Origin of the sequence: Streptomyces sp. NPDC004266 (assembly GCF_042874095.1) — a bacterium.
Classification (GTDB): Bacteria; Actinomycetota; Actinomycetes; order Streptomycetales; family Streptomycetaceae; genus Streptomyces.
Genome location: NZ_JBIAMM010000001.1, coordinates 1 through 114568 on the forward strand (window position 1 = coordinate 1; position 114568 = coordinate 114568).

The window sequence follows — 114568 nt, forward strand, 5'->3', positions numbered from 1 at the left end:
GCGGGACGATTGCCCACACGGGGCGGGTACCGCCCCGGCGGGTGCGGGCCCCACACGGCGGGTACCGGGGGGCACCGCCCCGCGGGGCGCACCCGTCAGCGGGTGTACGACAAGCCGTGGCCCACCGGATACAGCACCCGCCCCGGCTCCTCCGCGCTCTGGACGGGGACCGGCAGGCGGCCGAGGGGGCGGGCCCGTCCGGCCAGGACCCGCGCGGCGGCCCGGAGTTCGACGTCCGTCCAGGAGTAGGCCGCGAGAGACGCCCGCTGTCCACCGAGCCGCGCGACGTCGTACGGGTTGCGGATCGCGACCGTCACGACGGGCACCCCGGTGGCGACGAGCCGCGCGACGAGCGTCCGCTGCGGGCTGGTGGCGCCGACGTTGTACGTGCCCACCACGACCACGTCCCTGCCGGCCGCCGCCGCCACCGCCTCCTCGATCTTCGCGGCCGTCGGCGTGATCCCGGTCGACAGGGCCGTCGCGGTGAAGCCCAGCTCCGAGAGCGCCGTCGCGAGCGTGGTGGTCGGCGGGCCCGTAGTGCCGGACGGCGAGGCCGGATCGGCGCCGACGACGAGGACCGAGCGGTGGGTGGCCGGGCTCAGCGGCAGGAAGCCGTCCTCGTTGAGCAGCAGGGTCGTGGTCGCCTCGGCGATGCGGTCGGCGTGGGCGAGGTGCTCCTCGCTGCCGACCACGCGCTCGACGCCCGCCCGGGTCGCGTACGCCTGCCGGAAGAGGCCGAGCTTCGCCTTGAGCCGCAGGATTCGCAGGATCGATTCGTCGAGCCGGGCCTCCGTCAGTTCCCCCGCCCTGACCGCCGCCAGGACCGCCTTCCAGGCGACGTCCAGCTTCGGCGGGTTGAGCAGCTGGTCGACCCCCGCCTTCAGGGCGAGGACCGGGACGCGTTCGTCGCCGTACTTGGTGCGGACGCCCTCCATGCCGAGGGAGTCGGTGACCACCACGCCGTCGTAGCCGAGCCGTTCGCGCAGGATGCCGGTGAGGATGGGCCGGGAGAGGGTCGCCGGGTCCTCGCTGGGGTCGAGCGCGGGGACCACGATGTGCGCGGTCATGATCGAGTCGATGCCGGCCTCGATCGCCGCCCGGAACGGCGGTGCGTCGAGCTCGGCCCACTGCTCCTGGGTGTGGGTGATCGTCGGCAGTCCGTAGTGGCTGTCGACGGCGGTGTCGCCGTGGCCGGGGAAGTGCTTGGAGGTGGCCGCGACCCCGGCCCGCTGGTACCCCTTGACCTGCGCGGCGACGAGGCCGGCGACCGCCTGCGGGTCCGAGCCGAAGGAGCGGACGCCGATGACGGGGTTGGCCGGGTTGACGTTCACGTCGGCGACGGGGGCGTAGTTCTGCCGGATGCCGAGGGCGGCGAGCTCCTCGCCCGCGATCTGGGCGGCCTTGCGGGCGTCCGCGTGCGAGCCGCCGGCGCCGAGGGCCATCGCTCCGGGCAGCAGGGTGGCCGGCTTGCCGACCCGGCAGACGATGCCGTGCTCCTGGTCGGTGGAGACGAGCACTGGGATCGGGGTGGGCTGGGCGAGCGCGGCCTGCTGGATGCCGTTGGAGAGCTCCGCGATCTGCTGGGGGTCGCGGGTGTTGTGGGCCCAGGCGAAGTAGATGATCCCGCCGACGTGGTAGCGCTCGACCAGTTCGGCGGCGGTGCGGACGCCGATCTCGGCGAGGTTGGCGTCGATGTCGGCCTGGTCGGGGGCGGTGGCGGAGTGGCCGTAGACCCGCATCACGAAGAGCTGGCCGACCTTCTCCTCCAGCGACATCCGGTCGATGATCCGCCGGAGCCCGCGGTCGTTCGTCTCGGCGTGGGCGGCGGGGGAGAGGGTGCCGGTGACGGCCGCCGCGGCGGCTGCGGCGGTCACCGTGAGGAGGGTGCGTCGGGAGGGGGCGGGGGCGCGGTGGTGCACTGATGCTCCTTCCGGCCGTGCAAGGTTGAAGGAAACTTCCAAGGTGTCACGGATAGCCCGAAAGTAACTGCCAGGTCAAGGACCCGCGCAGGAATCGGAGGCCCCGGCCCCCGATCACCCCGCGGAGGCGATCGAGGGCCAGAGCTCCTGGAGCGTACGGACCGTCTCCCGGATCGCCGGGCGCCGCGCCGCGCCCGTCCGCCACATGGCGTGCAGCCGGCGCGTCGGCGTCGGATCGAGCCGCACCGGCGTCACCTCCGGCGGCAGCGCCCCGCGCCCCAGGCGCGGGACCAGGGCGATCCCCAGGCCGGCCGCCACCAGCGCCACCTGCGTGTGGTTCTCCTCCGCCTGATGGACGATCAGCGGCTCGTACCCCGTGGCCCGCAGCGTCCGCGTGAGCCAGTCGTGGCAGACCGTCCCCGGCGGCTGCGAGATCCACCGCTCCGCCGCCAGTTCCTCCCGGCGCACCGACTCCCGCGCCGCCAGCGGATGGTCCCGGTGGACGAGGATGTCGCACCGGTCGTCGCCGATGACCACCTGCTCGACGCCCGGCGGCGTCGGCAGCGGCGCGATGTCCCAGTCGTGCGCCACCGCCAGGTCGACCACCCCCCGCGCCACCAGGTCGATCGAGAGGTGCGGGTCCACCTCCGAGAGGCGGGCGTCGAGCTCGGGGTGGAGCCGGGCCAGCTCGGCCAGGGCCAGGGGCATCAGACCGCGCGCCGCGCTCGCGAAGCAGGCGATCGCGAGCCGCCCGGCGGGCCGGCCCCGCCGCTCTTCGAGCCGTACCTCCGCCTCCTCGACGAGCGCCAGCAACTGCCGCGCGGTGATGGCGAGTTGATGGGCGTCGTCGGTGAGCCGGATGCCGCGCCCGCTGCGTTCGAGCAGGGTCGTGCGGGTCTCCCGTTCCAGCTTCGCGATCTGCTGGGAGACCGCGGACGGGGTGTAGCCGAGGGCGGTGGCGGCGGCGCCGACACTGCCGTGGACGGCGACGGCGTGCAGGGCGCGAAGGCGGCCGAGATCCAGCACGGGCAGCTCCTGGACGGAGGATCGATGTAGGAACGCTTCATCTCACCATGAAGGAACCCGTGCTGGTGCTACACGGTCGGCGGCGGCCATGCTCGATCGCATGCACCCCGCACGCACCGCTCCGGCCGGTTCCGGCCCGGGCCGACTCGCCCCTGCCCACATCGCCCTCGCCGCCCTGGTCACCGCCGTCTGGGGGGTCAACTTCGTCGTCATCGAGATCGGCCTCGACCACTTCCCGCCGCTGCTCTTCTCCGCCCTCCGCTTCCTCGTCGCCGCCCTGCCGGCGGTCTTCCTCGTCGGCCGCCCGAAGGTCGCCTGGAAGTGGATCGTGGGCGTCGGCCTCGCGCTCGGCGTGGCCAAGTTCGGGCTGCTCTTCACCGGCATGGACCTCGGCGCCCCGGCCGGGCTCTCCTCCCTCGTCCTCCAGGTCCAGGCCGTCTTCACCGCCCTCTTCGCCTTCGCCGCCCTCGGCGAACGCCCCGGGCGCCGCAAGCTCGCCGGCATGGCCGTCGCCCTCGCCGGCATCGGCGTCGCCGCCGTCGACGAGGGCGCGGCGGGCTCCGTGACCGGCTTCGCCCTGGTGATCGCCGCGGCGGCCTGCTGGGGCCTCTCCAACGTCCTGACCCGCAAGGCCGCCCCGCCCGACGCGCTCAACTTCATGGTCTGGGTCAGCACCGTGCCCGTCCTGCCGCTCCTCGCCCTCTCCCTCCTCCTGGAGGGCCCCGAGCGGGACCTCGCGGCCCTGCGCGGGCTCGACTGGACCGGCGTCGGCGTCATCGTCTACGTCGCCTGGATCACGACCGTCTTCGGCTTCGGCGCCTGGGGCTGGCTCCTCCGCCGCCACCCCGCCTCCTCCGTCGCCCCCTTCTCCCTCCTCGTCCCCGTCTTCGGCATGTCCTCGGCCGCGCTGTTCCTGGGGGAGGGCGTGAGCCCCCTCCGCTGGTGCGCGGCCGCGCTGCTGGTGGGGGGAGTGGCGCTGACGTCCTTCGCGCCGCGGCGGGGCGCGGGAGGGGGCCCGGGCCGGAAACCCGTGGCGTCCGACGCGCCCGTGGCCGTATCGTTCCCGCGTCCCGCCTCCGAGGAAAGGCCCGTATGACCTTCGAGAACGTCACCGTCGACAGCGCCGCACCCGCCCCCGGCACCGTCCTGCTGGTGGGCATCCCCGGGAGCGGGAAGAGCACCGTCGCGGCGGCCCTCGCGGCCCGTTTCGCCCGGGCCGCGCACATCGAGGTCGACCACCTCCAGGAGCTGATCGTCCGGGGCGGCCACTGGCCGAGCCCGGACGGCGACCCGGAGGCGGACCGGCAGATCCTGCTGCGCGCCCGCAACGGCTGTCTCCTCGCGGACAGCTTCGCCGCGGCGGGCTTCCTGCCGGTCCTCGACGACGTGGTCGTACGCCGCTCCCACCTGGACTTCTACCGCGCCCACGCGAAGGCGGCCCCGCTCCACGTGGTCGTCCTGGCCCCCGGCCCGGACAAGGCCTGGGAGCGCAACAACGCCCGTCACAAGAAGCTGACCACGAACTGGGCCTTCCTGGACGAGGCCATGCGCGCCGAACTCTCCGGCGAGGGCGTCTGGATCGACAACGCGCAGCAGACGGTCGAGGAGACGGTCGACGCGGTCCTCGCGGCGACGGGCCTGACCGCCCGCGCCGACGCCGAGCCGGACGGCCCGGCCGGCTCGTAGCGGTCGGCGGCCCCGGGGGCGTCCGGCAGGGGCGGTTCGCCGCCGAGGCCCTCGTCCGCGTGAAAGGGCGCGGCGCCCTCGGCCCCGGAGCGGGGGAAGCCGTCGGTCTTCACCGCGACGGCGGCCGCCTACCCCCGCGGCGCCGCGGTCGACCCCCTGACCACCAGCTCCCCCGGGACCGTCTCCACGCCGCCCGCCGGGGGTTCCTGCGCCGACATGGCCAGGCGGCCCGCACGGGCGCCCGCCTCGTGGAGCGGGAGGCGGACGGTCGTGAGGGCGGGGACCGCGTCCACCGAGAAGGGCAGGTCGTCGAAGCCCGCGACCGACACGTCCCCGGGGACGGAGAGCCCCCGCTCCCGCAGGGCCGCGCAGACGCCCAGCGCCACCGTGTCGTTGGCCGCGACGACGGCCGTGAGGCGCGGGTCGCGGACGAGGAGTGCGGCCGTGGCCCCGTGGCCGGAGCGGCGGTCGTACGGCCCGTGGACCGTCGGCCCCTCGGCGACGCCCGCGGCCGCGAGCGCCTCCCGGTGGCCCTCCAGGCGGTGCCGGGTGGTGGTGCGGTCGGCCGGGCCCGCCACGTAACCGATCCGCCGGTGCCCGAGGCCGAGCAGGTGCTCGGTGAGGAGGCGCGCGCCGGTGCGGTTGTCGAAGACGAGGGCCGCCGCGCTCGCGTCGCCGGTCACCGGCGGCCGCCCGCACAGCACGACCCGGGTCCCCGCCTCCGCCAGCTTCGTCAGCTTGCCGGCCGTCGCCGCGAGGTGCTCGGGGTCCTCCAGGGCGCCGCCCATGAGGATCACGGCCGCGGCCCGCTGCCGCTGGAGCAGGGTGAGGTAGGTCAGCTCCCGCTCGGGGGAGCCGCCGGTGTTGCAGACGACGGCGAGCTTCTCGCCCCCGCCGCGCCCCGTGGCGCTCTCCCCGATCGCGCTCTGCGCCGCGCTCGCCATGATCCCGAAGAAGGGGTCGGCGATGTCGTTGACCAGGACGCCGACCAGGTCGGAGGTGGCGGCGGCGAGGGCGCTCGCGGGGCCGTTGAGGACGTAGTCGAGCTCGTCCACGGCCTTCAGCACCCGCTCCCGGGTCGAGGCGGCGACCGGGTAGTTGCCGTTCAGGACGCGGGAGACGGTGGCGGGGGAGACCCGTGCGCGGGCGGCCACGTCCGCCAGGGTGACGGTCATCGCGTGCGTACCTCCAGGGCCTTGTCGGCGGTGATGTCGGCAGGCTAGCGTCATCCGTGACAGAAAGCGCTTTCTATCATCGTGCCGGAAGCGCTTTCTGTCATGCCTCCGCGCATTGACCGCGGTCGAACGAGGGCGCACGCCCGCCGGGGAGAGGAACATTCCGTGACACGCAGGACAGTCCGCATCGCCATGAACGGCGTCACCGGGCGCATGGGGCACCGCCAGCACCTCGTCCGCTCGATCCTCGCCCTGCGCGAACAGGGTGGCCTCGACCTCGGCAACGGCGAGACCCTCTGGCCCGAGCCCGTCCTCGTCGGCCGCCGCGAGCACGCCCTGCGCGCCCTCGCCGAGCGCCACGGCCTCACCGAGTGGTCCACCGACCTCGACGCCGTCCTCGCCGACGACGGCGTCGACGTCTACTTCGACGCCCAGGTCACCTCCGCCCGCGTCGACGCCCTCACCAAGGCCATCGCCGCCGGCAAGCACGTCTACACCGAGAAGCCCACCGCCACCGACCTCGCCGGCGCCCTCGAACTCGCCCGCCTCGCCGAGGCGAAGGGCGTCAAGCACGGCGTCGTCCAGGACAAGCTGTTCCTCCCCGGCCTGCTCAAGCTCAAGCGCCTCGTCGACGGCGGCTTCTTCGGCGAGATCCTGTCCGTGCGCGGCGAGTTCGGCTACTGGGTCTTCGAGGGCGACTGGCAGGACGCCCAGCGCCCGAGCTGGAACTACCGCGCGGAGGACGGCGGCGGCATCGTCGTCGACATGTTCCCGCACTGGGAGTACGTGCTCCACGAGCTCTTCGGCCGGGTCACCTCCGTCACCGCCCAGGTCGCCACCCACGTCCCGCGCCGCTGGGACGAGCACGGCAAGCCCTACGAGGCCACCGCCGACGACGCCGCGTACGGCATCTTCCAGCTGGAGGGCGGCGCCGTCGCCCAGATCAACTCCTCCTGGACGGTCCGCGTCAACCGCGACGAACTGGTCGAGTTCCAGGTCGACGGCACCCACGGCTCGGCCGTCGCGGGTCTGCGCGGCTGCCGTGTCCAGCACCGGAGCCTGACCCCCAAGCCGGTCTGGGACCCCGACGTCCCCGCGACCCACTCCTTCCGCGACCAGTGGCAGGAGGTCCCCGACAACACCGAGTTCGACAACGGCTTCAAGGCCCAGTGGGAGCTGTTCCTCCGGCACGTCGTGCTCGACGAGCCGTACCACTGGGACCTCCTCGCCGGCGCCCGCGGCGTCCAACTCGCCGAGCTGGGCCTGAGGTCCGCCGCCGAGGGCCGCCGCCTGGAGGTCCCGGAGGTGACCCTGTGACCCTCCGCCTGCCGCTCCCGGACGGCTCCACGCGCGCGTACACCCCCCGCCCCGAACCGCTGGCGCTCTCCCCGGCCGGCCCGCCGACCTCCCGTACGGTCTTCTCCGCCGCGCACGTCGTCGCCGATCCGTACGCCGACACCACCCCCGACTCCCCGGCCGCCGTCGACTGGGACGCCACCCTCGCCTTCCGCCGCCACCTCTGGTCCCACGGCCTCGGGGTCGCCGAGGCCATGGACACCGCCCAGCGCGGGATGGGCCTCGACTGGGCGGGCGCGGCCGAGCTGATCCGCCGGTCCGCCGCCGAGGCCAGGGCGGTCGGCGGCCGGATCGCCTGCGGCGTCGGCACCGACCAGATCACGGGCGGCACCCTGCCGGAGGTCCGCGCGGCGTACGAGGAACAGCTCGCGGTCGTCGAGGAGTCGGGCGCGCAGGCCGTTCTCATGGCCTCCCGGGCCCTCGCGGCCGCCGCGAAAGGCCCCGAGGACTACCTCGACCTCTACGGCCACCTCCTCCGCCAGGCGAGCGAACCGGTGATCCTGCACTGGCTGGGCCCCATGTTCGACCCGGCGCTCGACGGCTACTGGGGCTCGGCGGACCTCGACACGGCCACGGAGACCTTCCTCGACGTGATCGCGGCCCACCCCGACAAGGTCGACGGCATCAAGGTCTCCCTCCTCGACGCCCGGCGCGAGGTCGGACTGCGCCGCCGCCTCCCGGAGGGCGTCCGCTGCTACACGGGCGACGACTTCCACTACCCGGAGCTGATCGCGGGCGACGAGCAGGGCTTCAGCCACGCCCTCCTCGGCATCTTCGACCCGCTGGGCCCGCTGGCGGCCGAGGCGGTGAGGATCCTGGACACGGGTGACGCGGCGGCCTTCCGCAAGGCGCTCGACCCCACGGTCGACCTCTCCCGGCACCTCTTCCGGCCGCCCACCCGCTTCTACAAGACGGGCGTGGTGTTCCTCGCCTGGCTGGCCGGCCACCAGGACCACTTCACGATGGTCGGCGGCCTGCAGTCCGCCCGCTCGCTCCCGCACCTGGCCCGCGCCTACGAACTCGCCGACGGGCTGGGCCTGTTCCCGGACCCGGCCCGCGCCGGGTCCCGGATGCGCTCGCTCCTCACCGTGCACGGAGTCCCCCAGTGAACCAGGACGTCTTCAGCGTCAACCAGATGACGGTGAAACAGCTGACCCTGCCCCGGCTGGTGGCGGAGTGCGTCCGCCTCGGCATCCGGGGCGCGGGTCTGTGGCGCGAGCCGGTCCGGGCGTACGGAGTGGAGGCCGCGGCCGCCCTCGTACGGGACGCGGGGCTCGCCGTCACCACCCTCTGCCGGGGCGGCTTCTTCACCTCGGACGGCTGGGAGGCGGAGAACCGCGCGGCGATCGACGAGGCGGTGACCCTCGGCACCGACACCCTCGTCCTGGTCTCCGGCGGCCTCACCCCGGCGTACCCGGACCTGCCGTCGGCCCGCGCCCGCATCACCGAGGCGATCGACGCCCTGGCTCCGTACGCGGGCGAACGCGGAATCCGCCTGGCGATCGAGCCCCTCCACCCCATGTACGCCTCCGACCGGTGCGCGGTCTCGACCCTGGACCAGGCCCTGGAGATCGCCGAGCGCTTCCCGGCCGAGCAGGTGGGCGTCACGGTCGACACGTACCACCTGTGGTGGGACGACCGCGCGCCGGCGGCGGTGGAACGCGCGGGCGCGACGGGCCGCATCCACTCCTTCCAGCTCGCCGACTGGACGACCCCCCTTCCGGCGGGCGTCCTCAACGGCCGCGGCCAACTGGGGACGGGCGCGATCGATCTCCGCGCCTGGGCGGATCTGGTGGAGAGGGCGGGCTACACGGGCCCGGTGGAGGTGGAACTCTTCAACGACGATCTGTGGGCGAGGGACGGCGTGGAGGTCCTGGAGGAGACGCTGGAGGCGTTCCTGGACGTATGACGACGGCCATCTGTCCGGATGCCGCACGTCCTGTTGCTCGCCCCCCTGAGGACGCGGGCGACCGTGGCGAAGTCGTCGTCCCGGTGCAGGACGGTCCACCCGTGGGTGAGGTCCTCGTCGATCGTGTCCTTCTCCGTGGTCGTGCCGAGCAGGTCCGGGGCCTCGGCGAGCACGTCGTCGTCCACGTCCACGTTGGTCACGCCCAGGGCCGGCCTCCACGCACATCGGGTGGGAAGAAGGCCCACCCTTCTCGCACGGTAGCTCGGGCCGGTTCCCCGGGCGGGAGTCCTCCACGGTCCCGCACCGGTTGTCGGTGGGTTTCGCTACGGTCGAGGCATGTCCAACGAAGGTCGCGGGCCGGCAGTGGTCGAAGGTGTCCTGGAGCGGATCACCTACGCCAACGAGGAGAGCGGGTACACGGTCGCCCGGGTCGACACCGGGCGGGGTGCCGGGGACCTGCTCACGGTGGTGGGGGCGCTGCTCGGCGCGCAGCCGGGGGAGTCGCTGCGGATGGAGGGCCGCTGGGGGTCGCATCCGCAGTACGGCAAGCAGTTCACCGTCGACAACTACACGACCGTCCTGCCCGCCACCATCCAGGGCATCCGGCGCTATCTCGGCTCCGGGCTGGTCAAGGGCATCGGCCCCGTCTTCGCCGACCGCATCACGCAGCACTTCGGGCTCGACACCCTCGACATCCTCGAAGAGGCCCCCGCGCGGCTGATCGAGGTCCCGGGGCTGGGGCCGAAGCGGACGAAGAACATCACCGCGGCCTGGGAGGAGCAGAAGGCGATCAAGGAGGTGATGGTCTTCCTCCAGGGCGTCGGCGTCTCGACCTCCATCGCCGTGCGGATCTACAAGAAGTACGGGGACGCGTCGATCTCGGTCGTGCGGAACCAGCCCTATCGGCTCGCCGCCGACGTGTGGGGCATCGGTTTCCTCACCGCCGACAAGATCGCCCAGTCCGTCGGCATCCCGCACGACAGCCCCGACCGGGTGAAGGCCGGCCTGCAGTACGCGCTGTCGCAGTCCAGCGACCAGGGGCACTGCTTCCTGCCCGAGGAGCGGCTCATCGCGGACGCCGTGAAGCTGTTGCAGGTCGACACCGGGCTCGTCATCGAGTGCCTCGGCGAGCTCGCCGAGGACCCCGAGGGAGTCGTGCGGGAGGTCGTGCCCGGACCCGAGGGGACGCCCGTCACGGCCGTGTACCTGATCCCCTTCCACCGGGCCGAGCTGTCGCTCGCGGGGCAGCTCCGGCGGCTGCTGCGGACCGAGGAGGACCGGATGCCGGCCTTCCGGGACGTGGCCTGGGACAAGGCGCTGGCCTGGCTCGCGGACCGTACGGGGGCCTCCCTCGCGCCCGAGCAGGAGGAGGCCGTGCGGCTCGCCCTCACCCGGAAGGTCGCCGTGCTCACCGGCGGCCCGGGCTGCGGCAAGTCCTTCACGGTCCGCTCGATCGTGGAGCTGGCCCGCGTCAAGAAGGCCAAGGTCGTGCTCGCCGCCCCCACCGGGCGGGCCGCCAAGCGGCTCGCCGAGCTGACCGGCGCCGAGGCCTCCACCGTGCACCGGCTCCTGGAGCTGAAGCCGGGCGGGGACGCGGCCTACGACCGGGACCGGCCGCTCGACGCCGATCTGATCGTCGTCGACGAGGCCTCCATGCTGGACCTGCTCCTCGCGAACAAGCTGGTCAAGGCCGTGGCACCGGGTGCCCACCTGCTGCTGGTGGGGGACGTCGACCAGCTGCCGTCGGTCGGCGCGGGCGAGGTCCTCGGCGATCTGCTCTCCCCCGGCAGCCCCGTGCCGGCGGTGCGGCTGACCCGGATCTTCCGGCAGGCCCAGCAGTCCGGGGTGGTCACCAACGCGCACCGGATCAACGCCGGCACGCCGCCCCTCACCCAGGGCCTGCCGGACTTCTTCCTCTTCGTCGAGGAGGAGACGGAGGACGCCGCCCGGGTCACCGTGGACGTCGCGGCCCGGCGCATTCCGGCCAAGTTCGGTCTCGACCCGCGCCGGGACGTCCAGGTCCTCGCCCCCATGCACCGGGGCCCGGCGGGCGCGGGCTCGCTGAACGGGCTGCTCCAGCAGGCGATCACCCCCGCCCGCCCGGACCTGCCGGAGAAGCGGTTCGGCGGCCGGGTCTTCCGGGTGGGTGACAAGGTGACCCAGATTCGGAACAACTATGAGAAGGGGGCCAACGGGGTCTTCAACGGTACGGTCGGCGTCGTCACGGCGTTGGACACCGTCGAGCAGCGGCTGACCGTGCGGACGGACGAGGACGAGGAGGTGCCGTACGACTTCGACGAGTTGGACGAACTCGCCCACGCGTACGCGGTCACCATCCACCGCTCGCAGGGCAGCGAGTATCCGGCGGTGGTGATTCCGGTCACCATGAGCGCCTGGATGATGCTCCAGCGGAACCTGCTCTACACGGCCGTGACCCGGGCCCGGAAGCTGGTCGTCCTGGTCGGCTCCCGCCGGGCGATCGCCCAGGCGGTCCGCACGGTCTCGGCGGGCAGGCGCTTTACCGCACTCGCCCATCGGCTCACAGGGGACACCCTCGTGTGAAAGATCACGGAGGGCTACCGGAACCGGGGCGAAGGGGGCAGGATATGAAGGTTGGCGGCACTGAGTGCCGCCGAATGGCCCAATGAGCGACCCCGAGTGCACTCTCCTGAGCCAAATGGGGGATGGTAGAGACAGTCAGGGCACCTCGAAGAAGAGGCACTACGTCGGTGAGGGATGACGTGAGCGACAACTCTGTAGTACTGCGGTACGCGGACGGTGAATACACCTACCCGGTGGTCGAGAGCACCGTCGGCGACAAGGGCTTCGACATCGGCAAACTCCGAGCCCAGACCGGACTGGTCACCCTGGACAGCGGATACGGCAACACCGCCGCCTATAAATCCGCCATCACCTACCTCGACGGTGAGCAGGGCATTCTGCGGTACCGCGGCTACCCCATCGAGCAGCTGGCCGAGCGCTCCACCTTCCTTGAGGTGGCGTACCTGCTGATCAACGGTGAGCTGCCCAAGGTCGACGAGCTGTCGACCTTCAAGAACGAGATCACGCAGCACACGCTGGTCCACGAGGACGTCAAGAACTTCTTCCGCGGCTTCCCGCGGGACGCCCACCCGATGGCCATGCTGTCCTCGGTGGTCTCCGCGCTGTCCACCTTCTACCAGGACAGCCACAACCCGTTCGACGAGCAGCAGCGCCACCTCTCCACGATCCGGCTGCTCGCCAAGCTTCCGACGATCGCGGCGTACGCGTACAAGAAGTCGATCGGCCACCCGTTCGTCTACCCGCGCAACGACCTCGGCTACGTCGAGAACTTCCTGCGCATGACCTTCTCGGTCCCCGCGCAGGAGTACGACCTCGACCCGGTCGTCGTCTCCGCGCTCGACAAGCTGCTGATCCTGCACGCGGACCACGAGCAGAACTGCTCGACCTCCACCGTGCGTCTGGTCGGCTCCTCGCAGGCGAACATGTTCGCCTCGATCTCCGCCGGCATCTCGGCCCTGTGGGGCCCCCTGCACGGCGGCGCCAACCAGTCGGTCCTGGAGATGCTGGAGGGCATCCAGGCCAACGGCGGCGACGTCGACTCCTTCATCCGCAAGGTGAAGAACAAGGAGGACGGCGTCCGCCTGATGGGCTTCGGCCACCGGGTGTACAAGTCCTTCGACCCGCGCGCCAAGATCATCAAGGCGGCGGCGCACGATGTCCTCTCGGCCCTCGGCAAGTCCGACGAGCTGCTCGACATCGCGCTCAAGCTGGAGGAGCACGCGCTCTCCGACGAGTACTTCGTCTCGCGCAACCTCTACCCGAACGTGGACTTCTACACGGGCCTCATCTACCGCGCGATGGGCTTCCCGACCGAGATGTTCACCGTGCTCTTCGCGCTCGGCCGGCTCCCCGGCTGGATCGCCCAGTGGCACGAGATGATCAAGGAGCCGGGCTCCCGCATCGGCCGCCCGCGCCAGATCTACACGGGCGAGGTCCACCGCGACTTCGTCCCGGTCGAGGCCCGCTGAACCCCGGCTGACGCGCCCCTTCGGCTCACCGAGCCCTGAGGAGAGTGCGAAAAGCGCCCCGCCGCCGATCCCCCCACGGGTCGGCGAGCGGGGCGCTTTCCATATCCCGGTGCGGATTCCCCCCACGGGATCCGGGCCGGGCGTCCGACGCGCGGTCTGCCGGGGTACGTACGGGAGGGCCGCTCAAAGCTCCCCGTGCACGTGCCCCGGCCGCGCTTGCCTGGGACGTCCCCCAAGACATCCCATGAACGTCCCCCAAGACGTTCTTGGCATCGCCCACTTAGACTCGCGAACAGCCCAGATGGTTACCCCCCAATATCTGTGATCTAGATCTCTTTGTGAAGGTCCTGTGCCTCATACGTAAGCGAATTCACTTGAACCGGCGCAGTCGCAGGCTGTTGGAAACGACGAACACGGACGAAAAGGCCATGGCCAGGCCCGCGATCATCGGGTTGAGGAGCCCGGCCGCCGCCAGGGGGAGCGCGGCGAGGTTGTAGCCGAAGGCCCAGCCCAGGTTTCCCCGGATCGTCGCCAGGGTCCGCCGGGCCAGCCGGATGGCGTCCGCCGCGACCCGCAGGTCGCCCCGGACCAGCGTCAGGTCGCTCGCCTCGATGGCCGCGTCGGTGCCCGTCCCCATCGCGAGCCCGAGGTCGGCGCCGGCGAGCGCGGCGGCGTCGTTCACCCCGTCGCCCACCATCGCGACCGTACGGCCCTCCGCCCGGAGCCGCCGGACCACCTCGGCCTTCTCCTCGGGCAGCACCTCCGCGATCACCTCGTCGATGCCCACCTCGGCCGCCACCGCCTCCGCGACCGTCCGGTGGTCCCCGGTGAGCAGCACCGGCCGCAGCCCCAGGGCCCGCAGCCGGGCGACCGCCTCGGCGCTGGTGTCCTTGACGGTGTCGGCGACGGTCAGGGTGCCCCGGGCCACCCCGTCCCAGGCGACGTGGACGGCGCCGGGCTCCGTCGTCGCGGGCGCCTCGACGCCCTCGGCCGCGAGCAGGGCGGCGCGCCCGACGAGGACGAGCCGGCCGTCGACGGAGCCGCGCACGCCGAGGCCGGGCACGTTCTCGAAGGCCTTCGGCGTGGGGAGCTCCCCGCAGCGCTCGGCGGCGCCGGCCGCGATCGCGCGGGCGACCGGATGCTCGGAGGAGTGCTCCAGGGCGCCGGCGAGCCGCAGCAGCTCGGTCTCGTCGGCGGAGTCGGTGCCGTACCGCCCGCCGTGCACGTGCACGCCGGTCAGCCGCATGCGGCCGGTGGTGACCGTGCCGGTCTTGTCGAGGACGACCGTGTCGACGCGGCGGGTGGACTCCAGGACCTCGGGGCCCTTGATGAGGATGCCGAGCTGGGCGCCGCGGCCGGTGCCGACCATGAGGGCGGTCGGGGTGGCCAGGCCCAGGGCGCAGGGGCAGGCGATGATCAGGACGGCCACGGCGGCGGTGAAGGCGGCGGTGACGTCGTCGGTGGCGAGGAGCCAGACCACGAGGGTGGCGAGGGCGATGAGGAGGACCACCGGGACGAAGACGGCGGAGATCCGGTCGGCGAGCCGCTGCACCTCGGCCTTGCCGCTCTGGGCCTCCTCGACGAGCTTCGCGATCCGGGCGAGCCGGGTGTCGGCGCCGATCCGGGTGGCCTCGACGACGAGACGGCCCGAGACGTTGACGCAGCCGCCGGTGACGGCGGAGCCGGGGGCGACGTCCAGGGGCAGCGACTCACCGGTGAGCAGGGAGGCGTCGACGGCGGAGGCGCCCTCGGCGACCGTGCCGTCGGTGGCGATCTTCTCCCCGGGGCGCACGACGAAGAGGTCGCCGGTGCGGAGCTCGTCGACCGGGATCCGCACCTCCGCGCCCGCGCGCAGCACCGCCACGTCCTTGGCGCCGAGCTCCATCAGGGCCCGCAGCGCGGAGCCGGCCTTCCGCTTGGCGCGGGCCTCCAGGTACCGGCCGAGGAGGATGAAGGTGACGACCCCGGCGGCGACCTCCAGGTAGATCGCGGAGGAGGCGTGGGCGCGGTCGGCGGTGAGGTCGAAGCCGTGCCGCATGCCGGGCATGCCGGCGTCGCCGAGGAAGAGGGCCCAGAGGGACCAGCCGTACGCGGCGAGGGTGCCGACCGAGACGAGGGTGTCCATGGTGGCGGCGCCGTGCCGGAGGTTGGTCCAGGCGGCCCGGTGGAAGGGCAGTCCGCCCCAGACGACGACGGGGGAGGCGAGGGTGAGCGAGAGCCACTGCCAGTCGTCGAACTGGAGCGAGGGGACCATGGCGAGCAGGACCACGGGCGCCGCGAGGAGCGCGGAGACGGTGAGCCGCTGCCGGAGGGAGGCGAGCTCGGGGTCCTCCGGCTCGTCCGGCTCCTCCGCCGGCGGGGCGGGTTCCTCGGCGGTGTAGCCCGTCCTCACGACGGTGGCGATCAGCTCGTCGACGCCGACGTCCGGCGCGTGCTCGACGTGCGCCTTCTCGGTGGCGTAGTTGACGGTGGCGGTGACGCCGTCCATCCGGTTGAGCTTCTTCTCGACGCGGGCGGCGCAGGAGGCGCAGGTCATCCCGCCGATCGTCAGCTCGGTGACGGTGATGCTTGGCATGTGCGGGTTCCAAAGGGGAGCAGGGCCGTACCAGGTAACGGTACGGCCCTGCGGCGCCTGTTCGGCGGGGGGTCTCAGACCAGCTCGTAGCCGGCCTCGTCCACGGCGGCGGCGACGGCCTCGCGGTCGAGGGGGGCCTCGGAGACGACGGTGACCTCGCCGGTCTTGGCGACGGCGGTGACGGAGGAGACGCCGGGGATCGCGGAGATCTCGCCGGAGACCGCGCCCTCGCAGTGGCCGCAGGTCATGCCCTTGACCTGGTAGACGGTGGTGAGTTCGGTCTTCGTCTCTGCGGACATGGCGCTCTCCTCCTGGGGATCCAGTGTCTTACGGTCACGAGCCTATACCCCTAGGGGGTATAAATTCCACTCCGGGGTGCCGAAGGCGGGCAGGGCGGCCGGATCCTGGCCCGGGCCCATGGTAAATACCCGACATGTCGCATTCGGGGAGCACGCTCATCCTGATCATGGCGATCGCCGTCCTGGCGCCGCTGCTGGCCTACGCGGTGGGGCGCAGGCTCCCCGTCCCCCTCGTCATCTTCGAGATCCTGCTCGGCATCCTCATCGGCCCCGACGTCCTCGACTGGGCCCGGCCCGACGCGCTGATCGACGGACTCTCCCAGCTCGGCCTCGCCATGCTGATCTTCCTCGCCGGGTACGAGATCGAGTTCGGCAAGGTCCGCGGCGACACCCTCCGGCGTTCCGTGTGGGCCTGGGTGATCGCCCTCGGCCTCGGGCTCGCCACGGGCGTCCTGCTCGGCGGCGGCTACACCAAGGGCGTCTTCATCGGCGTCGCCCTGACCAGCACCGCGCTCGGCACCGTCCTGCCGGTGCTGCGGGATACCGGCGACCTCCACGGGCGGTTCGGCTCGGTCGTCATGGCCTTCGGGGCGGTCGGCGAGTTCGGCCCGATCATCGCCATGTCGCTGCTGCTCAGCGGGCGGGGCGCCGCCGAGTCCACCGCCGTCCTCGCCGTCTTCGCCGCGCTCACGGCGGGGGCCGTGCTCTGGGCGCTGCGGCCCCGCCCGCCGTGGTTCTCGAAGGTCATCGCCAGGACGCTGCACAGCAGCGGCCAGTTCGCGGTCCGCTTCGTCTTCCTGCTGCTCGCCCTGATGCTCGGGGCCTCGACGGCCCTCGGGCTCGACGTGCTGCTCGGCGCCTTCGCGGCAGGACTCATCACCCGGCTCGTGCTGACCGGGGCGGCACCCGAGTCCGGGCCGCAGATCCTGGAGAAGGTCGAGGGCGTCGGCTTCGGCTTCCTCGTCCCCGTCTTCTTCGTCGTCACCGGGATCGAGTTCGACCTCGACTCGCTCCTGGGCGGGGGCCGGACCCTGCTCCTGCTGCCGGTCTTCCTGGTGCTCTTCCTGGTGGTGCGCGGCGGGCCGATCCGGCTCCTCGCCCCGCGCGACCTCGACCGCGAGGAGCGGCGCGGCCTCGTCCTGTACGGCTCCACGGCGCTGCCGCTCGTCGTCGCCATCACCACCATCGGCGTGGAGGACAAGGAGATGGCGGCCGGCGAGGCGGCGGCGCTCGTCGGGGCCGCCATGCTCTCCGTCCTCGTCTTCCCGCTGCTCGCGATGAAGTCGCGGGCGCGGAAGGGGGCGGGGGCGGCTCCCGGCGAGGGGGTGCGGCCCCCGGAGTCGGTCAGCGGGGCGGAGACGTGGTGACCGGGGTCTCGACCAGGGGGGAGAGGTAGCGCAGGAGGACGGTCTTCAGCTCGGCGATCGTCGCGTCCCGCTCGGGGCCCTCGGGCGCGGCCAGGACGAGCCCCAGTCCGCCCTTGAAGATCGCGAAGGTCATGCCGGCGATCCGGGCGCGCTCGGCGGCGGAGAGCGCCGGGGCGTAGTGCCCGATCACCCCCTGCACCGAGGCCAGCAGGCCGGCGTGCAGGGCGTCGTGCTCCTCGGCGATCCGGCCGGGCACCTCGGAGCCGTGCATCAGGGCGAGGAAGACCGGGTTCTCGCAGTTGAAGGCGATCAGCGGGTCGACGACGACGTCCAGCATCTCGGGCAGCGGCAGCGCGAGGTTCTCCGGGGTGAACGCCTGGCCGTGTGCCTCCCGCATCTCGTTCAGGAGGCGCTCGCCGAGCTCTATCGCGATGGCCTCCTTGTTCGGGAAGTACTGGTAGAGCGTGCCGGGCGACACGCTCGCCTCCCGGGCGATCGCGTTGGTGCTGGTCGCCGTGTACCCGGACGCGCAGAAGACCTTCGCGGCGGCCTGGAGGAGCTGCGCGATACGGCGTTCGCCGCGGGCCTGGCGGCGGCGCGGCTTCGGTTCTTCGGACACGTCTCCGGACATGGCTGTCCCCAGCTCTCCTCGGCACGTTTGACAAACACGAGAGGTCGCTCGCATTCTTGAGAAACGCGAGTGATCACTCGTGTTTGCCAGTCTATGGCAATGGGCGGCCCCTGCGACCTGCCGGGAAGCGCGTGCAGGGGCCACGGTGAAGGGGACACCGCGTCATGTCCGAAGTCAAGAAATCAGCGCACGGGGGCGGGCGCGGCGGCGGATGGACGCGGTTCGTCACCGCCCGGCCGCGCCTCACCCTCCTGGTGGCCCTCGTGCTCACCGCCCTCGCCGTCCTGGCGGGCGGCGGCGTCGCCGACCGCATGGGCAGCGGCGGCTGGGAGGACCCGGCCGCCGAGTCCACGTACGCCACCGAGGCCCTGGAGCGGCAGTTCCCCGGCTCCCAGCCGAACGTGCTCCTCCTCGTCGACGCGGCCGGGGCCCGGACCGCGGGGGGAGCCGCCGCCGTCGACGCCCCCGCCGTCGTCGCCGAGGCCCGGAGGCTCGCCGAGCGGCTCGACGCCGAACCGGGCGTCGAGGGCGTCGGCTCCTACTGGTCCACCGGCTCGCCCGCCCTCCGCTCCGAGGACGGCCACCAGGCCGTGATCGCCGCCCGGATACCCGGCGAGGAGAAGGACGCCGCCGCCGTCCTCGACCGGATCGCCCCGACCTACCGGGGCACCCACGGCCCCGTCGAGGTCTCCCTCGGCGGCGGACTCGCCGTCCGCCACGAGATGCAGAACGTCATCCAGGAGGACCTGCTGCGGGCCGAGCTCATCGCCCTGCCCGTCACCCTCGTCCTGCTCGTCATGGTCTTCGGCAGCGCCGTCGCCGCCCTCCTGCCGCTCGGCGTCGGCATCGTCGCCATCCTCGGCACCAACGCCGTCCTGCGCGGCCTCACCGAGTTCACCGACGTCTCCGTCTTCGCGCAGAACCTGACGACCGCCCTCGGGCTCGGACTCGCCATCGACTACGCCCTGTTCGTGGTCCGCCGCTACCGCGAGGAGCTCGCCGCGGGCGCCGACACCCACACCGCCGTCCGCACCACCCTGCGCACGGCCGGACGGACCGTGCTCTTCTCCGCCCTGACCGTCGCCGTCTCGCTGGCCGCGATGCTGGTCTTCCCGCAGTACTTCCTGCGCTCCTTCGCGTACGCCGGGATCGCCGTCGTCCTGCTCGCCGCCACCGCCGCGCTCACCCTGCTCCCGGCCGCCCTCGTGCTGCTCGGCGACCGGGTCAACGCCCTCGACCTGCGGCGCCTCCTCCGGCGCGGCCGGGCACCGAAGGAGGCCGGCGACGGCGCGGGCTGGGGGCGGGCCGCCGCCCTGGTGATGCGCCGGGCGCCCGTCTTCGCCGTCGTCACCACCGCCGGACTCGTCCTGCTCGGACTGCCCTTCCTGGGCGTGAAGTTCGGCACCGCCGACGACCGCCAGCTCCCCGTCACCGCCTCCTCCCGGGTCGTCCAGGACGAGCTGCGGGACGGCTTCCCCGGCAACCCGGGCGGCGGCATCACCGTCCTCGCCGAAGGGGCCGCGACCCCCGCGCAGTACGCCGACTACCGCGAGCGGATCTCCGCCCTCGACGGCGTCGCCCGGGCCGAGGGGCCCGTCACCGACGGCGGCGGCGCCGCCTACTTCACCGTGGTGCCCGACGGCGAGACCGTCGGCGCGGGCGCCCAGCGGGTCGTCGGGGAACTGCGCACGGCCGAGGCGCCGTTCGCCACCTCCGTCACCGGACCGGCCGCCGTCCTCGTCGACTCCAAGGACGCGATAGCCGAGCGGCTGCCCTGGGCGGCCGGGATCATCGTCCTCGTCACCCTGCTCCTCGTCTTCCTGCTCACCGGCAGCCTCGTCATCCCGGTCCAGGCCGTCCTCCTCAACGCCCTCAGCCTCACGGCGATGTTCGGCGCCGTCGTCTGGGTCTTCCAGGAGGGGCACCTCGCCGGCCTCCTCGGCTTCACCTCCACCGGCGACATCGAGACCACCCTGCCCGTCCTCATGTTCTGCGTGGCCTTCGGACTCTCCATGGACTACGGGGTGTTCCTGCTCTCCCGCATCAAGGAGGAGTACGACGCCACCGGCGACCACGAGCACTCCGTCCGCTTCGGACTGCGCCACACCGGCGGCCTCATCACCGCCGCCGCCGTGATCCTCGCCGTCGTCATGGTCGCCATCGGCACCTCCCGCGTCACCAACACCAAGATGCTCGGACTCGGCGTCGCGCTCGCCGTCCTCATGGACGCGATGGTCGTCCGCAGCCTCCTCGTCCCCTCCGTGATGAAGCTGACCGGCCGTCTCACCTGGTGGGCGCCGGCACCGCTGCGCCGCTTCCACGACCGCTTCGGGATCAGCGAGACGGACTCGTACAACCCTGAGCAGACCCCGGGTGTCGAAGAAGTGTCCGAGAAGCGGCGGGAGGCGACGCCCCTCCGCTCATGACCCGCGAACAGATGGGCACTTCGTGGCACGCACGCGCAAGACTCTGATCCTGGCGACGGCCCTGGCCGTCGGCTTCGCGCCGACGGTGCTCGGGGGAGCGGCGGCCTCCGCCGCTCCCGTCCGGGCGGCGGCGGAGGCGGCCTCGACGGGGACGGTGGTCCAGGCGGGCGGCCGTCCCACCTTCCGCGTCGGGAGCGGCGCCCCCGTGAGCAGCCGGTTCGACGTGAGCCTGCCGGCCGAGGTGACCGGCCAGGTGCGGGCCCGGCTCGTCCTTCCCCTGGAGAACCCTCCGATGGACAGCGGCCCGGAGAACGTGGCCAGCTCCGTGCACTCCACGGTCTCCGCGAACGGCGCCCCGGCGGTGCCGGTCTCCTGGGAGGTGCCGACCCACCCCGACGTCACCGAACTGGCCCTCGTGCTCGACCTTCCGGCCGTCGCCGCTGCCGGAACGCTCACGTACGACGTCACGTTCGCCGTGGAGGACTGGATCGCCCCCTACCTGGCGCCCTCCCTCGACGGCCGCTTCGAGGTCGTGGACGCCTCCGCCGCCACGGTGGCGAGCGGCGCGGCCGGGTTCGTCATCGACCGCGGCACCCCGGACCGGAGCATGCGGGGCGCCTTCCACGCACGGGACAGGAACGGCGTCCTGTGGCGGTACGAGTCCCTGGGCAAGGACGTTCCGACCCTGACGGGCCGCACGCGGGTGGGGGGAGGCTGGAACACGTACTCGCTGGTCACCCGGCTCACGCCGACCTACGCGGACGGCAGGGGCGATGTGCTCGGCCGTGACAGGGCCGGCGTCCTCTGGTTCCACGAGGGCTCGGGGAACCCCGCGGCGCCGTTCAAGCCGCGCGTCCGGCTCGGCGCCGGCTGGAACATCTACACCGCGATCACCGGCTACGGGGACGGCATGCTCGCCAGGGACACCGCCGGCGTCCTGTGGAACTTCCGGCACAGGAGCGGTGAGCCGTCCACGTCCTTCTGGCCCCGGGAGCGGGTCGGCGCCGGCTGGAACATCTACACGGCCTGGACGGGCACGGGGGACGGGGTGCTGACCCGCGACGCGAGCGGTGTGCTGTGGAAGCACACCGTCAGCGCCGACTGGGAGGCCTCGGTCAAGCCCTTCCGCCCGAGGGTGCGGGTCGGCGGCGGCTGGAACACCTACAGCGCGATCACGTCCACCCCCGACCTGGGCCGCTGGACGGAGGACGACGTCGTCGCGCGGGACAGGAACGGTGACGTCTGGGCGTACGACACGACGTACTCCGTCGCGGCCGAGGGCGCCGTGCCCGGTCCGGTCCGGCAGCGGATCGGCTGGGGCTGGAACGTCTACGACGCGCTCGTCTGACGGTCGCGGCGGCCGGGGCGCAGGGGCCCGGGGTCCACGGCCCTCCGGGCTTCCGCCCCCCTCCGCCCCCCCCCCGCGCGTACGGCGCCGGACCCGGAGCTCCCCGGGTCCGGCGCCGTACGCGCGGGGCGGCGTCAGTCGCGGCGGGCCCGGTTGCCGGGGCGGCTCGCGACCCAGGCGTGGATCGTGGCCGCGTACCAGTAGGGCTTGCCCGACTCCACGTGGTCCGGTGCCGGAAGAAGCCCGTGCTTCCGGTAGGAGCGGACCGTGTCGGGCTGCACCTTGATGTGTGCGGCGATGTCCTTGTACGACCAGAGCCTTCTGTCCGTCATGCCCGGTACCTCCCTGCGCGCCGCGCAGCGGCGGCGGGGGTGCCGTTCGGGGGCGCTGCGGGCGTGCGGTTGCGATCAAGCGATCAACCAGCCTGTGCCCCGTGCAACGCCCCTCCCGACAGGAGGGGAGCGGCTGTCGAACGCCTGTGACGCAAAGCCCGCGTAACCGGGACATGCGTGACGGCGGAGGGACCCGTGTGACGGAAGCGGCACACACGCCCACCGGTGTGTCCGCGTGCGTCACCCCTGGTCAGAGCGGTATGCGCCGGGCCGTGCCCCCGTCATACGCCGCAGGAGCGGAGGAAGCGCCGGGTCCGCAGGGCGATCGGGTACGGCACGTCCGGGTCGCACGGGTACATGTCCTGCTCGACGATCGCGAACAGGTCAACGTCCAGCGCCGACGCGGCGGCGAGCACCGGTTCGAGCGCGGGCACCCCGGACGGCGGCTCGCACATCACGCCCCGCGCCACGGCCGGGCCGAACGGCACCCCCTCGGCCACCACCCCGGCCAGCACCTCCGGGTCGACCTGCTTGAGGTGGAGGTAGCCGATCCGCTCCCCGTACGTCTCGATCAGCCTGACGCTGTCCCCGCCGGCGTACGCGTAGTGCCCGGTGTCCAGGCAGAGCGCGACCGCGTCCGGGTCGGTGGCGTCGAGGAAGCGCGTCACGCTCTCCTCGCCGTCGATGTGGGTGTCGGCGTGCGGATGGACCACGATCCGCAGCCCGTACCGCTCGCGCACCTCCCGCCCCAGACGCTCCGTCAGCCGGGTCAGGTCCCGCCACTGCCCGGCGGTGAGCGTCGGCTCCTCCAGGACCTCCCCGGTCCTGTCGTCCCGCCAGAACGACGGGATGACCACCAGGTGGCCCGCCCCCATCGCCTGCGCGAGGGCGGCGTTCTCCGCGACGTGTGCCCAGGTCCGGTCCCAGACGTCCGGGCCGTGGTGCAGTCCGGTGAAGACGGTCCCCGCCGAGACCCGCAGCCCGCGCCGCGCGGTCTCCTCCGCGAGGACGGCCGGATCGGTGGGCAGATAGCCGTACGGACCCAGCTCGATCCACGTGTAGCCGGCGCCCGACACCTCGTCGAGGAACCGCTGCCACGGCACCTGCCGGGGATCGTCGGGGAACCACACCCCCCACGAGTCGGGGGCCGATCCGACACGGATCCGGGACGGTGGCGACGGCTGCGGCGACGGCTTCGTCATGAGTGCCACCTTGACGGCGCCCCGAGAGCACCGTCAAGCGGTCCGGTCCGGTCGTCCGAATGTCCGGACATATCGTTGACACGCCTCCCGGTGGACGGTTAGACCTGGATGCGGAGCCGACGGCGGCCCGACCGAGAGGTGGCGCGTGGAGACGGAGCCGTACGACCTGATCGCCATGGGACGCCTCGGCGTGGACCTCTACCCGCTCCAGACCGGCGTCGGACTCGACCGGGTCGAGACCTTCCGCAAGTTCCTCGGCGGCTCCGCGGCCAACGTCGCCGTCGCCGCCGCCCGCCTCGGCCGCCGCACCGCGCTCGTCTCCCGCACCGGCGCCGACCCCTTCGGCACCTACCTGCGCCGCGAGCTCAAGGGCTTCGACGTGGACGACCGCTGGGTGACCGAGGTCCCCGAGCACCCCACCCCCGTGACCTTCTGCGCGCTCTTCCCGCCCGACGACTTCCCGCTGTACTTCTACCGCCGCCCCCGCGCCCCCGACCTGGAGATCCGGCCCCACGAGCTGGACCTCGACGCGATCCGCGCCGCCCGCGTCTTCTGGGCGACCGGCACCGGACTGTGCGCCGAACCCAGCCGCACCGCGACCCTGGAGGCGCTGCGGGCCAGGTCCGGCCGGGGGACGACGGTCCTCGACCTGGACTGGCGGCCGATGTTCTGGACGGACCCGGCGGCGGCCCGCCCGTACTACACCGAGGCGCTGCGGCACGCGACCGTCGCCGTCGGCAACCTCGACGAGTGCGAGGTCGCCACCGGGGAACGGGAGCCGGAGGCCGCCGCCCGCGCCCTCCTCGCGACCGGCGCGGTCCGGCTCGCCGTCGTCAAACAGGGCCCCGCGGGCGTCCTCGCGCTCGCCGCCGACGGCACCCGCGCCGAGGTGCCGCCGCTGCCGGTCGAGGTCGTCAACGGGCTCGGCGCGGGCGACGCCTTCGGCGGGGCGCTCGTCCACGGGCTGCTCGCCGGCCGGGACCTCGGCACGGTCCTGCGCCACGCGAACGCCGCCGGCGCGATCGTCGCGGGCCGCCTCGCCTGCTCCTCCGCCATGCCGGACGCCACGGAGATCGCCGAAGCCCTCGCGGCGGGCACGGGAACGCTCCCGGAGAAGGGGTAGGGATCAGCGCATGAACCCCGCTCCCGCTTCCCTCCACCTCCCCGCCGGGGCCGCCGCCCGGGGGCCGTACGCCGTCGACATCGACCCCGGACGGGCCGGATGGGCGTACTCCGCACTGCGGGTCCTCGTCCTCGGACCGGGGGAGATCCACTCCTTCGAGAGCGGGGATTCCGAATGGGCCGTGCTTCCCCTCTCCGGTGCCTGTAGCGTGCGCGTCGACGGCGAGACCATCGAACTCCTGGGCCGCGCGAGCGTGTTCGACGGGGTGAGCGACTTCGCCTACGTGCCCCGCGACGCCCACGCCCAGATCGCCTCCGGCGCGGGAGGCCGCTTCGCTTTGGCAGGAGCGAAGTGCGAGCGACGACTCCCCGCCCGCTACGGCCCCGCGCCGGAGGTTCCCGTCGAGACCCGGGGCAGCGGCAACCGCGCCCGCCGCGTGCGGAACTTCGCCTCGGCGGACGCCTTCGCCTGCGACCGGCTCATCGCCGTCGAGGTCGTCACGCCCGGCGGGAACTGGTCCTCCTACCCGCCGCACAAGCACGACGAGCACCGCCCGGGCGCCGAGTCCGTCCTGGAGGAGATCTACTACTACGAGATCGCCGGCCCGGGCGGCCTCGCCTACCAGCGGATCTCGCCCTCCCGGCCCGGCGGCGCCGAGCTCCTCGCCGAGGTCCGGGGCGGCGACGCGGTCCTCGTCCCCGACGGCTGGCACGGGCCCTCCATCGCCCAGCCGGGGCACGACCTCTACTACCTCAACGTCATGGCGGGCCCCGGCCCCGAACGGGAGTGGAAGATCTGCTTCCACCCCGACCACACGGAGGGATACGCATGAGGCTCACCGTCGCGCAGGCCCTCGTCCGCTTCCTCGCCGCCCAGTACACCGAGCGCGACGGCGTCCGGCAGCGGCTCGTCGCCGCCACCTGGGGGATCTTCGGCCACGGGAACGTCGCCGGGATCGGCCAGGCGCTGGTCGAGGAGGAGCACATGCCCTTCCACCAGGGCCGCAACGAACAGGCCATGGTCCACGCCGCCGTCGGCCACGCCCGCCGGACGAACCGGCTCTCCGCGCACGCCGTCACCACCTCCATCGGCCCCGGCGCCACCAACCTCGTCACCGGCGCCGCCCTCGCCACGATCAACCACCTCCCGGTCCTGCTGCTGCCCGGCGACACCTTCGCCGGCCGCCCCGCCGACCCCGTCCTCCAGCAGCTCCAACTCCCGTACGCGGGCGACGTCTCCGTCAACGACTGCCTCCGCCCCGTCTCCCGGTACTTCGACCGGGTCACCCGCCCCGAGGCCCTGGTCCCGGCCGCCCTCGCCGCCGTCCGGGTCCTCGCCGACCCCGCCGAGACCGGCGCCGTGACCCTCGCCCTGCCCCAGGACGTCCAGGCGGAGGCGTACGACTGGCCGGAGAAGTTCTTCGCCGAGCGGGTCTGGCGGGTCCGCCGCCCCTCCCCGGACGAGGACGAACTGGACGCGGCGGCCGCGGCGATCGCCCGCGCCACCCGTCCGCTCATCGTCGCCGGCGGCGGCGTCCGCCACAGCGCGGCCGAGGAGGCCCTCTCCGACCTCGCCGCCCGGACCGGCATCCCGGTCGCCTCCACCCAGGCCGGCAAGGGATCGCTGCCGCACGACCACCCCCAGGACGTCGGCGGCATCGGCCACACCGGCACCGCCGTCGCCGACCACCTGGCCCGCACCGCCGACCTGGTCCTCGGCGTCGGCACCCGCTGGACCGACTTCACCACCGCCTCCGGCACCCTCTTCGGCCACCCCGGCGTACGGTTCGTCAACCTCAACATCACTGCCTTCGACTCCCACAAGATGGCGGCGCTCCCGCTCGTCGCCGACGCCCGCGAGGGCCTGGAACAGCTCCACGCGCTCCTGGAGCAGCACCACGTCACCGCGCACTACGTCCACGAGTACGCCGAGGAGAAGCTCCGCTGGGAGGCCCGCGTCGACGCCGCGTACGCCGCCCCCGACGAGGACGCCCGGCCCACCCAGACCCAGGTCCTCGGCGTACTCGACACTCTGGTCGACGCCAGCGACATCCTGATCAACGCCGCCGGCTCGCTCCCCGGCGACCTCCACAGGCTGTGGCGGACCCGCTCCCCGGAGCAGTACCACGTCGAGTACGGCTACTCCTGCATGGGCTACGAGATCCCCGCCGCCGTCGGCACCCTCCTCGCCGCCCCCGGCCGGCCCGTCTGGGCGCTCGTCGGAGACGGCACGTACCTGATGAATCCCACCGAGATCGTCACCGCCGTGCAGGAACGGCTCCCGCTGAAACTGGTGATCCTCCAGAACCACGGGTACGCCTCCATCGGAGGTCTCTCCGAGGCCGTCGGCGCCGAGCGGTACGGCACCGACTACCGCCTGCGGGCCGACGACGGAGGTTTCACCGGCCCCCCGCTCCCCATCGACCTCGGGGCCAACGCGGCCTCCCTCGGGATGCGCGTACTACGCCCCCGCACCATCCGTGACCTGCGGGAAGCCCTCGCGGACGCCCGGGCGGCCACGGATCCCACATGTGTCTACGTCGAGACCGAAACGGCAGACAGTGTGTCGGGCCCGCCCCCGGCCCAGGCGTGGTGGGATGTGCCCGTGGCCGAGATCTCGACCCGCCCGTCGGCGGTCAAGGCCCGCGAGGAGTACGACCGGCACGTCACCGCCCGACGCCGCCATCTCTGAAGGAGTAACTCGTCATGACGAAGAGCGTCCACCACTGGATCGGTGGCAAGACCGTCGAGGGCACGTCGGGCAACTGGGGCCCGGTCACCGACCCGGCCACCGGTGCCGTCACCATGCGGGTCGCCCTCGCCTCGGTGGAGGAGGTCGACGCGGCCGTCGCCGCCGCGAAGGACGCCTTCGCCACCTGGGGCACCTCCTCGCTCGCCCAGCGCACCACGATCCTCTTCAAGTTCCGCGCGCTGCTCGACGCCAACCGCGACGCGATCGCCGAGCTGATCGTCGCCGAGCACGGCAAGGTCCACTCGGACGCGCTCGGCGAGGTCGCCCGCGGCCTGGAGATCGTCGACCTGGCCTGCGGCATCACCACCCAGCTCAAGGGCGAGCTCTCCACCCAGGTGTCGAACCGCGTGGACGTGGCGTCCATCCGCCAGCCCGTCGGCGTCGTCGCCGGCATCACGCCCTTCAACTTCCCGGCCATGGTGCCGATGTGGATGTTCCCGATCGCCATCGCGACCGGCAACACCTTCATCCTCAAGCCCAGCGAGAAGGACCCGTCGCCCTCCCTGAAGATCGCCGAGCTGCTCGCCGAGGCGGGCCTCCCGGACGGCGTCTTCAACGTCGTCCACGGCGACAAGGTGGCCGTCGACCGCCTCCTGGAGCACCCGGACGTCTCCGCGATCTCCTTCGTCGGCTCGACCCCGATCGCCAGGTACATCCACACCACCGCCTCCGCCAACGGCAAGCGCGTCCAGGCGCTCGGCGGCGCCAAGAACCACATGCTGGTCCTCCCCGACGCCGACCTCGACGCCGCCGCCGACGCGGCCGTCTCCGCGGCGTACGGCTCCGCCGGCGAGCGCTGCATGGCGATCTCCGCGGTCGTCGCCGTCGGCTCCATCGGCGACGAGCTCGTCCAGAAGATCCGCGAGCGCGCCGAGAAGATCAAGATCGGCCCCGGCAACGACCCCACCTCCGAGATGGGCCCGCTCATCACGGCCGTCCACCGCGACAAGGTCGCCTCGTACGTGAAGGGCGCGGCGGACGAGGGCTGCGAGGTCGTCCTCGACGGCACCGGCTACACCGTCGACGGCCACGAGAACGGCCACTGGATCGGCCTCTCCCTCCTGGACCACGTGCCGACCACGGCCAAGGCCTACCAGGACGAGATCTTCGGCCCGGTCCTCTGCGTGCTGCGCACCGAGACGTACGAGGAGGGCCTCGCCCTCATCAACGCCTCGCCGTTCGGCAACGGCACCGCGATCTTCACCCGCGACGGCGGCGCCGCCCGCCGCTTCCAGCTGGAGGTCCAGGCCGGCATGGTCGGCGTGAACGTGCCGATCCCGGTGCCGGTGGGCTACCACTCCTTCGGCGGCTGGAAGGACTCGCTCTTCGGCGACCACCACATCTACGGCAACGACGGCGTGCACTTCTACACCCGCGGCAAGGTCGTCACCACCCGCTGGCCGGACCCGTCCGAGGCCCCGGCGGGCGTCGACCTGGGCTTCCCGCGCAACCACTGACGGGCCCCGTCCCGAGAACGGCCCCCGGGGTGCGGGACAGCACACCCCGGGGGCCTTCCCCGTGTCCGCGTACAGCGGGCGCGGTACGCGGACCGTGCCGCGTACGACCTGAGAAGGCCGTCGATCTCCCTCCTCGGACAGCCGCGTCCCCCGGCGGCAGCCCCTAGGCTCGACGCCATGCGACTCCGACTTCCCCGGTGGGCCGCGGTCACCGCCGTCCTCGCCGTCCTCGCCGGCGCCGGCACCTGGACCGCCGTCGCCACGGACGAGGCGCCGCCCGTGCGGCGCGCGGACCGGGCCCTCGACATCGACGGGGTGCGCGTCGACACCTCGTACTTCACCGACGGCTCCGGCGGCCGGCGCCCCGCCGTCCTCCTCGGCCACGGCTTCGGCGGCTCCAAGGAAGACGTCCGCGCCCAGGCCGAGGGCCTCGCCCGCGACGGCTACGCCGTCCTCACCTGGTCCGCCCGCGGCTTCGGCGCCTCCACCGGCGAGATCGGCCTCAACGACCCCCGCCACGAGGTCGAGGACGTCCGGAAGCTGATCGACTGGCTCGCCGCCCGCCCCGAGGTCCTCCTCGACGAGCCCGGCGACCCGCGCGTCGGCGTCACCGGCGCCTCCTACGGCGGCGCGATCTCCCTGCTCGCCGCCGGCCACGACCCGCGCGTCGACGCGATCGCCCCCCAGATCACCTACTGGAACCTCGCCGACGCCCTCTTCCCGAACGGCGTCTTCAAGAAGCTGTGGGCCGGGATCTTCTTCTCCACGGGCGAGTCGCCCGCGGCCGGCCGGGCCGACCGGACCGCCGGGGCCCGGCCTGCGGGGCGGCCCGGGGCCGCGCAGGCCGCCTCCTGCGGCCGGTTCACCACCGAACTCTGCTCCCTCTACCAGCGCGTCGCCGTCTCCGGGAAGCCCGACCCCGCCGCCCGCGCCCTCCTCGAAGCCCGCAGCCCCTCGGCCGTCGGCTCCCGGATCAAGGTGCCCGCGCTCCTCGTCCAGGGCCGGTCCGACTCGCTCTTCACCCTCGCCCAGTCCGACGCCATGGCCCGCACCCTCACGGCCAACGGCGCCCCCGTCGCCGTCGACTGGATCGCCGGCGGCCACGACGGCGGCGACCGCGAGACCGAGCGCGTCGAACGCCGGATCACCACCTGGTTCGACCGCTGGCTGAAGCGCGACACCAGCGTCGACACCGGCCCCGCCTTCCGCGTCAGCCGCACCGGCGGCGTCGACTCCACGGACGGGCAGGCCACCCTCCGCGCCGCGACCGCCGACCGCTACCCGGGGCTCACCTCCGGCACCACGGACCTCGCCCTCGGCGGGCCGCCGCAGACCTTCGCCAACCCGCCGGGCGCCGCACCGCCCGCCGTGTCGGCCGTCCCCGGCCTCGGCGGCGGACTCTCCGGACTCTCCTCCCTCGGCGTCGGCCTCTCCCTTGACTTCCCCGGCCAGCACGCCCGCTTCGACGCCGCGCCGCAGACCGAGTCCCTGCGGATCACCGGCACCCCGACCGTCCGCGTCAAGGTCACCTCCACCGCGGCCGACGGCTCCGCCGTCCTCTTCGCCAAGGTGTACGACGTCGGGCCCGACGGCCGGCAGCAGGTGCTGCCCGCCCAGCTGGTCACCCCCGTCCGCGTCGAGGGCGCCAAGGCGGGGAAGGGCGTCACGCTGACCCTGCCCGCGATCGACCACGAGGTGGAGGCCGGGCACCGGCTGCGGCTCGTCGTCGCCGCCACCGACCTCGGCTACGCCTCCCCGGCCGTCCCCGCCGGCTACACCGTCGCCGTCGAGGGCCCGCTCACCGTCCCCACCGCGCCCGGCCTCTCCACCCAGGCCGCCGCTCTGCCCTGGTGGGTGTGGGGCCTGCCGCTCCTCGGCCTGGCCGGGGCCGCCGCCCTGCTGCTCACCGCCCGCCGCAGGGCGTCCGTCCCCGCCCCCGACCCCGAACTCGCCGCCGTGCCCCTCCAGATCACCGGCCTGTCGAAGAAGTACAGGGGCGGCGACCGGTACAGCGTCCGGGACCTCTCCTTCCGCGTCGAGCAGGGCCAGGTCCTCGGCCTCCTCGGCCCGAACGGGGCGGGCAAGACGACCACCCTGCGCATGCTGATGGGCCTCATCACCCCCGACGAGGGCGAGATCCGGGTCTTCGGCCAGGCCATCGGGCCGGGCGCCCCGGTGCTCTCCCGGGTCGGCGCCTTCGTCGAGGGCGCCGGCTTCCTGCCGCACCTGTCGGGCCGGGAGAACCTGGACCTGTACTGGAAGGCCACCGGCCGCCCCGCCGAGGACGCCCACGTCGACGAGGCCCTGCGGATCGCGAACCTCGGCGGCGCCCTCGAACGCGCCGTCCGCACCTACTCGCAGGGCATGCGGCAGCGCCTCGCCCTCGCCCAGGCCATGCTCGGCCTGCCCGACCTGCTGATCCTCGACGAGCCGACCAACGGGCTCGACCCGCCGCAGATCCGCGAGATGCGCGAGGTGATGATCCGGTACGCGGCCGGGGGCCGGACCGTCATCGTCTCCAGCCACCTCCTCGCCGAGGTCGAGCAGTCCTGCACCCATCTGGTCGTCATGGACCGGGGGCAGCTGGTGCAGGCCGGACCGGTCGCCGAGATCACCGGCTCCGGCGACACCCTCCTCGTGAGCCTGGCCGAGGAGATCGACGACGCCCTCGTCGCGAAGATCGACGCCCTGACCGGCATCGGCGCGGCCACCCGCGCCGACGGGGGGCTCCTGGTCCGCCTCGACGGCACCGACCCGACCGCCCTCATCGGCGAACTCGTCCGCCTGGACGTGCCGCTGACCGGCGTCGGCCCCCACCGGCGTCTGGAAGACGCGTTCCTGACCCTGATCGGAGGAGCCGCGTGACCGCCACGGCCACCACGTCGACGAGTGCCCCCGGCTACCGGCCCGGGCGCACCCTGCCCCTGCGCGTCGAGGCCCTCCGCCAGTGGAAGCGCCGCCGCACCCTCGTCATGGGCGGCATCCTCGTCGCCCTGCCGTTCGTGCTGATCGCGGCCTTCGCGATCGGCGGCTCCGAGGGCGGCGGCCGCGACGGCCGCATCACCCTGATGGACACGGCGACGGCCTCCGGCGCCAACTTCGCCGCGACCTGCCTCTTCGTCTCGGCCGGTTTCCTCCTCGTCATTCCGGTGGCGCTGTTCTGCGGGGACACGGTCGCCTCCGAGGCGAGCTGGTCCTCCCTGCGGTACCTGCTCGCCGCGCCCGTCCCGCGCTCCCGGCTCCTCGCCTCCAAGCTGGCGGTCGCCCTCGGCTACAGCGCGGCCGCGATGGTCCTCCTCCCGCTCGTGGCCCTGGTCGCGGGCACGGTCGCCTACGGCTGGGGCCCGCTCCGGCTGCCCACCGGAGGCGCGGTCCCCGCCGGGGACGCCCTGCTGCGGATCGGGATCGCCGTCGTCTTCGTCTTCGCCTCCCAACTGGTCACCGCGGGACTCGCCTTCTGGCTGTCCACCCGCACCGACGCCCCGCTCGGCGCGGTGGGCGGCGCCGTCGGCCTGACCATCGTCGGCAACGTCCTGGACGCCGTCACGGCGCTCGGCGACTGGCGGGACTTCCTGCCCGCGCACTGGCAGTTCGCCTGGATCGACGCGCTCCAGCCCCAGTGGGAGTGGGGCGGCATGGTGAAGGGCACGGCGATCTCCGTGACGTACGCCCTGGTGCTGTTCGCGCTCGCCTTCCGCGGCTTCGCCCGCAAGGACATCGTGTCGTAGCCCCCGGGGCCCTACGGTCTCCTCACACCCACCCCCTTCGAGCCGCTTCCGCGCCCGCGCGGAAGCGGCTCGTCGTGCCGAGGGCGGCCATCAGCTCGCCCACCCTGCGGCTGTACGTCCGCGCGGACATGCCGAGCCGGGCGGCCGCCGTCTCGTCCGTGACCCCCGACAGGAGGGCGTCGAGCACCGGGCGCAGCTGAGAGGGCAGTTCGCACGGGGGCGGCGGGGGCGCCGCCGCGCGGCCCGGCTCCTCGGCCGCCGCCCAGGAGACGTGATGGGTCCGGACGAGGGCCTGCACCACCACCGGGTCCCGGATCAGCAGCAGGCCGTTGTACAGCAGCTCCAGATCGAGCGGGATCGCGGCCACCGTCCGGTCGACGACGATCATCTTGAACGGGATGGTCTCCACGAGGCGGGCCCGGCCGGGGAACCGGAGCCCCCCTTCGAGCCGGGGCAGGGCATGCCTCGGGACGATCCGTCTGACCTCCTCGGCCCGCTCCACCGCGGCCCGCATGCACGCTCCCGCCAGCTCCAGGAACGGCTCGGGGATCGCGAAGCCCGCGGACGCGACCGGGTCGTCGAAGGTCAGCAGCTCGTGCCGGGCGGAGGCGGCCAGCCCGGCGAGTGCGGCACTGATCCGCCGCGCACCCCGGACCGGCCGCCCGGCGGGCCGCTGTCCCTCGGTCACGGCCCGGTTCATCGCCGAACGGGCGAGCATCACGGAGCCCGCGCTCTCTGCCACCGCTGACCACCCCCGCCCGATCGATGTCCACTCCATGTACGCATGTGACTGCACACGGTGACAACCCCTGTTGAAAAGGATGGCGAATCCATGCCACGCCGCTTCACCCGTGTCGCCGTTGCCGCATCGAGATCCATCCGCAACTCCTTCGACTGCTCCCCGCGGGCCTCCCGTTCGTCACATTCACAAGTGGCCCACGACAAGGGGGAGATGAGATGGAACGACAGAACGAGGGCCGGAGCCGGCGTCGCGGAACCCGGTTCCCGGCCGCCGTCGCGGCCCTGCTCGCGGCCGGACTCGCCGTCGGCGGATGCGGCGCGGGCACCGAACGCGCCGGCGACGAAGGGGGACCCAAGGGCGGCCGGCCCGCCCCCGCGGCCCCCGACGGCGCGCGCACCGGGACGGCCGCGCCCCGGGACGGCGAGCGGCGTTCCCCGACGCCCGCCCCCGACTACCTGTCCACCTTCGCGCTGGACGTGGACACCGCCTCGTACGGCTACGCCCGCCGCACCCTCGCCGAGGGGCGGCTGCCCGACCCCGCGACCGTGCGCCCCGAGGAGTTCGTCAACAGCTTCCGGCCCGACTACCCGCGCCCGGAGGACAACGGATTCAGCGTGACCCTCGACGGGGCCCGCACCGGCGCCGACGGCTGGTCCCTGCTCCGGGTCGGGCTCGCCACCCGGGGCGCGGACCGGAACGCCGAACGCCCGCCCGCCGCCCTCACCTTCGTCGTCGACGTCTCCGGCTCGATGGACGAGCCGGGCCGGCTCGACCTGGTCAAGGAGTCCCTCGGGCTGCTCGCCGACCAGTTGCGCGACGACGACTCGATCGCGCTCGTCACCTTCAGCTCCGAGGCCGAGACCCGGCTGCCCATGACCCGCGTCGGGGGCGCCCGCGACCGGATCCGCGAGGTCGTCGGCTCGCTCGCGACGAGCTCGTCCACCAACGTGGGGGCGGGCGTCCGCACCGGCTACGACGTCGCCGTCGAGGGCCACCGGAAGGGCGCCACCAACCGGGTGGTGCTGCTCTCCGACGCGCTCGCCAACACCGGCGACACCGAGGCCGATCCGATCCTCGCGCGCATCGACGAGGAGCGCAGGGAGTACGGCATCACGCTCTTCGGCGTCGGGGTCGGCAGCGAGTACGGCGACGAGTTCATGGAGCGGCTCGCGGACAAGGGCGACGGGCAGACCACGTACGTCTCCACCCCGGCGCAGGCCCGGAAGGTCTTCGTCGACCAGCTGCCCTCCCACGTGGAGCTGCGCGCCCGGGACGCCAAGGCGCAGGTCGCCTTCGACCGGCGGACCGTCGAGAAGTTCCGGCTCATCGGGTACGAGAACAGGGCGGTCGCCGACGACGACTTCCGGAACGACCGGGTGGACGGCGGCGAGGTCGGCGCCGGCCACACGGTCACCGCGCTGTACGCGGTCAAGACCCGTCCCGGAGCCGCCGGTCCGCTCGCCACCGCGACGGTCCGCTGGCTCGACCCGGCCACCCGGGCCCCGCACGAGCGCTCCGGCACCCTCGGGACCGCCGCGCTGACCGGGGACGTCTGGGGCGACGGCCACGACAGCCTGCAGCTGACCGCGATCGCCGCCTACTTCGCGGACGCCCTGCGCGGCGGAGACCTGCCGGGCGCCCCGGGGCTTCCGGCCCTCGCGAAGCGCGCCGGGGCGATCGCCGACCGGTCGGGTTCGGCGGTGGTCACCGAGCTGGCCGACGCCCTCCGGCGGGCCTCCGGACTGCTCGGCCCCGGGCGGGGCGAAGCCCCCGGCGGGGAAGGCGAGTTGAAGTCCGGAGATCCCTACAGCTGACGCACGGGGCGGGTGGCGGGACAGAATGGCCGCATGGCCACCCCGCTGCTCGCCCTCGCCGTCGGAAGCACCGGCCTCTACGCCGGTTTCCTGCTGATCTTCCAGACCGGGATCATGCCCGCGCTCGCCCGTCTGACGGACCCGGAGTTCGTCACGGTGATGCGCCGGATCAACGAATACGTGCCGAGGCCGGTGTTCCTCACGGTCTTCCTCGGAGCGGTCGCCTTCCCCGCCGCCGCGTTCCTCGTCCCCGTCGACGGCCGGACGGACGCGCAGAAGTGGCTGGTCCTCGCGGGTCTCGTGGCGGCGGTCCTCAACCACGCGGTGACCGTCGGCGGGAACATCCCGCTCAACACGGCCCTCGCGGCGTCGGAGCAGGCCCCGGCGGGCGATCCGGCGGGCGATCCGTCCGCGGTCCGGGCCGCCTTCGAGAGGCGCTGGAACGGTTTCCACCGCGTTCGTACGGCTCTGATCACCCTCGCGTTCGGGCTGCTCACCGCCGCCGCGGTGCTCTAGGCAAACCGTACCCCGCTGCCGGTTTCTGGCGTGAACTCGTGGGTGAAGGCCACCTCCGCATCCGCGGGGACCCCTCGAAAGCGTACCCCCGAGTCCGGAAACCGTCTTTCGGCATGCACAAGATCTGCGCCAGTGACGAAAACCCCACTCCTAGATAACCGGACAAAGAGGGTGAATCACCACGATATCCAAGAGTGTCATTCCGTACCCTCCGGTTTCTTATTGACATGACTACGGGGGTCTTTTCTAATCATCGAGAGTCATCCGCGCGCAGACACCGCACAGGCACTGAGGGGGCAAGGTGGACGTCCGGATTCTGGGGGGACTGTCGGTACGTGAGAACGGGGTGTCGATCACCCCGACGGCGGCCGCGCCCCGGCAGCTGCTCGCCCTGCTCACGGCCAGCGCCGACCAGGTCGTCCCCGTGACGGTCCTGACCGAGGAGCTCTGGCCGTCCGGCGCGCCCCGCGGCGCCCGCGCCGAACTGCAGGCGCACATAGCGGAGCTGCGGACCCTCATCGCGGGCGCCCTGCGCGGCGCCGACCCGGCGGAGCCGCGCCCCGGCTGGTCGGACCGGCGCAGCGCCGACGCGATCCTCGTCTCCCAGCCCGGCGGCTACCGCCTCGACACCGGCGGTGGCCCCAACGACGCCTGGCAGTTCGAGCGCGCGGCCGGCGCCGGCTACCGGGCCATGGAGGCCGGCGACCTGTCCCGGGCCGCCCTCCGCCTCGGCGAGGCACTCGCCCTGTGGCGCGGCGAACCCTACGCGGGCGTGGCCGCGGGACCCCGCCTCCGCCGGGAGATCGAGCGACTGGAGACGTCCCGGCTCAGCGTCCTCGACCAGTGGCTGGAAGCGCAGCTGGGCCTCGGCCGGCACGCCGAACTCCTCTCCGAACTCACCGGACTCGTCGCCCGCTACCGCACCAACGAGCCCCTCCACGCCCACCTCATGGTCGCCCTGCTGCGCTGCGGCCAGCACGACGAGGCCCTCCTCGTGTACGAGCGGCTGCGCGCGGCCCTCAAGAGCGAGAGCGGCATGGAGCCCTCGGCGCGGCTCCGCCGGCTCCAGCGCTCGGTCCTGGCCGTGCGGGACACGGCCGGCCGCCCCGCGTACGGCCCCCGGATCCCCACGCAGTACATCCCCAGCCGGCACGTCCCGGCCCCGTACGTCCCCGCCCAGTACGGCACGGCGCAGTACGGCCCCGCGCGCCCCCGGCTCGTCCCGGCGGGCTCCGTCGGCTGAGCGGCGGCGGCGGTGCGCCCGCCGCCCGGCGGCGTGACCGCCCGTCAGCGGGAATGAAGTGCGGCAACTCACCGTTGACCGACTCCCGAAGCCGAATTATTTTCGGCGAGCAGTACGGGTTTCCTCCCAGGTGCCCGATTTCGCTCGACCACGGGGGCAGGGGCCATGACAGTGCACGGCGCGGACGGAGCCGGTGGTGCCGACGCGCTGCTCACGGTCCTCGAACTGCTCGCCCGGCAGGCCCCGCCCGCCCAGTTCGACACCCTCCTCGACGAGGCCCGGCGGACCGGGCTGGACGGCGAGGAACTCCACCGCCTGGAGCGGGCCGTGGACCTCGCCGGCGCGGTCCACACCGGACGCGCGCGCGACGCCCGCCGCGAGGCCGGACTCGCCGCCCTCACGGACACCGCCCGCGACCTCACCCTCTCGTACGACCTCGACAGCCTGCTGCGCGTCGTCATCCGCCGCGCCCGCCGGCTCCTCGGCCTCGACCTCGCCTACGTGACCCTGCGCGGACCGCACGGCGCCAGCTACGTCCACACCTCCGAGGGCTCCCGCCCCGCGACCGGCCCCGGCGCGCGCCTCACCCCCGGGCTCCGGATCGCCGAGGGGTACGGACTCGGCGGCGCCGTCCAGCTCCAGGGCGGCCCCGTCTGGACCGCCGACTACCTCGCCGACGAGCGCTTCGCCCCCTCCGGCTCCCTCGACGCCGGCGTCCACGCCCCCGCCTTCGACGAGGCCGCCGAATCCGCCCTGCGCGCCGAGGGCGTCCACGCGATCGTGGCCGCCCCGCTGCGCAGCGGGGACACCGTCGTCGGCGCCCTCTACGGAGCGGACCGGCGGGTCCGGCACCACACCCCGGAGGAGATCGGCCTCCTCGCGGGCCTCGCCGACCTCGCCGCCCTCGCCGTCGAGAAGGCCGGCCTCCTCGACCGCACCCGCGCCGAGGTCTCCGAACTGGAGCGCGACAGCTCCCGGGTGCGCACCAGCCTCGCCCGGATGCGGCACGTCAGCGAGGCCCACGGCCGCATCATGAGCCTCGTCCTCGCCGGCGGCGACCTGTGCAACGTGGCCAAGGCCGCCGCCGACGCCCTCGACGCGACCGTGCTGATCCGCGACCCCGGCGGCCGGCCCCTGGCCTCCGCCGGAGACATCCCCGGCCTGGACGAGGAGGCCGTCGCCAAGGCCTCCCTCGACGCCCACGCCCGGCGCCGCCCGGTCCTCACCGACGGCGACACGTGGGTCGCGCCGGTCATCGCGGGCTCCGAGGACCTCGGCGGCCTCGTCATCCGCGCCGCCGGCGGACTCACCGGCGAGGACGAACGCCTCCTCGAACTGGCCGCCCAGTGCGTCGCCTTCCTCCTCCTGATGCGCCGCTCCACCGCCGTCGCCGAAGGACCCGTCCGCGACGAACTCCTCGACGACCTCATCGCCGACCCGCCGCACGCCCCGCAGCAGATCGCCCAGCGGGCCCGCCGCCTCGGCGTCGACCTGCGCCGGCCGCACGTCCTCGTGCTCGCCCGGCCCGAGGGCGGCGAGCAGGGCCGGGCGGTGGTCTGGGCGTCCTCGTACGCGTACCGCCTCTCCGGCCTCAAGACCGTGCAGGGCGGCTGCATCGTGCTGCTGCTCCCCGGCATCGACGCCTCGGCCGCCGCCAAGGCCGTCGCCGCCGAACTGTCCCCGCTGCTCGGGCACCCCGTCTCCGTCGCCGCGGCGGGACCCGCCCAGAGCCCGGACGGCGTCGGGCGGATACACCAGGAGGCCCACCGCTGCCTGGACGCGATGAGCGCGCTCGGCGGGACCGGCTCGGCCGCCTCCGTGCAGGACCTCGGCTTCCTGGGGCTGCTGCTCTCCGACGACAACGACGTGGACGGCTTCGTCGAGTCGGCGATCGGGCCCGTGCTGGACTACGACGCCGAGCGGTTCACCGACCTCACCCACACCCTGGAGGCGTACTTCGCCTCCGGCGGCAGCCCCTCGATCGCGGCCGAGGCGCTCCACGTCCACCCCAACACGGTCTCCCGCCGCCTGGAACGGATCGGCGAACTCCTCGGCCCCGAGTGGCAGAAGCCCGGGCAGGTCCTGGAGGTCCAGCTGGCGCTGCGCCTCCAGCGCACCCGGGAGGTCCTGGCCCGCGGACGCCCGACGGCGGACCCGGGCCGACAGCCGGGCCCGCCGGAGCGCGGCGCGTGACGCGGAGGGACCGCGCCCCTCAGCTCGCCGAGCGCCCGGAGCCGTAGCCCGTCTCGTACGCCGCGTCCCAGCCGCCGGCCATGACCGTCACCGCGTGGGCGGCCGACGCCAGCGTGATGTGACGGTGCCAGCCGCGGAACGAACGGCCCACGAAGTCCCGCAGCCCCGCCCCCTCGCCGACCTCCGCGAAGTCCCGCTCCACCCGGCGGCCGAGCTTCGTGATCCGCACCAGCGAACCGACCGGGGAGTTCGTCAGATCGCTGATCCACACCCGGGCCGGGGCCCGGCGCGGGTCGTCCCACTCGCCGAGCAGCACCAGCGGACGCATCCGCTCCCCGCCGGGCGCGGGCAGCGCGACCCGGACGGCCGTCGCGAGCGAGGTCCGCGAGGTCCGCGCGCCCGCCACCGTGTCCACCCAGCTCACCGGCCGGCGCAGCCCCTTGAGCGACTCCAGGATCTGGACGGCGGACAGCGGGCCCGCGCCGAAGCCCGGCAGCGAGCGGTCGGCGATCGCGAGCCGCGAGCCCGGGTTGATCCGGGCCACCACCGGCACGCCCGCCCCGGCGAGCCGCGCCAGGGCGGCCCGCCCCGCACCGCCCCGTATGTCGAGCAGCACCGGCTTGCGGGTGACGTCGGACCAGCGGGCCGTGTCGAGCGCCGCGGCGACCGCGCACTCCTCCATGGTCTCCTCGCCGGCCTCCTGGGGGACCTCCGCGCGGTCGCGCCGCGTGCGGTCGTTCACCCAGGGATCCGGCAGGAAGAGCCGCCAGTTGACCGGCACGCTCAGCTCGTCGCTCGCGAACCACACGCCGAACGCCTGCTGCCCGTGGAAGACCTGCCCGCGCTCCGGGTCGAAGCGCCGGTCCACGCCCACCGAGTGCTCCCCGGCCTTCGGGATCGGCATCGGCCGCACCACCCAGGCCTGCGGGCAGCTGTGCCGCTCCAGGTACCGGGCGAGCGCGGCCCGCATGGGCTGCCAGTCCCAGGTGGAGCTGGAGACGAAGTGGTGCAGGCTCTGCTCGGCCGCCGGCCCGCCGATCTGGGCGGCGATGTTGCGGATCGACTTGCGGCCCTGCGCGGTGAGCAGGCCGTGCAGGTACTGCTCGGCCTTCAGACGCTGGTCGCGGCGCGGGAAGCCGGAGAACAGCGCGGCACACAGCTCGGCGTAGACGTCCCCGCGCGAGTCGGCCGCGCCGGCGGAGGACCTGACGACGCCCAGGGGCACGGCCGGGGCGACGGCTCCGGTGGCGGCCCTGCGCTTGGTTGCGACGGATGTACTCACGACACTCCTGCCCTCAGGTTGCGCAGCTCCCTCCCGCTGCTCCACCACCCTCGCCCGGACCCGCCCCCGGGGACGAGGTGTACCCGGCACCCGAATCGGCCGCCGGATGGTGACCCGGCCACCTCTCGCCGTGTCACCGCAGGTCAGAAGCGGCGCACCCACCCCGTCGCGGACCCCTGTCCCGGCGATCCGGAATACCCCGCGGGGGGATCTGACAGATTCGGCGGCCGGGCTTTGACCCGTCGCAGGGCGTGGCCGGACCATCGCAGAGCGAGGCTGCACGGGCCGGATCCCGGTTAATGCCCCAGGCCGGGATCCGCGCCCGTGCGCCTCGCCTTCACCCGGCGCCGAGGCCGTCCCCCGGCGTCGCGGTCCTCCCCGGCGCCGTGGCCGTCCCCCGGCGTCGTGGTGGTCGTGGCCGTGGCCGTCGCCCGGTCCCTCGCGGCCGACCGTGCGCCCCGCTCTCGTAACCTTGGGCGCATGGGGCTGCGCAAGGAACTGCCGGTCGTCGCGGTGGTCGCCGCCGGCGGCGCCCTCGGCGCGGTCGCGCGTTACGGAGCCACGCTCGCCCGGCCCACCCCCGCCGGCGCCTTCCCCTGGACGATCCTCACGGTCAACGTCACCGGCTGCCTGCTGCTCGGCGTCCTCATGGTCCTGCTCACCGAGACCACGACCGCCCCGCACCGGCTGCTCCGGCCCTTCCTCGGCACGGGCTTCTGCGGGGGGTACACCACCTTCTCGACGTACGGCCTCGACACCCAGCGCCTGTTGAGCGGGGGCGACCCGGCGCGCGGCCTGCTCTACCTGGGCGGGACCCTGCTCGCGGCCCTCGCCGCCGTCGGGGCGGGCGTCACCCTCGCCCGGGCGGTCGTACGGAGCCGGGGGAGGCGCGCGTGAACTGGCTGCTCGTCGTGGCGGGCGCCGCCGTCGGCGCGCCCCTGCGCTACCTCACCGACCGCGCGGTCCAGGCGCGCCACGACTCGGTCTTCCCGTGGGGCACCTTCACCGTCAACGTCGTGGGCTCGTTCGTCCTGGGGCTCCTGACCGGCGTCGCCTCGGCGCAGGCGCAGCTGCTGCTCGGCACGGGCCTGTGCGGGGCGCTGACGACGTACTCCACCTTCTCGTACGAGACGTTCCGGCTGTACGAGAACGGGGCGAAGGGCTACGCGGTGCTGAACGCGACGGGGAGCCTGGCCGCCGGACTCGGAGCCGTATGGCTGGGAGTGGAGACGGCGGCCGGGCTCCGCTGATCCCTACGCGGTGATCCAGTCGCTGGTCGCGATCACCGGCTGGACGCCCTGGCGGTGGACGGTGCCCTCGATCAGGCCGTACATCCGGTCGGCCGCGAAGTACACCTCGTTGTCGTTCTTCAGCCCGAACGGCTCCAGGTCCACCAGGAAGTGGTGCTTGTTCGGCAGGTTGAGCCGGACCTCGTTGACCGTGGAGACGTGGTCCAGGACCCGGTCCGCCATCGCGTGCAGGGTCTGCTGGAGCGAGTAGCTGTACGTCTCCGCGAACGCCTCCAGCATGTGGCGCCGCACCTTCGCGTACGAGGCGTCCCAGTCGTGCCCGGCGTCCCCGGCGGCCGAGGCCGAGTTCGCCCAGCGGGCGGTGACCTTGGTGGCCAGGATGCGGTCGTACGCCTCCTTGAGCGTCGTGTACTCGTCCTTGATGAAGCCGTGGAACTCGGAGTTGGTCGAGTTCATCACCGTCAGCTCCTTCAGGCCCGACAGGACCTGGAGGCCGGTGGTCTCCGAGTACGTGATCTGCGCGGTGCGGACCTCCTGCCCCTTGCGGGCGAAGGAGTGCTGCTCCTTGCGGCTCGGCACCGAGATCCGCTCCCAGGCGTACTCCTCGACCCGGATCTGCGCCTCGTGGATCACGGGCTGCGAGGACACGAAGTGCTGGGCGAGGAGGATGCCGAAGGCCTCGGGGGAGTCGACGCCGTGCTCCTTGGCGAAGGCGTAGACCGTGTTCTTCGTGGTGTCGGTCGGCAGGCAGTTGCCGTTGTCGCCGGTCAGGTGGACGTCGCGGTACTCGCCGCGCAGCGCCACCGACACGTTCAGGTCGCGGATCTCGTGCCACGCGCCGTCGCCGCCCTTGCGGGTGACGGTGACGATGCGGTTCTCGGCCTTGCCGTACTGGTTCTGGGCGAGGACGTGCTTGCTCATGTGCTGCTCAGCTCCTGCGGGTACGTGGATACGGATATCCCGTACGCCCGGCGTCCAGCGCCCTCCGTCGTCCTGGAGTCCGCTCCCCGCCGTCCGGCCCGTGAACGGCGGACCGCCCCGGGACTGACGAGCATCCCGGTCCGTAGGTGTCGGCTCGAAGATAGGTGCGTTCCGGGCGGCTGGCAATGGGTGAGGGGGAGCGTCAGCGGGGCAGGACCCGGGTCTCGACCGACGGCAGGCCCTTCGCCCACCAGTGGTCGTACCGCCCGTACACCCGCGGATCGCGGTCGGCGAGCAGCGCCCCGAGGGACGCCGCCTCGGCCGCGAGCCCCTCCCAGTCGCCGGCCGTCAGCGGGTGGAAGGCGCTCGCCTCGATCCCGCCGTCGACCGGCCGCCACACCCCGGCCACGTACCCGTCGACGAGGAGCGTCGGGAGCGTGTCGCCGTTCACGCGGATGACGTGCTTGCGGTACGCGGGCGGGATGACCCGGCTGCGGTCCGCGTAGGCCAGCAGGACGCTGTCCCACATCGCCATCAGCCGGGGCGGCGCCGGGACGTCCCCGCCGGGCCGCACCGCCCCCGGCACGTCGTACAGCACCGTCCCGTCGGCCCCCTCCAGGCGGTCCAGCTCCCCCTCCAGGGACCGCACCGCCTCCCGCACCAGGCGGCGCGGGGCCGTCGTGAACTGCGCCATGTCCGGTACGGACGCGGGCCCGAAGCCCTCCAGATAGCGCCGGACCAGGGCGGCGAGGCCGGCGGCGGAGGCCTCCGGGTCGGCGAGGACCGGCAGTTCGGCCGCCGTGACGAAGGACTGCGCGGTGCCGAACGACCACGGCGGACCCGTCGGCGCGTGCCACAGCGGCGCGTACTGCCGCACCATCCGCCAGACGACGGCCTCCACCGGCCCGCCCCGGCCCTCCTCGATGTGCCGCCGCAGCTCGGCCCCGGTCCGCGCGCTCCCGGCGTACGCCAGGAGGCCGGGCAGCAGCGCGTCGGCGTCGGCGGCCGTGAACCCCGCCTTCGTGAACCGCGGATCGTGCAGCCGCGAACCGCGCAGCGTCGGCTCCATGCCCTCCCGGAACGCCCGGTAGTCCTCGGCGTGCACCAGGTGCAGCGTGAGCCGCATCAGCGTCGACCTGACCAACTCGAATCCGTCCACGGCCCCGTCGAGACGCCCGGGGTCGAAGTCCGCGACCCGGTTCCACAGGGCCACGTAGGGCGAGCCGGGATGCTGCGCCTGGAGGCACACCACCCGCCGGACGGCGTCCGCGACACCGAGCGGCGCGCGCTCCAGGAGCAACTGCCGCCGGAGGGTGGAGCGGTTGAGGGCGCGCGCGGAGATCACCATGACGCGATTCTCCCTTCCGGCACTGACAACGACGCAACGTCATGTCGTGGCCCTGGGGAGCGCGGTGTCGTACACGGAGACCGGTCCGCCGGACGAGGACACCGTCCGTCTGCCGGGGCCACGGGGCCACGGGGCCCGGCCGACAGCCGGCCGGGGACGAGGAGGGGGACAGGCACCGGAGCGTCGCCCTCACCGCCCTCCGCCTCCTCGTCTGCACGGGCCTCGGCCCGCAGTCCTGGACGGCCCTGCGGGCCACCGGCTTCGGCCTCGGCATCTTCGACCAGGCCGTGCGGGCCTCCGCGCGCGGCGAGCTCCCCAGGTCGCCGATCAAGAACGTCCACCACGAGTTCCCGCCCGGCCTCTCGCTCCTCGGCGACCACTTCACCCCCGCGCTCGCCCTCCTCGCCCCGCTCCACCTGCTGTGGGACGACCCGCGGACGCTGATCCTCGCCCAGGCCGCGCCGTTCACCCTCCTCATGCTGGAGCGCGGGCTCGCCCACCGGTGCGCCGCCGCCTTCTGGGCGGCCCTGCCGTGCGTGCACCGCCAAGGAGGACATGGGCCCCGTCGTCGGCGCGCACCGCCCGGGCCCGGACGGCACCCCGGTCCGGGAGGCGGTCCCGGAGGACGTGGGCGCGAACCTGCTGCTGCGGTAGGGGGCGTCTGCTTCTCGGCTCGGACAGGGGCGTGGACACCACCCTCGTACGGGTCAGGCCGGACCGCCCCGTCCGCTGAGCTCCCGACGGGAGGGCGGGCGCAGCGGATTGGCCGTCGGCACGTAGCGGGCGTCGGCGCCGTCCACGTCGAGCCAGCGCAGCAGGAGGTTGGTCTTCGCGGGCACGTGTGGCGAGTCGAGCAGCGCGGAGACCTCCGCCGGGCCGCCGTGCTCCGCCGCGTACCCGGCGAACACCGACCGGGCCAGGGGCCACAGTTCGCCGGCCAGCTCGGGGTGGCGGTCGGTGAGGGCGCCGGCGATCTCGGAGAGGTTGTTCGTCACCAGGCAGTACGCCAGCCGCTCCCAGCCGTGCGCCGCGTCCAGGGCCGGGGCGGGCCCCCGCGGCCCGTGCCGGTCCAGGAGCCCGCGGTGCCGCTCGGCGACGATCCGTACGCCCTCGTGGTCGCGGAAGAGCACCCGCGCGGGCAGGCCGGTGGCGTCCACGCCCACGAGGACGTTCTGCAGATGGCACTCCAGGACCAGGCCGTGGGCCCGCCAGGCGTGCAGCACCGGCGGCACGAGCAGGTCGAGGTAGCGCCGCCACCACGCGAGCGCCCTCTCCGGCGTCAGCCCGTCGACCGGATTGCCGGGGAAGCCCTCGCCGATGCCCGCCGCGAGCAGCGGCGTCACCCCCGGCGGCAGATGCGGCCGCAGGCCCTCGCGGGCGATCACCGCGAAGCCCTCGTAGGCGTGCTGCCCGCCGAGGTCGGCGGTGCGGTAGCCCCGGTCGGCGAGGAACGTCGCCGTGGGGAGGGGATCGAAGACGGGCGCGAGGAGCTCCGCGATCGTCCGCAGCCACAGCAGGTCGCGCAGCTCCAGGCGGCGGTTCCCGTTGGTGATCCGCACGTCCAGGCTGAACTTGCAGAAGAGGTCGGCCTCCGGCAGGTACACCGTCCGCACGGAGGACGTCGGCACGGCCAGGCCCGCCCGTGGCGCGCCGGCGCCGAGCCGCAGCAGCCGCCCGTCGCGGAACGCGGGCAGCTCGCCGAGCAGGTCCAGCTCCCAGGGGTGGACGGGAAGGGCGACGTAGCCGTCGGGCGCCTCCGTGCCCAGGACGTCCAGGAGCGACAGGTCGCCGTCCTCCGCGACCACGTCGGCCCGGACGCCGAGGAGCTCCAGCGGGAACCGGGCGTACGCCTCCGGCGCGTACGGCAGCCAGCTCTCCGGGGCGCCCGCCCCGCGCGACTTCGGCGCCGGGTGGTAGCGGTGTCCCGCGAGCAGCGCCTGCTCCGACCGCAGGTACGGGTCCTCCGGCGGGCACGCGGACGCGCGGGCGTCCCGCAGCACCGCGACGACGTCCCTGCTGTCGGTCATCTCGCCGACGACGGTCCTGTTGGTGACGCCGGTGCGCCGGCCCAGCTCGTCGGCGGTCAGCGCCACGAGGGCCTCGAAGGTCAGCGGGAGCCAGCCGCCGTCGGTGCGGACGCAGGGTTCGGTCGGCCGCCGGCCGGCCCGTACCCGCAGCAGCCGGCCGGTCGCCGGGAGCCGGTGCACGGCGTGGTCCGGATCCGTGCGCGGACCGGTCTCGGCCACCTCGCGGATCAGGCAGTTGAGCAGGGCGGTGGCGGAGAGGGCGTCGGCCTCGCCCCTGGCTTCACTCACGACAGCGCCTTCCACCCGGACCCCGGCGGGTCGTCCACCGGTAGGGACATCCTGTGCAGGGTAGTGAGCCTTCATGCACTCCGCTCCGGATCACGATACGGGCGCACGACACGCGCCGCGCGCTCCCGAGGCGGCCGTCGCCGCCGAGCTGGCGGACGCGGCCCCCCGGCTCCTCCCCGCCTACCGGCGGGAGCTGGCCCCGGCCCGGGCCGCGGTCCTCGCCCGGCTGTGGCGCGCGCTGCTGCACGAGCCGCTGCCGGGGGTGGCGGAGCGCGACGGGGACGCCGGCCGGGTGCGGCTCGCCGACGGGCGCGTCCTGAGCGGCCCGCCCCGGCTCCCGTACGACCTGGCCGTTCCCGGCGAGGACACGACCGTACGGCTCGACGGCCGCGCCCACGACCACCCGGCCGCCCTCCTCGCCGCCCTCGACCTCCCGGGCGCCGCCCCCCTGGTCGCGGACCTGGACCACGGAGTCGCCTCCCTGGCGCTGTCCCGGGCGGGGGCGGCGGCGGCCTCCGGGCCGGGCGGCGTCGGCTCGGCCGCGCACGCGGCGGGCGCGGCCTCCGGGCCGGGCGGCGGCGACCGGCTCGGAGCGGCGGGCGCGTTCCCCGGCCGGGAGGGCCTCGGCCCGTCCCCGTACGCGGCGGGCACCGTCCCCGGATCCGGCGGCGGCGACCCGCTCGCGTACGTCGAGCAGAGCATCGTCGACGGGCACCCGTACCACCCCTCCTGCCGCAGCCGCCCCGGGCTCTCCGTGGCCGAGCAGCTCGCGTACGCCCCCGAGCACCGTCCGGTCGTCGGCCTCGACCTGGTGGCGGTCCCCGCCGACCGGTGCCGGGTCGCGGGCGCGTGGCCGGAGCGGCTGCGGGACGGCGACCGGCTGCTGCTGCCCGTGCACCCCTGGCAGAGCGAGCACGTCCTGCCGGGGCTCGGACACCGGCCGTTCGCCACCGGAGCGATCCCCGCCCGGCCGCTGATGAGCGTGCGGACCCTCGCGCCGCTCGACGGCGGACCGCACCTGAAGACGGCGCTGTCCACGCGGATGACCAGTGCGATCCGTGACATCTCGGCGAGCGGGGTCGAGAACAGCGCGCCGCTCTCGGAACTGCTGGCGCACGTCGTGGCCGACCTGGCCGACACGCTGCGCATCACCCGCAACCTCGCCGGCGTCTCCGCGCTCGTGCGCGGCGAGCCCAGCGGCGACCTCGCCGTGCTGCTCCGCGAGTCCCCGTCCGCCGCCGCGGGCCTGCGGGCGGGGGAGGCGGTCGTGCCGGCGGCGGCGCTCGCCGCCCGCCCCGCCGGCGACGGGCCGCCCCTGATCCGGACGCTCCTGGCGTCCGCCGGCGCCCCGGACGCGGGCGCCGACTGGCTGGCCGCCTTCGCGGCCCTCGCGGTCCCGCCGCTCGTCCGCCTCCTGAGCCGCGGCGTCGCCCCCGCCGCCCACGGGCAGAACCTCCTGGTCGTGCTCGACGCGCACGCCCGGCCCCGCCGGGTCGTGTACCGCGACCTCGCCGACGTCCGGCTGAGCCCTGCCCGCCTCGCCCGACACGGTTTCGACGCCGCGCCGGTCGGCGGCCGGGTGATCGACGACGACCCGGCGGTGCTCCGCACGATGCTTTTCGGCCACCTCTTCGGGACCACCTTCGGGACCCTGGTCTCCGCCCTCGCCGACCGCGACCGGACCGCCGGGGCCCGGCTCTGGGCGGTCGTCGCCGCCGCGGCCGACCGCGCCTACGACGACCTGCCGGCGACCCCCGAGAACCGCGCCGACCGGGCCGCCCTCTTCGCCCCGGAGCTCCGGGTCAAGGCCCTCACCCTGATGCGCCTGCGAGGCGTGGACCGGGACGAGTGGACCCCCCTGCGCAACCCCCTCGCGGACCGGCCTCAGAGGAAGTGCACGTCGTAGCGGTCCTGCGCGGACCGGAGCGCCTCGAAGCTTTCCAGGCCGTGCTGGACGCGGCCGAGCGTCCGGAAGTAGCCGAAGCGGTCGACGCCGGGGGTCAGGACCACCAGCAGCTCCGCGGTCGAGCCGGGGGCCGCGCCGAAGGAGTGCGGCGTCCCGGGCGGCACGGAGACCAGCCCGCCGGCGGCCACGGTCTCCGTACGGCCGTCCAGGACGAACCGCATCACCCCGTCCAGCACGTGGAACAGCTCGGTCGACCGCGCGTGGAAGTGCGGCGGGGCCCCCGCCGCGCCCTCGCCGAGGGAGAGACGGTTGGCGCCGAGCGCGCCGCCGGTGTCGCGCGCGTCGGCGAGGAGGCGGAAACCGCCGCCGTGGGGGAGGTCGATCCGCTCGGCCTCCTCGGCGTGCACCACCAGCGCCTTCTGGGTCTCGGACATCGTGTACGGCTCCTTCCTGGGACGTCGGCCTCCATTCGATCCGGGGAAGAGAGGCCGCACCACAGGCGGTTGCAGACGGCGGGGATCACCGTTCGTGATGAATCCGGGGAGGGGCGGCGGTGGAGCTGCGACAGCTGCGGTACTTCGTGACCGTGGCGGAGGAGGGCGGTTTCGGCAGGGCCGCCGAGCGTCTCGGCATCGTCCAGTCGGCGGTCAGCCAGCAGATCCGGCGGCTCGAACGGGCCTGGGGCGTGGAGCTCTTCGAGCGCACCACCCGGCGCGTGCGGCTCTCCGCCGCGGGCGAGCGGCTGCTGCCCGAGGCGCGCGCCGTGCTCGCGGCCGCCGACCGCACCGCGCGCGTGGCCGCCGACATCGCGGCGGGCGACGACGGGATCCTGCGCCTGGGCGGCATCCACGGCCCGGGGGACCGGATCAACCGCGTCCTGGGCGAACTCGCCGTCGGGGCGCCCCGGTTGCAGGTGCGCCTGCACCGGCTGCCCGTCGCCCGCCGCCTGGCGGCCGTACGCGACGGAGAGCTGGACGCGGCCCTCGTACGGGCGCTGCCGGACGAGCCGGGCGCGGCACCCGGCCTGACGCCGCTCCCCCTGTGGAGCGATCCGCTGTACGCCGCCCTGCCCGAGGGGCACCCGCTCGCGGCCGAACCGGAACCGCGCCTGGACCAGCTGGCCGGCCTTCCGCTGCGGCTCGCTCCCCGGGAGGACAATCCGCCCTTCCACTCGCTGGTCACCGGCGCGTTCGGGGCGGCCGGGCTCCAGCCGGTCCCGGGGCCGCCGTTCAGCGACCTCCAGGCCACGCTCACGGCGATCGGCACGGCCCGGGAGCCGTCGTGGACCCTCTTCTACGAGGTGCGGGGACTGCCGAGGGTCCCCAGGGTCGCGGTGCGCCCGCTCGCCGGCCTCACCGTCACCACCTCGCTGGCCGTCCGGCCGGGCCCGCCGGGACCGGCCCTGCGGCACCTGCTGAGGGCCCTGCGCGCCGTCGGCTGAGACCGGCGCCGGTTCACGGGGCGGCGGGGAACGGCTCGGCCCAGGGCTCCTCCTCCAGCAGGAGCCCGTTGGCCAGGTAGCTGACGGTCCGGTACCAGCCGGCCAGGACGAGGAACTCGATCAGCTGGGCGTCCTCGTAGTGGGCGCGGAGGGCGTCCCAGGCCGGCTCGGAGAGGCGCGCGGTGTCGTGCAGCTCGTCGACGGCGGCGAGGAGGGCGGCTTGACGCCGGGTCAGAGGGGCGGGGGCCGTGCCCGGGGCGGGGTCCGTGCCCGTGCCCGTGCCCGTGCCCGGGGCCGTACTCGTGTCCGTGGTCGCGCGGAGCTGTTCGGGGCCGAGCCCCGCCCGCGGGGCGAGGGTCGCGGCGTGGACGCCCCACTCGTAGGCGCAGCCGCTGCGCGCGGTCACCCGGGCGATGACGAACTCGCGGTCGGCGGCGGGGAGGAGCCCGTGGCCGAGGAGCCCGGCGCCCAGGGCGAACATGCGGGAGGCCAGCTCGGGGTTGCGGTGCAGGACCCGGAAGAGCCGGAGCGGTTCGTGGGGGACGCCGGGCGGCATCCAGCGGCGCAGGGCCCGGTCGACGGCGGGGGAGTACGGGGGGACGAGCGGTTCGATGCGGGACATCCGCTGCACCTCCTGCTTCGTTTTCAGAAGCGCCACTATGATGCTTCGGAAAGCGAAGCGCAAGGAGGAGGGGCGACGTGGGAGAGACCGGAGCGGGGCCGCCACGGGCCGGACGGCCCGCACCCGGACGGCCCGCGCGGGGGCGGCCCGTCCCCGGACGGCCCGTGAGGGGATCCGCGTCCGGCCGGCCGGTCATGGCCGCGCTCGACCTGCTCGGACGCCGCTGGGCCCTGCGCGTCCTGTGGGAACTGAGCCAGGCCCCGGCCGGCTTCCGCGAGCTCCAGCGCCGCTGCGAGCGCATGTCCTCCAGCGTGCTCAGCACCCGCCTCGAGGAACTGGCCGAGGCCCGGCTGCTGACCCGCGCGGACGACGAGTACCGGCTCACTCCCCTGGGCGTGGAACTCGTCGGGGCGCTGGCCCCGTTGGAGGCCTGGAGCGGCCGATGGGCGAGGGAGGCCGGGGGGCCTACGGACGGTGACCCGGGCGCCTGACGAGGACGCCGCCGCCCAGCCGCACCACCGGACCGGACGGGCCGGCCTCGACCGTGGCGCCGATGGTGGCGGGACTGCCGAGGGAGTCCCCCATGTCCACCGAGACGCGGTCGACGCCGCGGCCGGCGAGGTGGGCGGCGAGGCAGGCCGTGCCGTTGGCGTTGGCGATGTCCTCGGGGACGCCGATCGACGGGGCGAACATCCGGGCCGCGAGCCGCCCCGAGGGCGTGGGCGCCGAGTGCACGTAACAGCCCAGGAGGCCGAGGCGGTCGCAGGCGGCGCGGAGCCGCTCCATGTCCGGGGCGAGGGCGGCGAGCGCGGACCGGGAGGCCACCGGGACCAGCAGGCGCGGCCGCCCGACGGAGGCGACCCGGAGCCCCGGCCCGAGCGCGTCCGGGGCCAGGCCGAGGGCCGGCAGCACGAGCGCGGACTCGGTCCCGGCCGGCTCGCGGAGCTCCACGGGGCCGTGGACGAAGCCGACCTCGGCGTACGGCCCCTTCCGTACGGCCCGGCCGGCGAACGTACGGCCTCCGACGCGGAGGGACACCTCGTACGTGTCGGTGCCGGCCCGCGCGGCGAGGAGGCCGAGGGCGGCGATCGTGCCGTGTCCGCAGGAGGGCAGCTCCCCCTCGGAGGTGAAGAACCGGAGGGAGAAGGCGGGGTGCCCGTCCCGCTCGCCCTCGCGCGTGACGAAGACGGCGTGCGAGGCTCCCGCCGCCCCGGGAACCCGCCGCCGCTCGCCCTCGCCGAACGGCCCGTCGTCCAGCACGGCCGTGGGGCTGCCGCCCCGTCCCTCCGGCCCGCCCCGTACGCACGCCTGGACGACGGTCACGGCCGACTCCCCGAAGAACACCACCCTCCACCCGTACCCCACCGACACCCCCGGTGACGCCTCCCGTGACGTCTCGGCTCAGCCGGGGAGGGACTCGGGACCGAAGCGCCTCCACGCCACGAACCCGGCCAGGACGACGTACGCGACGTCCACCAGCACGAACCCGAGCCCGTGACGCCGGAGCCGGCGCGGGCGAGATCAGCCCAAGCCCGGCGCCCCGGGCCCGGCCGACGTCACCGTCGGCTCCGGCGGGGCGCAGCAGGTGGGCTCGCCGCCGCAGGCGCCGGGGGCCGTGCCGTCCTTCTCCAGGGTGTCGGCGTCGGCCTTGACGACGTACACCTCCCAGGGCTCCCTGCCGGGACCGGTGACCCAGACCTTGTCCTGGAGGGCGTAGCAGCAGGAGGTGTCGTTCTCCTCGAAGGTCGCGAGGCCTGCGTCCCGGAGGCGTTCGGTGGCGGCGGTGACGTCCGCCGTGGTGGCGACCTCGACGCCGAGGTGGTCGAGGCGGGTGTCCTCGCCGGGCTCGCCCTCGATGAGGACGAGCTTGAGCGGGGGTTCGGTGACGGCGAAGTTGGCGTAGCCGGGGCGGCGCTTGGTGGGGTCGGTGCCGAAGAGCCGGGAGTAGAAGGCGACGGAGCCTTCGAGATCGGCGACGCGCAGGGCGAGCTGGACGCGGGACATGGTGGTCTCCTTCGACGGGCGGCTTGTATCGACAGCTGTCGATACAGTCGACGTTGCCACCGGTATCGACAGCTGTCAATATTGAGGAATGTCGAAACGGGATGTGCTGCTGTTGCCGCCGGCCGGGCAGGACGGCGCCGGAACGGCGGCGTGCTGTGCGCCGATGGTCCGCGAGCCGCTGGGCGAGGACGCCGCGGTGGGGCTGTCGCGGATGTTCAAGGCCCTCGGGGACCCGGTCCGCCTGAGGCTGCTGTCGCTGATCGCCTCGCACGAGGGCGGCGAGGCGTGCGTCTGCGACCTGACCGGCCCCTTCGACGTCTCCCAGCCGACGATCTCCCACCACCTCAAGGTGCTCCGCGAGGCGGGCCTCGTCGACTCCGAGCGGCGCGGGACCTGGGTCTACTACTGGGTGCTCCCCGACGCCCTGGCCCAGCTGTCCGCCCTGCTGCAGATCCCCGCCGCCCCCGCGAGGACGTCGTCGTGAGCGGACCCGCACCCCTGATCCGGCGGGCCGCGGCCGAGGGGATCGGTACGGCGGCGCTGGTCGCCGTGGTGGTCGGCTCCGGCATCCAGGCCACCGAACTCACCCGGGACGTCGGTCTCCAGCTCCTCGCGAACGGCTTGGCGACCGTGTTCGGCCTGGGCGTGCTGATCGCCCTGCTCGGCCCGGTGTCGGGCGCGCACTTCAACCCGGCGGTGACGCTCGCGGCCCGGTACGACGGCGGCGGGCTGTCCCTCCGCGAGGTGGCCGCCTACGTGCCCGCCCAGATCGCCGGGGCGATCGGCGGAGCGGTGCTCGCGGACGCGATGTTCGGCCGGCCCCTGGTGGAGTGGTCCACCCACGACCGCTCCGCCGGCCATCTGTGGCTGGCCGAGGTCGTGGCCACCGCCGGACTGGTCTGGCTGGTCTTCGGACTGACCCGCGCCGGCCGCGCCCACCTCGCCCCGCTCCTCGTCGCCGCGTACATCGGCGCGGCCTACTGGTTCACCTCCTCCACCAGCTTCGCCAACCCCGCCGTGACGATCGGCCGCGCCTTCACCGACACCTTCGCCGGGATCGCCCCCGCCTCCGTCGCCCCCTTCGTGGTCTCCCAGCTCCTCGGGGCGGCCGTCGGCCTCGGCCTGGTCGCGGTCACCTTCGGCCGCCGCCGCCCGGCCCCCGCCCGTACCCCCGTCGTCACGGAAGGCGTCCTGACCCCATGAGCACCCCCACCCCGTCGGTCCTGTTCGTCTGCGTCCACAACGCCGGCCGCTCCCAGATGGCCGCCGCCTTCCTCGCCCACCTCGGCGGCGACCGCGTCCACGTCCGCTCGGCGGGCTCCGCCCCGGCCGAGGCCGTCAACCCGGCCGTGGTCGAGGCCATGCGCGAGTCCGGCGTCGACATCGCCGCCGAGACCCCGAAGATCCTCACGGCGGAGGCGGTCCAGGCGTCCGACGTCGTCATCACCATGGGCTGCGGCGACGCCTGCCCGGTCTTCCCCGGCAGGCGCTACCTCGACTGGAAGCTGGACGACCCCGCCGGGCAGGGCGTCGGAGCCGTGCGTCCCATCCGGGACGAGATCGAGCGCCGCGTCCGCGGCCTGCTCGCCGAACTCGGCGTCGAGGCCCGCGCATGACCGCCCCGCCGCCCGGCGCCCGCGTGGTGCCCATGGGGCCGGAGCACGCCGAGCAGGTCCTCGCGATCTACCGGTCGGGCATCGACGAGGGGGACGCCACGTTCGAGACCGCCGCCCCGACGTGGGAGGCGTTCGACGCGGCCAGGCTGCCCGCCCACCGCCTGGTCGCCGTCGACGACACCGGCCGGGTGCTCGGCTGGGCCGCCGTGTCACCGGTCTCCGACCGGTGCGCGTACGCCGGTGTCGTCGAGCACTCCGTCTACGTCCACCCCGACGCCCGGGGCCGCAGCGTGGGCCTGACCCTGCTGACCGCCCTCCTCGCCTCCACGGAGTCGGCCGGCATCTGGACGGTCCAGTCCGGCATCTTCCCCGAGAACACCGCCAGCCTCGCCCTCCACCGGCGGGCCGGCTTCCGCGTCGTCGGAACCCGCGAACGCGTCGGACGCCACCACGGCGTCTGGCGCGACGTGCTCCTCCTCGAACGCCGCAGCCCACGGATCACCTGAGAGGGGAGCGGTCGAAGGCGCCCTCCGCCTCCCCCCTGTGGACACGGGCGGCGAGCGGCCGGAGAGCGGCCTGAGGAGGCGGCGAGTGCGGAGAAAATACAGAACCCGTGCAGCCTCCTCCGCGACGCTGGTCCTTCGACCCCGCACCCCGGGGCCCGGTGGGAGGAGCGAGCATGGGGACAGCACGGGACGCCGTACTCGACTACGCCGAGGGCACCTTACGGCTGCTGCCCGGCCAGGCGGCGGTGACCTCCGCCGTGCTCCAGGGGCCGCCCGCCGCCCTCCTGGAGCGGATCCCGCAGCTGGTGCGCGGTTTCGCGGGCGAACGGACCGATGGCGGGGCCCTGTTCCGCGCGGCGGCCGGACTGCCCGGCGAGACGGCCGCCCCGGGCCCGGCCGCCGAGGCGGACGACGGGCGCGGCTGCGCCCTGGTGCAGTCCCTGCCCGCGCTGAGCCGGGAGTCGGAGGGGAGCGCGATGGCCTCCCGAGCGGACCGGCTCACCGAGGCCGCCGACCGGCTGCACTGGGAACTGGCCGAGCACGACGGCCCCCCCGAGGGGTCCGCCGCCGGTCGCCTCGCCGCCCGCTACGCGCTCTGCTACGCCGGGGCCGCCCTCCTCTGGCTGTGGCGGGCGGGCGGGGAGAACCGCCCGGAGTGGACGTACGAGGCCGTGGACGCCGTCCTGGCGGCACTGGAAGACCCCGTCCCCGTGCCGGACGTCCCGGCCGCGCTCGCCCTGCTTCTCGCCTGAGGACCGCCGACGGCGCGGTTCAGGCGGCGAGTTCACCCGCCAGGACCTGCTGGAAGGTGCGGGTGAGCAGAGGGCCGGGGCCGACGCCCAGCCGGTCGGCGAGCAGTTCCCGGCCGGAGTGGAACTGGAGCAGGGCCGCCGCGGGCTGGCCCGCACGGCACTGGGCGGTCATCAGCAGGCAGCGGAACCGCTCCCGCAGTGGGTGCCGGACCACCAGTCCCGTCAGTTCGGCGACGAGTCCGTGCGGCAGGCCGGTGGCGAGCTCCGCCTCGATCCGGTCCTCCAGGGCCGTCAGCCGGGCCTCCTCCAGCCATGGGCGCTCCTCCTGCGCCAGCCGCTCGGTGGTGTCGGCCAGGGCCTCGCCCTGCCAGAGGTCGAGCGCCGAACGCAGGACGGCGGCGGCCCGTCGCGCCTCCCCCTGTCGCAGCAGCGTGCCGCCGAGCGCGGTGCGCTCCACGAACAGGCGGTGGTCGCAGGCCAGTCGCCCCGGGACGGCCGACAGGCGGTAACCGCGTCCCACCCGCTCCAGCCGGGCGGCCCCGGCGAGCGGGGCGCGCAGCCGGGAGGCGTAGGTGTGCAGCTGGGCGACGGAGCGGGCCGGGGGGCGCTCGCCCCACAGGGCGCGGATCAGCCGGCCGTCCGGGACGACCCGTCCCTCGGCGAGCAGCAGTGCGGCGAGGACCGTGCGGGGCTTCGCGCCCCCCAGGGCGTTCTCCGCGTCCCCCGACGTGGCCCGGATGCGGACCGGTCCGAGCAGTGCTGTCTCCAGGAAGGGCGTCATGGGGAGCGACCGTAGGCGGACGGCTCATCCTCCCGGTATCGGCCGCTTATCGGTGGTCCGGACCGCCCGCCCGGCCGGGGTCCGTCGCCCCTGTCGAACCCGTGTTCCAGACATTATGATCATGACAACTTTCAGGGAGGGGGGCCCGGGTTGGCGTCGATACGGTTCGGTCTGCTCGGGACGCTCCGGCTGACCTGCGAGGACAGGGAGATCCGGCCCGGCGGCGCCCGTCAGCGTGCGGTGCTGGCCCTGCTCCTGCTGCGGCACGGCCGCACGGTCTCGGTGGACGAGCTCGCCGAGACCGTCTGGGACGGTTCGCCGCCGCCCACCGCCCGGACCCAGATCTCCATCTGCGTCGCCCAGCTGCGCAAGCTGTTCCGGGAGGCGGGCGTCGACGGCGAGGCCATCGTCACCTCCCACCCCGGGTACCGGCTCGACATCGAGGGCCACCGACTCGACCTCGTCGACTTCCTCTCGCTCACCGGGCAGGCCTCCGCGCTGGCGGGCTCCGGCCGTTCGGCGGAGGCCGCCGACGCCTACCGGCGGGCCCTCGCCCTGTGGCGGGGCCCCGCCCTGGACGGCCTGACCGGTTACGCGCTGGAGCAGGAGGCCTGCTGGCTTGAGGAGCAGCGGCTGACCGCGCTGGACGGCCACGCCGAACTGCGGCTCGCCCTGGGCCGCCACCAGGAGCTCACCGCCGAACTGGCCGCCCTGGTCAGGGAGCACCCGCTGCGGGAGCGCACCCGGCACTCGCTGATGCTCGCCCAGTACCGCTCCGGCCGCCGCGCCGACGCCCTGGAGACCTTCCGCGTCGGGCACCAGCTGAGCATCGACGAGCTGGGGCTCGAACCCGGCACCGCACTGCGGGAGCTGCACCACGCGGTCCTCTGCGAGGACCCGGCCATCGCGGCCCCGCCGACCGTCCCCGAGCCCGTCGCACCTGCCGTGCCCGTCGCACCCGTCACGGCCGAGGAGCCGGAAGAGCGGCCGGAAGAGCAGCCGGAGACCTCGCTCGCGGACTCCCCGGGCGAAGCCCCCGCCCCCGCCGACCGCCGCCCCGCCCCGCCCGGCGCTCCGCCCCTCGCTCCGTCCGACCTTCCCCCGAACATCCCCTCCTTCACCGGCCGCACCGCCGAGACCGAGGTCCTCGACACCCTGCTCGACGGCCGCCCCGACGGCGAGCCGCCCCGGGTCGCCCTGGTCACCGGGGTGGCCGGGATCGGCAAGACCGCGCTGGCCGTGCACTGGTCGCACCGCGCCGCCGCCTCCTTTCCGGACGGCTGCCTCCATGTGGACCTGGGCTCCGCCCCGGCCGCCCCCGGCGAGGTTCTGGGCCGTCTCCTGCGCTCGCTCGGCGCGCCCGGCGACCGGCTGCCCGACGACGAGGCGTCCCGGATCTCGCTCTACCGCAGGCTGCTGCGCGGCCGCCGGGTCCTCGTCGTCCTGGACGACGCCTCCTCGTTCGCGCAGGTCGCCCCGCTGCTGCCGGCCAATGGCGGCTGCTGTGTGGTCGTCACCAGCCGGGAGAGCATGGAGGAGCTGGTGCTGCGGCACGGTGCCGTCCGGGTGCCGCTCGGGGTGCTGGACCAGGCCGACTCCACCGCCCTGCTCGACCGGATCGTCACCGGCGGCCGTACCGCCGCCTCCCGCGCGCAGACGGCGCGGCTGGCCGAACTCTGCGACGGGCTGCCGCTCGCCCTCTGCATCGCCGCCGCCCGGCTGGCCACCCGCCCGCATTGGACCGTGCGCCGCCTCGCCGATCGGCTCGCCGACGAGCACCGCCGCCTGGACGAGCTCAGCCTCGGCGGCAGCCGGGTACGGGCCAGCTTCGAGCTGAGCCACGGCTGCCTGTCGCCGGGCCTCGCCTCCGTGTACCGGCGGCTCTCCCTGCTGGACGTCCCCGACGTGCCGGCCTGGGCCGTCGCCGCGCTCCTGGACTGCTCGGTGGAGACGGCCGAGCAGTACCTGGACGAACTCACCGACGCCCATCTCCTGGAGGTCTCCGGCCCGGACGCCACCGGCCAGTACCGTTACCGCTTCCAGAGCCTGCTCCGCCTCTACGCGCGCGAACGCGCCCAGGAGGACCCCGACCGCCCGGCCGCGGAGGCGGCCCGGGACCGGGCTCTGCACAGCTGGCTGACCGTCGCCGAGGCCGCCCACCGCCGCGAGTACGGCGGTGACCACTCCGTGGTGCACGGCCCGGCCCCCCGCCCGCACGTCGACCGGGACCTCCTGGACGACCTGCTGGCCCGCCCGCTGGACTGGTTCGACTCCGAACGCCACTGCCTGGTGGCGGCCGTCACCCAGTCCGCCCGGCTGGGACTCGCCGCGCTCGCCTGGGACCTGGCCGCCTCCACCGTCGGCTTCTGCGAGATCCGCAGCAACACCGACGACTGGCGGCGCCTCTGCGAGGAGGGCCTGGCGGCCTCCCGGGCCGCCGGGGACCGGCAGGGTGAGGGCGTGATGCTCGGTGAGCTGGGCGCCGCCCTGCTCTACCGGGGCGAGTCGGAGGCCTCGGTCCGGCTCCTGGAGGAGGCGGACGGCGTCCTGCGGGCCGGCGGCGAGGTCTACGGGGCCGCGCTGAACGCCTGCAAGCTGGCCGTCGTGGTCCGCCAGCGGGGCGACGCGGGCGCGGCACGCGCACTCCTGGACGGGGCGCTGCCCGCGCTGCGGGCCGCCGGGGACCTCTCCGCGCAGGCCCACGCGCTCAACAACCTCGCCCAGATCGCCCTGGACGCGGGGGACCTGGAGGAGGCCGTACGCCTCGGCCGGGAGGCGGTCGCGGTGGCCCGGGGGCTGGGCGCGACCCGGGGCGCGGCCCAGGCCTTCCACCGGCTGGGGCGGGCCCTGCTGGCGGCCGGGCGGCTGCCGGAGGCGGAGGAGGCCCTGACCGAGGCGGCCGGGATCGTCCGCGCCAAGCGCGACCGGCTGGGCATGGCCTACGTCCTGCTGGGCCTGGCCGAGGCCCGTCTGCGGGCCGGCCGCGCCGACCGGGCCGACGAGGACCTCACCGCGGCCCTCGCCCTCGCCGAGGAGACCGGCAGCACCGTCCTCATGGGCCGCCTGCGCCTGCTCCGGGTCGAGCTCGAGGAGGCGCGGGCGCCGGGCGCGGCGCTCCCGCAGGAGGCCTGACCCGGGCCGCCGCTCAGTCCCAGGGCTCGGTCTGCACGACCGTCGTCGTCCCGCCCGCCGCAGCCGTCACCGTCGTCCCACCGGCCACCGCGGTACCGGCTGCCAGCGCGACACCCGTGATGACCGCCGCGACCGCCACAACCGCCTTGACCAGACGTCCGTTCTCCATGTCCCCGCTCCCTCTCACCCCTCGCCCACCGGACCCCGGCCCCTTGCCGGTCCGTTCCCCGGGCGACTCGCTCTGACATCGACAGACGTTAGGAGAACGGGACTTCGAGTCCTTATCGGCCCGTTATCCCTTTCCCTTCTCCCCCCTCCGACCTGCGGAAAAGGGCGCGGCCCCCGGCGGGGGAAGCCGGGGGCCGCGCATTCGGGAGCGGTTCGGAGCGGTCCGGAGCGGTCCGGGCAGGACGGGTCAGAACTTCAGGGTCCAGTGGTCGAGCGTCCCGGAGGAGCCGGCCGAGATGTCCTCAACCCGGAGCCTCCACACCCCGCTCGCCGGGGAGGCGGAGGCGTCCACCGTGTAGACCTGCTGGATCACGCCGTTGCCCTCTTCCTCCACCGAGTCCTTGACCAGGTACACCTTGCCGTCCGGGGCGACCAGGTGGACGTCCAGGTCACCGCGCCAGGTGTGGGTGGCGTGCAGGTACACCTGGAGGTTCTTCGGCGCGTTGCCCGCGATGCCGGTGACGGTGACCGGGACCTCGACGGTGCCCGGGTCCGGGACCGCGTGCGGGGTCTGCACCTCGTACGCGGGGAACGTCATCGACCAGGCGTTGAGAGTGCCGACGGAGCCGGTGTACGGGTCGGAGACCTTCAGCGTCCACTTGCCGTCCGCCGGGGAGGCGGAGGCATCCACCCGGTAGGTCTCGCGGAGCACCCCGCCGTTCTCGGTGGCGGCGGTGGAGGTCGTACGCAGCGGGTAGGTCCGGCCGTCGGGGGAGAGCAGGTCGATCCGGACGTCGCCGCGCCACTCGTGGGTGATGTCCACCGCGACCTGGAGGGCGGCCGGGGCCTTGCCGCCGATGCCGTCCACCGTGAGGTCGGAGGTGACCGAACCGCCGTCCGGGACACTGAGGTTGCCGGTCATGGCGAAGGGGGTGGGGAAGTTCAGCGACCAGCCGAGGAGGGTGCCCTTGCCGCCGGCGGAGGCGTCCGTGATCTGCAGCTTCCAGGTGCCGGAGGCCGGGGAGGCGGAGGCGTCGACGGTGAAGCCGCCGAGCGCGCCGCCCGTCTCCGTGCCGGAGGTGGACTTCAGGCGGTACAGCCGCCCGTCGGGGGCCACCAGGTCGATCTTGAGGTCGCCGCGCCAGTCGTGGCGGCCCTCCAGCTCGACCCGGAGCGCCTTGGGAGCGTTGCCCGGAACCCCGGTGACGGTCAGCGGGGCCTCCAGGGTGCCCGGGTCCGGGATGGTCCGGTCGGTGTCGTCGAAGACCTGGGAAGGACGCGGCCGGGCGGCCGGCGCCGGCTCCGGGGCGACCGTCCCGACGACTGCCTTGCCGACGTCGATCCGGGGGGTGACGGCCCCGGTGTACGTGATCGGCGTGCCGGTGGTGCCCAGCTTCGCCACCAGGTTCGCGATGCCCTCCGTCGGGTACTTCTGGCGCAGCAGCGCCAGGGCGCCCGTCACGTGCGGGGCCGCCATCGAGGTGCCGTTCTTCGCCGCGTAGCCGCCGCCCGGGACCGAGGACACCACGGACGTGCCGGGGGCCATCAGGTCCAGCAGCGGGCCGCGGTTGCTGAACGAGGCCACCTGGTCGTCGTCGGTCGTGGCGCCGACCGTCACCGCCGACGGGACGCAGCCGGGGGCGTTGACCGCGTCGCCGTACCCGTTGTTGCCGGCGGCGACGACCGTCGCCACGCCCACCGAGTACAGGCTGTCGATCACGGACTTGCGGGGGTCGGTGTCGCAGGCCGTGGTCCAACGGCCCGCGCCCAGCGACATGTTCGCCGCGACGATGTCCATGCCGGACTGCTTCAGCGCGTACACCTTCTCCAGCGCCTTGATCTGCGAGCTGGTGAAGCTCAGCACGCAGGGGCTGTTGCCCGCGCCGCAGTAGTCGTCGGAGTCGAAGCGGGAGAACACCTGCATCGCCACGATGTTCGCGCCCGGGGCCACGCCGCGCTTGGGGGCGCCGCTCAGACCGGTTCCGTTGCCGGCGGCTATGCCCGCCACGTGGGTGCCGTGCGAGCAGGCCGCGCCCAGTTCCGCGCAGCTGCCGGCGTCGGCATCGGCGCTGCCGGCGCCCTCCTGGGAGGCCTCGCCGTTCGGACAGAGGCTGGTCGCGCCGTAACTCTCGTCGTTCACCGAGAAGCAGGCCTCGGCCGTCACCCGGCCGCCCAGGAAGGGGTGGTTCTTCGCGACACCGGTGTCGATCACCGCGACCGCCGTGCCCGCCCCGGTGGCACCGGCGGCGAAGGCCTTGTCGGCGCCGATGCGGACCGTCGACTCGTCCAGCATCGGGGCGACCGGGACGTCCTCCGTCACGCTCACCACGTCAGGGTTGGAGCGGAGGGCGGTCAGTCCCGCCTGGTCCACCGTCAGGGTGACCATCGGCAGCCGCTCGTACGACACTTCGGTCTCGCCCGCCGCGGCGGCCGTGGCCACGTCGGAGCGGGTCTGGGTCACCACGTTCACCCGGACCGTGCCGCCGCCCGCGGTCCCGGTCTCCAGCGCCGGATCCACCGGGACCTCGTCGGCGGCGGCCGGGGCCACCCCGACCAGGGGCACCAGGCCCGCCGGCAGTGCGCCGAGCAGCAGGCCCGAGGCCATCGCGACGGCCACAGCAGATCTCTTCACGACAGGCTCCAGGGAGTAGGCACCGAGCGGGCGGTGCCGCGGCGGTAAAAGGGGGAGGGGGAGGGGGGTGACTCGCTTCTGGGGCCCGCGGGTCCAGGGCCGGAAGTTCAAGGGGGCGGGGGCCGTGTGAGCAGGCCCCGCGGCGGGGACCGGACAGCGGCCGGCGGTCGCTCAGCTGTCCGGTTCCCCTGCGAACGCGTTCCCTGTCAGGTGGCGTTGGCGCCGTTCTTCGGGCTGCCGAAGTAGAAGACGCCGAGGTAGTACGAGTACGCGGTGGAGCGGCAGGCGCTCTTCCAGAAGTACGCCGGGCAGGTGTTGTAGTAGAGCATGTTGTAGAACGCGACGTCGGTCGCGATGCCCTTGTTGCGGTCCAGGTAGTACCGGTAGCCCTTGTAGCTGTTGCCGATGGTGCCGTAGCCGTAGTCGTGCGAGTCACAGGCGGTACGGAAGTCCCAGCCGCCGGGCTTGTCGGAGGAGTCGGTGCAGTGGTCCTCGAAGATGCCCATCACCCAGGCGCCGGTCGGGGTCTTCTTCCAGCTCGGGTTGTGCCAGCCGTAGTGGGCGACCTTGGTCGCGCAGCCGCTGTACTGGTACCACATCCACGTCTCGGGCCGGGAGCAGTAGCTCGGGTAGGCCTGGGCGGAGGTGATCTCACCGCCGGCGAAGTCCTCGGAGGCCGGGGCGACGCCCTCCGCCTGGGCCAGGCTGGGGGCGCCCTGGACGGTGCCGCCGGCCTCGGGGCGGATGCCGGTGGTCTCCACCGCCTGCGGGGCGGCCGCGTCACCGGAGTAGGTCAGCTGCCAGGACGCGCCGTCCTCGGCGGAGGCGGCGACCACCCGGTCCGAGGCGTCGTAGCTGTAGGCGTTGAGCTGGCTGCCCGCCGCCGGGTCGACGACCTTGCGGAGCAGGCCGGAACCGTCGTACGAGTAGCGGGCGAGGGTCTGCACGGTCTGGCCGACGGTGACGGTGATGTCCTTGACCTGGCCCGCGACGTCGCCGAGGGTCTGGCCGGAGGCCGTGGTGGCGCTCGCGTAGTTGACCTTCACCGTCTGCGCGGGGACGTAGGCACGCGCCGGGTCCTTGACGGTGGAGACGCGGCCGGCGCTGTCGTAGGTGACCGTCGTCTGCTTGTAGGCGGTGTTGCCGACCGCCGTCACCCGCCAGTTGTCGCCGCTGCCGCCGACCTGCTTCCAGGTGTAGGACGGCTTGAGCGAGGCGGCGGGGATCGGGTTGCCGACGGAGTCCACCGGCACGTCGTCACCGGAGGCGACCTGGGTCAGGTCGACGTTGAGCGTCTCCGTGACCGTGGTCTTCAGCACGCCCGCGAGGTCGTCCCACTGCACGTTCTCCACCAGCGTGGAACCGTCGGACGCCTTGTAGGTGTTGATGCTGCCGCCGTTGGCGCCGGCCACCGAGTCGGTCAGGTCGTAGCGGACGGACTCGGCGGTGTCCAGGTCGGTGGTGGTGATCGAACCGGAGCCGAGGACCAGCTTGCGGTTCAGCTGGCCGCCGACGAACTCGGCCTCCCAGCTGGGACCGAACACCCCGAGGTCGGCGCGGGTGGCCGGGGCGTCCTGGGCCTGGGCGACGCCCGGCCCGGTTCCGTCCACCGTGTGGGTACGGCTCATCAGACCGTACGCCACGTCGTTCTCGGATATCTGGAAGCTGTCGTCGGACGACTGGTACATGCCCGGGCCGATCAGCTGGGTCTCACCGGTGTCCAGCGCCGGGGAGGGGAGGTCCTCGGCGACGGCCGACTGTGGGAGCAGCAGTGCCAGTGACACTGCCGCCACTGCGGGAAGCGCGATTCTGCGCACGTTCGGTTCCTTCGGGTCACCGGCGGCATGCGGTCCGGGCCCCTGAGGCCGGCCCCTGTCTCGCCTGTTCGAACCGGTCGTTCTCGGCCGGCGACGAGAAACCTAGGAACCCGCCCCTTCGATCCGTTATGCCTCCGCCATCGCCCCGGCTGATGCCGCTCCGATGGCACCCGGTTGCCCGTACGGTGACGCCCGCGGACGCCCCTCGCACGGTGCCCTGCCGCCCCGCGCCGACCCGCTGCACGGCCCTGCGCTCGTACGGCCGGTCAAGCCGAGCCGGCGGTCACCGAGCGCGACCTCCAGGCGTGAACGGGCCGGTCGCGGGGGCCACGCACTTGTCGACGACGGTCGCCTCGCCGGCTGCCGAGCCCTCCAGGCAGAGCCGCCCGCCCTTCTCGCGCAGGTCGAGGAAGAACCGCGTGGTCGCACCGGACTGCTTCAGGTCGTGGATGCGCTCGTCCGCGTAGCCGAGGTCGTTCAGGATCGTCCTGACCTTCGCGGGGGTGGGGGCCGTCAGCTTCCAGAGAGCTCCGGCGATGCGCTCCTCGTGAAGGTTGCTCGCGCACCAGTCACGCCCGTTCAGCTCCACTTCCGGTCCCGCCGTGGGCGCGATCGGTGCGACCGCGTCGACCGGCGGCTCCGCGCCGGGCGGTGCCGCCGACGGGCTCGGCGGCGCCACGGGCGGGGCGCCCGGAGGGGGGCACGACTGCTCGATGTGCTCCTGGACCTCCGCGAGGGTCGGAGCAGACGGCCGGCTTCCCACGGCCTCCGCGCGCACGGCCTGCTCTCCGCCGACGGTCGTCTTCACGGTGCCGCACGCACCGAGCGCCAGCACGGCGAGAGCCGTCATGGCCAGGGTGAGCCGAGGCCGGTGCGAGGAACGGGCGAACGTGCTGGTCGAGGAAAGGATTCGTCTCATGTGCACAGCCTCTGATCAAGCCGCCCCTTGCGCGTGAGTACGCGTACTCACACGGGCGGGGGCAGGCACTCAACCCGATGAGAAACGACCGGACTTCAGCGAACCACGCGAGGAACAGCGCCCGTGGGTCCACACCCCCGCCGACGTCCACGCCCAGGCCGTCACGGCGTTCCCCTCGCCGTCCGCCCCCTGGCCTTCCCCCACGCACGGCTGCCGACCGCGTGCCCCGCACCTTCGGGGAGACGCTCGAGCTCGGCCCGAACGTACGGGCTGTTCCTGGGCGGAGGGCGGAGGGCGGAGGGCGGTGACGAGTGACTGCCGGCCGGTTTCATCCGGGCACGTCGGTCCTCCTGGCATCCCGGCTCCTCGCACGAAGCTCCTCGCACGAAGCGAGGGTCACTCCACGTCGACGCCGTATCCGCGCACGAGGGTCTCCAGGCCGTGGTCGTAGCCCTGGCCGACGGCGCGGAAGCGCCACAGCGGGCCCCGGCGGTAGATCTCGGCGAGGAGCAGGGTGCGTTCGCTGGTGGCGGCGTCCAGCGTGGCCTGGGCCGTGGCCGGAGCGTCGACACCCGGTGCGAGGGCGATCCGGACGGCCCCGATGTCGCCGAAGGCGGCGGATCCGTCGACGGCGGCGGCGATCACGATCCTGTGGGCGGCGGGAGGCAGTGCCGCGAGGTCGACGGCGATGGTCTGCTCGGTCGGGCCGTCGCAGAGGAGACGGGTCGATCCGTCGGGACTTTCCGGCGCGCCGTAGAAGACGAAGTCCCCGTCGCAGGAGACCTGCTCGTCCTCGTCGAGGACGAAGGCGACGACGTCGATCTCGCAGTTCGTCTGCTGTGCCCAGGAGGCACTCACATGCCAGTGACCGGCGAGGGGGAGCGCGGGGAGATCGATGACTCCGCCGCGGGGCAGGACCTCGGTGGTCGCGCCCTCCCGGGCGGGGACGTCGGCCGGCTCGGGCGTCCCGGGCGTGGGGGCTCCGAGCCAGGTGGGGGCGTGGATCGGAAGTCCCAAGGCGGTGACGCGGGTCATGCGGCGGTCGAGTTCCCCTCCGGGGAGGAGGACGATGTCGGTGACGCTCGCCGAGAGGTTGATCGCGGCGGCCCCGCCCAGTTCGACGACCCTGGCCCGGGCTGCGGACGCCTCCTCGTGGGTGCCGCCCAGAACGAGGACTCGCCGGCGGCTGAACGGCCCGGCGGGACGCGTGGACCCGGGCCGCCCGGGCGCCGGCCCGTCCGGGACGGCCGTGGTCGGGGTGGGGGACGGCGTCGGCGTCGTGGGCGGAGCGGCAGGGGGCGTCGCTTCCGGGGCCTTCTTCGGGGCCTGGTTCTCGTGCGGCGTTCCGGGGCGCACCTCTCCCAGCAGCTTGAGGAAGGTGTGCTCGTCGACGACCGGGACCCCTTCCGCGATCGCGCGCCGCGCCTTGGCCGAGCCCGAAGCCGCGTCGTCGGTGACAAGGACGCTGGTGTGCCGGCTGACCGACGACATGATGTTCAGGCCGGCGGCGACGGCTCGGGCCACCAGCTCGGCCCGGGGAGTCGCGGTCTCGCCCGTGAAGGCGATCTTCATGCCCTGGACGAGCGGACCACCGGGCGCCGGACGGCCCGGGTTCCGATAGGCGCACGGGGTCTTCGGCGGATTCGGCGCGAACCGCGGATCCTGTCGGGGAGGGCAGGGCACCAGCGGCAGCGGGATGTCCAGCCGGGCGGCCTCGGAGAGGGAGGAACGGAAGATCCCCGCGAGGACGCGCGTGTCGTCCAGCGCGTCATGCGCACTGGTCTGCGGCACGCCGTAGTGAGCGGCCAGCGACGCCAGGCTGAGGTCGGTGACGGGCGGTTCCACGCGCCGGTTCAGGGCGAGGGTGCACAGGCGCTGGGTGACGGGGAGGTGGAGCCGGGCGCGCGCGAACTCATGGGCCAGGAAGTCGTAGTCGAACTGCGCGTTGTGGGCCACCATGACGCGGTCCTGCAGGAGTGCCCCGATCCGCCCGGCCACCTGCTCGAAGGCCGGGGCGCCGCTCAGCCGTTCCGCGGTCAGGCCGTGGATGTGCACGGGCCCGGGGTCGCAGCCCGGGTTCAGCAGGGTGGAGTACTCGCCGGTCAGGGCTCCGTCCGGGCCGAAGGTCAGCACGGCGATCGAGAGGATCCGGTCGCGTCGCGCGATCAGCCCCGAGGTCTCGACGTCGACCAGAGCCCAGTCGTACGCGTAGTCGGGCAGGTGCGACACGTCGAGCGCGGAGGCGTGGGACATGGCAGCAAGGATGATCCGGACGCGAATGCGGCTTCAACCCGAATGCCGATTTGTCCCCCTCGGCCCCACCGGGAGACCGTGCCGGAATTCCGGGCCTTTTTCGGGCGGAACGGCCGCCGGAGGTGCCACGGCCGGTTTCAGCCGGTTCCGGCCGGACGGATCAAGCCGTCCAGGGGCTTCTCCCGGGCACCCCGGCGCCCGACCGAAAACCACCCCTGACCAGCAGAAAGGACCCTCCCGAAGGAGGGTCCCGATCTTGCGCCCCCGGCAGGACTCGAACCTGCGGCCAAGTGCTTAGAAGGCACCTGCTCTATCCACTGAGCTACGGGGGCCGGGTGGTGACCGTGTGGCCAGGAGCCCCTGGTGGGTGGGGTGTGCCTGCCGGGACAAGGATAGGGCTCCGATCGCCTTGGCCCGGTTGCTTCACCTGCGTGGCACGATGTGGAGGTTCGGTGAAGCGAACCGATAATCGCAGGCAGGTGCGATTCGCGCAGCGCTTTTCACGTCGCTGGGAGCGGGTGTTGTGCACTCGTTATGCCCGGCCTCCCGGTCGCCACCCTTCATCTTCGGCGCGCAGGGTCCTCATACGCTTCAAAAACACTCATAAATTGGGCATTCTTCGCATGTGGTGACCTTGGACGAACGGCCTCAGCTGATCGACGCACTCTCCGCCCTGCGCGACCGAGTCGCCGCCGTGCGTCTCCCACTGCCCCTCCCCGACACGCCCCGCGCCCGCCAGACCCGGACCGAGCTGCTCGCCCAGCTCGACGACTACCTGGTGCCCCGCCTGAAGGACCCCGACGCCCCGCTCCTCGCGGTCGTCGGGGGATCCACCGGAGCCGGCAAGTCCACCCTCGTCAACTCCCTTGTCGGGCGCCGCGTCAGCGAGGCGGGAGTGCTCAGACCCACCACCCGCACACCCGTCCTCGTCTGCCACCCCGAGGACCACCACTGGTTCGCCGGCATGCGGGTCCTCCCGCAGCTGACCCGCGTCTGGCTGCCCCAGGCCGACGAGGACCACCCCGTCGACGAACCCGCCCCCGAGGAGAACGCGCTGCGCGTCGAGACGGCCGCCTCGGTGCCCCGGGGGCTCGCCCTGCTCGACGCGCCCGACATCGACTCCCTCGTCGTCGAGAACCGGCTCCTCGCCGCCGAGTTGATCTGCGCCGCCGACGTCTGGGTCATGGTCACCACCGCCTCGCGGTACGCCGACGCCGTGCCCTGGCACCTGCTCCGCACCGCCAAGGAGTACGACGCCACCCTCGTCACCGTCCTCGACCGCGTCCCCCACCAGGTCATCGGCGAGGTCTCCCGGCAGTACGGGGCGCTGCTCACCAAGGCCGGCCTCGGCCACGTGCCCCGGTTCACCATCCCCGAGCTGCCCGAGTCCGCGTGCGGCGGCAGCGGGCTGCTGCCCGAGAGCGCCGTCGCCGAGCTGCGCGGCTGGCTCGCCCACCGCGCCCAGGACCCGGCCGCCCGCCAGCAGGCCGCCGACCGGACCGCCTCCGGTGTCATCGACTCCCTCGACACCCGGCTGCCCGAGCTGGCCGGAGCGGTCGCCGCCCAGTACGCCGCCGCCGTCCGCCTCGGCGGCGTCGTCGAGGCCGCGTACCGCGAGCAGGGCAAGCGGGTGCGCAAGGAGCTCGGCCGCGGCGCCGTCCTCGCCGGCGACGCCCGCACCCGCTGGCGCGCCTACCCCCGCGACAGCACCTCAGAGGAGCTCCTGGACGCCCTCACCGAGTCCCTCGCCGCCCTCCTCCACTGCGCGGTCTCCGCGGCCGAGGAGCACGTCCGGGACACCTGGCGCCGCGAACCCGCCTCCCAGCCCCTCGGCCCGCCGCGGGGCGGCGCGGACCGGGAGGCGGCCGAGCGGATCGGCGTGGAGGCGCGCCGCTGGCGCCGCGAGCTAGAGGAGCTGGCCGAGGAGGAGGTGCGGGGCGTCGACCGCCCCTCGGGCGCCCGCCTCTCCGGCTCCCGCTCCTCCGGCACCGTCCCCGAACCCGACACCGTCGCCGCGCTCCTCGCCGCCTCCCTCCTCGGCGGCCGCCGCGCCCGCGCCGCCGGCGACCGCCTCGCCGAACTCCTCGGCGCCCAGACCGCCCTGCGGCTGCGCGACAAGGGCGGCGAACTCGTCCTCTCGTACGTCGACCGCGTCCTGCACGCCGAGCGCGACCGCCGCCTCGCCCCCCTCGACGCGCTCGACGTGACCCCCGAGCCGCAGGCGGAGCTGATCGCCGCGCTCTCCGTACTGCAGAAGGAGAAGTGACGTGGTGGACGACGACCGGGAGCGCGGCCGTGCGCGCTGGGACGACGGGCTGATCGCGCGGCGCGCCGCCGAGAAGGCCGCTGTCGCGGAGGAGAGGGTGCCGGCGAAGCCGCAGGAGGAGGACGCCCTGCCGCCCCTCGGCGGCAGCTACGGCGGGCCGCTGCGCCGCCGTCTCGACGCCCTCCACGAGCTCGTCGGCCTCTCCCGCACCCGGGTCGACAGCGAGGCCCTCGCCGAGGCCGGCCGCGTCCTCGACGAGGCCGCCGCCCGCCAGCGGCTCTCCTCCCGGCACACCGTGATCGCCGTCGCCGGGGCCACCGGCAGCGGGAAGTCCACGCTCTTCAACGCCCTCGCCGGCGTGCCCGTCTCCGAGACCGGACTGCGCCGCCCCACCACCTCCGCGCCCATCGCGCTCAGCTGGTCCGAGGGCTCCGCCGGACTCCTCGACCGGCTCGCGGTCCCCAGCAGGCTGCGCCGCCGCCCCCTCGCGGGCGGCGCCGGCGACACCGAGCTCCAGGGGCTCGTCCTCGTCGACCTGCCCGACCACGACTCCGCCGTCACCGCCCACCGCGACCAGGTCGACCGGGTCCTCGGCCTCGTCGACGCCGTGATCTGGGTCGTCGACCCGGAGAAGTACGCCGACGCGGCCCTCCACGAGCGCTACCTGCGGCCCCTCGCCGGGCACGCGGAGGTCACCTTCGTCGTCCTCAACCAGATCGACCGGCTCGGCACCGAGGCGGCCGACCTCGTCCTCGACGACCTGCGCCGCCTCCTCGACGAGGACGGCGTGGCGCTCGGCGAGCACGGGGAACCCGGCGCGACCGTCCTCGCCGTCTCCGCCCTGACCGGCGAGGGCGTCCCCGAACTGCGCGAGGCCGTCGCCCGGTTCGTCCAGGAACGCACCGCTCCCGAGCGTCGCATCGCCGCCGACATCGACGCCGCCGCGGCCCGGCTGCGCCAGGCGTACGTCGCCGAAGGGCGGGCCGGCCTCGACGAACGGGCCCGGGACGCCTTCACGGACCGGCTCGCCGTCGCCGTCGGCGCCCAGGCCGCGGGCGAGGCCGCCGAGCGGGTCTGGCGCCGGGGCGCCATCCGCGCCTGCGGCACCCCCTGGCTGCGGCTCTACCGCTGGTACGAGCGGATGCGCGCGCACGGCTCCACCGACCCCCGCCTCGAAGTCCCCGTCGAGGACGAGCTGACGGCCCGCCAGCGCGTCGAGCAGGCCGTACGGATCGTCGCGGACGAGGCCTCGCGGGGCCTCCCGGTGCCCTGGGCCCAGGCGGTGCGCGAGGCGGCGGTGCGCGGCGCCGAGGGGCTGCCGGAGGCCCTGGACGAGCTGACGGTCTCCATGGGGGACCCGGCCGCCCGGCCGCCCCGGCCCGCCTGGTGGCCCGCGGCCGTCCTCGCCCAGGCGGTGATGACGCTCCTGCAGATCTTCGGCGCGCTGTGGCTGGTGGGGCAGATCGTGGGCGTCGTCGAGCCGGGCCTGCTGCCGCCGGTCCTCGTGATGCTCGGCGGGATCATCGGCGGCCCGCTCGTCGAATGGGCCTGCGAGGGCGCCGTGAAGGGCCCGGCCCGCCGGTACGGGCAGGAGGCCGAACGCCGCCTGCGGGAGGCGGCGGCCGCCTGCGGCCGGGCCCGGGTCCTCGACCCGGTGGCGGCGGAGCTGATGCGCTACCGGGAGGTGCGTGAGCAGTACGCGTCGGTGGTGGGCTCGCGGCCGCCGGCGTCCCGGATCGTCGTCGGCGGCGGGCGCTCCGGCCCGAGCCGGCTGGGCGCCACGAGGGCGGGGGCGCGGGTGAGGTAGGCCCTCGGCGGCGCGGGCGAGGTGGGCGGCCGGTGGGGCGGTTCCCCCTCCCGGGTGAGGGGATCTTCCCCAGGCGCGTGGTCGTCCACAGGCCCGAGCGGGGCGCGCCCGGCCGCCCCAGCATGGTGCCCACGGGGTGTCCACGCAGCAGGGCACCGGGAGAGTGGGGGGCGGAACCATGAACGACACGACCGTGACGCTCGTCGGGAACGTGGCGACGGCGGTGGAGTACCGGGACACGGTGGCGGGCGGAGTGGCCCGCTTCCGGTTCGCGGTGACCGCGCGCCGCTGGGACCGGGAGCGGGGGCTCTGGTCCGACGGGAACACCAGCTTCTACACGGTGTCGGCCTGGCGCTCGCTCGGCGCCAACCTCGCCGCCTCGGTCTCCGTGGGAGAACCGCTCGTCGTGCACGGGCGGTTGAAGGTCCGTGAGGAGGAGCGCGACGGACAGCGCAAGACCTTCGTGGACGTGGAGGCGGTGGCCGTGGGGCACGACCTGAGCAGGGGGACGGCCGCCTTCCGGCGCGCCGCCCGTGCGGAGCCCAAACCGCAGCCGGAGCAGGACCCGTGGACGGTGGCCGCGGAGGAGGGGGCGGCCGTGACACCCCCATTGGTAACCGCGTCCTGACCTTGTGTTGTGGGGATTTGTCGACCAACTTGCGTTGCTGATAACGATTCCGAGTCGGAATGGTTATCTGACCGTACGACAGGGCACCGGGGGGTTTCGCGTCCCTAGGATTCCCGGATACTCATGTGGCACGTGAGCCCATCGAGTCTGTGAGTCTTGCTGGCGTGCGCTCCCCCCACGCGAATCGACCAAGTTCGCGGAGCGTCTCGCCCGGAGGGGAATCCAATGTTTTCAGTTCGTGGGCGTGGCGTTGCCCGCCTCGCCGCCACGATCCTGGTGTCCGGCCTCGTCGCGACCGGCGCGATAGCGACCGCCGGTCCGGCCCTGGCCGATGACAACGCCCCGGGCGTCGGTGGCGCCATGGCGAAGTTCGGCGGCATGACGGAGGACGCGGGCGCCGTCGAGATCACCGAGAAGAACGGCACCAAGTGGTCCGTCAACGGTGGTCTCTTCAAGATGGAGGTGGACGGCGGGGGAAGCCTCTTCACCTACTGCATCGACCTCCGCACCCCGGCCAAGCGCGACTTCAACTACAAGGAAGTCGGCTGGGACGAGTCCTCCCTGCACAACAACGGCAACGCGGGCAAGATCCTCTGGATCCTGGAGCACGCCTACCCGAAGCTGTCCGCCGAGACCCTCGGCGGCAACGTGGGGGTCGACCTCTCCAAGCAGGAGGCCGCGGCCGGTACGCAGGCCGCCATCTGGACCCTCTCTGACAACGTCGTCGCCACGCCCAAGGACGAGGACGCGGAGAAGCTGAAGGAGTACCTGCTCGAGAAGGCGGTCGAGCTCGACGAGCCGACGGCCTCCCTGAGCCTCTCCCCGGCCACCGTGGCGGGCAAGGCCGGCGAGAAGCTCGGCCCGATCACCGTCACCACCAACGCCACCGCCAAGCTCGCGGCCGCCCCGGGCGCCGCCGCCGGCATCAAGGTCGTCGACAAGGACGGCAAGCCGGTCGCCGAGGCCAAGAACGGCGACCAGATCTACTTCGACGTCCCGGCCGGCACCGCCGACGGCACCGCCGAGCTGACCGCCGAGGCCACCACCAAGGTCTCGCTCGGCCGCGCCTTCGTCTCCGTCGACGGCCCGTCGCAGACCCTGATCCTGGCCGGCTCCAGCGACTCCACCGTCACCGCCAAGGCCTCCGCCACGTGGGCCAAGAAGGGTGCCGTCCCGTCCGTCACGGTCGCCAAGGACTGCGTCAAGGGCGGCCTGGAGATCATCGCCGGCAACAAGGGCGACGAGGCCTGGACCTTCGACCTGAAGGGCACCTCGTACACCGTCGGCGCCGGTGAGACGAAGACCGTCACGGTCCCGCTCGCCGAGGACGAGGCGTACAAGTTCACGATCACCGGCCCGAACGGCTTCGAGGAGACCTTCGAGGGCGTCCTGGACTGCAAGACGGCCACCCCCGGCCCGAAGCCGTCGGAGACCCCCTCCACCACCCCCTCGGCCACGCCTTCCACCCCGTCGACCACGGGCGGCACGACCGGTGACACCACCGGCACCACCGGCACCACCACGACCGGTGGCGGCGACCTCGCCGAGACCGGCAGCTCCAGCGCCACCCCGATGATCGCCGGCATCGCCGCCGCGCTCGTCGTGGTCGGCGGCGGCGCGGTGTTCTTCCTCCGCAAGAAGAAGACCGCCGGCCAGTGAGCCCAGGCCCCGGTGCCGGGCCCACGCCCGGCACCGGGCCGAAGCCCGGCCCCGCGGAGCGGATCCGCCGGCCTGCGGAGCGATCCGCCGGCCCCACGGGGTGAGGCGCTGACGCCGCGGAGTGATCCGTCGGCTCCGCGGAGCGATCCGCGCCGCGCGCACCCCGCCCCGTGACCCCCGCACGACCCCGGCCGCACCCGCGTCCGGGGTCGTCGCACGTCCGAGGCACGCCTGATCGCCGCCGGTTTCGTGAGCAGGGTGCGCGCAACGGCCTCTTCGACACCGCCGCCGTCCTCTCCTTCACCCTCGTGGTGCGCCTCCCCGCCACCCGGGCGGGGCTGGGCCTCACGACCGCCGCCCGGGCCGAGCGGACCCGCCCCCCCGGGAACCGGTCCCGGAGGCTCCCGCGCCGGGCCTGCGGGGATCGCCGCGCGGCTGACCCGGAGAGGCGCCGGCCAGGAGGCCCCCGAGGCGCCGGTCAGGAGGCCCCGGGGCACGGACCAGGAGGCCTCCGGGGCGCGGGGCGGGGGGCTCCCCACCTACTGGTTCGCACCCAGGGGTGGCGGTCAGGCAAGATGGGGTGTATCTGCCCACTCACTCTTTGCCGGACGGTTTCTCTTGGCTGAGTACATCTACACGATGCGCAAGGCGCGCAAGGCGCACGGCGACAAGGTCATCCTGGATGACGTGACGCTGAGCTTCCTGCCGGGTGCGAAGATCGGTGTGGTCGGCCCGAACGGTGCCGGTAAGTCCACCGTTCTGAAGATCATGGCCGGCCTTGAGCAGCCGTCCAACGGTGACGCGTTCCTGTCGCCCGGCTTCTCCGTCGGCATCCTCATGCAGGAGCCCAAGCTCGACGAGTCCAAGACCGTCCTGGAGAACGTCGAGGACGGCGTCGCCGAGATCAAGGGCAAGCTCAACCGGTTCAACGCGATCGCCGAGGAGATGGCGACGAACTACACCGACGAGCTCATGGAGGAGATGGGCAAGCTCCAGGACGACCTGGACCACTCCAACGCCTGGGACCTCGACGCCCAGCTGGAGCAGGCCATGGACGCCCTCGGCTGCCCGCCCGGCGACTGGCCGGTGAACAACCTCTCCGGTGGCGAGAAGCGCCGCGTGGCGCTCTGCAAGCTCCTCCTGGAGGCCCCCGACCTGCTGCTCCTCGACGAGCCCACCAACCACCTCGACGCCGAGTCGGTGAACTGGCTGGAGCAGCACCTCGCCCAGTACAAGGGCACCGTCGTGGCCATCACCCACGACCGGTACTTCCTCGACAACGTCGCCGAGTGGATCCTGGAGCTCGACCGCGGTCGCGCCCACCCCTACGAGGGCAACTACTCGACCTACCTGACGAAGAAGTCCGAGCGCCTCAAGGTCGAGGGCCAGAAGGACGCCAAGCGGGCCAAGCGCCTCAAGGAAGAGCTCGAGTGGGTGCGGTCGAACGCCAAGGGGCGTCAGGCCAAGTCCAAGGCCCGTCTCGCGCGCTACGAGGAGATGGCGGCCGAGGCCGACAAGATGCGGAAGCTGGACTTCGAGGAGATCCAGATCCCGCCGGGCCCGCGTCTGGGCTCCATCGTCGTCGAGGTCGAGAACCTCTCGAAGGCCTTCGGCGACAAGGTCCTCATCGACGACCTCTCCTTCACCCTGCCCCGCAACGGCATCGTCGGCGTCATCGGCCCGAACGGCGCCGGCAAGACCACGCTCTTCAAGATGCTCCAGGGTCTGGAGACCCCGGACTCCGGCTCCGTCAAGGTCGGCGAGACCGTCAAGATCTCGTACGTCGACCAGAGCCGCGAGAACATCGACCCGAAGAAGACGCTGTGGGCCGTCGTCTCCGACGAGCTCGACTACATCAACGTCGGCCACGTCGAGATGCCCTCCCGCGCCTACGTCTCCGCGTTCGGCTTCAAGGGCCCGGACCAGCAGAAGCCGGCCGGCGTGCTCTCCGGCGGTGAGCGCAACCGCCTGAACCTCGCGCTCACCCTCAAGCAGGGCGGCAACCTGCTGCTCCTCGACGAGCCGACCAACGACCTCGACGTCGAGACGCTGTCCTCGCTGGAGAACGCCCTCCTGGAGTTCCCCGGTGCGGCCGTGGTCATCTCCCACGACCGCTGGTTCCTGGACCGAGTGGCCACGCACATCCTCGCGTACGAGGGCGACTCGAAGTGGTTCTGGTTCGAGGGCAACTTCGAGTCGTACGAGAAGAACAAGATCGAGCGCCTCGGCCCGGACGCGGCCCGTCCGCACCGCGCCACGTACAAGAAGCTGACCCGAGGCTGATCACTTCATGGCTCGGCACATCTACAGCTGTCCCCTGCGCTGGTCGGACATGGACGCCTTCGGGCACGTCAACAACGTCGTCTTCCTGCGGTACCTGGAAGAGGCGCGGATCGACTTCATGTTCCGGCTGGCGCCGGGGGACGGTTCCCCCTCGTTCTCCGGCGGGTCCGTCGTGGCCCGGCACGAGATCGACTACGTACGGCCGCTGGTCCACCGGCACGAGCCGGTGACCATCGAGTCGTGGGTCACGAAGATAGGCGCGGCGTCGCTGACGATCGCGTACGAGATCAAGGATCCGGACGTCACGTACGTACGGGCCTCGACGGTCGTCGTGCCCTTCGACCTGGAGGCGCAGCGGCCGCGCCGGATCTCCGCCGAGGAGCGCGAGTTCCTCCAGGAGTACGTCGACGACGGGATGTCGTCGGCCGCATGACCGTGCTCGCTCCGCTGCACTTCGCCGACGCCCGGGAGGCGGCGGCCCTCGCCGCCTTCCTCACCCGGCTCGTCCACTACGACCGGGCCGCCGCCGTCCGCCTCCGGGCCGGCGGCGGGGCGCTGGCCGTCTTCGGACGGCCGCCGTCCTTCGAGGTGCTCGCGATCCGCACGGCCCGCCTCGTCGACGCCGTGGACCTGGACGTCACCGTCTCCGCGGGTGAACTCCTCGACGGCATCGAGGAGTCGGCCGGCAAGGCGGTCGTCCCGGACTCCGTGACCGGCCCGCCGTGGACCGGGGTCCTCCCGCCGCGCGGCGGCTGGGAGCCCGTCCCCGGCCTCCCCGACGTCGCCGGGCTGCGGGGCGCCGTCGCGGCAGCCGTCGCCGAGTTCCGCACGCGGGACGAGGAGCTGCCCGAGGAGCGGCGCACCCGGGCCGAGCGCGACGCCATCGGCCGCGAGATCTGGTCCCGGACCCTCGGCACCACCGGGCTGCCGCTGCGCGCCGTGCACGCCGCGCAGTCGCTGGGCTTCCTGCCGCCGGGGGAGGCGCCGACGGCCCTGTTCGCCTCCGGACCGTGGCTGCGGCTGCGCACCCCGTACGGCTCGGTCGCGCTGCGCACCGTGCCGATCGCGATGGGGCTCACCCCCCGGTGACCGACATCCAGGTCGACGGTCCTCTCGGCGGGGACGAGCTCAACGCCCTCTTCCACGCCGCCTGGCCCGGGCACCGGGACACCGACTTCGGCCCCGTCCTCGCCCGCAGCCTGCTCCGGGTCACCGCCCGCCGCGCCGGGCGGCTCGTCGGATACGTGAACGTCGTCGGCGACGGCGGCGTCCACGCCTTCCTCCTCGACACCACGGTCCACCCCGACGAGCGCCGCCGGGGCCTCGGCGTCACCCTCGTACGGGCCGCCGCCGGGGCCGCCCGCGAGCGCGGCGCGCACTGGCTGCACGTGGACTACGAGCCGCACCTCGCCTCCTTCCACGAGCGGTGCGGCTTCCGGCCCACCGCCGCGGGACTGATGGACCTCACGGGCTGAGTCCCTCCCCACGTCCCTCCCGCGCGATCGCGAGCACCGACAGCGCCGCCGAGAGCACCAGCAGGGACGCCGGGATCACCGGGGAGCCGTGGGGCTCGTTGTCGCGGGCGAGGACCGGGTCCATGCGGTGGTCGGGGTCGTACGCGATCCGGACCCGACCGCCCGGCTCGGCGATCCGCTCCTCGGCCGAGAACTCGGTGGGACGGCCGCCGACGCAGTCCAGCGTGTGGTGGTACAGGGTCTTGGCGGGCGGCGCGCCCTCGCCGAAGGTCGGGTGGTGGGTCACCCGGACCTCGCCCACCACCACGCAGTCGGCGACCGCCCCGCGGACCGCGGAGTCCCGCGCCTCCACCCAGACCGCCGTCAGGCCCGCCAGGATCAGGACGGCCGCGGCGACGCCGCCGCCCTCGCGGAAGAGCGCGTTGTGCGCCAGGAGCGCGGCGGCGGTCAGCAGGAGGCCGCCTCCCAGGGCGAGCACGGCGGGCAGGCCGTGCGGGCTCCGCAGGCTCCGGTCCGCCCACCACCACAGGAGCGTCCCGGCGACGGCGGGCACCAGCAGCGCCCCGGCGTACGACACGGCCTTGCGCATGGGGCACCCCCGTGAACGGATTCGGCGGTCGGATCCGTTCACGGGGACGCCCCTGCGGGAGGTGCCGGTTTCGTCAGCGCTCCGCGTCGTCCGGCCACACCCCGATGTGGTCCCGCTCCAGCTCCAGGGCCACCCGGTGCTCCATGCCGAGGGCCTGGGTGTACTCCGCCGGGAGCTGGAGGCGGCCCGCGCGGTCGAGCATCGCGTACTCCCGTGCCACCAGCGACTCCTGGCCCTGCTCGTCGACCTCCGTGCGGCGCAGCACCTCCGAGGAGGTGCGGCCGTCGCGGATGGCGACCGTGCGGCGCACCTCGGAGGCGACCGCCTGGTCGTGGGTGACGATCACGATCGTCGTGCCCAGCTCCTCGTTGGCGCGGCGGAAGGCCGCGAAGACCTGCTCTCCGGTGGCCGAGTCCAGCTCGCCGGTGGGCTCGTCGGCGAGGAGCACGGCCGGGTTGTTGGCCAGCGCGACCGCGATCGCGACCCGCTGCTGCTGGCCGCCGGAGAGCTGGTGCGGCCGGCGGTCGCGGATCTCCGAGATGCCCAGCATGGCGAGGAGCTCCTCGGCCCGCTCCGCCTTCTGCTTCGAGCGGCCCCGCAACTGCATGGGCAGCGCCACGTTCTGGGCGGCCGTCAGATACGGCAGGAGGTTCCGGGCGGTCTGCTGCCAGACGAAGCCGACGACCTCGCGGCGGTAGCGCAGCCGCGCCCTGCCGTCCATCCCGAGCAGGTCGCAGCCGGCGACCCGGGCCGCGCCGGCGGTCGGCACGTCCAGGCCCGCCAGGATGTTCATCAGCGTCGACTTGCCGGAACCCGAGGCGCCGACCAGGGCCATCAGCTCGCCCTCCTTCACGAGGAGGTCGAGCCCCTGGAGCGCCTGCACCTCCACCCCGTCCGTGGTGAAGATGCGGACCAGCCGGTCGCAGGCGATGAGCGCGTCATGACCGTACGAGGGCCGGTCGCGGTGCGCGGTGGCCCGCCGCTCCAGCTCCTCCAGGGTCGTGCCGGACGGGGCCGTGTCGGTCTTCGTCATCGTGCGTCTCCTGCCCTGAGTTCCTTGATCGAGCTCCTGCGCCCCGCCCACCAGGCCTGTCCGACCGCGGCGAGCCCCGTCAGGACGACGACGGCGAGGGCGGGCAGCACCAGCGACCACGGGTCCGCCCGCAGCGGGGCGCTGTCCAGCGGGGCGAAGCCCGGTGCCGCCGCGAGCGCCAGGCGGAACAGGTCGATGCCCGGGGCCAGCAGCGGCACCGTCGCCCAGCCGACGAGGATGCCGCCGAGCGCCGCGAGGACGGCCTGCGGCAGCGCCTCCAGGCCGAGCAGCCGTCGCGCCTGCCCGCGGGTGAGGCCCATGGTCCGCAGCCGGGCGAGGAGCGTGTTCCGCTCCGGCGCGTTCTGCAGCAGCGAGAGGACCACGGCGACCACGGCGAAGGCGGCGCCCGCGCCGATCGCGCCGAGGTAGATCCGCTCGGCGCCCGACTGGAGCGGCGAGTCCACGTACGTGGCCCGCTCCTCGGTCCGCAGCTTCACGGCGAGGGAGTCCGACGTCGCCTTCACGGCGGCGCGCAGCGCGGCGCCGTCCACCGGACCGGTGACGAGCAGCTGGGTGTCCGAGCGGTGGGTGAGGTCGGCGCCGTTGACGAGGAGGAAGTCGGCGTCGTCGAGGGCCGGGGTGGTCGCCCGGACGGCGACCACCTTCACCCGGAAGGCACCGGCCGCCGCGATGATGTCCATCGGCTCCTTGCCGAGCCGTTCGGCGACCGCGGGCGAGGCGATGGCGGGCAGCACCCGCTCGGTGTCGGCGACGGCGTCCTCGCCGCCCCTGCCCGTCGAGGCGAGCAGCCCGGCGGGGAAGGGCCCGAAGCCGGTCCGGTCCGCGAGCCGGGTGTACGAGCCGGGCTCGACGCCCACGATCGGCGCGCTCATCGGCTGCGCGGCGGTCCCCTGGTAGGACGGCAGGGATACCCCGTACTCGATCTGCACCGGCGCCACGTCCCGTACGCCCTTCAGACCGCGCACCGACTCGGTGAGCCCGGCGGGCAGCGGGGTCCATTCGACGGAGCCGCCGATCCGGGCGTCCGCACCGGTGGCCAGGAGCGCCGCGCGGTCGCGGGCGTCGGCGACGCCCGCGAGGACGGAGCCGCCGAAGGCCGCCGTGGTCAGCGCGAGGACGAGGGCCAGCAGCGGGAGGGCGCCGGAGGACGGGGCGCGTCCGGCCCGGGCCAGGGCGAGCGGTCCGACGGCCCCGCGCAGCCGGCGGGCGGGACGGGTCAGCCACCGCAGCGGCAGCGGGTAGACGCGTACGAGGACCATGGCGGCGATCAGGCCGACGAGCACCGGGGCGGCGCTCACCAGATGGTCGCCGGAGTCGCCGGTGCCGCGCAGCCGCAGCGAGGCGACGGCGCCCACGGCGAGGACGAGCAGGGTGAGTTCGAGGACCGTGCGGCGCCGGGAGGGGCGGGCGGTGAGCAGGTCGTCGCGGCCGCCGTGCAGGCGCGGGCGGCGGTGCAGGACGACCGCGCGCACGGGCAGGACGAGGATCGCGATCAGGGCGACGAGCGCGGTGGCGAGGACGGAGGGGGCGAGGGGGATCCCGCCGGAGCCGCCGCCGGGCGCCCGGACGGTCGCCACCGCGAGGCCGAGGGCGAGCGCGGCGGCCGGTACGGCGACGGCCGAGGTCTCGCCGAGCAGCCGCAGGCCGATGCCGGTGAGGGAGGCGCCGCGGGAGCGGAGCAGCGAGAGTTCGCCGTCGCGGCGGGCGACGAAGAGGCCGCCGGTCATCGCGAGGACGACCGCGGCGACCGCGCCGATCCCGAAGACGGCGACGGCGACGACCGGGTCGATGGCCGCGCGCATCGAGCGGTACGAGTCGACGATCGCGTCGAGCTGGGTGGTGAGGTTGGCGTTGCCCTTGACGGCCTTGCGCATCCTGACCAGGTCGGGGCCGCCGGTCGCCGAGTCGAGCGCGGCGTCGAGCCGGTCGGTGTCCCGCCCGGTGAGGTGGCCGGCCTCCGGCATGAACCGGAAGAAGACCTCCACGTCGTTCGTGGTGGAGAGCGCGGCGGGCGCGGAGGCGGGGGAGAGGAGCAGCGCCGCCTGCCAGTAGTACTTCACCTCGTCGCCGACCAGCGGGGCGAGCGCCGGGGTGCGGAGCAGCGGCTCGACCGCCCAGTAGGGGGATTCGGGGGCGCGGGGCTCGACGATGCCGGTGATCGTCACGGCGACCGGTGCCGTGCCGAGCTCGTCCGGCACGTGGACGACGGAGCCGGGCTTCAGGCGCAGGGACGCGGCGGTCTTCGCGGTGACGGCGGCCTCGGGGGCGGCGGCCGTGCCCGCGGGCAGACGGCCCTGCCGCAGCGTCGCGTGCTCGGTGAGGCCGGACGGGGAGGAGAGCACGAACTCGGGGGGAATCCCGTCGGGCTTCGGCAGCCACGGGTCGGAGCCCGGCACCCGCTTGACCGTGCGGACCCCGTGGACGGTCTGCTCGGGGTCGATGAGGATCGGCGCGGGGAACAGGCCCCGCACCTCGTCGCTCTGCCCCTGGAGGACGTCCGGGGCGAGGCCCGGGCCGCGCTCCTCGACGGGGATCGGCGAGGTCAGTTCGAGGACGGAGTTGCGGGGGGCGGCGGTCCGGATGTCGTGCCGGAGGCCCTCCGTCTCGTACCGGTCGACGGCACGCGGCAGGGCGGCCGCGAGGTAGCCGGTGACCAGGACGAGCAGGGCGAGGGCGGTGGCGGCCCAGGGCGCGGTCCGCAGCCGGGTCCGCACCCAGGGCGCCACCGGGCGGGCGGGCTTGTCGGACCGGGACGACCGGGACCGGGGCATGTCGGGGGCCTTCCTGCGTACGGCGGGCGTGTCGGGGGCCTGGCCCCGGCCGGGCGTGTGGGTGCCGTCCCTGTCCTCGTCGGGGCCCTGGCCCCGGCCGGGCAGGCCGGTGCGGGCGCTGTCGTGGCGCTCGTCGCCGCGGTCCCCGTGCGGATCGGTCGGCGCCATCAGTTCTCCCCCTGGTGGCGCAGGGTCACGACCGGGTCGGTGCGGCGCAGGGCGATCGCGGCGACGATGGCCAGCGGCAGCGCGGCGACGCCGGCGAGCAGCAGGGCCACCTGGCCGAGGGGCAGTTCGACGAGGACCGGCGGGACGGGCCGGGCGGCCTGGCCGGTGAGGACGACGAGCGGGACGACGGTCCGGGCGAGGACGGTGCCGAGCCCGATGCCGACGAGCAGGCCGATGCCGATGAGCAGCCCCTGTTCGGCGGCGATCAGCCGGGCGAGCTTGCGCTGCGGCGCGCCGAGCGCCCGCAGCACGCCGAATTCGGCGGACCGTTCCCGCATCGCGCCGGCCGAGCCGACGCCGAAGCCGACGGCGGCGAGGGCGGCGGCGGCCGCGGCGACCGCCATCAGGGCGGCGTTGGGGCCCGCGCCGAGCGGGTCGCCGAGGAGTTCGGCGGCGACCTCGTCGCGCACGAGGACCTGGGCGGGGTCCGCGTCGGCGCGGGCGCGCAGGGCCTTGGCGACCGCGTCCGCGCGGCCGGGGGCGACGGTCAGCCACCATTCGTCGGGCGGCAGGGTGACGGTCCCGCCGGTGGAGGCCGCGAGGTACTGGTTGACCTCGGCCAGGTCGAGGAGGACCGCGCCGCCGTCCTCGGGGGTGGCGACGCCGCCGGCGGCCGAGCCGGTCCGGGCGCCGGGGCCGGTGGTGGGCAGTTCCTCGACCACCCGGTCGACGGTGGCGTCGATCTGCCGGCCGTCGAAGTCGACCTCGACGAGGTCGCCGGGCTCGGCGCCGCTCGCCGCCATGAAGCCCTCGGTGGCCACGGCCGAGAGGTGGTCCGGGGCCTTCGGGGCGGGGGCGTCCAGCCGCAGGGTGAACTCCATGGGCCCGGAGCGGGAGTTCTCGACGGTCGTACCGGTGACCGGGAACGAGACGGCGTACGGAGCCGGGCCTCCGGCGGGTCCGGCGGCGCCGGCCCGTCCGCTCGCGACGCCCTCGGTCGTCCCGTGGTTGCCGTCGGCCAGCTCGAAGGCGGAGGCCCAGGGGGCGAGGACCTGCGCGGGGGCGTGGGCCCTCGTGCCGCCGTCGGCCCCGGTGGTGGTGAAGCGTTCGACGTGCAGGACCTGCGTCTGGTCCGCGCCGTCGGCGACGGGGCCGGTGAGCTCCAGGCCGACGAGGGTGAGGCGGCCGCCGGAGCCGCGGGCGCCGTCGGTGCCGGGCGCGGCGGTCAGCGCGCCCAGGTCGAGGCTCAGCCGGTGGGTGCGGTCGTCGGAGGGCAGCGGGCCCACGGCCTGCCGGTACGGGACGCCGCTCGGGTCCTCCAGGACGGCCGTGACCCGTGCTTCGGGCGTGCCGGAGGGCGCGGAGGTCCGCAGGTCGAGGGCGAGCGTGCGGGTCCCGGCGGGCAGCGGGAGACCGCGGTCGCCGACGGGCTTCGGGGTCAGCGGGGCCAGCAGGGACGGGACGGGCACGTCGGAGAGGTCGGGGCGCAGCAGCAGCCCGCCGGCGTTGCGGGTGTCGACGGCGAGGACGGTGGCGTTCCTCCCGGACACGTCCATGGAGGCGCGGTGCACCGGGGCCACGGCCTCGACGCCCGGGACGGCGGCGAGCCGCTCGGTCTGCGTCGGCTCGCCGGGGCCCGCGCTCAGCACCCGGATGTCCGTGCCGACGCGGAAGTCGGCCTGGTCGCGCTGCGAGCGCTCCCACGAGCCGCTCTGCCCGATGGCCAGCATGCCCATCGCCACGGCGAGGACGAGGAGGAGGACGGGGCCCGCGCCGCGCAGCGGCCGGCGGCTGAACTGCCAGCCGGCGAGGGCGGCGGAGAGCCCGCGGCCGCCGGCCGCGCGCCGCTCGGCCAGCTTGGCGGCGGGCGGCAGCAGACGCAGCGTCAGGACGGTGCCGGCGAGCAGGGCGAGGGCGGGCGCGGCGACGAGCACCGGGTCGACGGAGCCGCCGCCGGTCCCGTCCGCGCCGAGGGTGCCGCCCGCGGCGGCCGGCCGCTGGAGCTGCCAGTACGCGACGGCGGCGACGGCGAGGAGGCCGAGGTCCGCCCCGGCGCGCACCGGGCCGGGCAGCGCGGCCGAGCGGGCCTTGCGCAGGGAGACGACGGAGCCGTCCCCGGCGGCGAGCGCGGGGGCCACGACGGCCGCGGCGCAGCACAGGGCGACCAGGGCGGCGACCAGCCACACCTGGAGCGAGGGCGAGGTGTCGAGGTGCACGCCGAGGGAGGAGAGCTCCGACCGCTCGGCGAAGACCCGGGTCAGCGGGCCGGCCAGGAGGGGCGCGGCGAGCGCCGCGGGCAGGGCGAGCAGCAGGGCCTCGGCGGCGGCGAGCCCGGCGATCCGGCGCCGCGAACCGCCGCGGGCCCGCAGCAGGGCCGTCTCGCCGGAGCGCTCGGTGCTGAGCAGCCGGGCGACGAGCAGCAGCGCGTACGCGGCGAGCAGCACCAGCTGCACGGCGACGATCAGGAGGGTGGAGCGGGAGACGAGCAGGGCCCGCCGGGTCTGGTCCAGGACGGTCGGGAGCGCGGTCGACGCGGAGACCGTCGTGCCGAACGCGTCTGTGGCGGCGGCCAGCGCCTTCGGGCCCTCGGTCGCCGTGGTGCGCAGGGCGTCCATCCGGTCCGTGGTGAAGCCGGTGAAGTCGGCCGAGCCGAGCCAGGAGGTGTCGCCGGAGCTCAGCGTCCCGGAGCGGAGGAGGGCAGGGTCGGCGAGCAGCGGACCGTACGTGGTGAAGGCGACGGTCCGCACGCCGCGGCCGCCCGCCGGGTCCAGCTGCCAGTACAGGTCGGCGGTGTCGACGGGCCGGTAGAGGCCGGTGATCCGGGCCCTCACCTTCCGGTCCTGGAGACGGTCGGTGAGGTCGAGCACGGTGCCGGGGCCGATCCTGAGCCGCCGGGCGGCCTCTTCGGGAAGCGCCGTCTCGACGACGCCGCCGGCCCGGGCGGACGAGGGCCAGGAGCCCTTGACGAGTGAGAGCCGGGAGCGGTCGAGCGCGGCGAAGTCCGTCAGGTCGGGGTCGCCCTCGCGGGCGGCGGGCGGCTGGAGGGAGCGGGGCAGCGCGTACGACCCCGAGCGTTCGAGCCGTCGCACGGTCACCGGGAGCCCGTCGAAGGTCTTCCGCATCCCGTCCTCGACGGCGGCCTCGGCACTGGCCCGTTTCGCGTCCGGCACCTGCCCCCTCACGAGCAGCGAGGCGGCGGCGGCGGACCGGCCGCGCAGCCCGGCCTGGAGCGCGGCGTCCCCGATCGCACCGGAGAAGGCGGAGAGGGTGGCGAGCACCGAGGTCGTCAGGAGCACGGCGAGCAGTGCGGCGGTGAGCAGCAGTCGGTGCGCCCTGACGCGCAGAAATACGAACCCCGTCACCCATCCCCCTGGACCCGCTGAAGTTTCCTCGGATGCTTTCAGAGGGCACGCGTCACTGGTAACCGCTTCCACGCGGACCTTGATGGGATCGTGACCGTTATTCGGCGTTGCGTGTCCGGAACGTTTCAGTCCGTGCGTCGGCTTCTAGGGCATGATCCGAAAGACAGGCCCTAGCCGGCGGCGTTCACCATCGAGGCCGCCGCGTACGTCAGGTACCGCCACAGCTCGCTCTCGTGCTCCGGGGCGAGGCCGAGCGAGTCCAGGGCGTCGCGCATGTGCCGCAGCCAGGCGTCGTGGGCGGCCTGGTCCACGGTGAACGGCGCGTGACGCATGCGGAGGCGGGGGTGGCCGCGGTGGTCGCTGTAGGTGCGGGGACCGCCCCAGTACTGCATCAGGAAGAGGGCGAGACGCTCCTCGGCCGGGCCGAGGTCCTCCTCGGGGTACATCGGGCGCAGCAGCGGGTCGGCCGCGACCCCCTCGTAGAAGCGGCGGACCAGGCGGCGGAACGTCTCCTCGCCCCCGACCTGCTCGTAGAAGGTCTGCTCCTGCACCGTTTCCCCGGGAATCTCGTTCACCGTTCCATCGTCTCAGATGCCCCGGCCGAGGACCGGAGCCCTAGGACCGCTCGTACGGGCGCTCGCCCCGGGCCCCGGAGGGCGGGAGAGTGGACCCATGGACGAGTTCGCCGGGGCCGGCGCGCGGGAGCGGCGCGCGCTCGTGCGGGAGATCGAGGCGGACGGCCTGCTGACCGACCCCGCCTGGCGGGCGGCCTTCGCCGAGGTGCCGCGCCACCGCTTCGTCCCGTACTACTACGTCTCCGCGCCCGGGGGCTACGAGCGCCTCTGGGCCGGCGACCCCCGGCCGGAGCGCCGGGACCGCTGGCTGCGCGGGGCGTACGCGGACACCGCGATCGCCACCCGGGTACGGGACGGGGAGCTGGTCTCCTCCGCCAGCCAGCCCTCCCTGATGGCCCTGATGCTCGACGCCCTGGACGTGCGCGACGGTGACGACGTCCTGGAGATCGGCGCCGGGAGCGGCTACCACGCGGCCCTGCTCTGCCACCGCCTCGGCGAGGAGCACGTCACCACCGTCGACCTCGACGAGGAGATCGCCGAGTCCGCCCGGACCCACCTCGCCGCCGTCGGGTACCGGCCCGCCGTGCTCGCCGCCGACGGCGCCCGCGGCTGCCCCGAGCACGCCCCGTACGACCGGATCGTGGCGACCTGCGCGGTGCCCTCCGTCCCGTACCCCTGGCTCGCCCAGTGCCGGCCCGGCGCGCTCGTCCTCGCCCCGCTCTCCACCGGGCTGATCCTGCTGAGGGTGCGCGACGCCGCGCACGCGGAGGGGCGGTTCCTCGCGACCTCCGCGTACTTCGTGGCGCTCCGGGGCGTCGCCGCCGGGGCCCCGGAGCACGACAACCCGCGCCCCGGCCCGGGCGGGGACGAGCGCTTCCTCTTCCTGTGGGGCCTGGTCGGCGGGACCCTCGACAGGCGCGAAGCGCTCTCGCTCTGGCTGCGCGAGCGGCGGCCGGGGCGGGAGCGCTTCGGGGTGACGGTCAGCGGCGACCGGCAGTGGGCCTGGCTGGACGACCCCGGAGGGCCGTACGCCTGGCCCCTGCGCTGAGGCCGCCGCTCAGCCGAGCCGGATCGTGATCGTGGTCCAGGCGCCGACGTGCACCCGGTCGCCGTCCTGGAGCTGGACGGGGACGTAGGGCTGGATCGGCTCCTCGCCGCCGTTGACCGTGGTGCCGTTGGTGGAGTTCTGGTCCACCACCGCCCACGAGCCGTCCGGCTGCTGCACCAGCACGGCGTGCTGGTGCGAGACGCCCGGGTCCTCCGGCGGTACCGACAGGTCGATGTCGGGGGACTCGCCGGTGGAGTGCCGGCGGCGGCCGATGGAGACCTGGTTGCCCCGGAGCGGCACGTGCTTGTCCGGCGAGTACGCGGGCAGGTTCAGGCCCGTCGCCTCCGGACCGCTGCGCTGCATCATCGCCATGAAGTACTCACGGTCGGGACCGATGACCGCCGTCCAGTTCAAGGGCTGCTGCTGCCTCGGCGGCTGGAACTGCTGCGGAGGCTGCTGCTGCCCCTGGTGCTGCGGCGGGGGTCCCTGCTGCGGCGGGGGCTGCGGGGGCTGGTGCTGCTGCGGAGGCGGCGGTGCCTGGTGCGGCGGTGCCTGGTGCGGCGGTGCCTGGTGCTGAGGCGGTGCCTGCGGTGCCTGGTGCTGCGGCGGGGCCGGCGGAGCCTGGGGCGGCTGGTGCTGCGACGGCGGCGACAGGACCCAGTCGTCGTCCGCGCGCGGCTGCGGCGGCGCGGGCGGGGCCGGGGCCTGGGCCGGGGCCTGGAGGTACGCGGGCGGGGCGGGCGGCTGCTGCTGCGCCGGCGGGCGCTGCGGCGGGGCCTGGTGGTGCGTGGGCTCGGCGCCCAGCGGCTCGGCCGGCCGGTTCACCTGCGAGGGCCGCGAGCCCTGGTAGCCGAACGGGTCCGACTGCTGCTGCTGCGGCGGGGGCGGCGGGGACTGGAAACCCGGCGGCAGGTTCAGACCGGGCGGCGGCCCGGGCTGCTGCGGCGGGGCGCCGTGGGGCGCGTTGTGCGGGGCCAGCGGCGTGTACGAGGTCGCCGTGTTCGTGAGGAAGTTCCAGCGGCACTCCTCGCAGAACGGCGCCATGTGCTCGCGCGGCGTACGGCACTGCGGGCACAGCTCCGCCTGGGCCGTCGCGTTCGGGTCGCCACCGGGACCGAAGCCGCCGGGGGCCGCGGGGGCGCCGGGACCGAAGCCGCCGGGAGCACCGTGGCCACCCTGGGGAGCACCGTGGCCGCCGGGAGCGCCCGGCGGCGGGCCCATCGGGGCCGGGCCGGGACCGGGCGGGCCGGGGTTCGCGGGGCCGGGGTATCCGTACGCGGGCGGCGGCGGCGGGGGAGGCGGCGGTACGGCACCCGTCGGCGCACCCGCCCCGGCCATGCGATGGCCGCAGACCTCGCACCAGTCGTCGGAGACCGACTGGTGTCCGTTCGGGCAGGTCGGCATGTCGGTGCTTCCCCCTCTCGTCGTCCGGCCCGGTGGCCGGGCTACCTCTTGACGCGAACGGTCTTGGTGGAGCGGGTTTCGAGTGTCATCTCGTCCGCTTCCGCGACCTTCGCCTTCAAACGCACAGTACCGGTCGCCGCGTCGACCACGTCGACCACCTTCGAAAGCAGTTTCGCGGTGTCCGCGTTGCCGGAGACCGCGGCGAGCTGCACGGCACGGCCCAGCTTGGCCGTCGCGCCGTCCCGATCGCCCGATTTGCGGGCATCCAGGCCCTGCTGGATGGCGTCCGCGAGCTCGGCCTGACCCGTGTAGTGCGCGACCTGCGGGTTGATCGACGTCGACATCGCGAGGTCGTCCGTCCACACCGCCCGTACCAGTCCTTGAGACAGCGGGCGCGGATCGCCGCCCGCCGGGTCCGGGACGATCAGGGAGACCCGGGCGGCGAGCATCTCCTGGCCGACCGCCGCCTGCGGGACCCGCACGCTCACGTGGTAGTCGCGGGACTCGTCGCCCCACGAGCCGGTCGGGTAGTCCCCGGCGCGCGGCCCGGCCTCGGTGCGCCGGCCCGTCAGGTCCTCGACCGACGGCGCCACCTGCTTCACGAACATGATCTCGACCCCCACCGGGGTCCACAGGCGCAGCGCGACGTCCGCCACGCCCTTGCCCATCGCGTGCCCCATCATCGTCGTGAAGTCGTCGGCGAGCCCGGCCGGGTCGGCGACGATGTCGGCCGTGCCGAGGAGCGCCGAGGCGATCCCGGTGACCTCCTTGACCTCCCAGTCCGTGCCGACCCCGCGCGCGTCGCAGGTGAACCGGCCCGCGCAGGCGTCGAGCGCGGCCCGCAGCTCCTCCGGCGACTCGTGCTCGTTGCGGCCGTCGGTGAGCAGGATGCCGTGCCGGATGGTGAGCTCGGCGGAGGAGAGCAGCCGGTCCGCGAGGCGCAGCCAGGTGCCGATCGCCGTGCCGCCGCCCGCGGAGAGCCGGCGCAGCGACTCCTTGGCCTCGGCGCGGGTCCGGGCGTCGGCGACCGCGAGGCCGCCGTTCCCCGGGTAGACCTCCTTCGCGACGTGCGTCCCGGCGACGACGGCGAAGTGCGTGCCGTCGCGCAGGGTGTCGACGGCGGCGGCGGTGGCCTCCCGCGCGCCGCGCATCTTGGTCGCCGGGTAGTCCATCGAGCCGGAGCAGTCGACCATGATCACGACACCGGCCGTGCCCGCGGAGCCCGCGTGCGCGCCGCTGGTGCCGCCCCCGGTCGAGGTGACCGTGACGATCGCGCTGACGTCCCGGCCGCCCTCCGGCAGGAATTCGTTCTGGTAGACGTCCACCGAGAACTGGGGCACGGTCGACTTGGAGAAGTTCGCCATCTGATTCGGCTCCTCGGGCAACAACGGTGAAGGGGACGGGGATCGGCGACCGCTCAGGCGGATCCTGCCCCTGTGGCGACGGCGGTGAACGGGACGAGCGCGACCGTGATGTTGTCGTGGCCTCCGCCGTCCAGGGCGTGGCCGACGAGGACCTGGGCGGCGCCCAGCGGGCGGTCCGCGGCGTCCGCCGGGACGACCCGCGCCATGTCCTCCGCCGCCTCCGCGTAGTTCCACAGTCCGTCCGTGCAGACCACCACCACGCCGGAACGATCCGGCTTGAACGCGGCGGTGTGCGGGTCCAGTTCGTACGAGTCGGCGCCGAGCCAGCCGGTGATCGCGTGGGCGCGCTCGTCCGCGTACGCCTCGGCCTCGTTCATCAGGCCCGCCGCGACCATCTGCGCGGCCCACGAGTCGTCCTCGGTGAGCCGGGCGGGCGGGGTGCTGCGGTCGTCCGGCACCCAGTAGGCCCGGCTGTCGCCGACCCAGCCCACGACGAGCAGGCCGGAGGCGACGACCGAGCCGACGATGGTGCAGGCCGGAGCGTTGCGGTGGCGGTGCGGATCGTGCTCCGCGCCGTCCTGGCCGGGCTCCTCCGCGAGGGAGTTGACGGCCTCGGCGGCGGCCACGATCGCCTCGTGCATCGCCTGCTGCGGGTGCGTGCCCCGGGGCAGCGCGGCGAGCAGCGAGGCGCCGGCCGCCTCGGCGGCGGCGGCGGAGGCCTCGTCGGGCCGGGTCGCCGAGGAGACGCCGTCGCAGACGATCGCGAGGGTGGCGGGGGAGCCGTCGGGCAGGGTGGTCGACGAGACGGCGAACGCGTCCTCGTTGCGGTGGTGGCGCAGCCCTCGGTCGCTGACGGCGGCGACGCCGGCGAGCTCCCGCTCCATGTGGTCGCGCTCGCGGGGCTGGGCGTGCCCGCAGTTCTCGCAGTACCCGTCGGCGTCCACCCGCCCGGCCCGGCAGGCCACGCAGATCGCGGCGGCGGCAGCGGGGGCGGGGGGAGCCGCGGGTGCCGGAGCGGCGGCGGGCGCCGCGGCGGCCGGGGCCGGCTCCGCCCGCACGGCGGCCCGGGGGTCGGGCGCGGCCAGCTCGAAGTCTCCGTCGGACGTGGGGGATCCGAGGGAACGGGACGCGGCCGCCGGGGGCTCCCAGGGCGCGGGCGCGGGCGCGGGGGGCGCGGGGGGCACGGGCGCCGGTGCACCGCCGGGTGCCGGTGCGCCGCCGGGTGCCGCGGCACCGGTGGCCACCCCACCGTGCGCGGCGGCCCCCCGGGCCTCGTCGTCCGGCGCGGTCGCGCCGTCCGCCGGGACCGGGCCGTCCGTGCGGACCTCCATCGTCGGGAGGTCGCGGCCGCCGGAGTCGGTGCCCGGCAGGTCGCCCGGGTGCTGGGTCATGGTCGAGAGCGAACCGGGCTCGCGTGGCGGGGCGTCGGGCCAGGCCACGGGGGTGCCGATCGCCACGGTCGGGCGGTCGGCACCGGCCTCGGCGGACGGCACGGCCGACAGGTCGTAGCCGCACGCCCCGCAGAACCGGTCACCCGACTCCAGCGGCTCCGCGCAGCCCGGGCAGGCGGCGAGTCCGTGCGACGGCTTCGGCTTCTGGGACATCCTCACACCCACGTCCTGGGGCGGAAGCGGTTGGCCCGCTCCACCAGTTCGATCCTCTCCTCGCCCCGCTGGGCGAGCCGGGCCAGCACCCGGTACGAGCGTTCGAGGCCGAAGCGCAGTCCGCGCTCGTCCAGTTCACTTCCGAGCAGCAGCGCGCCGCCGCCCGGTGCCGCACCGGGACTCCCGGAGAGTACCCAGTCGAGGGCCGTCCCGAGGACCTCCGTCGACAACCGCTCCCGGCGCACCGCGTCCAGACCGAAGCCCTGGAGCGCGGAGACCTGTGCCGCGGCCGCCGTGAGATCGGCGCCGAGCGGCTCGTGCGCCGGGCGCCGTCGCAGCCGCGCCCGCACGGCCGCGACCCGCGCCGCCGTGTAGTGGATCGACGCCTCCGGTACGGACTCCAGGGCCTGTACGGCTCCGCCGCGGTCGCCCGCCGCGAGCCGCACCCGGGCGAGCCCGAAGGCCGCGCTGACGAAACCGGGGTCCGTGGCCCACACCAGGCGGTAGTACTCGGCGGCGTTGTCGAGCTGGCCGAGGACCTCGGCGCAGATCCCGAGGGCCAGCTTCGGCGCCGGCTCGCCCGGGAAGGCGTCGTAGACCGCGTCGAAGGCCAGCGCCGCGTGCTCGCGGTCGCCGGTCACCAGGGAGGCGACGCCCCGGTACCAGACGACCCGCCAGTCGTCCGGGTCCCGCTCCTCCAGGGCGGCGAGGGTCCGCGCGGCGGCGGGCAGGTCGCCCAGCTCCAACTGGGCGCGCAGGGTGCGCAGTCGCAGCTCGGTGGAGGGGGCGGGCGCGCCCTGGAGCGCCCCGAGCAGCTCGCCCGGGGCGGCGGCCGCGAGGCCGGCGAGGAAACCGGCGTTGGGGTCGCCCGGGTCGACGCGCGGCACGGGCAGCGCGAGCGCGGTGGCGGGCGCGTCGAGCGGCGCGAGCAGCCCTCCGGGCCCGGCCGCCCGCGGAACCGCCGTCGCCGGGGGGAGCGCGGCCCGCTTCCGCCCCGTCTTCCGCGCGCCCAGCAGCGACACGTCCTCGGTCTGTTCGGCGAACAGCGTGGTGTCCGTGACCCGCACCTCCGTGCCGAAGAGCGTCGAGAGCGCCGGCCGCGGCCGCCCCGACTGGAGCGCCACGACCTCGCGCAGCACGCCCGTCAGCTGCTCCGCCATCTCCTGCGCGGAGGCGAACCGGCGGGCCGGGTCCGGGTCGGTGGCGCGCACCAGGAAGCGGTAGTACGACTCGTACGTCCGGAAGACCTCGATGTGCTCCGGGTCGGGCAGCGAGTCCACGAAGACGTTGGTGTAGCCCTGGAAGTCGAAGGTCATCACGGCGAGCGTGCGCGCCACCGTGTACAGGTCGCTCGCCACCGACGGGCCGACCTCGGCCACCTCCGGCGCCTGGTAGCCGACCGTGCCGTAGATCGCGGACTCGTCGTCGTCCATCCGCCGGACCGCGCCCATGTCGATGAGCTTCAGCTGGTCCTCGGACTGGATCGCGTTGTCGACCTTGAAGTCGCAGTACAGCAGGTTCCTGCTGTGCAGGTGCCCGAGCGCCTCCAGGGCCTCGATGCCGTACGCGCAGGCCTGCTCCACCGGCAGCGGATCGCGCCGGCCGTCGGGGGTGCGCCGGTCGTTGGCGATCTCCTTGAGCGACTTCCCGCCGACGTACTCCATGACGATGTAGCCGTCCATGGAGCCGGTGCGCGGGTCGAGGTGCTCGACGAAGTTGTAGATGCGGACGATGTTGGAGTGCTCGATCTCGGCGAGGAAGCGGCGCTCGGAGATCGCCGCGGCCATGGCGTCCTGGTCGCCGGTGTCGAGCAGGCCCTTGAGGACCACCCACCGGTCGGAGACGGCCCGGTCGACGGCGAGGTAGATCCAGCCGAGCCCGCCGTGCGCGAGGCAGCCCGCGACCTCGTACTGGCCGTGGACGATGTCGCCGGCGCGCAGCTTCGGCACGAAGGAGTACGGGTGCCCGCACTTGGTGCAGAAGCCCTCCGTGCGGCCCGGCCGGTCGCCCCGCGCGCGGCCCACCGGGGCCCCGCAGTCCGAACGGGAGCAGAAACGCTTCCGCTCGGGGACCTCGGCGTTCTCCATCACCGCCGCCCGCGGGTCGGGGCGCGGCACCTCGGGGATCGTCACCAGGCCCGCTCCCAGCCGGTTCCGGGCGGACTGCCCGGTCGACGAGCCCGAGCTGCGCACCGACACCGAGCGGCCCGTGGAGGCGCTGGAGCCCCCGGAGAGCGAGCGCGAGAGCCGGCCGGAGACCGACCGGCGCGAGGTCGAGGACCGGGACGAGGCGCGCGAGGAGGCCCGCGAACCGCTCCGCGAGGAGCCGGAGTCCGGCCCGCCGACACCGCCCGCCCCCTTGCCGGGCACGGCCATCCCGGTCGGCGTCGACCCGATCAGCCCCCCGGGCGCGACGACCGGGGCGAGCCCGCAGGTGTCGCAGTACAGCTCGCCGCCCCCCATGTCCTCGTACGAACCCTCGCACGAAGGACGCTGACAGCTCCCCACACCCGTCTCCCCGCTCACCACTGTCGTCCTCCCGCGTCTCCCGCGTCCCTCGGCCCGGACAGCACGTCCGCCGCCGCCCGCTGGTAGCGCAGCACCGCCTGCTCCGCGACCCGGAGGTCGCAGGGCGCGCTCCACAGCATCCGGCGCGCCGCGTCGTACCGCTCGACCAGCAGCGGATCCTCCGCCGCGCCGAGCCGCGCCACCTTCGCCTTGTACGCGTCGAGCCGGCCGCGCAGCTCGGCCCGGACCGCCAGCGGCGCCGTGACCGCCGTCAACTGCTCCCGGGCCCGCATCAGTTCGTCCTCCGCCTCGCGCTCCAGGGACTCCAGGAGCGGGGAGAGCCGGTGCCACTGGGCGCGCCGGCGGTACTCGGCGGCGGCCGCGAGCCGCTCCTGGAGCACGATCGGCGGCCCGCTGACGGCCGGCACCTCGGAGGCGGCGATCTTCGCGAGGACCTCGCCGCGCGCCGACCGCGCCTCGGTGAGCGTCCGGTCCGCCCGCGAGAGCACGTCCCGCAGCCGGAGCAGCCGGTCCTCGGAGTCCTGCCGGACCGCGAGGACCGCCTCGATCTCGCGCCGGACGTCCTCCAGGGCCAGGGCGGCCCGGTCGTACCGCTCCGTGTCGGGCCGCCCGCCGCCCGGCGCCGAACTCCCCGCCGCCGGGCGCCAGAACGCCAGCGGATCGGTCACGACCTGGGAGCGCAGCGCGGTCAGCTCGGCCGTGATCGCCTCCAGCTCGTCCCCCGCCGGGTGCTCCCCGGGCCGCACGCCGACCGAGTGGGCCAGCGAACGCGTCCGGCCCAGCTCGGCGGCGAGCAGGTCTATCCGGGCGGGCAGCGCCGACCAGACGGCGTCGGCGGTGACGACCAGGTCGAGCGAGGAGGCGTACAGCTCGTTCATCCGCCGGACCAGCCCCTCCAGGCTGAACCGCTCGGTGAGCAGGGCGCCCTCGGCGGCCCCGCCCGGGACGAGCACGGTGTCGCCGCGCAGCCGGTCGGTCAGCTCCACGAGCTCCTCCCGGCCGGGCCAGCGGCGCCGCGCGCGCACCTCACGGGCGTCCCGCAGGGCGCCGGTGTAGACGTCGAAGCAGGTCCAGAGCAGGGTGATGGTCCGCTCGGCGGCCGCCCACCGGTCCCGGGTCGTGCCGGTCAGCTCGGCCCCTTCGAGGAGCCTGCGGCCCGCGTGGTCCTGGAGCGCGAGGAGCGAGTCCTCGATCGCCTTGTGCTCGGCGCCGAGCCGCGCCAGCGCACGGTCCACCTCGTCCCGGTCCATCACCGGCCCGGGGGGTCCCGTGACGCCCATCGGTCACCTCTTCCGCTTCGTGTACGGGGTTGCTCGTCGGGGAGCGGACAGGGCCGCTACTTGTACAACGGAGCGGGCGGCCCCGATATCCCGGGGAGGTCCTTCTCCAGCCACTCCTTGTACGCCGCCTGCCAGGGGCCCTGCCGGTAGCCCACCAGGACCTGGTTGACCCGGCGCACCAGGTCGTCGTTGCCCAGCTTGGCCGCCACCCCGTAGTACTCCTCGGTGAACGGCCGGCCCTTGAGCTCGACCGCCGGGTCCTGCGCGGCCTGGCCGGCCGCGAGGGCGTTGTCGGTGACGACGGCGTCGACCTCGCCCATCTGGAGCCGGGCCAGGCAGTCCAGCTGGTTGGGGACGGTCAGCAGGTCCTTGTCGTCCTTGGTGCCGTCGGCCTCGTCCTTGAAGACCGCGCCGAAGGAGTTCTCCACCAGGGCGTCGTAGGCCGTGGAACCCTCGGCGGTGCAGACCCGCTTGCCGCGCAGCGAGGAGTCGTAGCCCGTGATGCCCTTGTCGCGCTTGGGCGCCAGGACCTGCTGGCCGGCCTGGAAGTAGGCGGTGGAGAAGGCGACCTGCTCGATCCGCTTGCAGTTGATCGTCATGGTGCGCACGACGAGGTCGACCTTGCCGCTGTTCAGCGCGGCGATCCGCTGGTTGGTCGGGATCGCGCGGAAGATGACCGCCTGCGGGTCGCCGAGGAGGTCCTTGGCGATGGCCCGCGCCAGATCGATGTCGAAGCCCTCCAGGACGCCCTTCTCCGGGTTCCGGTAGCCCCAGCGGTAGCTGGACTGGTCGACGCCGACGATCAGCTTCCCGCGGTCCTTGATCGCCCGGACCGACGGGCCGTCCGCCGACGAGGGCGCGAGGGAGGCCTCGGGGTGCTCGCAGGTGTCCGCCTTGACCTGGACGCCGGTGCCCACGCCGGGGCCGGGCGTCCGGGGCACGGCCGCCGCGCCGCTCCCGTCGTGTGCGAGGGGCAGCAGGGTCAGCGAGGCGGTGAGCCCGCAGGCCAGGGCCATGGAGGCCACCCCGCCCCAGCCCCGCAGCCGCCTGGCGACCCGCCGCACCAGCGGGTCCGTCCCGTTCGGCATCCCGCCCCCTCTCACCGGTACTCCGACAGTCTGCGGTTGATGCCGAGCACGGCGCCCGCCGCACCCAGGATCCCGAGGGCCGCCGCGCCCAGCGGCAGCGCGGTCAGCGCGTCCCTGGCGGCCCCGGCGGAGCGGGTGAACTCGGCCTGCTCGTGCGCGAGGGCCCGCTCCAGGGCCGCGTCGACCTGGTCGAAGGACCGGCCGGTGGAGTCCTCGGCGCCGACGACCCGGACGAGGGCGCCCTCGTAGTCGCCGGCCTCGTCCTTCGCGCGGGCGTCCTTGTGGCGCTCGCGCCAGTCGGCCGCGCGCGCGACGGAGTCGTCCACCGGGCCGCGCCCGGCGTCGTCGTCGGCGAGCTCGCGCGCCGCGGCGAGCGCCGTCGTCAGGGCGCCCATGCTCGCCGTGTAGTCCGCCTCGTACTTGTCGTTCTTGCCGTCCTCGGTGAGGACGGCGCCCCGGGCGACCAGGGTCAGGTTCTCGTTGGCGCGGGCGGTGAGCGAGCTGATCCGGGCCGTGTTGAGGACCTGGAGGGACTCCTGCCCGTGCGCCCGCGCCGTGTTCAGCTCGGTCCGCGTCACGGTGTGCGCGGCGAGGAGCCACAGCAGGACGACCACGGTGGCGGCGGTGGCGGCGAGCAGCCCGTGGTTGAAGACCCGGTTGGTGCGGAGGTAGGTGCGGCGCTGGGCCCAGAGGAGGACGCCGAGGGCGAGCAGACCGAGCGCGAGGGACAGGAACGGCCAGGCGCGGGCCGAGTCGTCGTCCCGGTGCAGCCGTGCCGTCTCCGCCGCGTACAGCCGCTCGGCGGCCGGCAGCAGCGCGCTGGTCATCTGCTGGTTGGCGTACCGCAGATAGGCGCCGCCGAGCGGCAGGCCCTGCCGGTTGGCGGCCCGGGCGCGCTCGACCAGGCCCGTGTAGCGGGGGAGCTGCTCGTTGAGCGTGGCGATCTCGCGGGCCGACGCGGACGAACCGTCCGTGTTCGCCGCGGCCTTGACGAGCAGCCGGGAGGCGGTGGTGATGTCCCGGCTGTAGCGCGCGCGGGACTCCGCGGGCTCCAGGGTGCCCGCCAGGAACCCGCTCGCGGCGGTGGTGTCGGCGTCGGCGAGGGAGCGGTAGATGGCGGCCGCGTCGGCGCTCAGGGGCTGGCTGCGGCTGACGACGTCGTCGGCGGCGGAGGTCCGGTCGGTGACCTCCAGGGCGGTGACGGCCCCGAACGCGACGACGAGCAGCGCCAGTACGGCCCCGAGGATCTGGAGGCGGCCGGGCTCGGTGGTCGCGGCCTCCCGCAGCCGCTCCCGTCCCACGGCCCAGGCGCCGCGTCCCGCGGGCGGGGCGGCGACGGGCGCGGGCGACGGCTGCGCGGGCAGGACGGCGGGGCGCGCGGGCGCCTGAGCCGTGCCCCGCGTCGCCGAGGCGGCGGGCGCGTTCGGCGGGTGTGTCACTTGACCTCCCCCTCGGTCGCTGACGTCGGCCCCTCCGGCCGGCCGGTGAGTCCGGTTCCGGTGGTGGACCACCCGGCCAGCAGTATGGCCTCAGGGGGCCGTCCGCACACCGGGATTGACTGGATCTTGTACCTATCGTGCCCCACGGCTCCCACGCATCCGCGGGCGAACCCCCCACTCCGAACACGTCACCCGGCGCGGATCGGTTCCCCGTCGGCCATCGCTCGAACAGGTGAACATGCGTGCGGGGCGCCCCGTCGCACCCGACGAGACGCCCCGCACCCACCGCGCTCAGCCCTCGTACCGCTCCCGCAGCCGGGCCTTCGCCTCCGGGCCCGCGGCCACCGCGTCCAGGGCGAGCAGACCCGCCCCGAGGACCGGCGGCGCGGTCACGAAGCCGACCACCGCCTTCGGCGCCCGCGCCGCCAGGAGCTCGCGGATCCGCCCCTCCAACTGCGGGTGCCGGGCGGCGAGCACGCTGCCGCCCAGCAGCACCGGGGCCTCCTCGTGGTGCAGCCCGAGCCGGCGCAGCGCGACCGTCGACAGGGCGACGACCTCCTCGGCCTGCCGGTGCACGATCGACAGCGCCGTCGGATCGCCCCCGGCCGCGACCGCGAACAGCACCGGCGTCAGCTCGTGCCGCCGCGCCATCGGGATCTCGCCCAGGTGCAGCGCCTCGATCAGCGCGTACATCGACTCCAGGCCGAAGTGCGCGGGCAGCGCGTCGGCGAGGGCGGTGGGCAGCCCCCGCCCGTCCTCGGCGCGCGCCGCGGACCACAGCGCCTCGTCCGCCAGTCCGCCGCCCCCGCCCCAGTCCCCGGAGATCTTCCCGATCGCGGGGAAGCGCGCGGTCCGCCCGTCCGGCGTCATCCCCACGCAGTTGATCCCGGCCCCGCACACCACGGCCACGCCCCGCGGCTCGTCGACCCCGGCCCGCAGGATGGCGAAGGTGTCGTTGTGCACCCGGACGGAGCGGCCCAGGTGCCGCGCGTACAGGGCCTTTTCGAGATTCAGCTCCTCCACCGGCAGATCGGCGTTGGCGAGACAGGCCGCCACGTGCGCGAACGCCGGAGGGAGCCCGGCGCCGCCGGCCTCCTCCCACGCCCTCCCGACGATCTCCACGAGCCCGTCGACCGCCGTCTCCACCCCCACCACGGGGGGCTGGAACCCGCCGCCGCGCGCCGACCCCAGGACGTTCCCGCCCGGGGCGACCACCGCGACGTCGGTCTTGCTGTTCCCCGCGTCGATCGCGAGGAGCATCCCCTCCAGGTTCACGCCCACGCCAGGTGCTCCCGGTTGTGCGCGATCAGCCGGTCGGCGAGCCCGTCGGCGTACGCGTACTGCCCCACCAGCGGGTGCGCGAGCAGCGCCTTGAACACCCGGTCGCGACCGCCGAGGAGCGCCGCCTCCAGGGCCAGGTCCTCGTAGGCCGTGACGTTCGCGATCAGACCGGCGTACAGCGGGTCCACCGGCGCGACCGGCAGCGGGGTGGCGCCGTGCGCGCCGACCGCCGCCTGCGTCTCGATGACGGCGTCGTCCGGCAGGAACGGCAGCGTGCCGTTGTTGTACGTGTTCACCACCTGGTACGGCGAACCCCCTCCGCCCAGCAGGGAGGCCGCCAGGTCCACGGCCGCCTCCGAGTAGAAGGCACCGCCCCGCTCGGCGAGCAGCGCCGGCTTCTCGTCGAGCGCCGGGTCCCCGTACATCTCCAGGAGCTCCCGCTCCATCGCCGCGACCTCGGCGGCCCGCGAGGGCTTGGTGCCGAGCTCCCGCACCACCTCGTCGTGCGCGTAGAAGTACCGCAGGTAGTACGAGGGGACGACGCCGAGCCGGTCCAGGACCGGGCGCGGCAGGCGCAGGTCCCCGGCGATCGCGTCGCCGTGCCCGGCGAGCAGCCGGGGCAGCACGTCCTCGCCCTCGGGTCCCCCGAGCCGTACGGCCCGCTCCCAGGTCAGGTGGTTGAGCCCGACGTGGTCGAGGTGGACCTCGGACGGCGTCACGCCGAGGAGCTTCGCGAACTTCCGCTGGAAGCCGATGGCCACGTTGCACAGGCCGACGGCCTTGTGCCCGGCCCGGAGCAGCGCGCGCGTGACGATGCCGACGGGGTTGGTGAAGTCGATGATCCAGGCGTCCGGGTTGGCGCGTCGCACCCGCTCGGCGATGTCCAGGACGACCGGGACCGTGCGCAGCGCCTTGGCGAGGCCGCCGGCGCCGGTGGTCTCCTGACCGACGCAGCCGCACTCCAGCGGCCAGGTCTCGTCCTGCTCGCGGGCGGCCTGCCCGCCGACCCGCAGCTGGAGCAGGACGGCGTCGGCGCCCTCGACCCCGGCGTCGAGGTCGCTCGTGGTGACGACCTCGCCGTCGTGGTCCTGCTTGGCGAAGATCCGCCGGGCCAGGCCGCCGACGAGCTCCAGGCGCTCGGCGGCGGGGTCGACGAGGACGAGTTCGGTGAGGGGCAGGGTGTCGCGCAGGCGCGCGAATCCGTCGATCAGTTCGGGGGTGTAGGTGGAACCGCCCCCCACGACAGCGAGCTTCATCTCGTATCAGCCCTTCACTCCGGTCAGTGTGACTCCCTCGACGAACGCCTTCTGCGCGAAGAAGAACACGAGGATCACGGGGGCCATGACCAGGACGGTCGCGGCCATGGTCAGATTCCAGTCGGTGTGGTGCGCGCCCTTGAAGGACTCCAGGCCGTAACTGAGCGTCCACGCGGCCGGGTTCTCGGAGGCGTAGATCTGCGGCCCGAAGTAGTCGTTCCAGCAGTAGAAGAACTGGAAGAGGGCGACGGCGGCGATGCCGGGCTTCGCCATCGGGAGCACCACCCGCACCAGGGTGCGCAGTTCGCCGCAGCCGTCGATCCGGGCGGCCTCGACGTACTCGTTCGGGATGGTCAGCAGGAACTGGCGCAGCAGGAAGACGGCGAAGGCGTCGCCGAACGCCATCGGGACGATCAGCGGCCACAGCGTGCCGGAGAGGTCCATCTGCTTCGCCCAGAAGAGGTACATGGGGATGATCACGACCTGCGGCGGCAGCATCATCATGGCGATGACGAGCAGCAGCGACAGGTGCCGGCCCCGGAAGCGGAACTTCGCGAGCGCGTACGCCACGGGGATCGAGGACGCCACCACGAGGACGGTGCCGAGCCCCGCGTACAGCAGGGAGTTCTTCCACCAGGTCAGGAAGCCCTCCGTCCGGAAGACCCGCACGTAGTTGTCCCAGTGCCAGGAGTCCGGCGTCAGGTCCCGGGTGAGCGCCTGCTCGTCGCTCATCAGGGAGGTCAGGAAGACGAAGACGAACGGGAGGACGAAGAACAGGGCGGCGGCGATGCCGAGCGAGTGCACGGCGATCCAGTGCAGCAGCGACCTGCGGCGGGCCCGCTTCTCGGCGGGGCTCGCCCCGGACCGTACGGGAGAGGGGGCGGGCGAGGGGGCGGTGGCGGTTGCGGTCGTCATGGTTCAGTCACCCGAGCCGATCAGGCCGCCGCGCCGGCGCATCAGCAGCGCGGTGAAGGCCATGGAGAAGGCGAAGAGCACGAGCGCCACCACACAGGCCGCGCCGTAGTTGAACTGGCTGAAGCCGAGGCTGTAGATCAGCTGCGGGAGGGTCAGCGTGGAGTCGTCCGGGTAGCCGGGCTGGAAGGTGGTGCCGGAGCCGCCCATCACCCCCGAGGCGACCTTGGCGGCCACGATCGGCTGGGTGTAGTACTGCATCGCGCCGATGACCCCGGTCACGACCGCGAAGAGCACGATCGGCGAGATGTTCGGCAGCGTGATGTACCGGAACCGCTGCCACGGGGACGCGCCGTCCAGCTCGGCGGCCTCGTACTGCTCCTTCGGCACGTCGAGCAGGGCGGCCATGAAGATGACCATGAGGTCGCCCACGCCCCACACGGCGAGGACCGTGAGGGCCGGCTTGGCCCAGTCCGCGTCGTTGAACCAGGAGGGGGCGGGGATGCCGACCGCCTCCAGGAACGAGTTGACCGGGCCGGTGCCGGGGTTGAGCAGGAAGACGAAGGCGAGCGTGGCGGCCACCGGCGGTGCCAGGTACGGCAGGTAGAAGAGGGTGCGGTAGATCCCGGCACCCTGCTTGATCTTGGTGATCAGCATGCCGACGCCGAGGCCGAAGACGACCCGGCAGGTCACCATGACGACCGCCAGCCAGAGGGTGTTCTGCATCGCCGGCCAGAACTTCGGCAGGTCGGAGAAGACGTACGTCCAGTTCTCCAGGCCGCGCCAGGTCGGCGGGTTGAGGCCGTCGTAGCGCATGAACGAGAAGTACACCGTGGAGACCAGCGGATAGGCGAAGAAGAAGCCGAACCCGATCAGCCAGGGCGACATGAACAGTGCGGTGCGCAGCGCGTTGCGCCGTCGCTTCGCGCGGAGCGTGTACGTGGTCATGGCGGGTTACTTCGCGGCGGCGATGTCGCGGTCGATCTGGGCGGCGGCGTCGGCGAGGCCCTTCTTGAGGTCCGTGATCTTTCCGCTCTCGTACTTGTGGGCGAGGCTGGAGAGGGTCTCCTGGTAGGCGGGGCCGTTCACGGCGCCGTCCGGGGTGGTGGACTCCGGGTGGCGGGCGATGTCCAGGAAGACCTTGAAGCGGTCGTCGAACTTCAGGTTCGGGGACTTCAGCGCCTCGAAGGTGGAGGGCACGTTCCCGATGGCGTTCGCGAAGCCCACCACGGCGTCGGTGTCCGTGGTCATGTACTTGACCAGCTCCCAGGCCGCGTTCTGCTTCTTGCTCTGCGGCGCGATGCCCATGATCGTGCCGGAGAGGTAGCCCTTGCCGTACTCGGCGATCTCGTCGTCCGCGACGGGCAGCGGCGCGACGCCGACGTCGAACTTCACCTTGGCGTCCTTGATGAAGTTCAGCCGCCACTCGCCGTCCAGCTGCATGGCGACCTGTCCGGTCTGGAAGGGGTGCTTGGCGCCCCACTCGTCACCGAAGGTGGTGCGGTACCTGTCGAGCTTCTCGAAGCCGCCGAGGGAGTCCACCAGCGACTTCTGGTACGTCATCATCTCGGCGAAGGCCGGGTCCTTGGCGACGTTCGACCTGCCGTCCCCGTCGAAGTACGCGTGGTCCCACTGCGACATGTAGTGCTCGACGACGGTCTCGTAGCCGAGGTAGTTCGGCATGAAGCCGAGCTGCTCGTAGGAGTCGCCCTTGGACTTGGTGAGCGCCTTGGCGACCTCGGCGAACTGGGACCAGGTCTTCGGCGGGGCCTCGGGGTCGAGACCGGCCTTCCTGAAGGCGTCCTTGTTGTAGTAGAGGCCGTACGCGTCGGAGAGCAGCGGCATCGAGCACCGCCTGCCCTCGAACTGGGTGTACTCCTGGAGGACCTTCGGGAAGGTCTTGTCCAGGTCCAGCTTCGACTTCGCTATGAAGGGCCCCAGGTCGGCGAGCGCGCCCGAGGAGCAGAACTTGCCGACGTTGGAGGTGGTGAACGAGGACACGACGTCCGGTCCGTTCGAGCCGCCCGCGCGCAGCGCCTGGCCGAGCTTCTCGTCGTTGATGTTGCCGACGAGCTTCACCTTGATGTTCGGGTGGGCCTTCTCGAAGCGGGCGACGTTCTCCTCGATCGCCTTGACCTCGGCGGGCGCCGACCAGCCGTGCCAGAACGTGATCGTCGTCTGCGCGTTCGGGTCGTCGGTGGCCGCGTTGTTCGCGGAGCCGGTACAGGCGGAGGCGAAGAGGGCGATCGAGGCGGTGGCGGCGAGCGCGGCGGCGGCTCTGCGCGGACGTACGGGCATGGCGGGTCTCCCTGAGGGACGGGTTCCGGGCTGGACGGAGGGACGGGGACGGGCGGCGCGGAGGGGCGGGGACGGTCAGCGCGAGGTGTCGAAGACCTCGTCGCGCGTGGTGGCGAGGGCGCTTTCGAGGGCGCCGCGCAGCACGGGGCTCCGGCGCACGGCGGAGAGGACGAGCCGGGGCCGGGAAGGGGCGAGGTCGGCGAGTTCGGACTGCACGCGCGCGCGGAGGGGTTCGCCGCCGGAGACGAGGGCGGCCCCGGAGAGCACGATCAGTTCGGGGTCGAGGACGGCGACGAGGGAGGCGAGTCCGGTGGCGAGGCGCTCGGCGTAGCGGTCGAGCAGCTCCGCGTACCGCGGGTCGTCCCCGTGGGTGTCGGCGGCCCGGGACAGCAGCCCGGTCACCACCGGCACGAAGGGGTGGTCGGGCGTCTCGATCCCGGCGGCGCGGGCGATCCGGGGCACGGCCTGGATGCCCGCGAGCTCCTGGAAGCCGCCGGAGTTGGCCTTGGTGACCTGCCGGACGAGCGGGGTGCCGGGCACGGGCATGAAGCCGAGCTCGCCGGCGCCCCCGGTGAAGCCCCGGTGCAGCCGCCCGCCGAGGACGAGGGCGGCGCCGAGCCCGCCCTCGTTCCACAGCAGGGCGAAGTCGGCGTGGCCCCGGGCGGCGCCGAGGCGCTGCTCGGCGACGGCGACGAGGTTGACGTCGTTCTCGTACTCGAACGGCATGGGGAGGGCGGCGGCCAGCTCCTCCAGGAGGGTGGGGGAGTGCCAGCCGGGCAGGTGGGAGGCGTAGCGCAGGCGCCCGGTGGCCGGGTCGAAGGCACCGGGGGTGCCGATGACCAGGCGCCGCACGTCCTCGCGGGCGATGCCCGCCGCCCCGACGGCGCCGGCGAGGGCGTCGGTGACCTGGCGGACCACTCCGGAGGCGGAGCGGCCTGGGGTGCGGAGCTCGTACTCGCCGACGATCTCACCCGTGACGTCGGCGACGGCGGCGTGGATGCGGTGCTGGTCGACGTCGAGTCCGGCGGCGTACGCGGCCCGCGCGTTGACCGCGTAGAGCTGGGCGTTCGGCCCGGGCCGGCCCTCGGTGGTGCCGGTGGCGACGACGAGACCGGCCGCTTCGAGGCGGGCGAGCAGCTGGGAGGCGGTCGGCTTGGACAGTCCGGTGAGCTTGCCGATCCGGGTCCGCGAGAGGGGGCCGTGCTCCAGCAGCAGGTCCAGGGCGGCGCGGTCGTTCATGGCCCGCAGGACGCGCGGGGTGCCGGGGGTTCCCGGGATGGTACCGGCCATGAACTCGCACCTGCCCTCATCGGTGACACACACTGTTAGGAAAGTTTCCTGTTTTGTTGGGAGGAAGGTAAGGCGGCCGTCACGGAGGCGTCAATACCCGGGGACGCGACACGCCCCCGAAGGCGGCCGAAGCGTCGCCTGCGGGGGCGCGGGCCCCTGAAGGGGCCGGAGGGGCGGGACGGACTACTTGGAGAGGTCCTTCGGCAGCGGGGTCGCCGCCGTCGACTGCGGCGAGGTCGTCGAGGCGAACACCGACGGGGCCGCCATGCCGGCCGTCGGGTCGGCGGGCTTCTCCTCGGCCTGCGGCGGAATCCCGCCCACGATCCGGATGCCGGCCTCGTCCAGGCCCCGCTTGATGCGCCAGCGCAGCTCGCGCTCCACGCCCAGCTTCTTGCCCGGCATCGTCTTCACCGACACCCGGACCGTCATCGAGTCGAGCAGCACCTCGCTCAGACCGAGCACCTCCACCGGGCCCCACAGGCGCTCGTTCCAGGGCTCCTCCTTCGCCATGGCGTCGCCCGCCTCGGCGATCACGGCCCGCACCTTCTCCAGGTCCTCCGTCGGCCGGACGGTGACGTCCACACCGGCCGTCGCCCAGCCCTGGCTGAGGTTCCCTATCCGCTTGATCTCGCCGTTGCGCACGTACCAGATCTCGCCGTCCACCCCGCGCAGCTTGGTCACCCGCAGGCCCACCTCGACGACCTCGCCGGAGGCCACGCCCGCGTCGACCGAGTCCCCGACGCCGTACTGGTCCTCCAGGATCATGAAGACGCCGGACAGGAAGTCCGTCACCAGGTTCCGCGCGCCGAAACCGATCGCCACACCGGCCACACCCGCCGAGGCGAGCAGCGGCGCCAGGTCGATCTTGAAGGCGCCGAGGATCATCAGCGCGGCCGTGCCCAGGATCAGGAAGGACGCCACCGAGCGGAGCACCGACCCGATCGCCTCCGAGCGCTGCCGCCGCCGCTCGGTGTTGACCAGGAGACCGCCGAGCGTCGTCCCCTCCACCGCCTGCGCCGAGCGGTTCATCCGCTCGATCAGCTTCGTCAGGGCCCGCCGGACGGCCATCCGGAGCAGCAGCGCGACGACCAGGATCAGCAGGATGCGCAGCCCGGTGTTCAGCCAGGTGGACCAGTTCTCCTCCACCCAGCTGGCCGCGTTCGTGGCCCGCTCCGCGGCCTCGTCCAGGGTCACCGGCATCGGTTCGGGTTCGGTGGCAGCCGCCAGGGCGGACCAGGACACGGGACAACCTCCAGGCATCGCGTACGCAGGCCATCCACAGTAACGGGGCGTCGGAGGTGGTCCCGTAGCCCTGTTCGAGGGAGAGACCGACCTCACCTGGGCACATAGCAGGGAGAGATGCCGATGTGGTCGAGAACACCCCGGGGCCGCCACCCCGATTCCGATACGTGGTGGCGCCGCGACCAGGCATGAGGAGAGACTGAGAGCAGTTCGTCCCGGCGCGAGCCACGCGCCGCCGGCGTCATAGGAGGCATCCGTGCCGCACGTCCTGGTCCTCAACGCGTCGTACGAGCCGCTCGGCGTCGTACCGCTCCGCCGCGCACTCGTCCTCGTACTGGAGAACAAGGCTCTCTGTCTCGAGGAGTCCGGCGCCTTCCTGCACAGCGAGTCCCAAGTCCTCCCCGCCCCCAGTGTGGTGCGACTGAAGCGCTTCGTGCGGGTCCCCTACCGGGGGCCCGTTCCCTTGACCCGCCGGGCGCTCTTCGCGCGCGACGGCGGGCGCTGCGCGTACTGCGGGGCCGTCGCCACCAGCGTCGACCACGTCATCCCGCGCAGCCGAGGGGGCACGCACGCCTGGGAGAACGTGGTGGCGGCCTGCCGCCGCTGCAACCACGTCAAGGCCGACCGGCACCTGCGCGAGCTGGGCTGGCGGCTGCGGCACCAACCCGCCCCGCCGACCGGCCTGGCCTGGCGGATCATCGGGACCGGCCACCGGGACCCCCGCTGGCTGCCGTACCTGGAACCGTACGGCGCCGTGGACGTGATGGCCCGGATCGACTCCGTCGCAGACACCCCCGCGAGGGCGCTGACGACGGGTTGAACCGGGCCTTTCGCGTACGCGGGGGCTTTGCCGGTACGGAACGGAGCGGCGCGCGCCTCAGGGTGCGGGCCGCTCCTCCGGCGTGTCCTCGGACGGCGTCTCCGGCGTCTTCGGTGCCTCCGGCGCCGTGGGCGCCTTCGGCTCCTGCCGCGGGGCCACCGCGTACGTCTCCACCGACCAGAGCGAGTAGCCGAAACGGGTCGCCCGCGTCTCCCCCTGGACCCGCAGGAAACGGGTGTCCGCCGCGTCCATCCGGACCGACTCCCGGCCGCCCCTGCCGTCCGCGACGGTCGCCGCCGTCCGCCAGATCCGCCCGTCGGCGGAGACCTGGACCCGGTAGCGGGAGGCGTACGCGTCCTGCCAGTGCAGCACCACCTGCCCTATCCGGGCCGGCTCGGGCAGCTCCAGCTGCCACCAGGCGCCGTCCTCCGCCGGCGAGGACCAGCGGGTCGCCGGGTCGCCGTCCACCGCCGAGGAGGCCGGGAAGTCCGGGGTCTCGTCGCCCGAGGAGGAGGCCGTCGCCCCCCGCGCCAGGTCCGGGCCCGCCGTCCGGGGGAAGGCCCGCACCGTCAGGACCCGTTCCTCGCCCGCGAAGGACACCGGCACCCGGTACGAACCGGCCGGCACGCCCGCCGCCACCGACACCTCCAGCGGCACGCCGGTCCGCGCGCCGCGCTCCACGACGGCCTGCGCCGGCAGCCGCACCACGATCCCCTTCGGGGCCTTCGCCGTCAGCGCCCCGCGCACCTCGCCCGCGCGTCGGCCCGTCAACTCCACGTCCACCCGCTGCGCCGGACCGCCGATCTCCGCGTCCGTCTCGGTCCTGGCGAGTTCGAGACCGGCCCGCGGCCCGTCCGCGAACCACGGCACCAGCGAGCGCACCCCCGGCCCCGGCCCGTCACCGCTCCACACGACCCGCAGCGCGTCCGCCGTCAGCCCCTTCAGCTCGGTCTGCGTCCACCCGGACGCCGACAGCGGGCCGAGCGGCCGCCAGCCCTCGCCCGGGACGTACGCCTCCACGCGCGCGTCCCCCCGCCCGCCGGCCCCGCCCGGCTCGGCCATGACCGTCAGGGCCTCCACGGGCCGCGCCCGGTCGAGCCGCACGGTGTACGAGCCGGGGGCGCGGTCGGCCCGGGCCGCCGGGGCCCGGTCGGCGCCGGTCCAGGCGGCGGACTCCGCCACCGCGCGCGTGAGGAACGGATCGAGGACCCCCGAACCGACCGTCACCCGGCTCGCCTTCAGCTCCTTCCGCCGCCCTTCCAGCTCCAGCTGTGCCCGCCAGGCCGCCGCGCCGTCGCCGCGCGCCTGGGCGAGGAGCATGTCGACCGCCGCCTCGCCCGCCCGGCCGTACCGGGAGAGCTGCTCCAGCCAAGGGCCCGTCTCGTCGTCGAGGGCGCCGCCGGCCGTGGCCGTGAGCCCTTCGGGGGCGCGGCGCATCACCGTGAACGCGGCCCGCAGCTCGCGCGCCGCCTTCTCCCGCGCGGCCGTGCCGGTGCTCGTGCGGGACGCCCAGAACGCCGCCAGGAGCGGCTTCAGATAGGCCGACTCGCCCGACGGGTCGAGGATCGACGAGGAGCCGTTCCCGGCGAGCGCGCGCAGCGCCTCGCGGGCGGCGGGGTCCGGTCCCGCGAGGTCGTCCACCGCGGCCCGCCAGGACTCCCGGGGCCGGTAGCCCCTCGGGTTCCAGGCGTAGTCGGCGGTGGTGAAGAGCGGGACGCGGGAGGCCGCGGCCTGCTCCATGGCGTGCGCGAGGAAGGCGGCGGACCCGGCGGCCACGGCGGGCTCGCGGCCCGTGGCGGGACCGAGGAAGAGCCGGTCCTGGGCGTAGTCGTTGACCGGGTAGTTGTCCATGGTGACCAGCGGGTGCTCGCCCAGCGCCTCGCGCGCCCCCGCCAGTTCCCGGCCGGTGATCGTGCGCGGGACGACGCCGACGCCCGTCCACGCCACCCGCACGTCCGCGTCGAGCGCCTCGGCGAGCCTCGTCCGGTACGCGCTCGCGCCGTCCTGGTAGTACTCCGTCGGCATCACGGTGAGCGGCTCGGCGTCCGGGTGCCGCTCGGCGAGCCGCCGGGCGACGGCGTTCGCCACGCGCGCGTGGGCGGTGGCCGCGGCCTCGGGGCCGCGCCCGAAGGCGTCGGCGTCCCGGTCGCAGTGCCACTCGTCGTAGGAGGCGTCCTGGAACTGGAGCTGGAAGGAGCGCACTCCGAGCTCCCACATCGCCTCCAGCTTCCGCGTCAGCGCCGTCACGTCGCCGTCCGAGGCCAGGCACATGGACTGGGCGGGCGCCACGGCCCAGCCGAGCGTCACGTGGTTCGCGCGGGCCCGCTCGGCGAGCGCGCGGAACTCGCCCTGCTGCGCGGCCGGGTAGGGCTCGCGCCACTGCGCCTGGCGGTACGGGTCGTCCCCGGGCGCGTACAGATAGCGGTTCTGTTTGGTGCGGCCCAGGAAGTCCAGCTGGGCGAGCCGCTGTTCCAGGGTCCAGGGACGGCCGTAGAAGCCTTCGGTGATGCCGCGCTCGGCCGTGCCGGGCCAGTCGCGGACGACGACGCCGGGGACCTCCCGGCCGGTGCCGAGGAGCTGACGCAGCGTCTGCACGGCGTGGAACAGGCCGTCCTCGCCGACGCCGTCCAGGACGACGGTGTCCCGCCCCTGGAAGCGGCCCGTCGCGAGCCGGTAGCCACCGCGCGGGAGATCGAGCCGCTCGGGGACGCGCAGGGCGGTCAGGGCCTCCTCGGCGCCCTCGCCGGAGGGGCCCGCGGCCCGCAGGACCGGGCCCCGGCCCGGCAGGCCGGTGTGGACGGTCCGCACCCCGGCGGCCCGCAGCAGTTCGCGCAGGGCGGCGAGGGCGTACGGATCGGCGTCGGCGTCCGCCAGCAGCGTCACCTCGTCCCCGAGGCGTACGGAGGACCCGGTGGCGGTCAGGGACTGCGGCCGGGGCCAGACGGCGGGCGGGGCCGACCCGGTGGCTGCGGCCGGGGGCGGGGCGGGAGCGGTGGGAGTCGGGGGAGCGGCGGGGGAGCCCGGGGCCGCCGGTGCCGTCGGGAGCACCGGCGCCGTCGGGGTCGCGGGGGCCGTCGGGGTCGCCTGCGCCGAGCCCGGCACCGCGCCGCCGAGGAGGCCGCCGATGACGGCGGCGGCGACGGCCGTCGCGGTGCGCTTCCTGCGCCCGAGGTGCACGGACGGTCTCCCTTCGGCCGGGTCCGGCAGCTTCGCCGGTTGGTCACGAGTGGGTCACGAGCCCACCACCCGTCGCACAGGGGTGTCAATGCGCGTGGCCGATGTGTCGGCTTTGCCCGGCGAGCCGTCGGCGAGGTGACGTCATTTCGCCACGATCCGCCGGTAAAACGAGGTGCGCTGGGTAGGGCTCTGTCATTGCCCAGGTCAAACCTGTCGAGACGAACCGGGAGACCCCCGTGACCACGACCGCCCGCGATCTCGGACGCATACGCGTTCCCCAGCAGTCGGCGCAGACCGGTGAACCGCTGACCAGCGAGCCGCCCCTGCCCGACGCCTCCCCCCTCACCAGCGAGCCGCCGCTGGCCGTGGCGGCACCCCTGACCAGCGAACCCACCGCCCCCGGCAGCGCGGGCGGCCCGGAGTCCCCCGGAGTGTGAAGTGACCCTGGCCCGTCTCGCCGCCCGTCACGGCGTCGCCACCGTCCACAGCCCGTCAGAAGGCGTCACCGTGCCCGTGCCGGACGCCACCGTGGTGGCCGTCCTCGCCGCCCTGGGCGTCGACGCGGCCACCCCCGAGGCGGTCGCCGCCGCCCTGGACGCGGCGGAGCGGGCCGACCGCGAGCGCCTGTTGCCGCCCACCCTGGTGCGCCACCGCGGCGACGGCCCGGCCCGCCCGCCGGAGGGCCTGCCGACCGGCACCCGCCTGCGCGTCACCACCGAGGACGGAGCCGTCGTCACCGGCCGGGACTGGTCCGGGCTGCCGCTGGGCGTCCACACGGTGGAGGCGCAGGCCCCCGACGGACGCGCGGCCACCGGCACCCTGATCGTGAGCCCCGCGCGCGTGCCCGGCCCCGGACGCCGCGCCTACGGACTGCTCGTCCAGCTGTACTCGCTGCTCTCCACCCGCTCCTGGGGCATGGGCGACCTCGGCGACCTGCGGGAGCTCGCCACCTGGGCGGGCCGCGCGCACGGCGCGGGGTTCGTCCAGGTCAACCCGCTCCACGCGGGCGTGCCCGGGGCGCCGAGCGACCCCTCCCCGTACCGGCCGTCCTCGCGGCGCTTCCCGGACCCCGTCCATCTGCGGATCGAGGAGATCCCCGAGTACGCCCTCGTGGGGCCCGAGCGCCGCGAGGAGCTCGACCGGATCCTCGCCGAGGCGGCCGAACTGCGCGGCCAGGTCCTCGACAAGGGCGCCCTGATCGACCGGGACGCCGTCTGGGAGGTCAAGCGGCGGGCCCTGGAGCTGGTGCTCGGCACCGTGGAGCCCGGTCCCGGCCGCCGCGCCGACTTCCACGACTTCCTCGCCGAGCGCGGCCGGGCCCTGGAGGACCACGCCACCTACCAGGCCCTCGCCGAGCGGCACGGCCCCCGCTGGCGGACCTGGCCCGAGGAGCTGCGCGCGCCGCGCACCGCGGAGGCCGCCGTGCGCGCCGACCCCGAGCTGGCCGCCCGGGTCGACTTCCACTGCCGGCTGGCCTGGCTGACGGACCGGCAGCTCGCCGACGCCGCCGCGGCCGCCCGCGAGGCCGGCATGGAGATCGGGATCGTCCACGACCTGGCGGTCGGCGTCCACCCCGAGGGCTCGGACGCCTGGGCCCAGCAGGAGGCCTTCGCGGCCGGCATGTCGGTCGGAGCCCCGCCCGACGCCTTCAACTCCCGGGGCCAGGACTGGGGCCTGCCGCCCTGGCGGCCCGACGCCCTCGCCGCCGCCGGCTACGCCCCGTACCGGGGGCTCCTCCGTGAGCTCCTCCGCCACGCGGGCGCGCTGCGCATCGACCACGTGATGGGCCTGTTCCGGCTGTGGTGGGTGCCCGAGGACCGCGAGCCCACCGAGGGCACGTACGTCCGGTACGACGCCGAGGCGATGCTCGCGGTCCTCGTCCTGGAGGCGCACCGCGCCGGCGCCCTCGTCATCGGCGAGGACCTCGGCACGGTCGAGCCCGGAGTGCGGGAGGAGCTGGCGCGGCGCGGGGTGTTCGGGACCTCCGTGCTCTGGTTCGAGCGGGACTGGGAGGGCACCGGCCGGCCGCTGCCCGCGGGGGAGTGGCGCGCGGAGTGCGTCGCCACCGCCACCACCCACGACCTGCCCTCCACCGCCGCCCGGCTCTCCGGCGAGCACATCGGCCTGCGGCACCGGCTCGGGCTGCTCGCCGGCGACCTGGAGCGCGAGCGGGCGGCGGACGCGGCGGAGACCGCCGAGTGGCTGGACGTCTTCGAGCGGAAGGGGCTGCTGCCGGAGGGCCCGGGGGACGAGGAGGCCGAGATCAGGGCCGTCCACCGGTTCCTGCTCGCCACCCCGGCCCGGATGGTCGGCGTCTGGCTGCCGGACGCGGTGGGGGACCGCAGGCCGCAGAACCTGCCGGGCACCTGGGACCAGTACCCCAACTGGCGGCTGCCGCTCGCGGGTCCGGACGGCCAGCCGCTCACCCTGGAGCAGCTCGCCGCCTCGCCCCGGGCCCACGGCCTGCTGCGCGAGCTCCGGACCGGGACGGAGGCCCCGGACGCCGGCGCGGCGCCGCCGGGGGGCCGCGGGGTGCCTTCGGACGCCCGTACGGCACCCCCGGACGCGCGGCGCGTTTAGGTGTTCGCTACGTTTGCACCGTGGACAAGAAGAACGCTCTGCGCGCCGGCTCGCTCGCGGCCGGTACGACGCTGATGATGCTGCTCATGTCGTCCCCCGCGCTCGCGAACACCCGCGACGACGGCGACGACCCGGCCCCCAAGCTGAGTGTCGTCGAGACCCTCGGCCTGTACGTGGCGGCGCCGCTCGTGCTGTTCCTGGTGATCGCCGGCCTGGTGATGGTGCTCGACAAGTCCAAGAAGAAGGCGTAACCGCCTCAGAGGTCTCGGCCGAGGGCGCCGCGCGGTACGAGGTACCGCGCGGCGCCCTCGCATGCGTCCGGGGCCCCCGCCTGGCCGTGGGGCCTCGCGAGGAGGCCCCTCCCGCCGCCCCGCCGTGTCACACGGTGGTCGCGAGCAGCTTGCGCAGCAGCCCCGTCAGCTGGTCCCTCTCCTCCTCCGTGAGCGCGGCCTCCAGGGCCGCCCGCTGCTCCGCGAGGCCGGCCTCGACGGCCTGGTCCACCAGTTCCCTGCCGCGCTCGCTGAGGGTGACGCGCAGCCCGCGCCGGTCGTTCGGGTCGGGGCTGCGGGTGAGCAGCCCGGCCTTCTCCAGCTTGTCCAGCCGGCCGGTCATCCCGCCGGTGGTGATCATCAGCGTGGCGGACAGCTGGCGCGGCGAGAGCGTGTAGGGCGCTCCGGACCTGCGCAGCGTCGCGAGCACGTCGAACTCCCCGAGCGCCATGCCGTAGGGCGCGTACGCCTTGTCCACCTTGCCGCGCATCGCGTCCGAGAGCCGGTAGATCCGCCCGAAGACCGCCATGGGGACGGTGTCCAGGTCGGGGCGGACGGCCGCCCACTGGTCGGCGATGGCATCGACGGCGTCATGGCCGGGGGTGTGCGTCTTCATGTCCTCAGGTTCCCTTCTCCGCTCCTCGATCGCAAGAAAGTCACTTACGAAAAAGCCTCTTGCGAGAAAGTAGCTTAGTGGTAAGTTAATCACCACGAAGCCAGTCCGGCGCCCGCCGCTCCGGCACTCCACCGCAGGGGGAACCGTCATGTCCCGCAAGGCAGCAGTCACCGCGCTCACCGCCCTCGCCCCGATCTCCTGGGGCTCCACCTACTTCGTCACCACCGAGTTCCTGCCGCCCGACCGGCCGCTCTTCACCGGCCTCATGCGCGCCCTGCCTGCCGGCCTCGCCCTCCTCGCCCTCACCCGCAAGCTCCCGCAGGGCGCCTGGTGGTGGAAGTCCGCGGTCCTGGGGGCCCTCAACATCGGCGCCTTCTTCCCGCTGCTCTTCCTCGCCGCCTACCGGCTGCCCGGTGGGGTCGCCGCGGTCGTCGGCTCCGTCGGCCCGCTCTTCGTCGTCGGTCTCGCGGCCCTCTTCCTCGGCGAGAGGCCCACGGTGAAGTCCCTGCTCACCGCCGTCGCCGCCGCCTTCGGCGTCAGCCTCGTGGTCCTCAAGGCCGGAGCCGCGTTCGACCTGATCGGGGTGGGCGCCGGACTGCTCTCCTCCCTCTCGATGTCCGCCGGCATCGTCTTCACCAAGCGCTGGGGCCGCCCCGAGGGAGTCGGCGCCCTCGCGGTCACCGGCTGGCAGCTCACCGCCGGCGGCCTGGTCATCCTGCCCATCGCCTTCCTGGTCGAGGGCGCCCCGCCGGCCCTGACCGGCACCAACCTGGCCGGCTACGCCTACCTCGCCTTCGGCAACACCGCGATCTCGTACTTCCTCTGGTTCCGCGGCATCGAGCGGCTCAGCGCCTCCTCGGCCACCCTCCTCGGTCCCCTCTCGCCGATCACCGCGGCCGTCATCGGCTGGGCGGCGCTCGGTCAGGCCCTCGGCCCGGTGCAGGTCCTCGGCATGGCGATCGCCTTCGGCGCCACCCTGGTCGGCCAGTTGAACCCCCGCGCCACCGAGACCCCCCGGGCTCCCGAGGCTCCCGAGGTCGAATCGTTCAGTGCAACTGAAAAGAACGGTCAGGAAGTTTCGATGGACCTGGAGGGTTCGGGGGCGCGACGGTAGCGGGCATGAGCCTGATCACCGCCCGCAACCCGACCACCGCCACCGACAGCACCACCGCACCCACCGAGAGGCCGGCACCCGCCAAGGGCGCCGGCCTCGGCGTGCTCCTCGCCCTCCTCGCCACCGTCGTCTGGTCCGGCAGCTTCGTCGTCGCCCGCGCCCTCCACGACACGGTCCCCCCGGTCCAGGCCGCCTTCTGGCGCTGGATCGTGGCCCTCGTCGCCGTCGCCCCGCTCGCCGCCCGCGAGACCTGGCGCCAGCGCCACCTGATCCGGCGTCACCTCCGCTTCCTCGCCCTCGCCTCGCTGCTCGGCATCACCGTCTACAACACCCTGGTCAACCAGGCCGGGACCGCCACCTCCGCCGGCAACATGGGCATGATCATGGCCGCGTCCCCGGTCCTCATGGCGGTCTTCGCCCGCCTCGGCGGCAACCGCCTCGGCCCGCGCCGCACCACCGGCATGCTCATCGCCTGCGCCGGCGTCCTGCTCCTCGTCAGCAAGGGCTCGCTCAGCCCGGACCTCGCCACCGGCGACCTCTGGGTCACGGCCGCGGCCCTCTGCTTCGCCTCCTACAGCGCCCTCCTCAAGCGCCGCCCCGCCGAACTCGGCGGCCTCGCCTTCCTCTTCACCACCTTCTCCCTCGGCGCCCTCATGCTCCTCCCGGCGTACGGGATGAGCCTCGCCGTCCAGGGCGGCTTCGAGCCCACCACCGGCACCGTCGGCCCCCTCGTCTACGTCGGCGTCCTCTCCTCCGCCGTCGCCTTCTTCGCCTGGAACAAGGCCGTCACCCTGATCGGCGCCGCCC

90 protein-coding genes, 1 tRNA gene and 1 pseudogene (1 of these 92 cut by a window edge) are annotated in these 114568 nt (G+C 74.2%); 47 read left to right on the top strand and 45 right to left on the bottom strand.

All coding sequences use genetic code 11. The features are described from left to right. Positions 1-95: 95 nt before the first annotated feature. Both ACFYUZ_RS00005 and ACFYUZ_RS00010 read right to left on the bottom strand, forming a co-directional pair. On the bottom strand, positions 96-1919 hold the full coding sequence (locus ACFYUZ_RS00005; RefSeq protein ID WP_389304850.1) for a glycoside hydrolase family 3 protein: 1824 nt from the start codon (positions 1917-1919) through the stop codon (positions 96-98). Between the two features lie 114 nt (positions 1920-2033). Beyond that, a complete protein-coding gene (locus tag ACFYUZ_RS00010) occupies positions 2034-2945 on the bottom strand; it encodes a LysR family transcriptional regulator (RefSeq protein ID WP_389304852.1) in 912 nt (303 codons plus the stop codon). Positions 2946-3045: 100 nt separating this feature from the next. On the opposite strand from ACFYUZ_RS00010, the gene ACFYUZ_RS00015 reads away from it, so the two are divergent. Next, a complete protein-coding gene (locus tag ACFYUZ_RS00015; protein WP_389304854.1) occupies positions 3046-4041 on the top strand; it encodes an EamA family transporter in 996 nt (331 codons plus the stop codon). Next, entirely contained in the window at positions 4038-4631 is a 594-nt protein-coding gene (locus ACFYUZ_RS00020) for an AAA family ATPase (protein WP_389304856.1), read from the top strand. The genes ACFYUZ_RS00015 and ACFYUZ_RS00020 overlap by 4 nt, the downstream gene beginning before the upstream one ends. A gap of 128 nt (positions 4632-4759) precedes the next feature. Here ACFYUZ_RS00020 and ACFYUZ_RS00025 read toward each other — a convergent pair whose 3' ends face one another. Next, positions 4760-5806 carry a LacI family DNA-binding transcriptional regulator gene (locus ACFYUZ_RS00025; RefSeq protein WP_389304857.1) on the bottom strand — a complete coding sequence of 349 codons (1047 nt, stop codon included), beginning with the start codon at positions 5804-5806 and terminating at the stop codon, positions 4760-4762. 165 nt (positions 5807-5971) lie between these two features. Between ACFYUZ_RS00025 and ACFYUZ_RS00030 the strand changes: the two genes are divergently transcribed. The 5 genes from ACFYUZ_RS00030 to ACFYUZ_RS00050 all read left to right on the top strand — a co-directional run bounded on the left by ACFYUZ_RS00030 (position 5972) and on the right by ACFYUZ_RS00050 (position 13102). Then, a complete protein-coding gene (locus ACFYUZ_RS00030) occupies positions 5972-7123 on the top strand; it encodes a Gfo/Idh/MocA family protein (RefSeq protein ID WP_389304859.1) in 1152 nt (383 codons plus the stop codon). Then, on the top strand, positions 7120-8271 hold the full coding sequence (locus tag ACFYUZ_RS00035) for a dihydrodipicolinate synthase family protein (RefSeq protein WP_389304860.1): 1152 nt from the start codon (positions 7120-7122) through the stop codon (positions 8269-8271). The genes ACFYUZ_RS00030 and ACFYUZ_RS00035 overlap by 4 nt, the downstream gene beginning before the upstream one ends. Positions 8272-8297: 26 nt before the next feature. Then, complete coding sequence (locus ACFYUZ_RS00040; RefSeq protein WP_389306224.1) at positions 8298-9071, top strand: sugar phosphate isomerase/epimerase family protein; 774 nt, start codon at positions 8298-8300, stop codon at positions 9069-9071. 336 nt (positions 9072-9407) lie between these two features. Beyond that, entirely contained in the window at positions 9408-11633 is a 2226-nt protein-coding gene (locus ACFYUZ_RS00045; RefSeq protein WP_389304862.1) for an ATP-dependent RecD-like DNA helicase, read from the top strand. 179 nt (positions 11634-11812) lie between these two features. Further along, positions 11813-13102 (top strand): citrate synthase, encoded by a 1290-nt coding sequence (locus ACFYUZ_RS00050; RefSeq protein ID WP_389304863.1) that lies wholly within the window; start codon positions 11813-11815, stop codon positions 13100-13102. Positions 13103-13472: 370 nt separating this feature from the next. On the opposite strand, the gene ACFYUZ_RS00055 is transcribed toward ACFYUZ_RS00050, so the two are convergent. Continuing rightward, complete coding sequence (locus tag ACFYUZ_RS00055; RefSeq protein WP_389304865.1) at positions 13473-15677, bottom strand: heavy metal translocating P-type ATPase; 2205 nt, start codon at positions 15675-15677, stop codon at positions 13473-13475. Positions 15678-15751: 74 nt separating this feature from the next. After that, a complete protein-coding gene (locus ACFYUZ_RS00060) occupies positions 15752-15976 on the bottom strand; it encodes a heavy-metal-associated domain-containing protein (protein ID WP_086828979.1) in 225 nt (74 codons plus the stop codon). 134 nt (positions 15977-16110) lie between these two features. Here ACFYUZ_RS00060 and ACFYUZ_RS00065 point away from each other — a divergent pair, with 134 nt between their 5' ends. Beyond that, on the top strand, positions 16111-17343 hold the full coding sequence (locus ACFYUZ_RS00065; protein ID WP_389304867.1) for a cation:proton antiporter: 1233 nt from the start codon (positions 16111-16113) through the stop codon (positions 17341-17343). Here the strand turns inward: ACFYUZ_RS00065 and ACFYUZ_RS00070 are convergent. Then, complete coding sequence (locus tag ACFYUZ_RS00070; RefSeq protein WP_389304869.1) at positions 17321-17974, bottom strand: TetR/AcrR family transcriptional regulator; 654 nt, start codon at positions 17972-17974, stop codon at positions 17321-17323. The genes ACFYUZ_RS00065 and ACFYUZ_RS00070 overlap by 23 nt on opposite strands. A gap of 164 nt (positions 17975-18138) precedes the next feature. Here ACFYUZ_RS00070 and ACFYUZ_RS00075 point away from each other — a divergent pair, with 164 nt between their 5' ends. Together ACFYUZ_RS00075 and ACFYUZ_RS00080 are read left to right on the top strand one after the other, a co-directional pair. Further along, positions 18139-20400, top strand: coding sequence for an MMPL family transporter (locus ACFYUZ_RS00075; RefSeq protein ID WP_389304870.1), 2262 nt, complete (start codon positions 18139-18141; stop codon positions 20398-20400). A 22-nt stretch (positions 20401-20422) separates the two neighbouring features. Then, positions 20423-21748, top strand: a complete 1326-nt coding sequence (locus ACFYUZ_RS00080) for a hypothetical protein (RefSeq protein ID WP_389304872.1) — start codon at positions 20423-20425, stop codon at positions 21746-21748. 134 nt (positions 21749-21882) lie between these two features. Here the strand turns inward: ACFYUZ_RS00080 and ACFYUZ_RS00085 are convergent, their stop codons facing one another. After that, a complete protein-coding gene (locus ACFYUZ_RS00085) occupies positions 21883-22080 on the bottom strand; it encodes a helix-turn-helix transcriptional regulator (protein ID WP_389304874.1) in 198 nt (65 codons plus the stop codon). A 281-nt stretch (positions 22081-22361) separates the two neighbouring features. Beyond that, the gene (locus tag ACFYUZ_RS00090) at positions 22362-23282 is read right to left on the bottom strand and encodes a sugar phosphate isomerase/epimerase family protein (protein WP_389304875.1); all 921 of its coding nucleotides are present in this window, start codon (positions 23280-23282) and stop codon (positions 22362-22364) included. Positions 23283-23457: 175 nt separating this feature from the next. On the opposite strand from ACFYUZ_RS00090, the gene iolC reads away from it, so the two are divergent. The 6 genes from iolC (at position 23458) to ACFYUZ_RS00120 (ending at position 32341) form a co-directional block, all read left to right on the top strand. Next, positions 23458-24405, top strand: coding sequence for a 5-dehydro-2-deoxygluconokinase (gene iolC, locus ACFYUZ_RS00095; protein WP_389306226.1), 948 nt, complete (start codon positions 23458-23460; stop codon positions 24403-24405). 10 nt (positions 24406-24415) lie between these two features. Beyond that, positions 24416-25237, top strand: coding sequence for a 5-deoxy-glucuronate isomerase (gene iolB / locus ACFYUZ_RS00100; RefSeq protein ID WP_389304876.1), 822 nt, complete (start codon positions 24416-24418; stop codon positions 25235-25237). Then, positions 25234-27096, top strand: a complete 1863-nt coding sequence (iolD, locus tag ACFYUZ_RS00105) for a 3D-(3,5/4)-trihydroxycyclohexane-1,2-dione acylhydrolase (decyclizing) (protein WP_389304878.1) — start codon at positions 25234-25236, stop codon at positions 27094-27096. Before iolB ends, iolD begins: the two co-directional genes overlap by 4 nt. Before the next feature lie 14 nt (positions 27097-27110). Further along, a complete protein-coding gene (gene mmsA / locus ACFYUZ_RS00110; RefSeq protein ID WP_389304880.1) occupies positions 27111-28613 on the top strand; it encodes a CoA-acylating methylmalonate-semialdehyde dehydrogenase in 1503 nt (500 codons plus the stop codon). Between the two features lie 177 nt (positions 28614-28790). Further along, entirely contained in the window at positions 28791-31478 is a 2688-nt protein-coding gene (locus tag ACFYUZ_RS00115; RefSeq protein WP_389304882.1) for a CocE/NonD family hydrolase, read from the top strand. Continuing rightward, a complete protein-coding gene (locus tag ACFYUZ_RS00120; RefSeq protein WP_389304884.1) occupies positions 31475-32341 on the top strand; it encodes an ABC transporter permease in 867 nt (288 codons plus the stop codon). Before ACFYUZ_RS00115 ends, ACFYUZ_RS00120 begins: the two co-directional genes overlap by 4 nt. Before the next feature lie 22 nt (positions 32342-32363). Here the strand turns inward: ACFYUZ_RS00120 and ACFYUZ_RS00125 are convergent, their stop codons facing one another. After that, positions 32364-33083, bottom strand: a complete 720-nt coding sequence (locus tag ACFYUZ_RS00125) for a DNA-binding response regulator (protein WP_389304886.1) — start codon at positions 33081-33083, stop codon at positions 32364-32366. 215 nt (positions 33084-33298) lie between these two features. Here ACFYUZ_RS00125 and ACFYUZ_RS00130 point away from each other — a divergent pair, with 215 nt between their 5' ends. From ACFYUZ_RS00130 to ACFYUZ_RS00145, 4 genes are all read left to right on the top strand, one after another. Continuing rightward, positions 33299-34897 carry a von Willebrand factor type A domain-containing protein gene (locus ACFYUZ_RS00130; protein WP_389304887.1) on the top strand — a complete coding sequence of 533 codons (1599 nt, stop codon included), beginning with the start codon at positions 33299-33301 and terminating at the stop codon, positions 34895-34897. Between the two features lie 33 nt (positions 34898-34930). Next, positions 34931-35413, top strand: coding sequence for a DUF1772 domain-containing protein (locus ACFYUZ_RS00135; protein WP_389304889.1), 483 nt, complete (start codon positions 34931-34933; stop codon positions 35411-35413). 346 nt (positions 35414-35759) lie between these two features. Continuing rightward, positions 35760-36656, top strand: a complete 897-nt coding sequence (locus tag ACFYUZ_RS00140) for a BTAD domain-containing putative transcriptional regulator (RefSeq protein ID WP_389304890.1) — start codon at positions 35760-35762, stop codon at positions 36654-36656. Positions 36657-36821: 165 nt separating this feature from the next. Then, a complete protein-coding gene (locus tag ACFYUZ_RS00145; RefSeq protein WP_389304891.1) occupies positions 36822-38849 on the top strand; it encodes a helix-turn-helix domain-containing protein in 2028 nt (675 codons plus the stop codon). Between the two features lie 19 nt (positions 38850-38868). On the opposite strand, the gene ACFYUZ_RS00150 is transcribed toward ACFYUZ_RS00145, so the two are convergent. Then, a complete protein-coding gene (locus ACFYUZ_RS00150; RefSeq protein ID WP_389304892.1) occupies positions 38869-40131 on the bottom strand; it encodes an IS701 family transposase in 1263 nt (420 codons plus the stop codon). Positions 40132-40611: 480 nt separating this feature from the next. Between ACFYUZ_RS00150 and crcB (ACFYUZ_RS00155) the strand changes: the two genes are divergently transcribed. Further along, on the top strand, positions 40612-41028 hold the full coding sequence (crcB, locus tag ACFYUZ_RS00155) for a fluoride efflux transporter CrcB (protein ID WP_389304894.1): 417 nt from the start codon (positions 40612-40614) through the stop codon (positions 41026-41028). Continuing rightward, the gene (gene crcB, locus ACFYUZ_RS00160; RefSeq protein WP_389304895.1) at positions 41025-41381 is read left to right on the top strand and encodes a fluoride efflux transporter CrcB; all 357 of its coding nucleotides are present in this window, start codon (positions 41025-41027) and stop codon (positions 41379-41381) included. Before crcB (ACFYUZ_RS00155) ends, crcB (ACFYUZ_RS00160) begins: the two co-directional genes overlap by 4 nt. Before the next feature lie 3 nt (positions 41382-41384). Here crcB (ACFYUZ_RS00160) and pucL read toward each other — a convergent pair whose 3' ends face one another. Both pucL and ACFYUZ_RS00170 read right to left on the bottom strand, forming a co-directional pair. Further along, positions 41385-42302, bottom strand: a complete 918-nt coding sequence (gene pucL / locus ACFYUZ_RS00165; RefSeq protein WP_389304897.1) for a factor-independent urate hydroxylase — start codon at positions 42300-42302, stop codon at positions 41385-41387. A gap of 202 nt (positions 42303-42504) precedes the next feature. Continuing rightward, a complete protein-coding gene (locus ACFYUZ_RS00170; RefSeq protein WP_389304899.1) occupies positions 42505-43650 on the bottom strand; it encodes a winged helix DNA-binding domain-containing protein in 1146 nt (381 codons plus the stop codon). Positions 43651-43691: 41 nt separating this feature from the next. On the opposite strand from ACFYUZ_RS00170, the pseudogene ACFYUZ_RS00175 reads away from it, so the two are divergent. After that, positions 43692-44063: pseudogene (locus tag ACFYUZ_RS00175) on the top strand (DUF2079 domain-containing protein); the annotation flags it as partial. 294 nt (positions 44064-44357) lie between these two features. Here the strand turns inward: ACFYUZ_RS00175 and ACFYUZ_RS00180 are convergent. Beyond that, positions 44358-46040, bottom strand: a complete 1683-nt coding sequence (locus ACFYUZ_RS00180; protein ID WP_389304901.1) for an IucA/IucC family protein — start codon at positions 46038-46040, stop codon at positions 44358-44360. Between ACFYUZ_RS00180 and ACFYUZ_RS00185 the strand changes: the two genes are divergently transcribed. Then, on the top strand, positions 46039-47871 hold the full coding sequence (locus ACFYUZ_RS00185) for an IucA/IucC family protein (RefSeq protein WP_389304902.1): 1833 nt from the start codon (positions 46039-46041) through the stop codon (positions 47869-47871). The genes ACFYUZ_RS00180 and ACFYUZ_RS00185 overlap by 2 nt on opposite strands. Here the strand turns inward: ACFYUZ_RS00185 and ACFYUZ_RS00190 are convergent. After that, positions 47850-48305 (bottom strand): cupin domain-containing protein, encoded by a 456-nt coding sequence (locus tag ACFYUZ_RS00190; RefSeq protein ID WP_389304903.1) that lies wholly within the window; start codon positions 48303-48305, stop codon positions 47850-47852. The genes ACFYUZ_RS00185 and ACFYUZ_RS00190 overlap by 22 nt on opposite strands. Before the next feature lie 119 nt (positions 48306-48424). Here ACFYUZ_RS00190 and ACFYUZ_RS00195 point away from each other — a divergent pair, with 119 nt between their 5' ends. Next, a complete protein-coding gene (locus tag ACFYUZ_RS00195) occupies positions 48425-49312 on the top strand; it encodes a LysR family transcriptional regulator (RefSeq protein ID WP_389304904.1) in 888 nt (295 codons plus the stop codon). Positions 49313-49325: 13 nt separating this feature from the next. Here the strand turns inward: ACFYUZ_RS00195 and ACFYUZ_RS00200 are convergent, their stop codons facing one another. Then, positions 49326-49934, bottom strand: a complete 609-nt coding sequence (locus tag ACFYUZ_RS00200; RefSeq protein WP_389304906.1) for a carboxymuconolactone decarboxylase family protein — start codon at positions 49932-49934, stop codon at positions 49326-49328. A 194-nt stretch (positions 49935-50128) separates the two neighbouring features. Here ACFYUZ_RS00200 and ACFYUZ_RS00205 point away from each other — a divergent pair, with 194 nt between their 5' ends. Then, the gene (locus tag ACFYUZ_RS00205) at positions 50129-50425 is read left to right on the top strand and encodes a winged helix-turn-helix transcriptional regulator (RefSeq protein ID WP_389306228.1); all 297 of its coding nucleotides are present in this window, start codon (positions 50129-50131) and stop codon (positions 50423-50425) included. Here the strand turns inward: ACFYUZ_RS00205 and ACFYUZ_RS00210 are convergent. Both ACFYUZ_RS00210 and ACFYUZ_RS00215 read right to left on the bottom strand, forming a co-directional pair. Then, positions 50400-51257 (bottom strand): PhzF family phenazine biosynthesis protein, encoded by an 858-nt coding sequence (locus tag ACFYUZ_RS00210; RefSeq protein WP_389304908.1) that lies wholly within the window; start codon positions 51255-51257, stop codon positions 50400-50402. The genes ACFYUZ_RS00205 and ACFYUZ_RS00210 overlap by 26 nt on opposite strands. Before the next feature lie 198 nt (positions 51258-51455). Continuing rightward, positions 51456-51938, bottom strand: coding sequence for an ArsI/CadI family heavy metal resistance metalloenzyme (locus ACFYUZ_RS00215; protein ID WP_389304910.1), 483 nt, complete (start codon positions 51936-51938; stop codon positions 51456-51458). Between the two features lie 163 nt (positions 51939-52101). Between ACFYUZ_RS00215 and ACFYUZ_RS00220 the strand changes: the two genes are divergently transcribed. The 5 genes from ACFYUZ_RS00220 (at position 52102) to ACFYUZ_RS00240 (ending at position 54812) form a co-directional block, all read left to right on the top strand. After that, entirely contained in the window at positions 52102-52422 is a 321-nt protein-coding gene (locus ACFYUZ_RS00220) for an ArsR/SmtB family transcription factor (protein WP_389306230.1), read from the top strand. Further along, complete coding sequence (locus ACFYUZ_RS00225) at positions 52419-53141, top strand: aquaporin (RefSeq protein ID WP_389304912.1); 723 nt, start codon at positions 52419-52421, stop codon at positions 53139-53141. Before ACFYUZ_RS00220 ends, ACFYUZ_RS00225 begins: the two co-directional genes overlap by 4 nt. Next, positions 53138-53554: an arsenate reductase ArsC gene (locus tag ACFYUZ_RS00230; RefSeq protein ID WP_389304913.1), complete on the top strand. Its 417-nt coding sequence runs from the start codon at positions 53138-53140 to the stop codon at positions 53552-53554. The genes ACFYUZ_RS00225 and ACFYUZ_RS00230 overlap by 4 nt, the downstream gene beginning before the upstream one ends. After that, entirely contained in the window at positions 53551-54060 is a 510-nt protein-coding gene (locus tag ACFYUZ_RS00235; RefSeq protein ID WP_389304915.1) for a GNAT family N-acetyltransferase, read from the top strand. The genes ACFYUZ_RS00230 and ACFYUZ_RS00235 overlap by 4 nt, the downstream gene beginning before the upstream one ends. Before the next feature lie 173 nt (positions 54061-54233). Next, positions 54234-54812, top strand: a complete 579-nt coding sequence (locus tag ACFYUZ_RS00240; RefSeq protein WP_389304917.1) for a hypothetical protein — start codon at positions 54234-54236, stop codon at positions 54810-54812. A gap of 19 nt (positions 54813-54831) precedes the next feature. On the opposite strand, the gene ACFYUZ_RS00245 is transcribed toward ACFYUZ_RS00240, so the two are convergent. Continuing rightward, a complete protein-coding gene (locus ACFYUZ_RS00245; RefSeq protein ID WP_389304918.1) occupies positions 54832-55593 on the bottom strand; it encodes a BTAD domain-containing putative transcriptional regulator in 762 nt (253 codons plus the stop codon). A 150-nt stretch (positions 55594-55743) separates the two neighbouring features. On the opposite strand from ACFYUZ_RS00245, the gene ACFYUZ_RS00250 reads away from it, so the two are divergent. Further along, positions 55744-58725, top strand: a complete 2982-nt coding sequence (locus tag ACFYUZ_RS00250) for a BTAD domain-containing putative transcriptional regulator (protein ID WP_389304920.1) — start codon at positions 55744-55746, stop codon at positions 58723-58725. 13 nt (positions 58726-58738) lie between these two features. On the opposite strand, the gene ACFYUZ_RS00255 is transcribed toward ACFYUZ_RS00250, so the two are convergent. The 6 genes from ACFYUZ_RS00255 to ACFYUZ_RS00280 form a co-directional block, all read right to left on the bottom strand. Continuing rightward, positions 58739-58894: a hypothetical protein gene (locus ACFYUZ_RS00255; RefSeq protein ID WP_389304921.1), complete on the bottom strand. Its 156-nt coding sequence runs from the start codon at positions 58892-58894 to the stop codon at positions 58739-58741. Between the two features lie 246 nt (positions 58895-59140). Beyond that, the gene (locus tag ACFYUZ_RS00260) at positions 59141-61525 is read right to left on the bottom strand and encodes a proprotein convertase P-domain-containing protein (protein WP_389304923.1); all 2385 of its coding nucleotides are present in this window, start codon (positions 61523-61525) and stop codon (positions 59141-59143) included. 206 nt (positions 61526-61731) lie between these two features. Then, on the bottom strand, positions 61732-63342 hold the full coding sequence (locus ACFYUZ_RS00265; protein WP_389304925.1) for a phospholipase A2: 1611 nt from the start codon (positions 63340-63342) through the stop codon (positions 61732-61734). A gap of 283 nt (positions 63343-63625) precedes the next feature. Beyond that, the gene (locus ACFYUZ_RS00270) at positions 63626-64261 is read right to left on the bottom strand and encodes a hypothetical protein (RefSeq protein WP_389304926.1); all 636 of its coding nucleotides are present in this window, start codon (positions 64259-64261) and stop codon (positions 63626-63628) included. A 396-nt stretch (positions 64262-64657) separates the two neighbouring features. Beyond that, complete coding sequence (locus tag ACFYUZ_RS00275; RefSeq protein ID WP_389304927.1) at positions 64658-66514, bottom strand: TerD family protein; 1857 nt, start codon at positions 66512-66514, stop codon at positions 64658-64660. A 259-nt stretch (positions 66515-66773) separates the two neighbouring features. Next, positions 66774-66846: transfer RNA gene (locus ACFYUZ_RS00280), tRNA-Arg, on the bottom strand. A gap of 302 nt (positions 66847-67148) precedes the next feature. Between ACFYUZ_RS00280 and ACFYUZ_RS00285 the strand changes: the two genes are divergently transcribed. From ACFYUZ_RS00285 to ACFYUZ_RS00320, 8 genes are all read left to right on the top strand, one after another. Continuing rightward, positions 67149-68780 (top strand): dynamin family protein, encoded by a 1632-nt coding sequence (locus tag ACFYUZ_RS00285; protein ID WP_389306232.1) that lies wholly within the window; start codon positions 67149-67151, stop codon positions 68778-68780. A gap of 1 nt (position 68781) precedes the next feature. Next, complete coding sequence (locus ACFYUZ_RS00290) at positions 68782-70587, top strand: GTP-binding protein (RefSeq protein WP_389304929.1); 1806 nt, start codon at positions 68782-68784, stop codon at positions 70585-70587. 178 nt (positions 70588-70765) lie between these two features. Continuing rightward, the gene (locus tag ACFYUZ_RS00295; RefSeq protein WP_389304931.1) at positions 70766-71215 is read left to right on the top strand and encodes a single-stranded DNA-binding protein; all 450 of its coding nucleotides are present in this window, start codon (positions 70766-70768) and stop codon (positions 71213-71215) included. Positions 71216-71440: 225 nt separating this feature from the next. Continuing rightward, entirely contained in the window at positions 71441-72874 is a 1434-nt protein-coding gene (locus ACFYUZ_RS00300) for an LAETG motif-containing sortase-dependent surface protein (RefSeq protein ID WP_389304933.1), read from the top strand. A 618-nt stretch (positions 72875-73492) separates the two neighbouring features. Further along, positions 73493-75157 carry an energy-dependent translational throttle protein EttA gene (gene ettA / locus ACFYUZ_RS00305; RefSeq protein ID WP_389304935.1) on the top strand — a complete coding sequence of 555 codons (1665 nt, stop codon included), beginning with the start codon at positions 73493-73495 and terminating at the stop codon, positions 75155-75157. Positions 75158-75164: 7 nt separating this feature from the next. Next, positions 75165-75590, top strand: coding sequence for a thioesterase family protein (locus tag ACFYUZ_RS00310; RefSeq protein ID WP_123452396.1), 426 nt, complete (start codon positions 75165-75167; stop codon positions 75588-75590). Continuing rightward, entirely contained in the window at positions 75587-76246 is a 660-nt protein-coding gene (locus ACFYUZ_RS00315) for a hypothetical protein (protein WP_389304937.1), read from the top strand. Before ACFYUZ_RS00310 ends, ACFYUZ_RS00315 begins: the two co-directional genes overlap by 4 nt. Further along, positions 76243-76632, top strand: a complete 390-nt coding sequence (locus ACFYUZ_RS00320) for a GNAT family N-acetyltransferase (RefSeq protein WP_389304938.1) — start codon at positions 76243-76245, stop codon at positions 76630-76632. Before ACFYUZ_RS00315 ends, ACFYUZ_RS00320 begins: the two co-directional genes overlap by 4 nt. On the opposite strand, the gene ACFYUZ_RS00325 is transcribed toward ACFYUZ_RS00320, so the two are convergent. The 5 genes from ACFYUZ_RS00325 to ACFYUZ_RS00345 all read right to left on the bottom strand — a co-directional run bounded on the left by ACFYUZ_RS00325 (position 76622) and on the right by ACFYUZ_RS00345 (position 85151). Then, positions 76622-77221 (bottom strand): hypothetical protein, encoded by a 600-nt coding sequence (locus ACFYUZ_RS00325; protein WP_389304940.1) that lies wholly within the window; start codon positions 77219-77221, stop codon positions 76622-76624. The genes ACFYUZ_RS00320 and ACFYUZ_RS00325 overlap by 11 nt on opposite strands. Positions 77222-77294: 73 nt before the next feature. Beyond that, positions 77295-78254, bottom strand: coding sequence for an ABC transporter ATP-binding protein (locus tag ACFYUZ_RS00330; protein WP_389304942.1), 960 nt, complete (start codon positions 78252-78254; stop codon positions 77295-77297). After that, positions 78251-81046, bottom strand: a complete 2796-nt coding sequence (locus tag ACFYUZ_RS00335; protein ID WP_389306233.1) for an FtsX-like permease family protein — start codon at positions 81044-81046, stop codon at positions 78251-78253. The genes ACFYUZ_RS00330 and ACFYUZ_RS00335 overlap by 4 nt, the downstream gene beginning before the upstream one ends. A 167-nt stretch (positions 81047-81213) precedes the next feature. Next, the gene (locus tag ACFYUZ_RS00340; RefSeq protein WP_389304943.1) at positions 81214-84576 is read right to left on the bottom strand and encodes an FtsX-like permease family protein; all 3363 of its coding nucleotides are present in this window, start codon (positions 84574-84576) and stop codon (positions 81214-81216) included. A gap of 170 nt (positions 84577-84746) precedes the next feature. Beyond that, positions 84747-85151, bottom strand: coding sequence for a globin (locus ACFYUZ_RS00345; RefSeq protein ID WP_389304945.1), 405 nt, complete (start codon positions 85149-85151; stop codon positions 84747-84749). 97 nt (positions 85152-85248) lie between these two features. On the opposite strand from ACFYUZ_RS00345, the gene ACFYUZ_RS00350 reads away from it, so the two are divergent. Then, positions 85249-86199 carry a methyltransferase domain-containing protein gene (locus ACFYUZ_RS00350; RefSeq protein WP_389304947.1) on the top strand — a complete coding sequence of 317 codons (951 nt, stop codon included), beginning with the start codon at positions 85249-85251 and terminating at the stop codon, positions 86197-86199. Between the two features lie 9 nt (positions 86200-86208). On the opposite strand, the gene ACFYUZ_RS00355 is transcribed toward ACFYUZ_RS00350, so the two are convergent. The 14 genes from ACFYUZ_RS00355 to ACFYUZ_RS00420 all read right to left on the bottom strand — a co-directional run bounded on the left by ACFYUZ_RS00355 (position 86209) and on the right by ACFYUZ_RS00420 (position 105185). Then, on the bottom strand, positions 86209-87603 hold the full coding sequence (locus tag ACFYUZ_RS00355; RefSeq protein WP_389304949.1) for an FHA domain-containing protein: 1395 nt from the start codon (positions 87601-87603) through the stop codon (positions 86209-86211). Positions 87604-87644: 41 nt separating this feature from the next. Further along, positions 87645-88967, bottom strand: coding sequence for a VWA domain-containing protein (locus tag ACFYUZ_RS00360; protein WP_389304951.1), 1323 nt, complete (start codon positions 88965-88967; stop codon positions 87645-87647). A 53-nt stretch (positions 88968-89020) separates the two neighbouring features. Beyond that, positions 89021-90571: a PP2C family serine/threonine-protein phosphatase gene (locus ACFYUZ_RS00365; RefSeq protein ID WP_389304952.1), complete on the bottom strand. Its 1551-nt coding sequence runs from the start codon at positions 90569-90571 to the stop codon at positions 89021-89023. Between the two features lie 2 nt (positions 90572-90573). After that, entirely contained in the window at positions 90574-93033 is a 2460-nt protein-coding gene (locus ACFYUZ_RS00370; RefSeq protein WP_389304954.1) for a tetratricopeptide repeat protein, read from the bottom strand. A gap of 59 nt (positions 93034-93092) precedes the next feature. Further along, positions 93093-94379 carry a hypothetical protein gene (locus ACFYUZ_RS00375; RefSeq protein ID WP_389304955.1) on the bottom strand — a complete coding sequence of 429 codons (1287 nt, stop codon included), beginning with the start codon at positions 94377-94379 and terminating at the stop codon, positions 93093-93095. Positions 94380-94435: 56 nt separating this feature from the next. Further along, positions 94436-95467 (bottom strand): glutamate ABC transporter substrate-binding protein, encoded by a 1032-nt coding sequence (locus tag ACFYUZ_RS00380; RefSeq protein ID WP_389304956.1) that lies wholly within the window; start codon positions 95465-95467, stop codon positions 94436-94438. An 11-nt stretch (positions 95468-95478) separates the two neighbouring features. Beyond that, entirely contained in the window at positions 95479-96906 is a 1428-nt protein-coding gene (locus tag ACFYUZ_RS00385) for a hypothetical protein (RefSeq protein WP_389304958.1), read from the bottom strand. 291 nt (positions 96907-97197) lie between these two features. After that, positions 97198-98187, bottom strand: a complete 990-nt coding sequence (locus ACFYUZ_RS00390) for an N-acetylglucosamine kinase (RefSeq protein WP_389304959.1) — start codon at positions 98185-98187, stop codon at positions 97198-97200. Continuing rightward, positions 98178-99443: a 6-phospho-beta-glucosidase gene (locus tag ACFYUZ_RS00395; RefSeq protein WP_389304961.1), complete on the bottom strand. Its 1266-nt coding sequence runs from the start codon at positions 99441-99443 to the stop codon at positions 98178-98180. Before ACFYUZ_RS00395 ends, ACFYUZ_RS00390 begins: the two co-directional genes overlap by 10 nt. 6 nt (positions 99444-99449) lie before the next feature. Continuing rightward, positions 99450-100358 (bottom strand): carbohydrate ABC transporter permease, encoded by a 909-nt coding sequence (locus ACFYUZ_RS00400; RefSeq protein WP_389304962.1) that lies wholly within the window; start codon positions 100356-100358, stop codon positions 99450-99452. Between the two features lie 3 nt (positions 100359-100361). Further along, positions 100362-101303 (bottom strand): carbohydrate ABC transporter permease, encoded by a 942-nt coding sequence (locus ACFYUZ_RS00405; RefSeq protein ID WP_389304964.1) that lies wholly within the window; start codon positions 101301-101303, stop codon positions 100362-100364. A 6-nt stretch (positions 101304-101309) separates the two neighbouring features. Then, entirely contained in the window at positions 101310-102653 is a 1344-nt protein-coding gene (locus ACFYUZ_RS00410) for an ABC transporter substrate-binding protein (protein WP_389304966.1), read from the bottom strand. A 75-nt stretch (positions 102654-102728) separates the two neighbouring features. Beyond that, positions 102729-103943 carry an ROK family protein gene (locus ACFYUZ_RS00415; protein ID WP_389304968.1) on the bottom strand — a complete coding sequence of 405 codons (1215 nt, stop codon included), beginning with the start codon at positions 103941-103943 and terminating at the stop codon, positions 102729-102731. 183 nt (positions 103944-104126) lie between these two features. Further along, positions 104127-105185 (bottom strand): mechanosensitive ion channel family protein, encoded by a 1059-nt coding sequence (locus ACFYUZ_RS00420; protein WP_389304970.1) that lies wholly within the window; start codon positions 105183-105185, stop codon positions 104127-104129. 256 nt (positions 105186-105441) lie between these two features. On the opposite strand from ACFYUZ_RS00420, the gene ACFYUZ_RS00425 reads away from it, so the two are divergent. After that, positions 105442-106005 (top strand): HNH endonuclease, encoded by a 564-nt coding sequence (locus tag ACFYUZ_RS00425; protein ID WP_389304971.1) that lies wholly within the window; start codon positions 105442-105444, stop codon positions 106003-106005. Positions 106006-106062: 57 nt separating this feature from the next. Here ACFYUZ_RS00425 and ACFYUZ_RS00430 read toward each other — a convergent pair whose 3' ends face one another. After that, on the bottom strand, positions 106063-109182 hold the full coding sequence (locus tag ACFYUZ_RS00430; protein ID WP_389304973.1) for a beta-N-acetylglucosaminidase domain-containing protein: 3120 nt from the start codon (positions 109180-109182) through the stop codon (positions 106063-106065). Between the two features lie 236 nt (positions 109183-109418). On the opposite strand from ACFYUZ_RS00430, the gene ACFYUZ_RS00435 reads away from it, so the two are divergent. The 3 genes from ACFYUZ_RS00435 to ACFYUZ_RS00445 are packed head-to-tail and all read left to right on the top strand — an operon-like array spanning position 109419 to position 112013. Then, positions 109419-109619 carry a hypothetical protein gene (locus tag ACFYUZ_RS00435; RefSeq protein ID WP_389304975.1) on the top strand — a complete coding sequence of 67 codons (201 nt, stop codon included), beginning with the start codon at positions 109419-109421 and terminating at the stop codon, positions 109617-109619. Position 109620: 1 nt separating this feature from the next. Further along, positions 109621-111762 carry a 4-alpha-glucanotransferase gene (malQ, locus tag ACFYUZ_RS00440; protein ID WP_389304976.1) on the top strand — a complete coding sequence of 714 codons (2142 nt, stop codon included), beginning with the start codon at positions 109621-109623 and terminating at the stop codon, positions 111760-111762. Between the two features lie 20 nt (positions 111763-111782). Continuing rightward, on the top strand, positions 111783-112013 hold the full coding sequence (locus ACFYUZ_RS00445; protein ID WP_093876079.1) for a hypothetical protein: 231 nt from the start codon (positions 111783-111785) through the stop codon (positions 112011-112013). 127 nt (positions 112014-112140) lie between these two features. On the opposite strand, the gene ACFYUZ_RS00450 is transcribed toward ACFYUZ_RS00445, so the two are convergent. After that, complete coding sequence (locus tag ACFYUZ_RS00450; protein ID WP_389304977.1) at positions 112141-112647, bottom strand: MarR family winged helix-turn-helix transcriptional regulator; 507 nt, start codon at positions 112645-112647, stop codon at positions 112141-112143. Between the two features lie 148 nt (positions 112648-112795). Here ACFYUZ_RS00450 and ACFYUZ_RS00455 point away from each other — a divergent pair, with 148 nt between their 5' ends. Continuing rightward, positions 112796-113761, top strand: a complete 966-nt coding sequence (locus ACFYUZ_RS00455) for an EamA family transporter (RefSeq protein WP_389304979.1) — start codon at positions 112796-112798, stop codon at positions 113759-113761. 5 nt (positions 113762-113766) lie between these two features. Beyond that, positions 113767-114568, top strand: partial view of a DMT family transporter gene (locus ACFYUZ_RS00460; RefSeq protein ID WP_389304981.1) — the 5' portion only. 140 nt of this gene lie beyond the right edge of the window; the window shows 802 of its 942 coding nt (coding positions 1-802); the start codon lies at positions 113767-113769; its stop codon lies off the right edge, out of view.

What these genes read in the sequence shown, in the direction of transcription:
- ACFYUZ_RS00015 (WP_389304854.1), top strand. Translation starts at nt 3,046, where the DNA reads ATGCACCCCGCACGCACCGCTCCGGCCGGTTCCGGCCCGGGCCGACTC.
- ACFYUZ_RS00020 (WP_389304856.1), top strand. Translation starts at nt 4,038, where the DNA reads ATGACCTTCGAGAACGTCACCGTCGACAGCGCCGCACCCGCCCCCGGC.
- ACFYUZ_RS00025 (WP_389304857.1), bottom strand. Translation starts at nt 5,806, where the DNA reads ATGACCGTCACCCTGGCGGACGTGGCCGCCCGCGCACGGGTCTCCCCC.
- ACFYUZ_RS00040 (WP_389306224.1), top strand. Translation starts at nt 8,298, where the DNA reads ATGACGGTGAAACAGCTGACCCTGCCCCGGCTGGTGGCGGAGTGCGTC.
- ACFYUZ_RS00045 (WP_389304862.1), top strand. Translation starts at nt 9,408, where the DNA reads ATGTCCAACGAAGGTCGCGGGCCGGCAGTGGTCGAAGGTGTCCTGGAG.
- ACFYUZ_RS00055 (WP_389304865.1), bottom strand. Translation starts at nt 15,677, where the DNA reads ATGCCAAGCATCACCGTCACCGAGCTGACGATCGGCGGGATGACCTGC.
- ACFYUZ_RS00060 (WP_086828979.1), bottom strand. Translation starts at nt 15,976, where the DNA reads ATGTCCGCAGAGACGAAGACCGAACTCACCACCGTCTACCAGGTCAAG.
- ACFYUZ_RS00065 (WP_389304867.1), top strand. Translation starts at nt 16,111, where the DNA reads ATGTCGCATTCGGGGAGCACGCTCATCCTGATCATGGCGATCGCCGTC.
- ACFYUZ_RS00070 (WP_389304869.1), bottom strand. Translation starts at nt 17,974, where the DNA reads ATGTCCGGAGACGTGTCCGAAGAACCGAAGCCGCGCCGCCGCCAGGCC.
- ACFYUZ_RS00075 (WP_389304870.1), top strand. Translation starts at nt 18,139, where the DNA reads ATGTCCGAAGTCAAGAAATCAGCGCACGGGGGCGGGCGCGGCGGCGGA.
- ACFYUZ_RS00085 (WP_389304874.1), bottom strand. Translation starts at nt 22,080, where the DNA reads ATGACGGACAGAAGGCTCTGGTCGTACAAGGACATCGCCGCACACATC.
- ACFYUZ_RS00090 (WP_389304875.1), bottom strand. Translation starts at nt 23,282, where the DNA reads ATGACGAAGCCGTCGCCGCAGCCGTCGCCACCGTCCCGGATCCGTGTC.
- iolC (WP_389306226.1), top strand. Translation starts at nt 23,458, where the DNA reads ATGGGACGCCTCGGCGTGGACCTCTACCCGCTCCAGACCGGCGTCGGA.
- iolB (WP_389304876.1), top strand. Translation starts at nt 24,416, where the DNA reads ATGAACCCCGCTCCCGCTTCCCTCCACCTCCCCGCCGGGGCCGCCGCC.
- iolD (WP_389304878.1), top strand. Translation starts at nt 25,234, where the DNA reads ATGAGGCTCACCGTCGCGCAGGCCCTCGTCCGCTTCCTCGCCGCCCAG.
- mmsA (WP_389304880.1), top strand. Translation starts at nt 27,111, where the DNA reads ATGACGAAGAGCGTCCACCACTGGATCGGTGGCAAGACCGTCGAGGGC.
- ACFYUZ_RS00115 (WP_389304882.1), top strand. Translation starts at nt 28,791, where the DNA reads ATGCGACTCCGACTTCCCCGGTGGGCCGCGGTCACCGCCGTCCTCGCC.
- ACFYUZ_RS00130 (WP_389304887.1), top strand. Translation starts at nt 33,299, where the DNA reads ATGGAACGACAGAACGAGGGCCGGAGCCGGCGTCGCGGAACCCGGTTC.
- ACFYUZ_RS00135 (WP_389304889.1), top strand. Translation starts at nt 34,931, where the DNA reads ATGGCCACCCCGCTGCTCGCCCTCGCCGTCGGAAGCACCGGCCTCTAC.
- ACFYUZ_RS00145 (WP_389304891.1), top strand. Translation starts at nt 36,822, where the DNA reads ATGACAGTGCACGGCGCGGACGGAGCCGGTGGTGCCGACGCGCTGCTC.
- crcB (WP_389304894.1), top strand. Translation starts at nt 40,612, where the DNA reads ATGGGGCTGCGCAAGGAACTGCCGGTCGTCGCGGTGGTCGCCGCCGGC.
- pucL (WP_389304897.1), bottom strand. Translation starts at nt 42,302, where the DNA reads ATGAGCAAGCACGTCCTCGCCCAGAACCAGTACGGCAAGGCCGAGAAC.
- ACFYUZ_RS00170 (WP_389304899.1), bottom strand. Translation starts at nt 43,650, where the DNA reads ATGGTGATCTCCGCGCGCGCCCTCAACCGCTCCACCCTCCGGCGGCAG.
- ACFYUZ_RS00185 (WP_389304902.1), top strand. Translation starts at nt 46,039, where the DNA reads ATGCACTCCGCTCCGGATCACGATACGGGCGCACGACACGCGCCGCGC.
- ACFYUZ_RS00180 (WP_389304901.1), bottom strand. Translation starts at nt 46,040, where the DNA reads ATGAAGGCTCACTACCCTGCACAGGATGTCCCTACCGGTGGACGACCC.
- ACFYUZ_RS00190 (WP_389304903.1), bottom strand. Translation starts at nt 48,305, where the DNA reads ATGTCCGAGACCCAGAAGGCGCTGGTGGTGCACGCCGAGGAGGCCGAG.
- ACFYUZ_RS00200 (WP_389304906.1), bottom strand. Translation starts at nt 49,934, where the DNA reads ATGTCCCGCATCGAACCGCTCGTCCCCCCGTACTCCCCCGCCGTCGAC.
- ACFYUZ_RS00205 (WP_389306228.1), top strand. Translation starts at nt 50,129, where the DNA reads ATGGCCGCGCTCGACCTGCTCGGACGCCGCTGGGCCCTGCGCGTCCTG.
- ACFYUZ_RS00215 (WP_389304910.1), bottom strand. Translation starts at nt 51,938, where the DNA reads ATGTCCCGCGTCCAGCTCGCCCTGCGCGTCGCCGATCTCGAAGGCTCC.
- ACFYUZ_RS00220 (WP_389306230.1), top strand. Translation starts at nt 52,102, where the DNA reads ATGGTCCGCGAGCCGCTGGGCGAGGACGCCGCGGTGGGGCTGTCGCGG.
- ACFYUZ_RS00230 (WP_389304913.1), top strand. Translation starts at nt 53,138, where the DNA reads ATGAGCACCCCCACCCCGTCGGTCCTGTTCGTCTGCGTCCACAACGCC.
- ACFYUZ_RS00235 (WP_389304915.1), top strand. Translation starts at nt 53,551, where the DNA reads ATGACCGCCCCGCCGCCCGGCGCCCGCGTGGTGCCCATGGGGCCGGAG.
- ACFYUZ_RS00240 (WP_389304917.1), top strand. Translation starts at nt 54,234, where the DNA reads ATGGGGACAGCACGGGACGCCGTACTCGACTACGCCGAGGGCACCTTA.
- ACFYUZ_RS00245 (WP_389304918.1), bottom strand. Translation starts at nt 55,593, where the DNA reads ATGACGCCCTTCCTGGAGACAGCACTGCTCGGACCGGTCCGCATCCGG.
- ACFYUZ_RS00255 (WP_389304921.1), bottom strand. Translation starts at nt 58,894, where the DNA reads ATGGAGAACGGACGTCTGGTCAAGGCGGTTGTGGCGGTCGCGGCGGTC.
- ACFYUZ_RS00270 (WP_389304926.1), bottom strand. Translation starts at nt 64,261, where the DNA reads ATGAGACGAATCCTTTCCTCGACCAGCACGTTCGCCCGTTCCTCGCAC.
- ACFYUZ_RS00275 (WP_389304927.1), bottom strand. Translation starts at nt 66,514, where the DNA reads ATGTCCCACGCCTCCGCGCTCGACGTGTCGCACCTGCCCGACTACGCG.
- ACFYUZ_RS00295 (WP_389304931.1), top strand. Translation starts at nt 70,766, where the DNA reads ATGAACGACACGACCGTGACGCTCGTCGGGAACGTGGCGACGGCGGTG.
- ACFYUZ_RS00300 (WP_389304933.1), top strand. Translation starts at nt 71,441, where the DNA reads ATGTTTTCAGTTCGTGGGCGTGGCGTTGCCCGCCTCGCCGCCACGATC.
- ACFYUZ_RS00310 (WP_123452396.1), top strand. Translation starts at nt 75,165, where the DNA reads ATGGCTCGGCACATCTACAGCTGTCCCCTGCGCTGGTCGGACATGGAC.
- ACFYUZ_RS00315 (WP_389304937.1), top strand. Translation starts at nt 75,587, where the DNA reads ATGACCGTGCTCGCTCCGCTGCACTTCGCCGACGCCCGGGAGGCGGCG.
- ACFYUZ_RS00325 (WP_389304940.1), bottom strand. Translation starts at nt 77,221, where the DNA reads ATGCGCAAGGCCGTGTCGTACGCCGGGGCGCTGCTGGTGCCCGCCGTC.
- ACFYUZ_RS00330 (WP_389304942.1), bottom strand. Translation starts at nt 78,254, where the DNA reads ATGACGAAGACCGACACGGCCCCGTCCGGCACGACCCTGGAGGAGCTG.
- ACFYUZ_RS00335 (WP_389306233.1), bottom strand. Translation starts at nt 81,046, where the DNA reads ATGCCCCGGTCCCGGTCGTCCCGGTCCGACAAGCCCGCCCGCCCGGTG.
- ACFYUZ_RS00350 (WP_389304947.1), top strand. Translation starts at nt 85,249, where the DNA reads ATGGACGAGTTCGCCGGGGCCGGCGCGCGGGAGCGGCGCGCGCTCGTG.
- ACFYUZ_RS00355 (WP_389304949.1), bottom strand. Translation starts at nt 87,603, where the DNA reads ATGCCGACCTGCCCGAACGGACACCAGTCGGTCTCCGACGACTGGTGC.
- ACFYUZ_RS00360 (WP_389304951.1), bottom strand. Translation starts at nt 88,967, where the DNA reads ATGGCGAACTTCTCCAAGTCGACCGTGCCCCAGTTCTCGGTGGACGTC.
- ACFYUZ_RS00365 (WP_389304952.1), bottom strand. Translation starts at nt 90,571, where the DNA reads ATGTCCCAGAAGCCGAAGCCGTCGCACGGACTCGCCGCCTGCCCGGGC.
- ACFYUZ_RS00370 (WP_389304954.1), bottom strand. Translation starts at nt 93,033, where the DNA reads ATGGGGGGCGGCGAGCTGTACTGCGACACCTGCGGGCTCGCCCCGGTC.
- ACFYUZ_RS00375 (WP_389304955.1), bottom strand. Translation starts at nt 94,379, where the DNA reads ATGGGCGTCACGGGACCCCCCGGGCCGGTGATGGACCGGGACGAGGTG.
- ACFYUZ_RS00380 (WP_389304956.1), bottom strand. Translation starts at nt 95,467, where the DNA reads ATGCCGAACGGGACGGACCCGCTGGTGCGGCGGGTCGCCAGGCGGCTG.
- ACFYUZ_RS00395 (WP_389304961.1), bottom strand. Translation starts at nt 99,443, where the DNA reads ATGAAGCTCGCTGTCGTGGGGGGCGGTTCCACCTACACCCCCGAACTG.
- ACFYUZ_RS00400 (WP_389304962.1), bottom strand. Translation starts at nt 100,358, where the DNA reads ATGACGACCGCAACCGCCACCGCCCCCTCGCCCGCCCCCTCTCCCGTA.
- ACFYUZ_RS00405 (WP_389304964.1), bottom strand. Translation starts at nt 101,303, where the DNA reads ATGACCACGTACACGCTCCGCGCGAAGCGACGGCGCAACGCGCTGCGC.
- ACFYUZ_RS00410 (WP_389304966.1), bottom strand. Translation starts at nt 102,653, where the DNA reads ATGCCCGTACGTCCGCGCAGAGCCGCCGCCGCGCTCGCCGCCACCGCC.
- ACFYUZ_RS00415 (WP_389304968.1), bottom strand. Translation starts at nt 103,943, where the DNA reads ATGGCCGGTACCATCCCGGGAACCCCCGGCACCCCGCGCGTCCTGCGG.
- ACFYUZ_RS00450 (WP_389304977.1), bottom strand. Translation starts at nt 112,647, where the DNA reads ATGAAGACGCACACCCCCGGCCATGACGCCGTCGATGCCATCGCCGAC.
- ACFYUZ_RS00455 (WP_389304979.1), top strand. Translation starts at nt 112,796, where the DNA reads ATGTCCCGCAAGGCAGCAGTCACCGCGCTCACCGCCCTCGCCCCGATC.